This window comes from Bordetella genomosp. 4 (assembly GCF_002261185.1).
Lineage (GTDB): Bacteria > Pseudomonadota > Gammaproteobacteria > Burkholderiales > Burkholderiaceae_B > Bordetella_A.
The window spans coordinates 1-115,343 of the sequence record NZ_NEVQ01000022.1; the positions used below are offsets into that span (position 1 = coordinate 1).

A 115,343-nucleotide genomic window follows, 5' to 3' on the forward strand; every position below is an offset into this window, starting at 1 on the left:
CTAGCCAAGCAGATCTTCCAACTTGGCAACACGCCACCCCGCCGCATGCCCGGACCGATCGCTATTCGCGCGTGTGCAGGGCACGCGCGAATAGCAGCACCGCAAGATCTTTCTCTTTGCCAACAGGGCTACAAAAAAACGCCAAGCAAGAAAATCGTGCCAGCGATGTGATGAGCTTGAATTACTGCGAGTCGAGCCGAGGCAATCGGGCCGTGCGGGCGCCTCAAAGCCGAGCGAGCGGGTACCGTAGGGAGGCCCGGAGGGGCCGGACGAGGTCAGCGACGCGGTGTCCGGCGCCCGCGCGCCGGACCGGCTTTGTGAAGCCCGCACGGCCCGATTGCCTCGGCTCGACGTCCAATAAGCACGCCACCCTCCGGCAAGCCCCGCCCCCTTCGGTCACTGAATACCGAATAAAACTAGAGACAGCAACGTTCAGCTAAAAAGATACAGCGCAGTTAGACCACAAACGTCTGCGCCATCCCCTCAGCCTGCTCGACAATTTCGCCAAGCTTGCTAACAGTTTCACCCTGCTCACGCAGCGTCTCGGCAATCGCATCAGCCTGAGCGGCATCCACCACCAGCACCATACCGATGCCGCAGTTGAACACCCGATACATCTCGGTGTCCTCGACACCGCCCTGTTGCTGCAGCCACTGGAACAGCTTGGGCATTTCCCAGCCATCCCGGTACAGCTTGGCCGACAAACCGTCTTGCAGAATGCGCGGCACGTTATCCAGCAACCCGCCGCCGGTGATGTGTGCCAGGCCTTTGATATCAGTGCCATGCTTGGCCAACGCGGCCAGAACCTGTTTGACGTAGATGCGGGTGGGAGCCATCACCACATCCACGAGCGGTTGGCCGTGGAAATCATCGGTAGGCTTGGCGTTGGCACGCTCGAGGATCTTGCGGATCAGCGAATAGCCGTTCGAATGCGCGCCGCTGGAGGCCAAACCCAGCACCACGTCACCCGGCTTGATGGATTTGCCATCGATGATGTCGGATTTTTCTACCGCACCGACTGCAAAACCGGCCAGATCGTATTCGCCGTCGGGGTACATGCCGGGCATTTCAGCGGTTTCGCCGCCGATCAACGCACAACCGGCTTGCTCGCAGCCTTGTGCAATGCCGCCCACGACAGACGCGGCGGTGTCCACGGCGAGTTTGCCGCAGGCAAAATAATCCAGGAAAAACAAGGGCTCTGCGCCTTGGACGAGGATGTCGTTGACACTCATCGCGACCAAATCGATACCGACGGTATCGTGGCGATTCCATTCAAAAGCCAGGCGCAGCTTGGTGCCCACGCCGTCCGTGCCCGACACGAGGACAGGCTCACGATATTTCCCAGGAACCTGGAACAAGGCGCCAAATCCGCCGATACCGGCCAGCACGCCGGGACGCATGGTGCGCGCCGCCAGAGGCTTGATGCGGTCGACCAGGGCGTCTCCTGCATCGATATCGACACCAGCGTCGCGGTACGTCAGGGGGGCAGAAGGTTGAGTCGTCATGAGAAAAACCGTGGGGTATGTGACAATTGCGGAGTTTACGGGGTGCTGCGCCCGCCATTTTACGATGTCAGGCGCAAAGCAACGCGCCGACCGTCTTTTTGACGATTTGCACGCCCCTTGCCTTGTGTACATTTTGACCCATGAATCGCCAGCTGCTGCTCGACGTTCTACCCGCACCCGCTCCTACGCTGCAGAACTATATTGCCGGCCCCAACGGTGAAGCGTTGGCGGCCGCGCGCGCACTGTTGCCTGGCCGGGCGCTCTACCTGTGGGGGGCAGCGGGCTGCGGCCGCAGCCATCTGCTCAAAGGGCTGGCGACCACGCCTGGCGCCGTCTACATCGATATTCGGCAGAACGCCCGCGCCCTGCGCCAGCTGGCCAATGCCGACTCCGCAGCGGCCATGCCCCGGTTGATCGCAGTGGACGATGTCCACGATATGGACGAAGCCCGGCAAGCCGGCCTGTTCGCCTTGTACAATCGGTGGCGCGAATGTGCGGCCACCAGCCGCGCGTTCGCTTTGGCTGTGGCTGGCGACCGCGCCCCGCTCTCTATGCCGTTGCGCGAAGACCTACGCACCCGTTTGGGCTGGGACCTCGTATTCCGGCTTGAACCCCTGTCTGACGCGGACAAGCTCGCTGCACTGTCTGCACAAGCGGCAGAGCGTGGCTTGCAACTCGCACCTGAAGTCATCCAGTGGATGCTGACGCATCGCGAACGCGATATCCGCAAATTGGCGGTATTGCTCGATGCGCTGGATCGCTATTCGCTGGCTACCGGTCGCCCGATCACCATTCCCCTGCTACGCGCCATGCTGGCAGACTCCGATACACAAAAAACATGATGCCGCAACGACTCGCGCTGTTCGACCTGGACCATACTCTGCTACCGCTGGACAGCGATTACCAATGGGCCGATTTTCTGGCGCGCACCGGACGCGCAGGCGACCCCGCAGAAGCCCGCCGCCGCAACGACGATCTGATGGACCGCTACAACCAGGGCCAGCTCACCGCCGAGCAGGCGGCCGAATTCATGCTGGGCCTGCTGGCCGCGCACACGCCGTTCGACCTGGCCACCTGGCACGAAGAATTCATGACGCAAGTCATCCGTCCCAGTATCACGCCGCAAGCCATTGAAATCGTTGACCAGCATTTGGCCGCAGGGGATCTGTGCGCCATCGTGACCGCAACCAACGGCTTTGTCACCGCTCCCATCGCCCGCGCCTTTGGCATCCCGCACCTGATCGCCACCGATGCCGAGTATCGCAATGGCCGCTACACCGGACGCATTCAAGGCACGCCCAGCTTCAAAGAAGGCAAAGTCGTGCGCGTGGATCAATGGCTGGCGGGCATGAACCTGACCCTTGCCAATTTTTCTGAATCGTACTTTTATAGCGATTCGATCAACGATGTACCGCTGCTCGAGGTCGTCACACACCCCGTAGCGGCCAACCCCAGCCCGGCACTGCGCGAGATCGCGCAGACTCGCGGCTGGAAAGTGCTCGACTTGTTCGAACACCTAAAGGATGCCAAGTCCTGATGATCACCGACACCATAAAAAAATTCGTCAGCCGCTTGTTTTCACCGGCGGCCCGGGGGCCCCAACGCATTGCGCGCGACAAACACGGCATCGATCGCCGCAACGTGTCGCGCCACGCCATCAAAGTCTGTGAAGTCTTGCGCCAGCACGGCTACCAAGCCTATATCGTGGGCGGCGCGGTACGCGACTTGATCGTCGGCCTCGAGCCCAAAGATTTCGACGTGGCCACCAATGCCACACCCGAACAGATTCGCCCACTGTTCCGTCGCGCCCGCATCATCGGACGCCGATTCCAATTGGTGCACGTGGTCTTTGGCCAGGAAATCATCGAGACCTCGACCTTTCGCGCTCCCGCCTCGCAAGACCAGGAAACCGACGAGCACGGCCGCATCCTGCGCGACAACGTTTTCGGTTCTCAGGAACAGGACGCAGCACGGCGCGATTTCACGATGAACGCGCTCTACTACGATCCGCATAACGAAGAGGTGATCGATTATCACCAAGGCGTGCATGATCTGAAAAAACGCCAAGTTCGCATGATCGGCGACCCCGCCACGCGCTATCGCGAGGATCCGGTCCGTATGCTGCGCGCGGTGCGTTTCGCGGCCAAGCTCAACGGCACGATAGACCCCGCGACCCGCCAGCCCATCGAAACCATGGCCTCGCTGATCGAGAACGTACCAGCATCGCGCTTGTTCGATGAAATGCTGAAGCTCTTGACCTGCGGACATGCGATGGACTGCCTGCGCCAGCTGCGTGCAGATGGCTTGCATCACGGCCTGCTGCCGCTGCTGGATGTCGTGCTGGAACAGCCTGGCGGCGAACGATTCGTCGAGCTCGCGCTGGAGCGTACCGATTCGCGTGTGCGTGCAGGCAAGAGCATCAGCCCCAGCTTCCTGTTTGCCGCGTTGTTGTGGCAGCAAGTCGAATCGCGCTGGAAGCAACTGCGTGAACAGGGAGAACACAATATCCCCGCGCTGGTTCAGGCCGCCGATTCAGTGTTGGACGAGCAAACCGAAAAGCTCGCCATCCAACGCCGTTTCTCGTCCGACATGCGCGAGATCTGGTTCATGCAGCCGCGCTTTGAACGCCGCATGGGCAAGACGATTTACCGCATGATCGAACAACCGCGCTTCCGTGCCGCCTGCGATTTTCTGCAGCTGCGTGCCGCGGCGGGCGAGTTTGACAGCGTCCTGGCGCAGTGGTGGATGGATCTGGCCAATGGCAACGACGCCACCCGTGCCGACATGATCGACGAACTCGCCCGTCTGCCACGCGACCCCGCTGAATCGAGCGGCCCGCGTAAGCGCCGTCGCCGCCCGCGCCGTCCGGCCGCGCAACGCGATCAGGCCTGACCGCCCCGTCCCGAAAGGACGGATCCCGCCTTCACTGAACCGAACTGCTGCCCACACCGATGAACACCATCCGACGCGCCTACATCGGCTTGGGCGCAAATCTGGGGGACGCGCGATCCACTTTGCGCACGGTACTGGAGCAGTTGCGCCAGACGGCAGGCATCCTGCATTGCCTGTCCTCGCATTTTTATCGTACGGCTCCAGTGGACGCCACTGGCCCCGACTACATCAATGCCGTCGCCGCGCTGGACACTACGTTGGCGCCTCTCGAGCTGCTGGATGTACTGCAGGCACTGGAAAACCAGCATGGCCGCCAGCGGCCCTACAAGAACGCGCCGCGTACGCTGGACCTGGACCTGCTGCTGTATGGCGATACCACGATGAATACGCCCCGCCTGACGCTGCCGCATCCGCGCATGCATGAGCGTGCGTTCGTGCTGGCGCCGCTATCTGAACTCGCCCCAACATTGAAATTGACTCAAGGGTCTGCGATGGAATTGCTGGCGATGTTGACGGATCAGCCGATTGAACGGTTGAATTAGGCGTCCGTATCTACGCCGGTCATCACCATGTGCGCCAATTGATCGGCATTCAGACCCGTGACGGGACGATCGATGACCTTAGTGCCGCTTTTCAGAATGGCAACTCGATCGGCCAGCTGTACGACATCGGCCATGTTGTGACTGATCAAGATCACAGTGCGGCCCTCGTCGCGCAGGTGCCGCACCAGACTCAACACCAATGCGGTTTCTTTCACGCCCAGCGCGGCAGTGGGCTCGTCCATGATGACGATCTCGGCGTTCCAGCGTAAAGCGCGCGCAATCGCCACGGCCTGCCGCTGACCGCCGGACATGCGCTCGACCGGCCGAGACATATCGTCGATGCTTACGGACAAGCGCTGCAGATAGCCCCGGGCCTCGGCAGCCATACGCCGCCGGTCCAGCACGCGCACAAACGGCAGCAACGTGCGCGTGAGCTCGGCGCCCATAAAGACGTTCTCAGTGATCGACAAGCGCGGCGCCAAGGCCAGATCCTGATAAATCGTCGCGATGCCCCGCGCCAGCGCGTCATGCGGCGAGTCAAAACGAACGGATTGGCCCTTGAGGTGGATCTGCCCATCTGTCGGCGTCTGAGCCCCCGAAATAATGCGGATCAGCGACGATTTCCCTGCGCCGTTGTCGCCGCAAATCGCCAGTACCTGCCCGGCGGGCACATCGAGATCGACCCCGCGCAGCGCTTGAACAGCGCCGTACGATTTGCGTATACCTCTGAGCGACAGGGCAATCGATGGGGAGGCGGGGGAGATCATCACAGCTCCGAAACAGGCGTTCTCATCCGTCAGGACGTGTGCGGTTACTTGAGAAATTTATCGACGTTGTGCTTGTCCACCAATACTGCATCGGTAAACAAGTACGGGCCTGTCGTCACACTGTCTTTAGGCTGTTTTTGCACTACGATGCGATCGATTGCGTCAATTGCAGATTGCCCCATTGCCTCGAACGGGATCATCACCGTCGCCGTGATCAGGCTCTGCGGATCTGCAATGCGGCGATAGGTTTCCGGCCCGCCATCGGTGGATACCAGCGCGATATCGCCTTTTTTCATGCCCTGCTGCTGCAACAAATCATCGATCACATAGGCCTGGCCGTCGAACGAGGCCCATATGCCTTGGAACTTGCCCTGATTCTGCATCATCAACGCCTGCATGCCGTTACGCACGTCGTCGCGCCAACTCTGGGTCCGCGCCATGGAAAAATGCGCCAACTCTTTGACGGCGGTATTCTCGGACAACACGGCATCCAGGACTTTGCCGCGGATACGGGTGCCAGAATTGCCCTCGAAACGCGCAGCCAGGATCCCGCCTTGATAACCCAATTGACCAAGCAGATACAGGGCCGATTCTGCACCGACCTTGTATTCATTGGCTTCGATGTCGAACAGCATATGAGGGCTGGCGCCTGACATCACGCCGATGACGGGGATACCGGCTTGCTTGGCAGCCTCGAGCTGGGCATCGGCCTCGATGGGTTTGCCCATGGCCACCACAATCGCATCGACTTTTTTATGAACCAGGGTATCGAGTTGCTCCGCGTGCTTGGGCAAGGAGCCCTCGGAATTCAGTTGCGTGACGGTCCAGCCTTTGGCCCGCGCGGCCTCTGCTGCAGCGTTGGCCACGCGTGCGTGCGTCTCGGATGACATCTGAAAGGCTACGACGCCGACCTCGAAAGCCTGAGCCGCCGAGCTGGCCAGCGAAAAACCGGCGACGCACGCCGCCGCCAAGGTGCTGCGCATCAGTGATTTGAACATGGCAAAGTTCCTCTGGAAATCCTTAATACCGCAGACCGGCCCGAGCCGTCTTTAAAGTTTGAATGCCGCTTTTTTCAGTACCGCCGCCGACAGGGCCACGGACACAATGATGATAAAACCCAGGACAATATCCTGAACGTAATAGGGAGCCCCCATCAGAACCAGTCCATTACCCAATACCTTCAGAATCAATGCGGCGACGAGCGTACCGAAAATGTTGGCGCGGCCGGGCTCGAACATCGTCATCCCCAACAAGACCGCCGCAATCGCATACAAGAAATAATCGCCCGCCATGTTCGGTGCAGCCGAGGACAAGCTCGCCGTCAACAACACGGCTGTCACGCCAGCGAGCAAACCCGCCAACGTCAGCCCCATGCATTTCATGCGCCGCGTGTTGATACCGGCCAGCCGAGCCGCCTCAGCGGCCTCCCCGGTCGCCGTCATGCGCGCGCCGGTACGTGTCCATTTCACGAGAAACAACGCCGCCAGCACCACCCCTGCCATCCACAGCACCAGCACGGGCACGCCAGCCCACACCGTACGTCCCAGACTCGTGAACGAGGCCGGCCAGCGGCCCACAAAGGCCACTCCGCCGGTCAGCATGAACGCGAACCCGCGCGCCATGGCGGCCATTCCCAATGTGGCAATCAGAGAAGGGACTTGTAAACGTGTGACGGCCAGACCGTTGATCAGCCCGCAAAGTGCCCCCGCGCCCAATCCGGCTGCGATGGCCCACGGCACGGGCTGGCCGGTATGGATCAAGGCTCCGCAGACCACCGCCGACAAGCTGGCCACATCAGCAATCGACAGATCCAACTCGGCATTGATCAGCGCCAGCGTAAAGCCCAGGGCCAGAATCGCCAGGAAGCTGGTTTCTTTGAGAATGTTGAGCAGATTGCCGGGCGCGGCGAAATTCGGCGCCGCGACGACAAAGAACATCACCAGCACCAGGCCGGCGAGGGCAGTCCCGTAGGTTTCCAACAGGTCACGCACGCGCATGGAGACATCCCTGGCATGGTGAGCACATCAACACAAACACGTCGGCAAAGATCGGCATCGTCGAGCAAAGGCGGTTATGGACTGCGCAAGGGCACGATTCTAACGCGCAATCTGACCGTCCATGGCCGCCAATCCGTGCGAAATGGGCCGCAGCGCCTCGGTGGCCTGCGCATACAACGCCGCCAATTGCCGATAGGCATCGCGACAGTCGGCGCTGGGCTCATAACGCAGGCCTGGTTTTGCCATCTGCGCCTGGGCCAGACTCAGGGATGGATATTGCCCCACCCCGGTCCAGGCCACGATGGCAGCACCGAGCAATCCCGGCTGGGCGGCCTGCCCCGTCACCACCGGGCGCTCGCAGATATCGGCCTTGACCTGGCACCACAGCGGATTCGCTGCCGCCCCGCCCCCGTATCGGATTTCGCGCACCGTAGATCCGGTCGCGCGTTCGCCACGTTCGAGCACCACCCGATTCAGAAATGCCACGCCCTCGATCACAGCCCAGGCCAGGTCCGTTGCGCCATGCCGTCGGTTCAAACCGACGAATGCGCCGCGCAGATTTGCATCCCAATACGGCACGCGCTCGCCCTGCAGGTACGGAAGGAACAGCAAAGGCTGCGTATCTCGCGCACCCGCCAACAGCGCGTCGAAACTGAGCCCCGTCTGCCCTGTTAGATGCTGGACATTGCTGTGCACCTGGGCGCTCTCTGCATGCGCCGCAAGCGATAGCGGCTCACGCAGCAGCGATAACAGCCATGCCAATGTATCGGCGCCGTTCTGCCCTGGACCGCCGACCTGATACAAGGCCTCCCCCCATTGCACTGTCATGAGGCCCGGCGCCTGAGCCTCTTCGCTGCCCATGACGCCCAGCACTTCGGTGGTACCCGAGATGTTGTAGGCGTAACCGGTACGCAACGCCCCCAGCCCCGCGACAGCAGCCCACGTGTCGTTAGAACACGCGTAGACGGGCACGCCGGCCAGCTTGGCCAATATGCCAGGCAGTCCCGCCATCACTCGACCAACGCACTGCGTCGGCGCCAACACCTGCGGCACCACATTCGCCGTTATCCCCGCCGCGTGCAATAAGCTGGGATGGCGAGACGATCCAGCAGCCTCGGCGCCCGGCTCAGACCGGGCCACAGATGCCAAGTGAACCTCACTATCCTCGTCTGTACGTGCGCTCGCCAGCAGACGGGCGGAAGAAATGGCGTCGGTCGCCTGGGCCCCCGTCAAACGGAAATTCAGATAATCCTTGGGCTCCAGCACGACGTGCAATTGCGCGGCGTACTGCGGCTCGTGGCGGTGCAGCCAAGCCAGACGTGCCAAAGGATGAAATGCGTTGACTTGTGCCGCCTCGGGATGGTCGGCCGGCAATGTCGGCAACAATTCGGCCAGCAACTCCTCCGCCCGCGCATCGCGCCAAGTCATGGCAGGCCGCAGCGACCGGCCCTCGGCGTCCAGGAACACCTGCGTCCGCGTCACGCCGCAAATCGCCATTGCCTGCACTTGCGCAAGCAAACCGCCGTCGTGCGCTGCCAGTGCTGTCACTGCCGCGATGAGCGTGGACCACCACTCATCGGGATCGATTTCCGCCCAGCCGGCCCCTGCCGACCCGGGCGGACTGGGCACATGCGCCTCGGCGAGCGTCTGGCCCGCCGCATCAATCAACGCAACACGAAAATTCGTGCCGCCCAAATCACAAGCCAACACAACGCTCATGGACAATAACAGGATGAGTTAATAGAAACGTCGCGGCCAGCCATCGCCGCGACGCCACTATACCTGTTCGCCCGCTCGCTCCAGCAACTGCCGGGCACGTCCGATGACAGGCGCATCGACCATCTTGCCCTCGAACATGAATGTGCCTGCGCCGCTTTCACGGTGCGCCGCCACCACGCGGCGCGCCCACTCAACGTCGGCGGCGGGTGGCCGGAAGGCCTGGTGAATGATCTCGACCTGCGAGGGATGAATGCACAGCATGCCGCCAAATCCCATATCGCGGGCTCGGCCAGCGGCGGCCTGCATGCCGGCCGTATCCTTTACGCCAGGAAACACGCCGTCCAGCGGGGCGGGCAGATCCGCGGCTTTGCTGCGCAGCAACACTTGCACCCGGGCATGGTCCAGCACGACATTCGCCCCTTCGGTATCGGGCGTCAGTCCCAGATCCAGGCCGTAGTCCAGGCTGCCAAACGCCAACCGTTGTACGCCCGGCGTGGCCGCGATCTCGGCCGCGTTCAAGATCCCCTCGGCCGTCTCCAGGATGGGAATAATATCGACGCCCGTCTGCGCTGCATGCCGCACCTGCGCCAGACTTTCCGCCTTGGGCAGCATGATGGCGGCTACCCCAGGGAAACTGCGGCATACCTTCAGATCGTCATCGTGCCAGGCTGTCGAGGCGTCATTGATGCGGACCCAGAGCCGCACCTCGGGATGCGTGCCCAGAAAATCGCAGAGCGCCTCGCGGGCGCTGTCCTTGGCCAGATGCTCGACCGCATCCTCCAGATCGACGATGACGACATCGGCCCCGCTGGCCAGGGCCTTGGGAATGCGTTCAGGCCGGCTGGCCGGCACGAACAAGGCGGTACGTATAGCAGTTGGCATCAGACGACCTCGGCAGCACGCAGGCGCGCCACGTCTTCGGGCGCGTACCCCAATGATGCTAGCACTGCATCGGTGTTTTCGCCCACTGCCGGAATCGGGTCCATACGGGGTGTAAATGCGCTGCTGGATGCTGGCGGCAAGAGAGCCGGTAACGTACCTGCCGGGCTGCCCACCTCGCGCCAGCGGCCGCGCGCCTGCAACTGCGGATGCGCCCAGACGTCTTTCATGTCGTTCACGCGGGCATTGGCGATCTGCGCGGTTTCCAGGCGATCCGTCACCTGATCGATGGTCAATTCGGCAAAAGCCTGCACAATCAGCGCGCGCAGACTGTCACGATTGGCAGCGCGGCGCGAGTTCGAGGCAAACCGCTCGTCATCGGCCAACGCGGGCTGATTGAGCACGCGTTCGCAAAACACCCGCCACTCGCGTTCGTTCTGCAGCCCCAGCATGATGGTCGCGCCATCGCCCACCGGGAACGGACCGTAGGGATAAATCGTCGCGTGCGCTGCACCCGCGCGCTGGGGCGGCGTCGCCCCCTCGAACGCGTAGTACATGGGGTAGCCCATCCATTCGACCATGCTTTCCAACATGGAGACATCCAGACGGCTGCCCAGACCGGTACGTTGGCGCAATAGCAGCGCGTTCAGGATCGACGAATACGCGTACATCCCCGCCGCGATATCCGAAATCGAGCACCCTGCCTTGGCCGGCGCATCGGGCGATCCGGTCACCGACACAAAGCCGCTTTCGCTCTGGATCAACAGATCGTAGGCCTTTTTACGCTCGTAAGGACCACCTTCGCCGTAGCCGGAAATATCGCAGACGATCAGCTTCGGATGTTTGGCGTGCAAGGCATCGAACGACAGACCCAGGCGATCCGCTGCGCCCGGAGCCAGGTTCTGTACCAACACATCGGCCGATTCCAGCAAACGCTGCATGACCTCGGCGGCATCGGGGTGTTTCAAATCCAGCGTCAGGCTTTCCTTCGAACGATTGGTCCAGACGAAATGCGACGACAAACCATGAACCCGCTCGTCATAGCCGCGAGCGAAATCGCCTACGCCGGGGCGCTCGATCTTGATGACGCGTGCACCCATATCGGCCAATTGCCGTGTGCAAAATGGCGCCGCGATCGCGTGTTCCAGACTGATGACGGTAATGCCGTCCAACGGACGGACTGCAGGAGTATTACTCATCGAAAATAAATTCCTTCAGGAGGGAAGCGATCAAGCGGAGAATTTTATTTGCGCTTGGTGGGCCAAGGTGCCGTCTTGCTCGGCCCACAGATCTGCCTGCCCGGGCTTGGCCACGCGGCCAGCCACCTCAAAGGGCGTAGGCGCGACCAAGGGGCGCAGACCGCGATAGGAAAAATGCTCCAGACGCGCCGCCGGATGCGCATGGCAGAACGCAGCCAGCATGAATGTCGCAATCATCGGACCGTGCACAACCAGGCCAGGATACCCCTCGGTGCCCGTGACATAGGGATGATCGTAATGAATCCGATGGCCGTTGAACGTCACGGCCGAATACCGGAACAGCAACACCGGTGACGGCTCTATGGGCTCGCGCCATTGCGATGCGGGAGGCACGTCCGTGCCCACGAGCTTGGGCGGCGAGGGCTGCCGGTAGACGATGTCCTGCTCCTCTTCGATGGCCAGCACGCCCTCCTGGCGGTATTCGTGACGCACGGTCACAAACAGCAGTGCACCTGTGCGGCCGGTCTTTTCGCGCACATCGACCACCGTAGAGCGGCGTTCAGCAGGAATTCCCACGCGCAAGGGTTGATGAAACGTGACCCGTCCCCCTGCCCACATCCGGTTCCGGTCATCGGCGGGCGGCAAGAAACCGCCACGCGCCGGGTGACCATCACGGCCCAGCCCGTCCATGCCGACCGGAGCGATAAAAAAGGCCCATTGCCAGAGCGGAGGCAGCGGTTCGCCTACGCCGGGAGCGGGCTCGCTGAGCGTCGCGGCAATACGGGCGGCATGGCCGACATCGAGATTATCGGCAACAGTTTCACTGCTGCCGATCCAGTCGGCGGGATTGGGAGACGTCATGTAGATTCCTTAGCGGTATATCAGAGCGGCCACCAGCATGCCCGTGCGCCCCGCCTTTGTGAATTCGTATTTCTACAAGGGCGGGTTCAACAGCCTGAAATTCATGCTGGCGGTGCCCTCGGAACGCCGAATGCAGGGGATAAGGTTCCCCTGCCTCGCGCAACGCTCGATCGCGCACGGCGGGTGGCGCAATATCGCTATTTCCCCTGAAACGCGGGCGCGCGCTTCTCTGCAAAGGCGCGCATGCCTTCCAGATAGTCATCGGTATAACCGAGCTGTTTCTGCAAATCGCATTCCAGATCGAACTGTTGTGCCAACGTATTACCGCTGGAGGCATACAGCGCCTGCTTGGTCGCCGCATAAGCGCGCGTTGGCCCCTGAGCCAGCGTGCGCACGATCTGCTCGCGCGTCTCGTCCAACGCCTCATCCGGGATGCAACGCCAGATCAGCCCCCATGACTCGGCCTGACGAGCCGACACGGTCTCGCCGAACAAAGCGGCCCCCATGGCGCGCGCCGTTCCCACCAGACGGGGCAAAAACCAAGTGCCCCCGGCATCCGGCAATAAACCGATCTTGCTGAAAGCCTGAATAAAGCGTCCCGATTCCACGGCATACACCACATCACATGCCAACGCGAGACTGGCCCCTGCCCCGGCTGCCACGCCATTGACCAGGCACACCACCGGCACCGGCAACGCTCGCAGGCGTAGAATCAGCGGCCGATAAAAATTACGCAGGCCTTCACTCAAATCGCGCCGCTGCCCTTCCGGCAATGGCTTGCGTTCACCCAGATCCTGTCCGGCACAGAAGCCACGTCCTGCGCCCGTAATCACCAGGCCACGCAGATCATCGCACGCTTCCAGGGTATCCAACGCACGCGCCAACTCGCCGTGCATCACCGCCGTAAAGCTATTCAAACGATCCGGCCGATTCAAAGTGATCACGCCGACACCGTTCTCCAGCGTGAATTGAATCTGCTCGTAGTCCTGCGTCATATCTGATGCTCCCTATATCCTGTTATGTGATGTGGCCGCACAGCAAATACTCCGCCGGCATGCCAGGCGGTCTGCGATTGAGGCCGGTACTTCTAAAGCAGCCCGAATCTTACCTTCTGCCATCGACACTCCCGGCCCGTCAAATCCGGCCACTGAAGCGGCCAGCACTTCAATCCAGCGACTGCAACACCGCCAGTTGCTCGGCGCTATCTCCGAACAGCTGATCCAACATCGTCAATCGCTTGAAGTAATCACCGACCTCCAACTCATCGGTCATGCCCATCCCGCCGTGCAATTGCACCGCGCTTTGCGCCACATAGCGTCCAGCACGCGCCGCCTCGAGCTTTGCGCTGGCCAACATGCGGCGCCGCTGCGTGACATCCGGCTCGCTCAATGCGGCTGCCGCAACATAGGCCATCGACAGCGCCATCTCCTTTGCCACCAACATATCCGCCATACGATGCTGCAGCACCTGAAACGCAGCCAAGGGCTGGCCAAACTGCCGCCGCGTCTTGAGGTAATCGATCGTGATCTCCAGCAAACGATCCATGGCGCCGGCCGCATGCGCGCACAGCGCAGCCGTGCCCCAATCCAGCGCCGTAGCCAACCCATCCCGGGCGGCTTGCCCACGCGCCAGCACGGCATCCGCGTTCACGGACGTGCCGTCAAAAACGATACGCGCGCAGCGCGTACGATCCAGTGTCGGCGTATCGAGCACCTGTACCCCTTCGGCATCCGCAGGCACCAGCAACAACAGGGGCTCATCATCGACATCTCGCGCAGACACAATCCAGGCCTGCGCCGCCGCGCCGTGCCAGACCAGATGCTTGGTTCCCGACAGACGCAGGATCTCGTCAGCGTCCGGCTGCACCGTACACAATGATGGTTCCGTCTCGTAGCGCCGCCCGGGTTCCTGATATGCCAACGCCACAATCGCCTCGCCTGAGGCCAGCCCGGGCAACCATCGCCGCTGCGTAGCAGCGTCCGCAACACCGGCAATCAATGCCGCACTCATCACTGCACTCGGGATCACAGGCTCGGCAACCAGGCCACGCCCCAATTCCAGATGCACCGGCAACAGACTCGCAGGCGCCTCGCCAAAACCGCCATGCTCGGCCGCAATCGTCAACCCCAGCACGCCCAGTTCGGCCAATTGCCGCCATGCGCCGTCATCGAACGCCGCAGTAGCCGCGCGCTCTCGCCGTGCCGCAAAACTCCATTCATCCTGCACCAAACGCCGCAAGCTATCGGCCAGCATGCGCTGCTCTTCGGTATATGCGAAATCCATGATGTGTTCTTCCCTTGCGCTGTCCCGCCTCAAAGACCCAACATCATGCGAGCGATGATGCCTTTCTGTACTTCGGTGGTGCCGCCATAAATCGAGGTCTTGCGCATATCCGCATAACCTGCGCCGGCCGCGGCCGCCATCTCGGGCCCTGGACCATGAAACGGTGCATCCGCCTCCATCCACGCGGGGTCATACGGCCAGGCGTCCGGCCCGGCAATCTCCATCTGCAGCATCGCCAGATCCTGCTGTATCTCGGAACCGCGGATCTTCAGCACAGAAGCCTCCGGCCCCGGCGCATCGCCACGCGCCGCCGCGACGCGCAACAGCAACATCTCCAGCGCCATGATGTCGACCTCCGTACGCGAGATCCGGTCACGCATCCGGCTGTCCTCCAGGATGGGCCGGCCATGCAGCAATGTACGGGCTGCCATCTCCTTCAGAATGCTCAGCTCGCGATAGCAATGCCCCAAGCCTGCAATCCCCGTACGCTCGTGGCCCAACAGGTATTTGGCATACGTCCATCCCTGCCCCTCCTCGCCGACGCGATTGGCCACCGGCACGCGCACGTTCTCCAGCCATACCTCATTGACATCATGCCCGCCGTCGAGGGTACGAATGGGCCGCACGCTGACACCCGGCGAACGCATATCGATCAACACCATCGAGATACCACGCTGCGGCTTGGCTTCGGAATCGGTGCGCACCAAGCAGAACATCCAGTCTGCATACTGCGCCAGCGTGGTCCAGGTCTTCTGCCCATTGATCACATAATGATCCCCATCGACCTCGGCGCGCGTCTTCAGCGACGCCAAGTCAGATCCAGAGCCCGGTTCGGAATATCCCTGACACCACCAATCATCGACACGGATAATGCGAGGCAACAAACGCTGTTGCTGCTCGGCGCTACCGTATTTCATCAGCACCGGGCCGATCATGCCCAGCCCAAACGGCAGCAAACGCGGCGCGCCGGCCTTGAAGCACTCGACCTCGAAAATCAACCGTTCGATGGCATTCCATCCCGTGCCGCCAAACTCCTGCGGCCAGGTAGGTGCGCCCCAGCCCTGATCGGCCAAAATCCGGTGCCATCGCACGTAATCATCGCGATGCAGCCGCTGATGCTTCAGTACTTTGTCACGGATATCTCGCGGCAGCTTGTCGTTCGCAAAGGCGCGCACAGTCTCGCGAAACTGCCTTTCTTCGGGTGTCCAGCTTAGGTCCATAGGAAGTCTCCTTATGGGCAGTATCTAGCCACGGGCGGGGGCTTTAGCGCAATCTGCCTCTGCAAAAGCGGGGCTTTCGTGGGGATGAAGTGGTCGAGGCAATTGTGTTGCTCTCATGCGGCGATCGGGTTCGTTGCCGTGCAACGGGTGGGGTTCTTTAGACGCCGGCGTCCGCCCTGACTGAGCGATGCGGGCCTAATCGGAACGGCTCGGCGCAACACCAGGCGCCGAGGTCCGCTGCGCGGACTGCCCGTCCCTCAAAAGGCCCGCATCGCTCAGTCAGGGCGAACACCGGCTCGCAATGTCTCCAGTTGACGGATGCTGTGCACACCTCGAATTGCTCGACGGACGTGGGCAGTCCACTGCTGTGAGTCCGTGGCGGGTGCTGGGATGCCGCGCCGGCCCGTTGAGCGACGGGCAGTCCCCGAAGGGGACCTCGGCGCCTGGTGTTGCGCCGAGCCGTTGCGATAGGGCCGGTGCGGCATCCCAGCACCCGCCACGGACGTCTCAATAGAGATCCCCTCCGCCAGAAAAATAGCCATTCCATTCCCCACCAAACAAACAAGCAACCAACCGAACCCACAACCCAAGTCACAAGAATACCGCTGCACAAAACCCCTGCTTCGGCAATGAAGAATAGTCATCCAAGCCAACAACCCCGACACTGCCCACACTGTCATCACCTTCCGTAACCGAAAAATGACCGCCACCACTCCCGATACTTCCGCCCCCAGCGGCGCCGACCAGCAGTACCGGCAAGCCCTGGCCCAGGGAAAATTTCAGATTCAACGCTGCACCGCCTGCCACCAGGCTGTCTTCTACCCCCGCATGATCTGCCCCCATTGCGGCGCGCCAGACCTGCGTTGGGAATCCCCCAGCGGCCGCGGCACCGTGTATTCAACGACCGTCGTACGGCGCAAAGCCGACGCCGGCGGTGACTACAACGTGGCCCTCATCGACCTGGAAGAAGGCGTCCGGATGATGAGCCGCGTAGAGGGCATTCCCCCGGATGCCGTGCACATCGGCATGGCAGTGAGAGCCGAGGTGCGGCAGCAACAAGATCAGGGCTTGGTCGTCTTTGTGGCGCAGGAGGCAGCATGAGCGATTTACAACAACTACGCGGCGCCGTGGCTGTCGCGGGCGTGGGCCACGCTGGCCTGGGCCGCGCCGATGGCTATACCGAGATGGAAATCCTGGTGCAAGCAGCCCAACGCGCCGTCGCCGATGCGGGTCTGACGATGCGCGACATTGATGGCATCTGCACTGCCAGTGTCGCCGCCACGATGTGGGCCATGCCCGTCATTGAACATCTGGGTATTCGGCCGACCTTCATCGACAGCACCATGTTAGGCGGATCGAGTTTCGTCGCTCATCTGATGCCGGCCCTGCAAGCGCTCGCCTCAGGGCAGTGCAACGCCGTACTGGTTTGCTATGGCAGCACACAACGCACTTCTACGTTGAGCCGGGCGGAGATTGGCCGAGTGCGCAAGAACTTCGATCCGCAACCCTACGAAACGCCCTACGATCCGCTCAGCCCATTGAGCTCGTATGCCTTGGCCGCCGCCCGGCACATGCATCAATACGGCACGACGCGCGAACAACTGGCGCATGTTGCCCTGGCGGCGAATCAATGGGCTCAACGCAACCCCGAAGCACAACTGCGCGAGCCCACGACACTGGACGAGATCCTGTCATCGCGCATGGTCTCTGACCCGCTGACCGTACGCGATTGCTGCCTGGTCACCGATGGCGCGGGCGCCTATGTGCTGGTCCGTGCCGACCGTGCTCGCGATCTACCGAAGAAGCCCGTGTACGTGCTGGGCAATGCGACGGCTGTGTGGAACCGCCAGATCTCGTCCATGGAAGACCTGACCGTGACGGCCGCACAGCAATCCGGTCAACGCGCATTTGCAATGGCCGGTCTGCGCCCCGCTGACATCGACGTCGTGGAGCTTTATGACGCGTTCACCATCAACACCATCTTGTTCCTGGAGGACCTGGGGTTCTGCGCCAAAGGCGAAGGCGGCGCCTACGTCGAAAACGGCGCAATCGCCCCTGGCGGACGGCTGCCCGTCAACACCAATGGCGGCGGACTGTGCTGCGTGCATCCCGGCATGTATGGCGTATTCATCATGATCGAAGCCGTACGCCAGCTGCGTGGCGAAGGCGGCGCGCGCCAGGTCGAGGGAGCGCAACTCGCGCTCGTACACGGCAATGGAGGCACGTTGTCCAGCCAGTCCACGGCGATCCTCGGCACTGCAGACACGTTGTAGACCCCTCATACACGGTGAGGCCGCATTGTCGCGACCTCACCGTGCGTTGCTTTGCACGCATCCCGATTCGCCGTTGTTTTTCTTTTCAAATCTCTCGAAGTCATGAGTTCAACGTCTCCGTTCACACGCATTCATCAGCTCTTGCAACACCAGGCGGTGCAACAGCCCGACGCAGTCTTCTTGTATGAAGAGGCCGGCACCACGTTGAGCTATGGCCAGATGTGGCAACGCGTAGAGCAAGCCAGCCAATGGCTGGTCGCGCAAGGCGTGAGACGTGGAGATCGCGTCGCAGTGGTCGGGGAAAATTGCGCGCAGATGATTCAGGCCTTGTTTGCCTGCAGTGTGGTGGGAGCCTGGCCTGTCGGGCTCAATGCGCGCCTGAGCCAACGTGAAGTCGACGTGATTCTGAGCCATGCTCAGCCAATGTTGACGCTATATACCAGCCATATTTCGACCGCCGCGGCCGCCCATGCGCGAGCTGCCGGTGCCCAGGAGCTGGATGCCAAGGTCTGGGGCGATGGCAACCAATGGACTCGCGCCAGCAACGCCCCGGATGCAGAAACGGGCGCACTGGTAGACCAGGTCGCCACCGTGATCTATACGTCAGGCACGACCGGAGCACCCAAAGGCGTCATGGTGCCGCATAAAGGCCTGTTGCACTTCGCCCGCATATCGGCCACATCTAGACGCCTCGGTCCGAGCGACATCGGCTACGCCGCATTACCGATGTCCCATATTTTCGGCATTGCCACGGTATTGATGGCCACGGTCCAGGCGGGCGCGAGCCTGGTATTACGCAGCAAATACGATCCACAAGATGTGTTGCACGCTTTGTCGTCTCCGGGTCTGAGCGTCTTGCAAGGTGTACCGACCATGTTCACGCGATTACTGGCCGTGGCATCCAAACAGCCTGTATGCGCGCCTCGTTTGCGCTACGTCTATACCGGCGGTGCGGCGTTGGACCCCACGCTCAAGCGCGACACTGAACGATATTTTGGACAACCCATGCATCATGGTTACGGCATCACCGAGTATGCCGGCTCATTGTTCATCACCGACATCGACGCCCCCCGCAATGACTGTGCGACGGGCTATGCGGTCGAGGGTGTGGAGCTGAGATTGGGTTCTCCAGATGCTGAGCCTCCTGTCCCAGGACAGCGCGGCGATATTCTCGTACGCGGCCCAGGCGTCATGCTGGGCTATTACCGCGATCCCGTACAAACTGCCAAGGCGTTGCTGCCCGGCGGCTGGCTCAACACCGGCGACATCGGCTTGATCGACGAGAGCGGCGCACTTTTTATTGCCGGACGCACCAAAGACCTGATCATTCGTTCGGGCTTCAACGTGTATCCCGCGGAAGTCGAGGCCGTGATCAATGCTTTTCCTGGCGTTCGATTGTCAGCGGTGGTGGGACGCCTCGAAGCCGATCAAAACGAACAGGTCGTGGCCTTTATCGAGGCGCACCCGGGAACGGCAATTGATCTCGACGCACTGAACGCACATTTGCATACCGAACTTGCGCCCTATAAACGGCCGGCTCACCTCATCCCCATCGATACCTTGCCCACAACTGTGAGCGGAAAGATTCTAAAGCAGCCATTGCGGGAACAACTGGCTGCGCAAACCACCTGAAAAACCCGCACAAAACAATACATCAAGGAGACAAATCATGCCGATCAAATCCCTCTTGCAGGCCAGCGTATTGGCGCTATCGCTATGCGCCGCCACCTCTGCCGTCCACGCAGCGGCCTATCCAGACCGGCCGCTGCGCCTGTTGGTCGGCTACGCACCCGGCGGGCCCGTCGATACCACCGCACGCGTTTTCGCGAAGTATCTGGGCGACAAGCTGGGACAAACCGTGGTGGTGGAAAACCGCGCAGGCGCGAGTGGAATGATTGCATCGGACGCAACCGCCAAGGCTTCGCCCGACGGCTATTTGTTGAGCTTCGCCGCGAGCCCGACGTTGACCATCTCACCGCTGGTGCAAAAAAGCGATCTGTTCGATCCCCGCAAAGACTTCACACCCATCGGCATGGTGGTGGATTACACCAATGTATTGCTGATTGGTCCGCAAATCCCCGCTAAAACGGTTCGCGAGCTCGTTGATTATGCCAAGGCGAATCCGACTGCCGTAAGCTTTGGCTCCGCCGGCGTAGGCGCATCTAACCATTTGTCAGCCGAACTGCTAAAACAGCAGGCCGACGCCCCGATGCTGCACGTGCCCTATCGCGGCAACTCGCCCGCGATGATGGATGTGGTGAGCGGCAAGATCACCTTTATGTTCGACATCACCAGCACGGCTATTCCCTTTGTCAAAAGCGGCAAGGCTCGAGCCCTGGCAGTGACCTCGCGTGAGCGTAACCCCGAACTGCCCGACGTGCCGACCATGATCGAAGCCGGCTTGCCCGACTACGAGGTGGTTGGCTGGTATGCCCTGATGGCCCCGCCCAAACTGCCTGATGCTATCAAGACAAGGCTGACGCAAGCGCTGAAAGAGGTTTCACAAGACGCGTCGTTCCGAAAAGCCATGACAGAGGGCGGCTATACCGTCGACGACGGAGACAGCCAAGCGGTACAGGCTCGTATCGAGCGCGAATATGCGCTGTGGGCCGACGTCATCAAGACCGCCAACATTCAAAAATAACCGATCCTGATTGGAGCCATCCCTTTATGTCCGCCCTGCAATCATTGCGAGCCACGACCCGTCTGCCTGTTCTATGCGCCCCCATGTTTCTGGTGTCCGGGCCCGATCTGGTCATTGCACAATGCACGGCAGGCGTCATCGGCACGTTTCCGTCGCTCAACGCCAGACCCCAGGAAGCCCTGACGGATTGGCTCACACGGATTGAGAAAGGATTGGCGTTGTATCGCGAAGCGCATCCCGATGCCGTGATCGCGCCCTATGGCGTCAATCTGATCGTGCACCCTACGAACGCGCGCTGGCAGGCGGATCTGCAAACATGCGTGGCGCACCGCGTACCGTTGATCATCACGTCTCTACATGCGCCCGATGCAGTGGTGCAAGCGGTGCATCCGTACGGGGGCCTGGTTTTTCATGATGTGACGACGGTTCGTCACGCACGGCGCGCGCTGGATGCCGGCGTGGACGGCTTGATTCTCGTGGCGGCAGGTGCGGGTGGGCATGCAGGCACGCTCAACCCCATCGCGCTGGTCAACGAAATCCGGTCGTTTTACGACGGGCCTTTGGTGCTGTCCGGGTGCATCAGCCACGGGAAGGATGTGCTGGCTGCGCAGGCATTGGGATGTGATCTAGCGTATATGGGCACACGCTTTATTGCGACCAATGAATCGCTGGCGCCAGACCGCTATCGAGAAATGGTGTTGCAGGCGACGATTGATGATGTGTTGTATACGCCGTTTTTTTCTGGTGTGCCGGCGAACTATCTGATCCCCAGTATTTCAGCTGCGGGGCTGGATGCGGAACAGCTCAATAGCAAGGACAGTAACGCGGTCAATATGGAAAAGACGACACGGCCGAAGGCGTGGAAGGATGTCTGGAGCGCGGGCCAAGGCGTGGGAGCGGTGCAAGAGATCTTGCCTACCCATGCATTGGTAGAGCAATTGGCCCATGAATATGCCGAGGCACGCAGGGCGTTGTTGGAAACGGCGGGGCGTTAACGGCATTTGCAGGGATAGAGATACAGCGGAGTTGTTTCTTTGCGGGTTTTGTCAGACGTCTAGGTGTGGGCGACGTGGGCGTGCTTATTGGACGTCGAGCCGAGGCAATCGGGCCGTGCGGGCTTCGCAAAGCCGGTCCGGCGCGCGGGCGCCGGACATCGTGTTCGCTCGCTTCGTCCGGCCCCTTCGGGCCTCCCTTCAGCCTCCGCTCCACTCGGCTTTGAGGCGCCCGCACGGCCCGATTGCCTCGGCTCGACTCGCAGTAATTCAAGCTCATCACATCGCTGGCACGATTTTCTTGCTTGGCGTTTTTTTGTGACCGTGTTTGGCAAAGAGGAAGATCTTGCGGTGCTGCTACTCGCGCGTGCCCTGCACACGCGCGAATAGCGATCAGTCCGGGCATGCGGCGGGGTGGCGTGTTGCCAGTTTGGAAGATCTGCTTGGCTGGAGTTGACGCCTGCGACGATGATGCATGGAGCGTACGGTGATGCGCAGAACGCGTGATGACATGCAGAACGTAGACGCGTCCTGCGTGCGAAGATGCATTGTCCCTGTCTGGACGTCTCGAAACCGTCGTTCGAAATATTCCTGCTTGTCCAAGAGAAACCGTAGCTCGAGAGATCTTCCGCTCATCTCCGATGCCAAACCCTTCGCATGCCAATCCCGAACGCTATTCATGGTCGCGCCCGTAGGCGGCCATGAATAGCGGCCCTGCAAGATCTTCATCCTTGCAAACGCCAGTGCCTACGAAGCCTACGTAGACCAGCCGTGCCAGCGATGAGGGAATCAGAGATGCTGCGAGTCGAGGCGGGGCAGTGACCGTGTTGGCGCGCCTCGGAGTCGCGCGAGCGGAAGTCGTAGGTAGGCCCGAAGGGGCCGGACGAGACGAGCGATGCGGCAGTCGGACGCGAAGGCGGCCGACCGACTCCGTGAAGCGCCAACACGGTCACTGCCCCGCCTCGACGTCCAATAGCACTCACGTCCCCGTCCTACCACGATGCCGATCCAGCAAAATCACTCGATCTTGATACCCGCATCCTTGATGACCTTGCTCCATTTGGCAAGCTCAGCCTGGATAAACGCCCCAAACTCCTCCGGCGTACCCGGCTTAGGCTCCGCCCCAGCAGCCAGCATGCTTTTAACGGTCTCAGGATTGCTCAACACCGTCTGCATATCCCCGTTCACGCGTTTGACAATATCGGCAGGCGTACCTGCGGGCGCCAGCATGCCGCTCCAGGAATAGGCCTCGTAGCCGGGCACACCCGACGAAGCGATGGTGGGGATGCCTGGGAACAACGCAGAAGGCTCGGGATTGCCTACGCCCAGGGCACGAATTTTCCCGCCCGATAAATGCGGCATGGCGGATGGACCATCGGCGAACATGACTTGGACTTGCCCCCCAAGCAGATCCTGCATCGCAGGCGCGCTGCCACGATAAGGCACATGCTGCATGCGCGTGCCCGTCATGCTGTTAAAGAGTTCGCCCGCCAGATGAGTGCCCCCGCCCGTGCCAGAGGACCCGAATGACAATTTGCCCGGATGCTGTTTGGCATATTCGATGAGCTCTTTGACACTCTTGACTGGCAGAGAATGGTGCACCACCAGCACAATCGGAAATACCGCCCCCATCCCTACCGGCACAAAATCCGCAGTAATGTCGTAGCTCAGGTTGCCGCGCAGACTAGGCAATACGGTATGGTGGATCGAAGCAAAGAAATAATGATAGCCATCCGCAGGCGCCTTGGCTGCCGCTTGCGCGCCGACGATGCCGCCCGCACCAGCCTTGTTGTCCACGACCGTTGGCTTCTTCCATATCTCGCCCAGAGGGGTCGCGATGAAACGAGCCGTCGTATCCACCGGCCCACCAGCAGGGAACGGCACAATGAAATTGACAGGATGATCAGGCCACGAGGCAGCGCGAACAGAGAACGGCAAAGTCGCGGCAGCGCAGGCTGCCCCCAGCCCCGCCAGCAGGCGGCGGCGTTGCGGATCGTGCATGAGTATGTCTCCGGTTTTTGTCTGTGCGCACAAGCGCTGTGCCTTGCGCAGTGCTCGTATTATTTGCGCACCGGTGCCGGCTTGCCGATTCTTTTTTGCCGAAGCCCCTGTTCAGCCGCGGCAACTATCCTGTCAGGCGTCAGGCATGGCGCGCTGCTGCCCGCACATGCTCGATGAAGTCCTCCACAAAACGCGGCAAGTCGCGGCCACGCTGGCGGCACAATAGACGGTCGCGCTGCGCCCAGGCGTCCTTCAGTCGTAGGACATGCAATGCCTGGGGCCGGCTATAGCGCGCCGCGCAAGCCCTCGGCACTACGGCAATCCCCGCACCCGCCTCGACCATGCGGCACACGGCCTCGAAACTGCCCACGTGTACGCGTTGGCACAACCGTTTACCCAACCCGAGCGCGATGTCCTCCAAAAAGGTCTGAATCGCACTGTTGGGATGAATGCCCACAAACTGATAGGCATCGATCACATCGACAAAGTTGGCGGATTCCAGCTGCGCCAGGGGATGCTTCAAAGACGTCACGACGGCCAGCTCATCACGGAACAGGGGCATCACGTCCAGCCCATCGACATCGATATTGCCCGCCACGATTCCCAGGTCCGCCGTTCCGGCGCGAATGGCCAACACGATATCGCCGGAGATTTTTTCTTCCAGCTCAATATCCACATCCGGGTTTTCCGCCAGAAAAGTCGACATGGCATCGGCCAGAAACGAATTCGTCGCCGTCGTGTTGGCCAGCAATCGTAACCGTCCCTTGATACCGCTGGAATACGGCTGTAGATCGGCATTCAGGCATTCCAGCTGACGGAATACCGCGTGGGCGTGCTTGAGCAGGACTTCGCCCGCCGGCGTCAGGGCCACCCCTGTCGCCTGGCGCACCAGCAAACGCGCCTTGAACGCTTCCTCCATGTTCTTGATGCGCGCACTGGCCGCGGGCAGCGACAGAAAGGTGCGCTCGGCCGCACGGGTCAAATTCAGGGTTTCACCTACGTTCACGAATAAACGCAGATCGGTCAGGTCGTGTCTCATGTTCCGCCAAGCAAAAGGGGGGTGTCTTTAATTTTGAATTCCGCTGGCCCGACTTGAAATCTACCATGCACAGAGTCGGGTGTGCCAAACAGGCGTGCGATTCGCGTGCATCTGTCCAGCGTAGCGGCCCCAGCCCAAAGGAGAATGGATTATGAGCGGTATGGTTGCAGGAAAAGTCGTCGTCGTCACCGGCGCGGGCGGCGGGATCGGGCGCAGTGTCGCCCTGGCGATGGCCGCGGCGGGCGCAAAAGTCGTGGTCAATGACATCGGCGTATCGCTGCAGGGCGAAGGCGGCGGTGACGGCCCCGCGCAGGCCGTGGTCAAGGAAATCCAGGCCGCCGGCGGACAAGCCTGCCCCAGCACAGACAGCGTGGCCAGCTACGAGGGCGCTCACAACATCATTAAGACGGCTGTCGACGCCTTTGGGCGCATCGATGCCGTGGTCAACAACGCGGGCAATCTGCGCGACCGCGTGTTTCACAAGATGAGCGAAGAAGAATGGCGCCAAGTGCTGGATGTGCACCTGAATGGCTCGTTCTACATGAGCCGTGCCGCGGCGCCCTATTTCCGCGAGCAGGAATCCGGTGCGTTGGTGCATATGACCTCGACATCCGGGCTGATCGGTAATTTTGGGCAGGCCAACTACTCAGCCGCCAAGCTCGGCATCGTCGCGCTGTCCAAGTCCATCGCGCTGGATATGGCGCGTTATCACGTGCGGTCAAACTGCATTGCACCATTTGCCTGGAGCCGCATGACCAGCTCCATTCCCGCAGAGACCGAAGCCGAAAAAGCCCGCGTCGAAAAGCTGAAAAAAATGGAAGCCGGCAAAGTCGCTCCCCTCGCGGTCTACCTCGTCAGCGATGCCGCCAGCGAAGTGACGGCGCAGATTTTTGCGGTACGTGCCAATGAAATCATGCTGATGAGCCAGCCTCGCCCGCTGCGCACCGTGCATTACAGCGAAGGCTGGACCCCCGAGTTGATCGGCGATATCGCGATCCCCGCCATGCGCAAACATTTCTATGCGCTGGAACGTTCACCCGACGTCATCGACTGGGATCCCATCTGAGAGAGCCGCCATGCCCTTGGACTATCAAACCATCAAGAACTGGCAATTCGCCGACATCCACCATCGTTATGAGGATAAAGACACCATCCTGTACGCGCTAGGCATCGGCCTGGGTGCGGACCCCATGGATGCCGCGCAGTTGCGCTATGTCTACGAACAGGATCTGCAAACTATCCCGACCTTGGCCACGGTGCTGGCCCATCCCGGCTTCTGGATGAATGACCCTCGCGCCGGAATCGATTGGGTGCGGCTGGTGCATGGCGAACAGCGGCTGCAGTTGCATGCGCCATTACCCGCCAACGGCACCGTTATCGGTAAGAGCCGCGTCACGCATGTGATCGACAAAGGCGCGGACAAGGGTGCGCTGGTGGTCACCGAGCGCACGCTGCATGACGATCAAGGCCAGCATTTGGCCACCCTGCAGCAGGTCACGTTCTGCCGTGGCGATGGCGGTTTTGGGCAGGGCGACGAAGCCCTGCCGCCGTTACCCGCCACGCCGGCACGTGCGGCAGATCGATCGTGCCAACTATCGATAGCGCCCAACGCAGCGCTGCTATATCGGCTGAATGCCGACCGCAACCCGCTGCATGCCGACCCTGCGGTCGCCAGCAAAGCCGGTTACCCCCGGCCTATTCTGCATGGCTTGTGCACCTACGGCATGGCGGCACACGCCATCATCAAAACCTGCTGCGACTATGACGCAGCGCGCTTGACCGGTCTGAACGCACGATTCTCGTCCCCCGTCTTCCCGGGCGAAACCTTGCAGTGCGACATCTGGCAGGACGCGGGCAATACGCTGCAATTCATCGTACGCGCCATCGACCGTGACGTCGTGGTGATGAGCCACGGTACTGCCACGCTTTCTCAATAAACGCGGCTTGCCGCAACAGGATTTTTATCGTCATGCAGCATCGTCCCCCGCCTCTGGAAGGCATCCGCGTACTCGACCTCAGCCGTATCCTGGCCGGCCCCTGGTGCACTCAGAACCTGGCGGATCTGGGTGCAGACGTGATCAAGGTTGAGCGTCCCGCCACCGGCGACGACACGCGCCATTGGGGCCCTCCCTATCTGAAAGACGGCCAAGGCAAGGACACATCGGAGGCTGCCTACTATCTCAGCACTAATCGCAACAAACGATCGCTGGAGGCCGATATCGCCAGCCCCGAAGGCGCCGCGCTCGTTCGTGAACTCGTCACCCATTGCGATATTCTGGTCGAGAATTTCAAGGTCGGGGGCTTGCGCAAATACGGCCTGGACTACGACAGCCTGAATGCCCTGAATCCGCGCCTGATCTATTGCTCGGTCACTGGTTTTGGCCAGGACGGCCCCTGCGCCACACTGCCCGGCTACGATTTCATGATCCAGGGGCTGGGCGGCTTGATGAGCATCACCGGCGAACGCGATGATCTGCCCGGCGGCGGCCCTCAGAAAGCCGGTGTGGCTGTCACAGACATCATCACGGGAATGTACGCCACGGTCGCCATTTTGGCGGCCATTCAAGAACGGCATCGCAGCGGCTTGGGCCAGCATCTGGACATCGCGCTGCTGGACTGTCACGTCGCCATGCTGGCGAACCAGAACTCCAACTATTTCACCTCGGGTAAAGCGCCAACGCGCGCAGGCAACGCCCATCAGAATGTCGTGCCCTATCAGGTCTTTGCCGCCAGCGATGGCCATCTGATCGTCGCAACGGGCAACGAATCGCAATACCGCGCCTATTGCAAGGCCATCGGCGCACCAGAACTGGGAGATGATCCCCGTTTTGCGACGAATCGCTTGAGAGTCACCAATCGGGACACCTTGGTCGCCCTCTTGAGCGACATCATGCAACAAGGCCGCCGCGACGAATGGATCAGCAAGCTGGAGGCTGCGGGCGTGCCATGTGGCCCCATCAACAACATCGCGCAGACTTTTGCACATCCGCAGGTACAAGCGCGTCAATTGCGTCGAGAGCTGCCACACCCCCTGGGTGGCACGGCGCCAGTGACCGCCAGCCCGCTGCGGTTTTCCGCCTCGCCTGTGGTGTATCGCAATGCCCCGCCCATGCTAGGCCAGCATACGCAGGAAATTTTGCAGGAGATCCTCGGTAAGACGGCCTGAACGCATTGACGATCCAATGCCGGGGAAAACCCGAAGTTAAGCAAATCCGAATAGTGCCGCCGATCCAGAATAGCTAGCATTTTTCGAGCCGCACATCAGCTTGGTAATGATGTTGCGGCACACAAGAAATCCTGACGCCGCATCTTGGCTTGCTGCTTTCCAAAGCAGCGTTCAGCCTGCAGGCGGCTTTGAGGCAAAAAAATCACGACACCTATCGTGGGAGACAACGCATGAAAAAGCTGCTTGCCGGTCTGGCCTTGTGCCAAGGCCTGTCCATGACATCGCTGGCCGCCGCGGCCGATCTGACGATAGGAGGCCTGCTGCCCATGAGCGGCAGCAATGCCGAATATGGACAGATATTCAGCTCGGGCGCCAACCTGGCCGTTGAACACATCAATGCGTCAAAAATGCTGTCCGGCAAGCTTTCCATCGTGTACGAAGACAGCCAGGCGCTGCCTATGCAAGGCGTCATCGGCATGAACAAACTGGTCAACGTCGCCAAAGTGCCTTTCGTGCTGAGCGCGTTCACCGGCGTGTCGAAAGCCATCGCCCCCATTGGCACCCGCAGCAAAACCGTGATGGTCAATGGCGGCGGTGTCGGCCCGGATCTGGCAGACCTGGGCGAGTACTTCTGGAACACGATTCCCCTGGCGAACTTCGAGGTGCGTGCCATCGTGCCGTATCTCGTCAAGGAACGTCAGTTCAAGCGCATTGCCCTGGTCTATGTCGACGACCCGTTGGGCCAATCGGTGGTGAAAGAACTCAACACCGAACTCGGCAAAGCCGGAGGCGAACTGGCAGGCAGTTTCTCGGTTCCGGCCACCTCGCAGCAGTTTTCCGGCATCGCTGCACGCGTGCGCGATGTCAAACCCGATGCGGTGTATATCGCCTCGTACGGCAGCCAGCAGGGCCAGATCGTGAAGCAACTGCGCGATAACGGCGTCACGCAGCAGCTGGTCAGCTATTCTGCATTCGCCATTCCCTCGACCCTGTCGCTGCCCGAAGCCAAAGGCGCGATTTTCACCAGCCAGAAAGTGGACTGGGAAAAATCCGACGACATCACGCGCCGCATGCTGGACGACTATAAAAAGCAGCACGGTAAAGCGCCCAACATGTATGTCCTGAACTACTACAACGCCGTGCGCACCTTTGCCGTACTGGCCGCAGCGCTGGAAAAAGCCGGCAAGTCCATCACCGGCGAGAATCTGCTGGCGCAGCGCAAGGCGACGCCCTCCTTTGATTTCGTGGGCGCCACCGTCTCGTTCGCGGACAACGGCACCATCAAGGCCCCCATCCAGATCAATGAAATCGGCGAGAACGGCACCAAGCCCATCGCCGACGCCGCGCCCTGATCCCGTCCCATAGAGAGGTGGCTATCGTATGCTGTTTGTCCAGCTCTTCATCAACGGGATACAGACAGGCGCCCTGTATGCCCTGATCGCGGCCGGGTTTTCGCTGATTTTCGGCACGACCCGCGTCTTTCACGTCGCCCATGGCGCCACATTCACGCTGGCAGGCTTTATTTTTTACGAATGCTATACGGTGCTGGGCTGGATGTGGCCATTGGCCGCCGTGGCCGCAGGCCTGGCGGCGGCCTTGTTCGGCGTGCTGGTGGACCGTTATGTCTACGCTGTCATCCAGCGGCACGAGGGTGCGTTCTTTACGGTGTTTGTCGCCTCGTTCGGCATTGCGATCGTGGCGCAGAATCTGATCACGATCGGATTCGGCCGCGGCCTGGTGACCGTACCCACGCCGTTGAGCAAGAGTGTGGAATGGCTGCCGGGGTTATACGTCGCCCCGATGGCAGGGGTCGCAGTGCTATGCGCCATCGTCGCATTCGGTCTGCTGCAATGGCTGCTGACTCGCACCAATCTGGGCCTGGCATTGCGGGCCTTGGGCGAAAATTCTGCGTTGGTGCGCGTCTATGGCCTGACACCGCGGCGGCTCTCGCAATACGTGTTCCTGATCGGTTCATTACTCGCCGTGCCGGCAGCGATCCTGACGGCCACGACATCGGGCCTGAATCCCTCGATGGGACATCACATCATGCTGATCAGCATCGCAGCCACTATCGTGGGCGGCGTCGGCAGCCTGCGCGGCGCGGCCGTGGCAGGATTGCTGTTGGGCATGGCCGAGAACCTGTCACTCGCCTGGATCGACCCGCAGTGGAGCGAGGCGGTCACCTTTGTCGTGCTGTTCCTTTTCATCCTGTTCCGCCCCGGCGGCGTATTTGGGCGCGCAGTGACGTCGTGACAGTGGCACGCGCAATCATGGTCTGACGATTCATTCAACGGGGCATCCATGCTGGCTTATCTGCAAAACATCGCCGTGCTCTTCTGCGTGAATGCCATGCTGGCAGTCACACTCAACTTCATCATGGGCTATGCCGGCATTTTTTCCTTGGCGCATGCGATTTTTTTCGGGGTAGGCGCATATACCGCAGCGAATGTGGCGATGCACTTCAGCGATTCGCTGTTGTTGTGCACCGTCGCTGCCGTACTGGTGTCGGCTGTGTTGTCCATGGTGCTGGCGCTACCGGCGTTACGTGTGCGGGGGGAATATTTTGTCGCCGCATCATTGGGCCTGCAAGTCATAGGCGTGACTGTTTTTTCGGAATGGAAGGGAGTCACCGGCGGATTGGGCGGCCTGGTGGGTATTCCTCCTCCCACCATTTTCGGCCATGCATTGAGCACGCCGGCCGAGTTTCTGGCCTTGGCCATCGCGGGGTTGATCGCCGTTCTACTGATTACCACCGCCCTGTTGCGCGGCAGCTTCGGCCGCAGCTTGATGGCCATCCGCGATAGCGAGTCCGCAGCGCAAGCAGCGGGCAAGTGGGTCGCCGCCATCAAAACACTTTCTGTCGCCGTGTCTGCCGGATTGGCTGCTGTCGCCGGCGTGATCTACGCTTTCTACATGAGTTTCGTCAACGTCGAAGGGTTCATGCTGGAAACCTCGATCCTGCTGATGGCCATGGTCATTATCGGCGGCACGGGCACCGTGTTTGGCCCCATCATTGGTACGGCGCTATTGATGGTGCTGCCTGCCGCGTTGACGTATCTACCCTTCCTGCCGCCGGCGGAGCTCGGCACGATACAGCAGATCGTGTATGGGGCAATCATGGTGTTGTTGATGATGTATCGCCCAGGCGGATTGGTGGGCGGACGTCGCAAAGGAGGCCGCGCATGAACGCCCCCATGTCTGCGACAACGCCGTCGCCCATCCCTGCGACGAGCACTGCTGCCCCTCCTGCGTTGCTGCAACTACAGGGACTGTCCAAACGATTCGGCGGCCTGCAAGCCATCACCGATGTATCGATGGACCTGCCCGCGGGCCTCATCACGACGCTGGTCGGCCCCAACGGCGCAGGCAAGACCACGCTATTCAACATGATCACGGGCCATTTGACGCCGAGCGCCGGAACGGTCTATCTGCACGGCAAGCCGCTCCACAAGCTGGCGCCGTGGCAGATTGCCCGCCTCGGCGTCGGCCGTACGTTTCAGGACTTGCGGCTCTTTACTCACATGAGCGTGATGGAGAACGTCACGACCGTCACCGAACGCAGCAGCTGGTTGTGGCAGCGCCGCACAGATCCCCAACGGATTGAATCCATTTTGAACGAGGCGGGGCTCTGGAACAAACGGCACGAGCGCGCGGCGGATCTGGCGTATGCCGAACGCAAATTCCTAAGTCTGGCGCGCTTGATGGCCAGCGGCGCATCGCTCTGGCTGCTGGACGAACCGGCCTCGGGGCTGGATCCGCGCTCCTTTGACCGCTTTGTCGCATTACTGCGCGACTATGCCACGCGCGGCATCACCATTTGCATCATCGAACATAATCTGGATCTGGTGACGCAGCTCTCTGATCAATTGGCGTTTCTGGATCAGGGCAAATTGCTGGCGTGCGGCGATCCGGCAGCCATTCTGCAGGATCCCGCATTGGCCGCTATCTATTTCGGAGAGCGAGCATGAGTTCCTCCCCCCCTATCCTCGAAACTCGCAGCTTGCGTGCAGGCTATGGCGAACGCCCCGTCCTCGAAGGCATCGACGTGCATCTGCATGCCAACGAAGTGCTCTGCCTGATCGGACACAACGGCGCGGGCAAATCCACCTTGCTCAAGGCGCTATTCGGCCTGCTCGACCCCGAAGACGGCCAGGTGCTGTTGGATGGGAAGCCCATGCACCGACCCGATGCGCGCCGTCTGACAGATGCGGGCATCTCCATGGTGCCTGAAGGACGCGGCATTTTTCCGGGGCTGACCGTCGCCGAAACCATGCGATTGGGGCTATGGTCCGCTGGCGTTCCGAAGACCGAACACGCTGCGCGGCTGGACTGGGTCATGCAGGTGCTACCCGCCTTGCGCAAGTTCTACAACCAACGCGCCGGCACGCTCTCGGGCGGCCAGCAACAGATGGTGTCGTTAGGCCGCGCCCTGCTCAGTCAACCGCGCTGCCTGCTGTTGGACGAACCCTCGATTGGACTGGCGCCCAAGCTGTTTCAAGACTTGATGGGTCCGATTCGCACGCTGCAGCAGCAACGCGGCATGGCCATTTTGATCGTTGAACAGAATGTCCGCGAGGCCTTGAAGATCGCCGATCGCGTCATCGTGATGAAATCGGGCGCCTTGATCCGCGCTGGTGTGCCCGCCGATTTTTCCGACAATGCCAGCCTGATGGAACTGTATTGATGTCTGCTGCTGCCATGCCAGCGCCTGCACGCCTGGCCGATCTGTATATTCCGCATTTGCAGGCACGCCCCGACGACATTGCGCTGATCGACGAGGCGGGCTCTCTGACCTATCGCGAATTCGATGCGCTATGCCAGCGCACTGCGCGCTGGCTGACGGCGCAGGGTATCCGGGCTGGCGACTGCGTAGCAGTATGGCTGGTCAACCGCCGGGAATGGCTCGCGCTGCTATTCGGTCTGGCCCGGTTGGACGCCACATTGGTCGCCATCAACACGCGCTATCGCAGCAGTGAGCTCGAGTACATTCTGACGCGATCCAAAGCGCGCATGCTGTTGATGCAGCCTTCGTTTCGCAAGATCGATTTTCCGGAGGTCCTGTCAGGCATCGCGCCCGATGCGCTGCCTGATCTCCGGTGTATCGCGTTGCTCGATGCTCCCACAGACACATCGGACACGGTGCTGGGCCGACGCACCGTGGCGTTTTCCCCCGATGCGCCAGCACGCCTTCCGCAAACGCCAGATGACGCTGACGGAATATCTCAACCATCACATCCTGTGATCTTGTTCACCACATCGGGCACCACCAAAGGCCCAAAACTGGTGATGCATAGCGCCTCAACCCTCTATGCACACAGCACCTGCGTGGCCGATGCATACGGGTTTCACGAAGCAGGCACGCGATTGCTGGCTGCATTGCCGCTGTGCGGCGTGTTCGGCCTGAACGGCGCGCTGGCAGCGCTACGAGCGGGTGCGCCTATCATCATGATGGACCTGTTCGATGCGCCGCGGGCTGCAGAGTACCTGCGGGACGAACGCATCACCCATCTATTTGGCAGCGATGAAATGCTGCGGCGTATTGCCGACGAAACCACGGAAACGCGGCCCTTTCCTCATGCCCGGGTATTCGGCTTCGCCTCTTTCAGCCCTGGGGCCGCAGCACTCGTGGACGCCTTGCAGCAACGGGGATTTCCGTTGCGTGGCCTGTACGGTTCGAGCGAGGTGCAAGCGCTGTTTTCCCTGCAAGATGCCGGCTTGCCGGTCGAAGAGCGCGCCCTGGGCGGCGGCCGGCCAGCCGCAGGCCAAGCTGCCCATCTGCGCATCCGCAATCCGGATACCGGCGACCTATGCCCACTGGGTGAATCCGGTGAAATAGAAATCCGCGCGCCCGGTAATTTCCTGGGGTATCTGGATAATCCCGAGGCGACCGCCCAGGCCATGACAGCCGACGGATATTTTCGTACCGGAGATCTGGGCTATCTGCGCCCGGATGGCAGCTTTGTTTATCTCGCACGCATGGGTGATACCTTGCGGCTCGGCGGCTATCTGGTTGATCCTGCGGAAATCGAACATGCATTGGCTCAGCAGCCGGGCGTGCGCAATGCGCAAGTCGTGGGTATTGCCTTGGACGGCCAGCCACGCGCAGCAGCCTTTGTGATCGCGAGCCCGCAGGTGACTGCAGAGGATTTACTCAGTTCATTGCGCACATCACTAGCGCCTTTCAAAATCCCCGCCCGATTGTGGCTGGTTGATGCGTTTCCCACCGCAGCCAGCGCCAATGGCTTCAAGATTCAACGAGCGAGATTACGTCAAATGGCCGAAGAGCGGCTGTACCAGGAGACGCATTGACCAGGCCTTTCCGGGCAACCCACGAACGACTTTTGACGAATTCATTCGAGGCAAGCGATGCACGATACTTCTTTATATTTCGAAGACTTCCAACCGGGCCAGACATTCGAAAGCGGCGGCCGCACACTGACCGAAGCCGATCTGACCATGTTTTCCATGGTCTCTGGCGACTGGAACCCCATCCATGCCGATGCCGTCTATGCTGCGGGCACGCGCTATGGCCAACGATTGATACACGGTACGCTGGGCATTGCCATCGCCACGGGCATGATGCATGAACTAGGTATCTTTCACCGCTCGGTTGTGGCGATGCTGTCGCTGCGCGAATGGAAATTCGTCAAGCCGATCTTTGTCGGCGACACGCTGCATCTCGTGCTGGATATTCTGGCGGTCAATCCCGGCACCAGCACACGCGTGGGCGCGATTGACCGGCGTCTACGGCTGGTAAACCAGAACGGCGAAACCGTTCAGGACGGCAGCAGCGAGGTGCTGGTCCTCAAGAAGAAAAACTGAACGGTGATGCATCGGACATACATAACGTTTTTCCGAAACGGGAAAACAGGAACGTTATTCCTGTTCGCCCGAGCGATGCTCACTCCGTGACATTGGCCTCAACCAGTTTTGCCAGTTGCAGCAGCGATTCCTGCCATCCCAGATAGCACATTTCGGCGGGAATCATCTCTGGGATTCCTTCCTGCACGATATTCAGTTCGGTCCCGCATACGACCTGCTTCAGCGATACGGTAACAGTCATTTCGCCAGGCAAATCGGCGTTATCAAAACTGTCCGTATAACGAATTTTCTCAAATGGCACCAACTCCAGATATTCGCCGCCGAACGACTCGCTCTTACCGGTGCCGAAATTGTGGAAAGACATTTTGTGCGTGCCGCCGACCCGCGCATCCAGGTGATGCACCTCGCAGGTATATCCGTAGGGGGGCAGCCATTTGGCAGCAGCATCGGGCTCGAGAAAGGCTCGGTAGACGCGCTCGGGGGTAGCGCGCAAGACACGGTGTAGGCGAACGGTTCCGGTTGTCATGATGAGAACTCCTTAGGGTTGACGCCCCCGCCGCGCCTGTGGCGGCGGTTCAAAAACGGGGGATGTACTCCTACGACGAATCAACACTCAAAAAATCGACAACGATCAGATTAGAGAAAACCCTGATCAAAACGCTCAGCACGTAACATTGCAAGGCAATCCACGGACAATACATGTATAGAAAACGTCGATTTTTATACTTCTTCGAGCGGACATATATAAAAAAGGCGCGTTTCGTGCACCAGTGCAAACAGCCCGCCGAGTCTTTCCACCAGGGTCAACGCAATCGTGCGAACTAGACAATCTCGCAAACCGTGACCGAATCCCTCTTCAATCCCATTCACCGTGGCCGCAACCAGAACTCCCTGCTCTGGCTTTTCGACACGCTCGAGCGCGACGCGGGCTATATGCGCCGGCAGATGTTCGGCTGTCAGGCGGCCTACTTGGATGGCAGGTTGTATCTCGTTGTCGCCGATAAAGGGGATCCCTGGGACGGCCTGCTGGTCTGCACGTCACAGGAACAGCATGCCGGCCTGATGCAGGATATGCCGGCGTTGCGCCCGCATGCCGTCTTGGGAAAATGGCTATATGTGCCGCAAGACGATCCCGAGTTCGAATCGATAGCGGAACAGCTGGTGGCCTTGGCGCTGGCACGCGACTCGCGCTTTGGTGTCGAGCCCAAACCTCGCAAGCGCAAACAGCGTCTCTTCACTTGAGCCGCCTCGCCAGACACGACCGTGCGCTTTGCGCAGCCGCTCTGGCTTGGCGAAACGCTGCAATCAATCCCACACCGGCGCCAAACCCTCAGGGCTGACTTCGCGGCCATTGCGCTCCAATGCGGCGATCTGCGCCATGTCGTCTGCGTCCAGCTTCAGATCGCGTGCGAGCAGATTGCTGGCCAGGTTTTCGCGTTTGGTCGAGGACGGGATTACGGCATATCCCAGATGCAGGGCCCAGGCCAGCGCGACTTGTGCTACGGTCGCCTGATGCTTGTCGGCGATCTTTGCCAGCACAGGGTCCTTCAGCACTTTGCCGTAGGCCAGCGTCATGTACGAAGTCACAGTGATGCCCTGCTCCTTGAGAAAGGCCGTCAGCTTGTGATTCTGCAGATAGGGGCTCAACTCGATCTGGTTGGTCGCGATCTCGCCCTTGCCGACCACATCAATGGCCTGCTTGGTCAACTCGATATTGAAGTTCGAGATACCGATCTGGCGCGTCAGTCCCAGTGATTTAGCCTCGGCCAGGGCCTCCATGTATTCGGACAGCGCAACGCCGTTGCCCGGCGCGGGCCAGTGGATCAAAGTCAGGTCCACATAATCAGTGCGCAGTTTGTCCAGGCTCTCGCGCAGACTGGGCACGAGCTTGGATTTGGCGTAGTTGTCGGTCCAGATCTTTGTGGTCACGAACAGATCGGCGCGTTTGATACCGCTGTCGGCGATGGCTTGGCCGACTTCGGCCTCATTGCCATAGATCTGCGCGGTATCGATTGCGCGATAGCCTACATCCAGGGCATTACGGACCGAATCAATCACGGTCTGACCGGTCAGGCGAAAGGTGCCGACACCAAAAGAAGGAATACTCATGAGAAATCTCCGATTCAAATTAGTAGCGATAAGGGGATTGTTCGCGTTTGCTCAAACGCACTCAGCCACGCGGCGGCGGCTTGCGCCACTCAGCCAGACCAGCCCCAGCCCACCTGCCGCCAACACGGCGCCGGCCAACGGCACGGCGGCATAACCCAACCCTTGGCTGATGACCACGCCGCCCAACGCCGCGCCCACTGCATTACCCAAGTTAAAGGCGCCGATGTTCACCGACGAAGCCAGACCCGGCGCCTGGGCAGCCGCCTGCATCACGCGCATCTGCACCGGCGGCACGATGCCGAAGGCGGCCGCCCCCCACACCACCAATCCGATGGCCGTGCCCACATGGGTCGTCATCAACCATGGCAGTATGGCCATGACAATCGCCAGCGTCGCAAGGATCAGCTTCGTCGCGCCATCGAGCGACCAGTCGGCCAGCCGGCCACCCAGGGTATTGCCAACCGTAAAGCCTACGCCAATCAACACCAGAGCAAAAGCCACAAATCCAGGGCTGGCATGGGTGATGTCGGCCAGCACCGGGGCAACATAGGTGTACAGCGTGAACATGGCGCCCGCGCCCAACACGGTCGTGCTCATGGCCATCAGCACCTCGGGGCGCGTCAGCACCTTCAGTTCGCGGCGTACTTCCGGGCGTTTGCCCGGCTCGCCTTTGGGTAACGCCATCCACAATGCCGCGATGGTGATCAGGCCCAATAAGGCCGTGCCGGCGAATGACATGCGCCAACCGACTTGCTGCCCGATCCAGGTCGCCGCCGGGACGCCGCCGATATTGGCTACCGTCAGGCCCATGAACATGGCAGCAATGGCGCTGGCCTGTTTCTCTCTAGGCACAACACTCGCCGCCACGACAGCACCGAGTCCAAAGAATGCGCCGTGATTAAGGCTCGTGATCAGACGCGACAGCAACAAGGTCGTATAGCCCGGCGCCAGGGCCGACAGCAGGTTGCCGATAGTGAAGATCAGCATCAGCGACATCAGTGCCGCACGCTTGCCGAACCGGCTGAACAGCAGTGTCATGATCGGCGCGCCGATCATCACGCCTACGGCATAGGCCGACACCAGCATGCCGGCCGTCGGAATACTGACCTGCACGCCGTCGGCGATGACCGGCAGCAGGCCCATGGGGGAAAACTCGGTGGTGCCAATGGCGAATGCGCCGGTAGCCAACGCGAGCAATGCAGCAGAAGACTTCATCTTTGCTCCGAAAATAATGCGCAACGAGCCGGTTTGCGACTGAAGGTATCCTGTTCCTGTCCCGGAAGGAAACCATCACCGCAGCCGTTCCTTGAATCAAATAGGGTGAAATTGGGTGAAGGCGTAATGCCTGCGAGGAGGCCTCACGGTGTCGCCTTCGTTCCCTCGATGTGCAGCAGTATGCCGGTTTAATATTTGCAGATTAAGCCTGGTATCGGTCAAATATATTTGATTTAATATCAACAATGAAAACCACACTCGACGAATTGCAGGCTTTTGTGGCGGTGGTGGATACAGGCACAATCACCGCCGCGTCCGAGGCGCTCGGCCTGACGATCTCGGCCACCAGCCGCACGCTGGGCCGCCTGGAAGAAAAGCTGCAGACTACCCTGCTGCGCCGGACCACCCGGCGGCTGGAGCTGACCGAGGAAGGCGCAGCATTCCTGCAACATGCCCGGGCCATTTTGGCATCGGTGGACGAGGCCGAGGAACAGATGGCCGCCCGGCGCATGCGCCCAGCCGGCCGGCTGCGGGTCGACGCGGCCACCCCTTTTATGCTGCATGTGCTCGTGCCGCTGATCGCAGGCTTTCGTGAGCGCTACCCCGAGGTAGAACTGGAGCTCACCTCGAACGAAGGCTTTATTGATTTGATCGAAAAACGCACAGACGTGGCGTTCCGTATTGGCACCCTCAAAGACTCCACCCTGCATGCGCGCCTGGTCGGCACCAGCCATCTGAGGCTACTCGCCAGCCCTGCCTATCTCAAACGTTACGGGACGCCTACCGAGCCGGGGCAACTCGCACAGCACGCGCTGCTGGGCTTCACCCAACCCGAAATCCTGAATGACTGGCCGTTGCGCGACGCTGGCGGCAACACCATACATATCAAACCGACGATCGCGTCCTCCAGCGGGGAAACGCTGCGGCGCATGGCATTGGAGGGGCTGGGCATCGTCTGCCTGTCGAATTTCATGTCGGGCGAGGACCGCCGCAAAGGCGATCTGGTGCAAGTACTATCCAAGCATACGCTCGAAGTGCGCCAACCGATCAACGCGGTCTACTATCGCAACACCACCGTGGCCGCACGGATTACGTGTTTTGTGGACTACGTGATCGAGGCCCTGGGCAAACGCGCCTACGTCTGAGCGCATGACATCCGTCACCGGAAGACATTGCGAGCAGGAGGTCGGCGTGTAAAAGCCCCGCCGGGCCGTTGAGCCGCGATTTAGCCCGCGAAGCGGGCCGAGGCCCCTGCTCATGGGCCGAGTCGCGGCGATAGGCCCGGCGGGGCTTTTACACGCCGACCTCCTGCGCCAAAAGAACTCCACTCGACGCATGCCACAGACCACAACCCTGGCGGGGAAAAATGCCCTGGGGCTTGCCGGCAAAGGCTTTAAGCGACCGCGACCGGAATCTTGCCGATGCGGGCCTGCCACTCCTTCGGACCGGTGGTGTGCACCGACGTGCCCTCGGAATCGACCGCCACCGTGACCGGCATGTCTTTCACGTCGAACTCGTAAATGGCTTCCATGCCCAGGTCTTCAAAGGCCAGCACGCGCGCTTCGCGGATCGCCTTGGACACGAGATAAGCAGCGCCGCCGACAGCCATCAAATAGGCCGACTTGTGCTTGCGGATGGCTTCGATAGCGACGGGACCGCGTTCGGACTTGCCGATCATCGAGATCAAGCCGGTCTGAGCCAGCATCATCTCGGTGAACTTGTCCATGCGGGTCGCCGTGGTAGGACCTGCGGGGCCAACCACCTCGTCGCGCACCGGATCAACCGGGCCTACGTAGTAGATGACGCGGTTGGTGAAATCCACCGGCAGCGGCTCGCCCTTGGCCAGCATGTCCTGAATACGCTTGTGCGCGGCATCGCGGCCGGTCAACATCTTGCCCGACAGCAGCAGCGTCTGGCCGGGTTTCCAGCTTGCGACCTCGGCCGGCGTCAAGGTGTCCAGGTTCACTTGCTTGGACTTGTTGTAATCCGGCGCCCAGTGGACCTCGGGCCATTCCGACAAGGACGGCGGATCCAGGCGAGCCGGGCCGGAGCCGTCCAGCTCAAAGTGAGCATGACGCGTGGCCGCACAGTTCGGGATCATCGCAACCGGCTTGGAGGCTGCGTGCGTCGGGAACGTATTGATCTTGACGTCCAGCACGGTGGTCAGGCCGCCCAGGCCCTGCGCGCCGATGCCCAGCGCGTTGACCTTTTCGTAGAGTTCGATACGCAGCTCTTCGAGCTTGTTCTGCGGGCCGCGGGCCAGCAGTTCGTACATGTCGATGTCTTCCATGAGCGACTGCTTGGCCATCAACATGGCTTTCTCGGCCGTGCCGCCGACGCCGATACCCAGCATGCCGGGCGGGCACCAGCCTGCGCCCATCGTCGGCACCGTCTTGAGCACCCAATCCACCAGCGAGTCGCTGGGATTCAACATGACGAACTTGGATTTGTTCTCGGAGCCACCGCCCTTCGAGGCGATTTGCACGTCGACCTTGTCACCCGGGACAAGCTCGACGTGCAAAATACAGGGTGTGTTGTCGCGGGTGTTTTTACGCGCAAAGATCGGGTCGTCCAACACCGAGGCACGCAGTGGATTGTCGGGATTGGTGTATCCCTGGCGCACGCCTTCGTCGCACAGTTCTTGCAGCGTACGCTTGGTCTCAAAGCGCACGTTCATGCCTACTTTCAAGAACACGTTGACGATACCCGTGTCCTGGCACAGCGGGCGCTTGCCCTCGGCGCACATGCGCGAGTTGGTCAGGATCTGGGCCATGGCATCACGCGCAGCCGGGCTTTCCTCGCGCTCGTAGGCGCGGGCCAGATGGCGGATATAGTCAACGGGATGGTAATAGCTGATGAACTGAATCCCATCAGCAATAGACTGTATGAAGTCTTCTTCTTTGATCAGAGTAGACATGGCGATTTAAGCGAAAGCAACAAAAATGGAACAAGCGGCCCGACTGGCGGGCCGCACGATAATCAACAGCTTATTTTAGGCCTCGGCGCGCCAGCCTATTTGCCTTGCCACACGGGCTTGCGTTTTTCGGCAAAGGCGGTGGCGCCCTCTTTGGCGTCGGCCGAGGTGAAGATATGGGCGATCAGCGGGCGCTGGCGGTCAAACATCCCTTCTTGATCCCAATCCGTCCCTTGGGCCACGATGCTCTTGGCGGTCTGCACGGCCAACGGGCCGTTTTCAACGATGATGCGGGCCAATTCCAGTGCGCCCTCCAACGCCTTGCCCGGCTCGGTCAGGCGATTGACCAGGCCATAGCTGTGCGCACGTTCCGCGCTCAGCATCTCGCCGGTCAAAATGAATTCCATGGCAATGTGATACGGCAGACGGCGCGGCAAACGCAGCAAACCGCCAGCGCCCGCCACCAGGCCGCGCTTGACCTCGGGCAGGCCGAACTTGGCGTTATTGGCGGCGACGATCAGGTCGGATGCCAATGCCATCTCACATCCACCGGCCAGCGCATAGCCCTCAACGGCAGCGATCAGCGGTTTACGCGGCGGGCGCTCGTTCAGGCCCGCAAAGCCGCGGCCTTCGACATAGGGCCGCTGGCCGCTCTGCGCAAAAGCCTTCAGGTCCATGCCCGAGGAAAATGTCCCGCCGGCACCGGTCAGAATGCCGATGCGCACGTCATCACGGCTGTCCAGCGCATCGAGCGCCGCGGCCATGGCCTGTGCGGTTTCCAGGTTGATGGCGTTCTTGGCCTCGGGGCGGTTGACGGTAATGATCTGGATACCGTCGGTCACCTCGACCTTGATCAATTCAGACATGCAATGCTCCCAAGGCGGACATTCGGCCCGCGGTTATCTATAAGACTTACGGAGATACCGAATCATACGACCATCGGCGCGAGCTTGCCTCCCGCCCCCGTCCGGACAATCCGGGATGATGTTGCTGGCCCCAGGAGTCGAAATGGCCCGGATTTGGCGTCAAGTACGGCCCTGCCTCCCATTCCCTGGCCATAACCAGCCGAAAAGGCGGCGCTTTGCCCGGATATATGCTGCGTCACCGGCTGTCCACCCAGCGAACGCCCAGGCCAGTTAAAATGGCCGACTTTCCCGCCGACAGGGCCGGACTGCTCCCGCAGGCCAGCTGCCCGGCGACCCGAATTCCAAGAATCTTATGCTCACCTTTCAGCAAATCATTCTCACGCTCCAGGACTACTGGGACAAGCAGGGCTGCGCGCTGCTGCAACCGTACGACATGGAAGTCGGCGCGGGCACCTCGCATACAGCCACGTTCCTGCGCGCCATCGGTCCGGAGCCCTGGCGCGCCGCCTACGTGCAACCCTCGCGCCGTCCGAAGGACGGCCGCTACGGCGAAAACCCCAACCGCCTGCAGCACTATTACCAATACCAGGTCGTCCTGAAACCCGCGCCCCCCGAAATCCTGGATCTGTACATCGGCTCGCTGAAAGCGCTGGGCATCGACCCCACGCAGCACGATATCCGTTTCGTCGAAGACGACTGGGAAAACCCCACGCTCGGCGCCTGGGGCCTGGGCTGGGAAGTCTGGCTCAACGGCATGGAAGTCACCCAATTCACGTACTTCCAGCAAGTCGGCGGCCTGGACTGCACGCCCACCACTGGCGAAATCACCTACGGCCTGGAACGTCTGGCCATGTATCTGCAGGGCGTAGAAAGCGTCTATGACCTGGTCTGGACCGAGGGTGCGAATGGCAACCGCGTACTGTATCGCGACGTGTTCCATCAAAACGAGGTCGAGCAGTCCACCTACAACTTCGAGCACTCGTCGGCGGACATGCTGTTCGCGCATTTCAACGACTACGAGGCGGAGGCCAAGCGCCTGATGGACGTGCCGCTGGCCTTGCCCGCCTACGAGGCCGCGCTCAAGGCCGCGCACACCTTCAACATGCTGGATGCGCGTGGCGCCATCAGCGTGACCGAGCGCGCCGCCTATATCGGCCGCATTCGCAACCTGTCGCGCGCCGTCGCGCAGGCCTATTACGATTCCCGTGAACGACTGGGCTTTCCCATGCTGGCTGGCCGCCGCACCGAGGAGGCCGCGTAAATGACCACCCATATCCGTCCCCTGCTGGTCGAACTGCTGACCGAAGAACTCCCGCCCAAGGCCCTGCAAAAACTCGGCCAGGCTTTTGCCGAAGGCATACGCGCCGCGCTGGACAAGCATGGCCTGCTCGCCGCCGGCAACCAGACCACCGCGTTCTCCACGCCGCGCCGTTTGGCCGTGCGCCTGTCGCAGGTGGTCGAGCAAGCCCCTGATCAGGACTACGCCGAAAAGCTGATGCCCGTGAAAATCGGCCTGGATGCCGACGGCAAGCCCACCCCCGCGCTGGCGAAAAAACTGGCCGCCAAAGGCCTGGAAAACATCGATCCAGCCACGCTGGCCCGCGAATCCGACGGCAAACAAGACTATCTGATCGCTCGCGGCACCGCACCGGGCGCCAAGCTCGCCGACGGTCTGCAAGAGGGGCTGCAAGCCGCAATCGACGGCCTGCCTATCCCGAAGGTCATGCGCTACCAGTTGGCCGATGGCGTCACGACCGTGAAATTCGTGCGGCCTGCGCACAGCCTGATCGCGCTGCATGGCGCGGACATCGTGCCGATCTCCGCATTGGGCCTGACTGCCGGCCGTAGCACGCTGGGCCACCGCTTCATGGCCAATGGGCCGATAGAGATCGCTGAGGCCGACGCATACGAGAATACCCTGGCCGAACAAGGCCGCGTGATCGCTTCGTTCGAAAGCCGCCGCGCCGACATTGCCCAGCAATTGCAGGACCATGCGAAACGCCTGGCCGCCGTGCTGGAAACCACATCGGATTCGAACTCAGCTCAAGGCGATCAAGGAATCCTGGGCAGCGACCCAGAAGTCGCCGCACTGCTGGATGAAGTCACCGCCCTGGTCGAGCACCCCACCGTGTACGAGGGTCAGTTTGACGAGCAATTCCTGCAAGTCCCGCAGGAATGCCTGATCCTGACCATGCGGCTCAATCAAAAATACTTCCCGCTGTTCGATCCGGCCACCGGCAAGCTGACGCATCGTTTCCTGATCGTCAGCAACATGCACACGGACAACCCGGTCAACATCATCGAAGGCAATCAGCGCGTGGTGCGCCCCCGCCTGGCTGACGCACAGTTCTTCTTTGACACCGATCGCAAAACGCCGTTGGCTGCACGTGTCGAGCAACTGGGCAGCATCGTGTATCACAACAAACTGGGTACGCAGCTCGAACGCGTAGAGCGCGTGCGTGCGATTGCCCGGGGCGTAGCCAAGCAGCTCGGCAGTGATGTCTCGGCTGCGGACCGCGCCGCCTTGCTGGCCAAAGCCGACCTGGGCACCAATATGGTGGGCGAGTTCCCCGAGCTGCAAGGCATCATGGGGGCTTACTACGCCGCTGGCGATGGCGAGCCAGCATCGGTCGTCCAGGCGCTGCGCGATCAATATCGCATTCGCCTGGATGCGCCTGTCGACGCCGATGGCATTACGGCCGCGATCCTGTTCATCGCCGAGCGCGCCGAGACGCTGATCGGTATCTGGGGCATCGGCCTGGCGCCGACAGGCGAACGCGATCCGTTCGGCCTGCGCCGTGCGGCACTGGGCGTGATCAGCGCCTTTGAACAGTTGGCCGCAGGCAACTGGCTGGCCGCCAGCGCCGATGGTCCGCTGTCGCTGAACAGCCTGCTGACCCTGGCCGCGGAAACCTTCCCGGCAGGCAAGATCCCCGCCGACACCCTGGCGGAAGTCCGTACGTTCATCTACGAACGCTATCGCAACCAGCTGGCGGGCGAATTCGATCGCAACGCCGTCGATGCCGTCATCGCCCTGGCGCCGCCGCTGCACCAGGTCGCCGCCCGCGTCCGTGCCGTCACCGCATTCGGCCAATTGCCCGAGGCAGCGAGCCTGGCTGCCGCCAACAAGCGTATCGGCAACCTGCTCAAAAAGGCCGAAGGCGATATCGGCGCGGTCGATACGGCCCGCCTGACCGAGCCCGCGGAGCAAGCCTTGGCAGCATCCGTGGCAACGCTGCGTCCACAGGCCGAGGCCCAGTTGCAAGCCGGCGATTTCGCCGGCAGCCTCAGCACGCTGGCGCAAGCCCGCCAACCCGTCGACGCGTTCTTTGCCGATGTCATGGTCATGGCAGAAGACCCAGCCGTGCGCGCCAACCGCTTGGCCTTGCTCTCGCAATTGCACGGCCTGATGAACCAGGTCGCCGACATTTCCAGGCTGGCACAGTGAAGCTGATCATTCTCGACCGCGATGGCGTCATCAATCAGGACAGTGACGCCTTTATCAAAAACCCCGATGAGTGGATCGCCCTGCCGGGCAGCCTGGCGGCGATCGCCCGCCTGTCTCAGGCTGGCTATACCGTCACGGTGGCCACCAATCAATCAGGTCTGGCGCGCGGCTTGTTCGATACCCCCACGCTCAATGCCATCCATGCCAAGCTGTACCGCGAGGTCGCCCAGGCAGGCGGGCTGGTCGATTCCATTTTCCTGTGTCCGCACGGGCCGCAAGACGGCTGCTCATGCCGCAAGCCCCTGCCCGGCATGTACCACGACATTGCGCGCCGCTACGACGCGGATCTGACCGGCGTCCCTGCAGTGGGCGACTCGCTGCGCGATTTGCAGGCCGCCTCGGCCGCTGGGTGCACACCCTGGCTGGTGCTGACCGGCAACGGCCCCAAGACACAACAAGGCGAATTACCGCCCGGCACACGCATCGCCGCCGATCTCTCGGCGGTGGCCGACGCCTTGTTGCAGGAAGCTTGAGCCATGGCCTGGTTGCGTTCGCTGTTGTACATGGTGTTTTTGATCGTCACGGTCATCCCCTACGCTTTTGCATGCCTGCTGTGGGCGCCGTTGCCGCTGCACTGGCGCTACAAACTCACCGTCGGCTGGCCACGCCTGGCAATTTGGGGCGCGCGCTTTTTCTGCGGGATCCGCTGGCAGGTCAAAGGCGCAGAAAACCTGCCCGATGGCCCCGCCGTGCTGCTGTCCAAGCACCAGTCGGCTTGGGAAACGCTGTTTTTCCCGGCTCACATGCCGCGTGAGGTCTGTTTCGTCTACAAAAAAGAACTGCACATGGTGCCGTTCTTCGGCTGGGGCCTGGCGTTGTTGCGCATGATCCCTATTGACCGTTCCAAGGGCCGGGACGCCTTTGAACAAGTCATCAAACAGGGCCAGCAGCGCATGGACGAAGGCCGCTGGCCGCTGCTCTTTCCCGAAGGCACGCGCGTGCCGCCCGGGAAAACCGCGCGCTTCAAAATGGGCGGTGCCCTGTTGGCCTCGCGTACTGGTGCGGCCGTGATTCCCGTCGCCCACAACGCGGGCGAATGCTGGCGCCGCAATGCTTTCGTCAAGCGCCCTGGCCTCATCACCCTGTCCATCGGACCCACGATAGAATCACAGGGTCTCACCCCCGAAGAGCTCAACGCCAAAGTGCAGGCGTGGATCGAAGGGGAAATGCGTCAACTCAACCCCGAAAGGTATGCCCAAGAACGGTCAGCTTGAACTTCTGTTCTCCCAGCCTGTAGCGTCTGCCGCAACTACGCCGGGCAGTGAACCGCTGCAGGCTCCCAGTGCTGATGCCGTCTTATCGGGCGTTCCGGGGCGATCTAAAGGCCTCACGCCATCGGCAGAGGTTCTGACACCGCCTGTCGCCCCGAAGATCAATCCTCCCTCCCGACCGGGCGTCACCATCATCGCCACGCCCTGTCCGGATCCCCTGCCCCCGGGCGCCCGCTGGCGCGAAGTCGCCACGGAACAGCAAACCATAGGCTTTGTCCTGCTGCGCTCACGCCGGCGCAGTATCGGCTTTGTCATCGCTGATGATGGCCTGCGTGTCACCGCGCCCAATTGGGTCACGCTCACGCAGATCGACGACGCGGTGCGGGAAAAATCGCGCTGGATCCTCGCCAAGTTGCGGGATTGGCAGGCTCGCAAAGAACAACTCGCGATGTCCGAGACGCGCTGGCAGGCCGGCGGCGAGCTGCCGTATCTGGGTAAACGCATCGTACTGGGGTTGAACGCGGAAAACCGCCAGGCCCAGTTCTCCAGCGACGTCGATGCACCGAACGACGGCGACACATTGTGGCTGGCATTGCCTGCCCACGCAGATTCCTCGCGCATCCGCGATGCCGCGCAGGCGTGGTTGCAACAACGCGCAGGCACTTTGTTCGGCGCCCGCCTGGCGCACTTTCTGCAGATCAGCGGCCTGAAGATCCGCCGCTGGCGTTTGTCTGCTGCGGCAACCCGATGGGGCTCATGCACCAGCGATGGCAACATCATGCTGAACTGGCGCCTGATCCATTTTGCGCCAGCCATCATTGATTACGTCATTGCGCATGAGCTTGCTCATCTGCGCGAAATGAACCACAGTCAGGATTTCTGGGCGGAAGTCGGCCAGATTCTGCCCGGCTTCGAAGAAGCCAAAAACGTGCTGCGGCGGCACGATCCCAAAACGCTGCCTCAGTTTTAGGCCACGCCCTCATGGAACTGCGCCAGCTACGCTATTTCGTCAAAGTGGCCGAATATGGCAGCATGGGCCGTGCCGCAGCAGACCTGGGCGTAGTCACCTCTGCCCTCAGCCAACAGATCAGCCGCCTGGAAAGCGAACTCTCCACCCGTTTGCTCACCCGCACCTCGAGCGGCGTCGTCCCGACCGATGCGGGGGTGGCCTTTCTGCGTCAGGCTCAACTGGCCCTGCGCCACGCCGATGGCGCCGCGCGGGCCGCCAAGGCCGCCCGCTTGATCGGCGAAGTCAGCCTGGGGCTGCCCGCAACAACAGCATCAATATTGGCCGTGCCGTTTTTGCAGGCCATGCGAGAGCGCTATCCCGATGTGCGCGTACATCTGGTCGAAAGCCTGTCCGGCTATCTGAGCGCCATGCTGAACGCACGGCAGCTAGATCTGGCCGTCGTTTTCCGCACCGAAACCGCGCGACGCTGGAGCACGCTGCCGCTCATCGATGAACGGCTGTTCCTGATCGCTCCGCCCGACATGCCCGGTCTGCCCCCTGAGGGGCCAGTGCGTTTGCGCGATATCGCCAATCTGCCGCTGCTCATGCCTAGCACCAGCCATGGCTTGCGGGCGCAGGTTGACGCATCCTTTGCGCGCCTGCGCATGGAGTTCAACCTCGCTGCCGAAATCGATGGCCTGGACGTGCTGATGGATCTGGTGCGCAATGGCTTTGGCGCCACCATTCAACCCGGGGCCGCCATCGTACGGCTGCGCGGCGAGCCCCTGGCCGTGCGTCAAATCACAGACCGTCATCTGCGGCGCACCAATCTGCTGGCTAGCGTCTCCGACGACGAGCTCTCGCCTGCCGCCTTGGCGGCCCGCGTTTTGCTGGCCCAAACCGTCGAAAACCTCGTTCGGGCAGGCACGTGGCCCGGGGCGACTCTTCACAAATCGTGAACGACCGTTGACGATCGTAGGCTAGCGCGCGCCTCTGGCACGCCCCTATAGTGCAGGCTGATTACACAAGCCTACACACCCATCCCATGATTGACGTATTGGTTATTGGCGGCGGCAACGCCGCCCTGTGCGCTGCCCTGATGGCGCGCGAAGCCGGCGCCAGCGTGCTGCTGCTGGAGGCCGCGCCCAAAGCCTGGCGTGGCGGCAACTCACAGCACACGCGTAATCTGCGCTGCATGCACGATGCACCTCAGGACGTCCTGGTAGAAGCCTATCCCGAAGAAGAGTTCTGGCAAGACCTGCTGAAAGTCACGGGCGGCATCACCAATGAACACCTGGCCCGGCTTGTCATCCGCGAATCTTCGACCTGTCGGGACTGGATGCGCAAACATGGCGTGAATTTTCAGCCGCCATTGTCCGGCGCGCTGCACGTTGCCCGCACCAACGCCTTTTTCATGGGCGGCGGCAAGGCGCTCGTCAACGCCTACTATCGCAGCGCCGAGGCACTCGGCGTGCAGATCCGCTACGACGCGCCAGTCGATTCGCTGGAACTGGATAACGGCCGTTTCGTCGCGGCCCGCATCGGCGACGAGCGCATCACCGCGCGCAGCTGTGTCCTGGCCGCCGGGGGCTTCGAATCCAACCGCGAATGGCTGCGCGAAGCCTGGGGGCAGAACGAACGCGGCGAATGGCCTGCCGACAATTTCCTGATTCGCGGCACGCGTTTCAACATGGGCGTGCTGTTGAAATTCATGATCGACGCTGGCGCCGACACCATCGGCGATCCTTCGCAATCGCACTGCGTCGCCATCGACGCACGCGCCCCGCTGTATGACGGCGGCATCTGTACCCGCATCGACTGCGTCTCGCTGGGCGTAGTGGTCAACCGCGAGGCGCAGCGTTTCTATGACGAAGGCGAAGACTTCTGGCCCAAGCGCTATGCCATCTGGGGCCGCCTCACCGCCATGCAGCCCGGACAGATCGCCTATTCCATCATTGACGCCAAAGCCATCGGCCGATTCATGCCGCCGGTGTTTCCGGGCGTTCAGGCCGACACCCTGCCTGAGCTGGCGCGCAAACTCGGCCTGGACGAAGCCCAGTTCATGCGCACCCTATCCGACTACAACGCGGCGTGCCGCGTCGGCACATTCGATCACACCAAACTCGACGACTGCCATACCGAAGGCGTGCAGCCGGCCAAGACCCACTGGGCTCGCCCACTGGATACGGCCCCATACTATGGCTACGCCCTGCGTCCCGGCATCACGTTTACTTATCTGGGATTGAAAGTCGACGACACGGCCGCCGTCCGTTTCAACGATCAGCCGAGCGACAACCTGTTTGTCGCGGGCGAAATGATGGCCGGCAATGTGCTGGGCAAAGGCTATACCGCCGGCGTCGGCATGTCGATCGGCACCGCCTTTGGCCGCATCGCCGGCACGCGCGCAGCCGCATCGGCACTGGCGCAACGGAACACAGGAGCACAACGTGAAGCAGCTTGAAGCGCTCGTTCATCAAGCGCGCGAGACACTGCCGCCCGCGACGGCCACCACCTCTCAGATGGCACGCAACGGCATCAACTCATCCGCAACCATGACAGAACAACCCGTGCAATGGCACGCCAAAGGCACGGCGATCACGCCGGCGGCCTTGAGCGAGGACGAAACCGAAGTCGCGCGTGTCATGCAGATCTGCAATGCCTGCCGCTACTGCGAAGGCTTCTGCGCGGTATTTCCCGCGATGACGCGCCGGCTGGAGTTCGGCAAAGCCGACATCAACTACCTGGCCAATCTTTGCCACAACTGCGGCGCCTGTCTGCACGCGTGTCAATACGCGCCGCCTCATGAGTTTGCCGTCAACGTGCCGCAGGCCATGGCCAAAGTCCGTGTGCAAACCTATAGCGACTACGCCTGGCCTAGCGCGTTGGGCAAGCTGTACAAGAAAAATGGATTGACGCTATCCATCGCGGCTGCGGGGGCATTGGCGCTATTCTTGGTGCTCACTGTCGCCATCACCGGCGGCCTCTTGCATGAGCCGCTCGCCGGTAATTTCTACGCCATCTTCCCGCACAACACCTTGGCATTGATGTTCGGCCTGGTGTTCGTATTCGCGATCATCGCACTCGGCATAGGCGTCACGCGTTTCTGGCGCGATGTCTCACCCGGCACCGCCAGTGGCGCAGCAGTCGCCGAGGCCACTCACGATGCGCTACGGCTGAAGTACCTCGATGGCGGACACGGCAAAGGCTGCAACAACGCCGACGACGCGTTTACCTTGCTGCGCCGGCGCTTTCACCACCTGACGTTCTACGGTTTCATGCTGTGTTTCGCCGCCACCAGCGTCGCCACGCTCTACCACTATGCATTTGGTTGGGAAGCGCCCTATCCCTATTTCAGCCTGCCTGTGCTGCTGGGCACAGTCGGAGGCATCGGCCTACTGATCGGGCCGGCGGGCTTGCTCTGGCTGAATCTTCGACGCCATCCTCTGCAAGGCGATGCGGCGCAAAAGCCCATGGATCGCGGTTTTATCGCCCTGCTATTTCTGACCAGCCTGACCGGCCTGCTGCTGCTGGCGCTGCGTGAAACCAGCGCAATGGGGCTCTTTCTCGCCATCCATCTGGGCGTAGTGATGGCGCTGTTCCTGACCCTGCCCTACGGGAAATTTGCGCATGGCATCTATCGTTGCGCATCCCTGTTGAAATGGTCCATCGAAAAACGGCAACCCGACAATTTGAAACTAGGATCTGACTAACAAAGCGTTCGAGATAGCACGGGGATTCGTTTTTGCCCTTTAACGGGCAATCCCGAATCCCCGCGTCAATTCGACACCGAAAACGGAGACACACATGAAAAATTTCCTGACCCAGGCAGCCTGTGCGCTGGCGCTGACGGCAGCCGCCAGCATCCTGCCTGCCGCCGCACAGACCTTTCCCACGCGTCCAATCACGCTGATCGTGCCGCACTCTGCCGGAGGCACTTCCGATATCCTGGCTCGTACGGTCGCAGCTGAAGCCGCAAAGATCCTCGGCCAAAGCATCATCGTCGAAAACAAAGGTGGCGCCAACGGATCGATTGCCGCGAAAACTGTCGCCACCGCGGACCCCGATGGCTACACCTTGCTGCTCGCCACCGCCAGCACGCACGGCATCAATCCCGCGTTGTACAAGAATCTGAACTACGACGCGATCAAGGACTTTACCCCCGTGACCCTGTTGGCCACCGTGCCCAACGTGCTGGTCGTCAACAAGGAAATCCGCGCCACCAACGTCCAGGGATTGATCGCCGAGATCAAGGCCAATAGCAACGCGTTCAATATGGGATCAGCCGGTGCAGGCACGCCAGGACATCTGGCCGGAGAAATGTTCAAGCAACGTGCGGGCCTGGAATTTGTCCACGTCCCCTACAAGGGCGGCAGCCCAGCGCTGGCCGATTTGATCGGCGGTCAAGTGCAATTCATGTTCACGACCATTCCCGGCGCCATGCCTCACATCAAGGCCAATACCTTGCGTGCGCTGGCAGTCACTTCGCCCCGCCGCTCGCCGGCGCTGCCTGATCTGCCCACGATGGCCGAATCCGGCTTGCCTGGATTCCAGGCGATTTCCTGGCATGGCGTGGTCGCCCCGGCCGGCACGCCCGCGGCCACCATCGACACCCTGAACCAGGCTCTGGCCAAAGCCCTGGCCACGCCCGAAGTACGGCAACGCCTCATGGAAGAAGGCGCCGAAGCGGCCGGCCTGGGTTCCAAGGAATTCGGAACCTTCATCCAGCAGGAAATCGACACCTGGGCCAAGGCAGTCAAAGCATCCGGCGCGACGGCCAATTAATGGTCAAACCCGCGATGCAGCGATAACGCACGCCGACACCTAGGAGAAATTGCGGCCCCGCGTGGCCGCCTCTGCGCACGCTGCAACATAAGCATTGACCCGCGCTGCACGCAGGCGAGCCCGCACGAACATCAAGATCGCTAATCCGCCATGCACGATCAACAATAACCACGCCAGCAGCCACCAGGCAGCTCGCAGCATGGCGGGCGCCAGATCGCTGGCGCCACGGCGGGCATCCAGCGTATAGACCGGCGAGCCGCTCGCATCCTGCGATACACCCACGATCATGGCCTCGACGGCAAATGGCGCAACGCCGTCAGGCCCGGCCAGCCACGCATATTGGTGATAACGCTGCAACGCATCGAGCCTGCCCTCCGGCGACTTCTCGGCCGATGAATCCGCGTCGTCAAACGTAGGAACAGCCGGCAGACGGGCATGCGGCCCGGCTCGCACATCCAGCACTACACCACCGCGCTGACTACGCAACGTCGCGTCCGCAGCCGCAGCGACAATCCCTTCCACCTGCGGCGCAGCCACTCGTTGCGCCAGTCTTCTGACTTTGGACAACCCTTGCGCAGAAATCACGATGGTCGTTTTACCGGTATTGAGTTCCCTCTGCTCTGCGGCCTGCGCCAACGCCTTCCAGTTGGTGTACTCCTTGTCACTAAGCAAGTTCTCAACCATCGCGTTACGTAAAGCGGTGCAACCCGTCTGTCCCTTTGCATTGAGCCGGGCACAATAGGCATCCACTTCCGCGATCGCTTTCGGTACACCGATCACATCGAAAAGCTGTCGTTGATCACGCCCTTGCAACTGATTCAGATACGCCAACGGGTTGTCCTGTACGTTCCGGTGCATCTGCTGTTGCACCATCCTATCCAGCATGGGATTGGCGCGCGTACGCAGAAATTTCCCGCTATACAGCGCAAACGCTTGCTCGTCCTCGTGCAATCGCGGTGTTTGCGGCGTACCGCCTCCCCATCGCAACGTACTGCACTGGACCGCAGGCATGCCCTGACGCGCTGTCGTCAACGAACAACGTGCCTCCCCCTTCAATGCCACCATGGTCCCCGCAGCGGGACTGGCCTCACGCAACGCACCAGCGCTGTCATAAGTCCGCATCTGCGCGCCCAGCAGCCACGCCTTGGTTTGCAGCACGTCGCCGCGCAGCCCTCCCCCGCTCACCATGGCAACGCCAACGAGCAATAACAGCGCCGTGATTGTCAGCACGACGTGACGCCCCCAGTACACACGAGGATAGGCACGCGTTTCCGCATCGATGGAAAAATGTTTGCCCAGGCTTACGACGGAATAATCATCCACCCGCAGTTCCGCGTCGACTCGGCCGGTGGCAGGGATGACCAAATGAGGCAGCCAATGCTTGGGCAGAATGAGATGCAGCTTGTCGCCCAGGAACCAATGCTGAGAAACTGCCGCCGAATTGTTCGGATGGTTCAATTGAACGGCTGTGAGCGCACCTCGCACGTGGTTCACGCGTTTGGGCATCGCCCAACGGCGTGGCCGCCATATGAGCCACAGTGCGCATAACAGCAACACGCCAGCCCCCGCGGTGCATCCTAGACGGACAACATCGCCTGTGAACGTGGCAACGCCGGCGCTCACCGCGGACAACACCAGCAGCGATGCGGGGCCGAAACCCAGCCCCGGAGATTGGCGAGCTGTCATTTCAGCGGGCGTCTCATGACGCTGGCCGAGCACATCGACACGCACGATATTCTCTTCGTCTGGCGAGAGGCCCTCGGATGGCGCATCGATATCCGACATCTCGCCGATCTCACCGCTCGCCCACTGCTGGGCTTGTTCCTGACATACGGCGCTTCGCTCGCGGCCGCCTGCCAGATCGAACTCGCCATTGAGTCGAATCACAATGGCAACCTTGTCCGCCAGCATGACCTCGGCATCGTTATTGCCTTGCAGAAAATCGCTCGCGTCATACGGCAGAATCACCTCGACCCCGCCCAGCGTGTCATGCATCTGTTCCCCGCCGCCGTTGGCGGTCAAACCGTGACGCAGATATTCACCTCTCAATCGGTAAACCTTGCTGTTTGCCAGTTTTAATGGACGCTGGCGCTTTCCGGGACGCGTCAAAAAGGGCTGAATCAGCGCCAGTTCCTCGGCCGTCGCCTCACGTGGCGGCGTGTCTATCTGCACAAGGCTCTTGAGGATGCGCTTGCTGGCACGGCGGCGCGATTGATAACGGATCACGCCATAGAGCGAATAGCCGAGCATTGCCAGCAACAGCAATAATTTCAATAAAACCAACGTGTCCATCGCGCCTGACTTTTTCCTGGAGGAAGCCGCGGGAATCATAGGAGGTCGCCGGCACGAAAGACAGAGCGAAAACCACACACAGCCCGCGAAATCGTGACAAAAAGCTACTCTGACCCGGTGTTTGCTACGATATCACCTCGGCCACGAGCCCGATTCTCATCTAGCACAAGGAATTCTCCCATGCGTCTCCTGCACACCATGCTGCGCGTCGGCAACCTGGACAAGTCGATCGATTTCTATACCAATGTCCTGGGCATGCGCGTGCTGCGCCGCAAAGATTACCCCGATGGCAAATTCACCCTGGCGTTCGTTGGCTATCAAGACGAAAGCGAAGGCGCAGTCATCGAGCTGACCCACAACTGGGACACCGACCACTACGACCTGGGCAATGGCTATGGCCACATTGCGCTGGAGGTCGACAACGCCTACGAGGCCTGTGAAAAGGTCAAACAAAAAGGCGGCAAGGTCACGCGCGAGGCCGGCCCGATGAAGCACGGCACCACCGTCATCGCCTTTGTCGAAGACCCGGACGGCTACAAAATCGAATTCATCCAGAAAAAAGGCCGCGCCGACTGACCGGCAGCGCTCATATCGCCATGATTCATCCCATCCTGAAAATGGGCGATCCGCGTTTGCTGCGGGTGGCTCAGCCCGTCGAGCAATTCGACACGCCCGAGCTGCACACGCTGGTCGCCGACATGTTCGAGACCATGGCGCATGCGCAGGGCGTTGGCTTGGCTGCACCGCAAATCGGCGTCGATCTGCAGTTGGTCATATTCGGATTCGACCGGAACGAACGCTATCCCGATGCGCCGGCGGTTCCGCAGACGGTTCTGTGCAATCCGGTGATCACGCCTTTATCAGACGAACGCGAAGACGGCTGGGAAGGCTGCCTGTCCGTGCCGGGCCTGCGCGGGCTGGTGCCGCGCTATCGGCATATCCGCTACAGCGGCTACACCCCGCAGGGCGAATATATCGAACGCGAGGCCGAGGGTTTTCACGCGCGCGTCGTGCAGCATGAGTGCGATCATCTGATCGGCCGGCTTTATCCGTCCCGGATCGAGGACTTCACCAAGTTCGGATTCACAGAGATCCTGTTTCCCGGCATGGATCCGAATCAGGACGATTGAAACGCGGCGTACACGAAGAGGGGCAGGTATCCATCAAGATGCTCTGCCCCTCTTTCATTTCGTACTGGGTTAATCCAAGGCCCTGTCCTTGGACTCGACGTCGACCCACTTGATCGCGACGGCGCCTGCCACCAGCAATCCCGACAAAACAAACAACGACAAGGTGAATTGCGTCGCCATGATCGGTGCAATCAAGGCCGGGGCGAACAACCCGCCGAGCCGGGCCACGGCACCTGCCGCCCCCATACCACTGGCGCGTAAGCTCGTCGGATAGACCTCAGGCGTAAAGGCATACAGCGCGCCCCAGGTACCCAGCAATGCAAAGCTCATCAACAATGTTGAGGTCACCATCAACGCGACCGAGCTCCCCAGGCTGTACAGCAGGCACCCTGCCGCACTGAACAGCAGAAAGCCGATCAGCGTGGGTTTGCGCCCATAACGCTCAACCGCATAGGCCGACAAGGCATATCCAGGTACTTGCGCCAACGCCAGGACGATCAAGAACGCCTGTCCGCGCATAAAGCCCATGCCTTCGGCAGACAGCTTGATGGGCAGATACACAAAGACGCCGTAGTAGGCGACGGAAACCAGCAGCCATGCCAACAACAGCGACACGCTGCGCCGCGCCAGACCGGTGCCGAACAACGCGAACACCGATTTGCGCTCCATCGTTTGCGGCTCGAGCTCGGCGATTTGAACGCTGTTGCCGTTGGTCTTGGCAACGCGTTCCAGCACTTGCCGGGCCTCTTCCGATTTACCCGTCTTGTTTAAATACAGAGGCGACTCGGGAACATACCAACGCAGGATCACCCCGACGATCGCAGGTATCCCCGTGACAAAGAAAATAATGCGCCATGCTTCATCGCCATACGCACTGGCCACCCACGCCAGAATGGCGAGAAAAACAGTCCCCAAAGCCCAAAACGACTCGAGCCACACCAGCCAGCGGCCACGGCGCTGAGCGGGCAGAAACTCCGCCATCATCGTGTAATCGACGGGCAAGGTGCCGCCTACACCGATACCGGTCAGAAACCGCAAAATCAACAGCCATTGGAAATCCGGCGCAAACGCCGATGCCACCCCAGCGCAGGCATCGATGATCACAGCCAGCATCAACACAGGACGCCGGCCAATACGATCGGCCAAACGGCCGAACGCGAAGGCGCCGATCAACATGCCTACAAAAAACAAGGTCCCCGTCTGCAGCGCCTGCGGAATCGTCAGGCCAAAGGTCTTTGCTATCGACGGCGCGCTGAAACCGATCGACAGTACCTGCATCGCGTCCGCCATCCAGACCAGCCCGAATATCACAAACAGCCGATACTGGAATTTTCCTACGCCTGCTGTGTTCAACCCTTGTTCAATCGTTATTTTTGATGCTGCCATGGCTACTCCTACGAGGTTTGCCGTTGCTTTTATGCGCTGTCGCGCAATTAAAAATCAGTCCTGCGTATTCAAAACATCCTCGAATCAACGGGATTGATTTCGTATCTGGCCGATCACTGCCAAGCTGTCGGCCCATTCAGGCTCTTGCGGCGCAAATCGCACCCGCAAGTAATTCAACAGATCCTGCACTTGCTCATCATTCAAACTGTCTTTGAATCCTGGCATATAGCCGAGATCATCGTTGGCCGGCGTCTGAATACCATGCAGAATGACTTGCACCAGATTATCGGGCGTCGCGGCGTGCAGGTTCGTATTCACCGCCAACAAGGGCTTGACGCCAAACAATGTGGGCCCTGCCGCGGCCTCGTGACACACTGCACAGGCATTTTGATAAATCCGTTCGCCTCGCGCATGTCCCTCGAACAGGCGCTGCACAGACGGCTGCACAACAGGCGTTTGTGCAATGACGGGCGCCGGCGCAGTAGGCGCAGGTATCCCTGCGGCAGGCAGTTCGGACTCAGGCGCGGCAGTGCCGGGCAGGTTGAGCAGATACGTGGCAATAGCGCGCACATCGCTCTCGGGCAATTCGCTCAGACCCCTGATGACAGGCGCCATGGGTCCTGCCGCCACGCCATGGCTCGCTGAATATCCTGTCCGCAGATATTGAAATAACGCGTCGGGGGTCCAGGGCACTTTGCCGCTCGCCAAGCGATTCAGCGGCGGCGCTTCCCACCCCTCGGCCTCGCCCCCGGCCAAATAATTACCAACCCCTGTTTTTTCAGCCCCCAGCGTATTGCGCGGCGAATGGCAGGCGGCGCAGTGACCTGCACCCTGCACGAGATAGGCCCCACGATTCCACGCGAGAGATTGTGCGGGATCGGGCTCGTAGACGCCCGTATCGTGGAACAGCAGATTCCAGCCCGCCATCATCGGCCGCCAGTTATAGGGAAAAGGCAATTCGGTCTTGGGCGGCTCGTTGCGAACGGGCGGCTGCACCATCAAATACGCATACAGGGCCTGCATATCCGCATCTGTCATTTTGGCAAACGCGGTATAGGGAAAGGCCGGATAGAGCTGACGGCCGTCTCGATGCACGCCTTCGCGCATGGCACGTTCAAACGCGCGATACGACCACTGGCCTATTCCGGTCTCATTGTCCGGCGTAATGTTGGTGGTGTAGATCGTGCCAAAGGGCGTGTCCAGACCCAGGCCGCCCGCATTCGCCTGACCACCCGGCACCGTATGGCACACCACGCAATCTCCCGCTGCCGCGACCAAGCGGCCTCGTTCAATCGCTGCCGCCGAGTAGAGCGAAACATCGGGGCCTGCAGTAGGTGCGAGAGCTGGTTTGAGCGGCCAAGCCATGGTGACCACTCCTGCCAATGCGCCCGCTCCGGCGGCCAACCATAGACCACTTCGCCGCAGCCAGCTGCGCGTGGGCGACGACGAGGGAACTGGCCCAGCCAAGGCATCGCGCAGTTGCTCCACATTGACTGGCACCTGCCGCAGTCGCACACCGGTGGCATCAAAAATCGCATTTCCGATCGCCGCAGCAGCAGGCAGGGTCATCACCCCATCCAGCGCCAGTTGTCCGTGATCGATAGGCTGTGCAGGCGTCAACCCCTGATGTGCATTCAACGGCGCCACGTCATGAGACACCGGCTCATCACCCGGCACGGCAGCGTTACCCGAACTGCTTGCCCCCCAGTCATCAAACCGCGGCGGCGCTGCGAGCAGCCTGCGGGCAGCATCCAGCAACCGGGGATCCTGTTCACGAATGGTAGCGCCCTGCGCCGGCTGCAGAGATTGACTGTCACGTCCGACCATCAGACGCGTGACATCCACGTTCCCCGTCTCCGGCGCTACCTCAACCTCAACCAGCCAGGCACTCCATGTTTCCACGGCTGTGCCATCAAGCTGCTGATCCCGGACGTGAGCGGTCGCATAGCCGCGCCCGCGTAAAGGAGACCGACCAGCAATTTCGTGTTCGGCCAAAGCTTGTGGTGCCGAAGTCTGCCGTGCCGAGTTCTGCTGCGCTGAAGCTTGGGGTGCCGAAGCTTGCCGTGTGGGACCCAATGCCGCGAATCCCGTCTCCTCGCCCCCTGGCGCTGCCATGTTCGCAGCCAGCGCCGAACCGTTCACTTGTTCGAGCATGCGCCGCGTCAACGCCTGACCTGGCCCGTTTGGCAACAACGACAAACGATACGCCATCGGATCCATGCCCAATCGCGCAGCCTCTTCGTCCAGCAGACTCTCGTGCGCAAACACCTGCATCGCCTCGAACTCCCCGGGCGATGCATGGATCAACGGTGCCCCAACATCCACGGTTGTCCGTACGATCTCTCCCGCGTCTTGCAGCCGAGGCATCGCCACGGACGCTGCCTGGGCGGGCTGGCTGAGCAATCGCGCCAAACTGGGCCGAGCGCCCCAGGGATGGCTCGACGCCCATTTCGGCACGACGCTCCCATCGCCGGCAAGCGAACCGGGCCCCTCATCAGACTCGGAATCTCCTGTGCCGCCCGCCGCAGCAGATGCTGGCGTGTGTGCAGCGGACGTCGCGGCAGCCGCAGGCACAACGGACGATGCATGGCTTAACACCATCTCGCCCGGCGTTGACGCGCGCTGCACCGGAACATGCACCGGCCGGCCCACAACACGCGACAGCAGCGCGGCATCTGCCGCCGCATCCAGCACATCGAGGATATGAATTTCACCCTCACCACGCTGCACCGTATCGATAAGTGTGATCCGGTCAACAGGTATGGCCAGCAAATGGCTCAGCTCTTCTTGCACGTATCGATGATAGGCTGACGCACAAGGCAGCCAGGCGGTAGCGTGGCTATCTGTACACCACACAGTCGCGCCCTGGCCATCCGTTGCAGGATGTTCAGCGACGCTCCATACATAAGACAAGCCTTCTGACGTAGAGGCTGCCGTAGTTGACGATATCTGCGACGGCGACTCCGTCCCCCGCATCGAGGAACCAGGAAATTGCCACTTTACGTCCAGCCCATCCAGAGCCTGGCGCGCCAGCATCGCCGATACTGCCACGACACCGACAAACTCCGCGAGTTGCACGACCCTGACCACACCCGGCAAGACTTGGGCGCTCGAAGTATCGAGGTCCGCCACGGTCGCGCCGCGATAACGCCTGCCATCCCACAACACTCGCGGTGGACGCAGCAGCGCGCCATGCAGCAAGCCGCCAGCAACGCTGGATGGCTCTGCGCGCCGGGCAGAAACAACAAGCTCGGGCAACTCGGCGCCGCTCACGGGGCCTCGCCCTCAGAGTCCGGCGGTGTAACGGCCGCGCCACGCAGAACAGCGGCGCGGCCAGCCGCCTGCAAGATTTCAATATGTGTGCCACAGCGGCATAAATTGTGGCGCAACTCTTCACGCAGCATCGAATCGGTCGGATCGGGGCAACGCCGCAGCAATGCCTCAACGGTCATGATCATGCCATTCAAGCAGTAGCCGCACTGCGCCGCCTGACATTCGATGAACGCCTGCTGGGTCGGCCCCGGGCATTGCTGATCACCCAAGCCTTCCAGCGTCGTGACCTCTCGCCGGCCCACGCCGCGAAGAGGAATCACGCAAGACCGGGCAGCCACGCCATCTATCAACACGGTGCACGCGCCGCACTCACCCAGGCCACAACCGTACTTCGGTCCATTCAATTCGAGATCGTTGCGCAAGACCAGCAACAGCGGCGTCGCGGGATCAGCCTGCACCGCTTGCTCTCGTCCGTTGACGAGCAAGCGAAAAACAGGAGAACCTGCAGAGAACGGCGCGTCGGAAACGCTGCTGTATGCCATGGTCATCGCTCAGAGCTCAAATCGAAAGCGCCTCACTTCATCGCCGCTTTGGGTTGCGGATCGACGAGCGGCACATTGAATACGTCATAACCAAAGCACCACGAAGGATCCTCGTTGGTGCGCAGCCACGTATTGTCGTGCGAAATACGCTGAACCTTGCTCGCACGTTCAGCGCGATTCGCTTCATACAAAGCGAAAGCCAGTTGGTAATCGTGCACACCCACTTCCTTGAAGCAACGCGCCAACATCGCCGCATCCTCGATAGCCATGGCCGCGCCTTGCGCCATGTGCGGCTTCATTGGATGACACGCATCTCCCAACAACACCAAACGGCCTCGGCTCCAGAGCGGCAGCGGGTCGCGTTCCAGCAGCGACCACTTGGTGACTTCGACTGTCGCGTCTATCAACGCCTGCACGGTCGGGTGCCATCCCTCGAACGCCTCGCGCATCTCCTGTTTGCTGCTTGGCAGCCAACGATCATTGAGATCCCAGTGTTCGACCGGCACACCCGTCACGTAATAAAGCTCGTCCTGCTTGCCCGTAACGAAGTAGGTCATCATATGCCGATCATCGCTCCACCATTTCACGCAGGGATCAAAGGGCAACATACCGGGCGTGGCCACCGGCGTCGGAAATACCGCACGATGTGCCAGATAGCCTGCATATTTTGGGGGCTCAGGTCCCAGCAGTTCCTCGCGAATCCGCGAGTTCACGCCATCAGCGCCGATCACCAGATCGGCTTCCTCGATGGAACCATCGGCGAAATGCAGGCGCACGACATCGCCCGTATCTTCAACCTTGACCAGGTGCTTGCCAAAGCTCAGCATGTTATCGGGCAAGGCATCAATCAGCAATGCGTGAAAGTCCCCTCGATGCACCGTCAAATAACTCGCTCCGTATTCCTTGACGGCGTAGTCACCCAAAGGAATCTGCGCGAGCACATCCCCCGTCTGCCAATGGCGGCTATACCAGTACTCAGGATGGGAGCCTTGCTCGTTGAGCGCATCCTCGATACCGATGCGGCGCAAGATTTTCATCACATTCGGCCCGACGTGGATACCTGCCCCTTGCCGCGAAAAGGCGGGCGACTGCTCGTAGACGTGAACGTTGAATCCTTCGTTGGCAAGCAGCGAAGCGGCGGCAGCCCCTCCCAGACCTGCGCCAATCACAGCGATTCGAGGTTGTGCGGACATATGAAAAGCTCTCCTGGGAATCAAAAGCTCGCGCCGACGACCCCGATGTCGGGAGGCCGGTCTGAATAATAAAAATTAAAGCGTACACACTTCTTTTTTTAAAATTTACCGGCAAGAAATTTTGCTGACAAGAAAACAATGACGAATATATCTAGGTATTTTCCCTAGATTTTTTTAATTCCCAACATATCGTCGAGAACATTGCGACATCAGTTTTATTTCTATATATTGAGCGTCTACACTGTATTTTCGTCGAGCAACGCCTTGCGCGGGATTCAGAATCGGGCCCGAGCCGTGCCGACTTTCCACTCTCTGGAGACCAAAGTGCCAGCGTCCTCCCCATCATCGACCTATCGCTACGGCGCGCATGTCAATGCGAATGGAATCCGTCAGCACTATCTGCGTTATGGCGCAGACACTGTCCCCGTACAACGCCCGGCTGTCGTGCTCATTCCCGGCATTACCAGCCCTGCGGTGACCTGGGGTTTTGTCGCCGAACGGCTTGGCCGGCATTTCGACACCTATGTGCTCGACGTGCGCGGCCGCGGCTTGTCTGCATCGGGCCCTGGTCTGGACTATGGTCTGGATGCCCAGGCCACCGATGTGCTGGCCTTTGCCCAGGCGCTGGATCTGCAACGCTACGCCCTGGTGGGCCACTCGATGGGCGGACGTATCGCAATACGCGCCGCGCGCGCTCAACCCACCGGACTCACACAGCTGGTTGCTGTCGACCCTCCTGTGTCCGGACCGGGCCGGCGTCCCTACCCTGCCAAACTGCCGTGGTATGTGGACTCCATACGTCAAGCCACGCTGGGCATGGATGCGGACGCGATGCGCGCCTTTTGCCCCACGTGGACCGAGCCGCAATTACGCTTGCGTGCGCAATGGCTGCATACCTGCTACGAGCCCGCCATCGTGCAGAGTTTCGAAGATTTCGGCCGCGATGATATTCATGCGGATCTGCCCCATATCCACATACCATTGTTGCTGATGACTGCCGAACGCGGCGACGTCGTCAACGACGATGATGTCGCTGAGTGGCAGACGCTCGCCCCCCAGACACAGCATGTACGCGTTCCCGGCGCCGGACACATGATTCCCTGGGACAACGAAACCGGGTTCTATGCCGCCTTTGGCGACTTCCTGGGACAAACACTGGATTGATCGCGATAGGGGCTGCTCCCCACCTCAACCCCATGTCCGCCCACCTCGTATCACACCGGAGTCCACCATGTCCGTGAGCGATATCGATTTGATTCAAGCCTGGAAACAGGTTCTCACTCTATCCAAACTCGAGCCCAGCCAGACAGTCACTGTCCTGACCGGCGCCGACACGCACCCGCAAACCCTGCGCTGCGCCATTGCCGCGGCCAGCGATATGGGCGCCAAGGTCAATCGTCTGGACTTGCCGCCCGTCAACGCGGAAAAATCGTTGTCGCGCGACTCGCTCGCCTATCTGGGCACCACGCCGCTCACGGGCAACCCTGCTGCGATTGCCGCGCTCAAGGCCAGCGATCTCGTGCTGGATCTCATGACGCTGCTGTTTTCGCCCGAGCAACACGAGATCCTGAGCGGCGGCACAAAAATCCTGCTGGCTGTCGAGCCGCCCGAAATCCTGTGCCGTCTAGTACCCACCGCAGAGGACCGCACGCGCGTCGTCAACGCCTCTGAACGCATCCAGGCGGCAAAGGAGATGCATATCACCTCACAAGCTGGCACCGACCTGCGGTGCCAGCTGGGAGAATTCCCCGTCATTTGCGAGTATGGTTTCGTCGACCAGCCGGGGCGCTGGGATCATTGGCCAAGCGGTTTCGTACTGACATGGCCCAACGAAGGCCAAAGCCGGGGCGTTGTCGTGCTGGACCGTGGCGACATTCTGCTGCCGCTCAAAGAATATGTGCACGACCCGATCAAACTCACTATCGAAAACGGCTACGTGCATGCCATCGAAGGCGGACTGCAGGCAGAGATCCTGCGCGAATACATGGCTTCCTACGAAGACCCCGAGGCCTATGCCGTATCGCATGTGGGCTGGGGCCTTCAACCTCGCGCACACTGGTCGATGCTGGCCCACTACGACAAGGAATCGCACATCGGTATGGACGCGCGCGCGTTCGAGGGCAATTTCCTGTGGTCCATGGGGCCCAACAACGAAGCCGGCGGCCAGCGTACGACTGCCTGCCACATCGACATCCCCATGCGCCGCTGCACGGTCAAACTCGATGGCAAACCGACCGTCATCGACGGCATTGTCCAAGACCAGGAAGGGCTGGCACGCGCCGAACGGCGCAACCAATTAAAAGGCATCGTCCGATGAGCACACAATCCGCACAAACCATTCCCACGGGCGGCGTACAAGGCGATGTCTCGGCCTACGCACGGCAGGGCTTCGGCACCCCCTTGCCGCTCAAAGCTCCTTTCGGCCTGCTGATCGTGGACTTCGTCAATGGATTCGCCGACCCCGAGGTGTTTGGCGGCGGCAACATCCCGCAAGCTATCAGCCAGACTACCCATTTGCTTGCTCACGCACGCGCTCAAGGATGGCCGATCGCGCACAGCCGCATTGTCTTTGCTGATGACGACGCCGATCAGAATATCTTTTGCCTGAAGGTTCCGGGCATGCTGACCCTCAAAGAGGATAGCCCGGCCAGCGCCATCGTGCCTGCACTCGCGCCAGCCCCGGGTGAATACGTCGTACGCAAAAGCACACCTTCAGCGTTCTATGGCACCATGCTGGCGCCGTGGCTCGCGCAACGCGGTGTACAGACCTTGCTCGTCGCAGGATGCGTCACCAGCGGCTGCGTGCGCGCGAGCGTCGTCGATGCCATGCAAGCCGGCTTTCGCCCGCTGGTGGTGTCTGATTGCGTCGGTGACCGCGCATTGGGTCCGCATGATGCAAACCTGTTCGACATGGCACAGAAATATGCGGCAGTCATGCCGCTGGACCAAGCCCTCATCGACATCGAGGCGCTGTCACGCTAAGCTGATCCCATGAGCCTGCCCCAGCCCAAGCTGCTGCACGACGGATTGCTCGATCAGTACGGCACGCTGCTGATTGTGCGCAATCCGGTCGCGCCTCCAAAACCGGCGTCAGGCCAACCCGGCGCGCCATCGGATTACGTGCCCGCCACGCCCGAGATATTCGTCGCCGTCGTGGATGCTCCTGGGACGGCGGCGGGCTGGCGCGCCCTGGCCTTTAACGGACATGTCGATCTGGGCACAGGCATACGCACCGCGCTGGCACAGATCGTCGCCGACGAGCTCGACATTCCATTCGAGCAGCTCGACATGGTGCTGGGCCATACCGAGGCCTGTCCCAATCAGGGCCCTACCATTGCCAGCGCCACCATCCAGATCTCCGCCGTTCCGTTGCGGCGTGCCGCAGCCCAGGCTCGCGAGCATCTGCTGAGGCTGGCGGCTGAGCACTGGCACGTATCCGTTCAGGCGTTGCAGGCGCGCCAGGGCCTCATCGTATTCAAGGACCAAACGGATACTCGCCAGGCCCACTACGGCGAGTTGATTCGCGGCAGGCGTGAACGGCTCACGCTATCCGAAGACGTCGTGCTCAAGCCTGCATCCGAGTATCAACTGACGGGGCAAGGCCGCGCGCGTGTCGATATTCCCGCCAAGGCCACCGGTGCGCTCACCTTCGTCCATGACGTACGCATACCAGGCATGCGGCACGGCCGGGTCGTCCGCCCGCCCTATCCGGGACGTGACGGCGGCGACTTTGTCGGAACCAGCCTCATATCGGTCGATACCGCATCCGTGGCGCACCTGCCCGGCAACGTGCAGGTGGTCGTAAAAGGGGATTTCGTCGGCGTGGTGGCTGACCGCGAAGAACAAGCCATCGCCGCCATGCGCGCCCTAAAGGTCCAATGGCGCGACATCCCGCAGGCTCCTGACCTGAGCGATCTGGACGCGGCATTACGCGCCGACCCGTCCGAGGTGCGCCCCTTGCACCATCAGGGGCATACAAACCTCGAATTGGCCCAGGCGGCACAGGCTAGCCCGAATCGCGTGGTCCAGCGCAGCTACGTCTGGCCCTATCAGATGCATGGATCGATCGGCCCGTCCTGCGCGGTCGCAGATTACACCGCAGACCGTCTCACGATCTGGTCCGGCACTCAAAACCCGCACATGCTGCGCACCGATCTCGACCGTCTGTTGAAACTGGGCGAGGGCAACATTGAAATCGTGCGCCTTGAAGCCGCAGGCTGTTATGGCAGAAACTGCGCCGACGACGTCTGTGGCGATGCCGCCCTGCTGGCGATGGCAACTGGCACACCGGTACGCGTGCAACTCACGCGTGAACAAGAACACCAGTGGGAACCCAAAGGCACCGCCCAGCTCGTCGACGTGCAAGCTGCGATCGATCCCGAGGGTAATTTGCTCGCCTATGATTTCGGAGTACGGTATCCCTCCAACGATGCCCCGCTGCTGGCGCTCTTGTTAACAGGCAGTATTTCCAATCAACCCCGCACCCTGCAGATGGGCGACCGCACAGCGATGCCGCCCTATCGATATCCCCATTTGCAGATCGTCTGCCACGACATGCCGCCGCTGGTGCGTGCCTCGTGGCTGCGCGGCGTATCCGCCCTGCCGAACGCGTACGCGCACGAATGCATGATTGATGAACTCGCGCATCGGGCGGGGGCAGACCCGCTCGAATATCGCCTGCGCCATCTGGACGATGTACGTGCTCGCGACCTGTTGATGGCCACGGCCAAACGTGCTCGCTGGCAGCCCTTCATGGCCGGCAGCCGAGGGATCCCCGCAGACGATGGTTTATTGCATGGCAGAGGCATGGCCTACGCGCGCTATATCCACAGCAAGTTTCCAGGGTTTGGGGCCGCATGGGCCGCATGGGTTGTGGATCTCAGCGTCGACCCGCTGAGCGGGCACGTACGCGTGGATCGCATCACGGTTGGCCACGACGCCGGCATGATGATCAATCCCGACGGCGTCCGGCATCAGGTCCACGGCAACGTTATCCAGGCGCTGAGCCGCGCGCTGCTGGAGCAAGTCTCGTTTGGCCCGCAGGGAGTTACCAGCCGGGAATGGGGCGCCTATCCTATTATTAAATTCGGAGAAATCCCGCAGATCGACGTGCTGCTCATGGCGCGCCCGGACGAGCCGCCGATGGGCGTAGGCGAATCGGCGTCGCTTCCTGGCGCGCCGGCAGTCGCCAACGCATTATTCGACGCCACAGGGCTACGTCTATGCGCGCCACCGTATACTCCAGAAAAACTGCGCCACGCCATGCATAACACTAGAAGTGCCCATGCCGACCTCTACGCCTGAATCACTGCCATCGCCGGACCAGTCGGACAAAGACAATTCGGCCCCCTACCTGTTTTCGTCGCAGGTCGGACACCTGTTGCGCCGCGCCTACCAACGCCACACCGCACTTTTTCAAAAATTCATTCCGGACTCAAAACTGACCGTCGCTCAGTTCGTCGTCATGTGCGCACTCAATGACGACGGCCCGGCGTCCATCGCCAATCTGGTCAAAGCCACCGTCATCGACCAGGCGACCATACGCGGCGTCGTCGACCGGCTCAAGAACCGCGAGCTCATTACCTTGCAGGCCGATCCCTCCGATCGGCGAAAAGTCATGGTCTCGCTGACCGAGGCAGGCACACAACTCGTCAACGAGATGCAGCCCTTTGCCCACGCCATCACCGAAGAAACGTTCGGACCGTTGAATGAAGCAGAACGCGTGGCGTTACTGTATCTGCTGCGCAAAATCACCGAATCCGAAGGCAGCTCAAAATATCCCGACGTCAATCACATCTGCACTTGATACGCCGCGCGTATTCACATACAGGCTATACAGTCCCTTTCCGGCGGCCATGAACAGCCGGTTTCCTTTCGCACCGCCAAAGCAGAGATTCGCGCAGCGCTCCGGCAAATGAATGTGTCCGATCGGCGTGGCATCGGGTGCGAATATGCGCACGCCATCCAGTTCCTCGGCTCCCATTCCCCATCCGCACCACAGATTCCCGTCCTCATCGCAACGCAATCCGTCTGCGGTGCCGGGTCCGCAATCAATCAGGTCTCGCCCGTCTGACAACGCTGCGCCCGACACGCGATAGACGCGAACCGTGCGGTTTGGTCTCGCACGCGACGCCACGATGTACAGCAAGGTTTCATCAGGGCTGAAACACAAACCATTGGGTCCTGCCACGTCGTCGGCCACGACGCTGATTTTGCCGGAAGGATCAATCCGGTAGACACGCTCTGGCAGTTCTGGTTCGGCTTTATCGCCCTCGTAGTCGCTGCTCAACCCGAACGGCGGGTCAGTAAACCAGATCGACCCATCCGATTTCACGACGACATCGTTCGGCGAATTCAACCGCTTTCCTTCAAAGTGGTCCGCCAGCACCGTGGTACGCCCGTCGTATTCGGTACGCGTCACACGGCGATTGCCATGTTCACAAGTGATCAGCCGGCCGTGACGGTCGCGCGTGTTACCGTTGGCATAACCGGATGGTTCACGAAACACCGTGACATGGCCCGAGGCATCGTCATAACGCAGCATGCGATTATTCGGGATATCGCTATACAACAAGTAGCGGCCATCGCCGAACCATACCGGACCTTCGGCCCATCGAGAACCGGATGCCAACATCTCCACCGCGGCATGAAACAGCCGGTACTTATCAAAACGCGGATCCAGGGACTGCACTCGCGGGTCAGGATAACGAGGGCTGACGCGCCAGGATGGATCGGGGGCCAGAATGGGTTTAGTCGAATTCATCGGTGCTTCACGCGTGTTGACCAAAATATGCATCTTCCAGCCGGGCTTGCAAATCCGTCTCGCTGGTATCCGCTTGCAGAACAATTTGCCCATGCGCCATGGCATAAACGCGGTCGGCCAGGACCAGGGATTTTTCGACCAATTGCTCGACCAGCAACACGGATGTCCCAGTATCGCGCAGACGCGCCGCGACCTCAAACACACGGTCAACCAGGACCGGGGACAAACCCGCAGAAGGCTCGTCCAGAATCAGCAAGCGTGGCCGCTTCACCAGTCCCTGGGCCACCACCAGCATCTGCTGCTGTCCGCCGCTCAATGCGCCTGCGCGGTCATGGCGTTTCGCCTCGATCTCCGGAAAGAACGCCAGGGCATCCCGGATGCGTTCCTGGCGTTCAGTCCGGGAAATGTCATATCCCGCCAGCGCCAGATTGTCCTGCACGGACAACTGCGTAAAGACGTGGTGCCCTTCGATCACGTGCACCAGGCCCGCCTGCGCCGCATCACGCGGCGTCGCGCCACGCAAGCTTTTCCCTGCAAACACGACGTCGCCGGACATCCATGGCAATAGGCCAGACAACGCCCTCATCAACGTGCTCTTTCCTGCTCCATTGGGCCCCAGCAGCGCCACGATTTCGCCGGGCTTCACGATCATATCGACGTCGTGCAGGATTTGAATCTTGCCGTAGCCGGCATTCAGACCCTGCACCTGCAGCAGGCTATTAGGCTCCGAGGTATGCACTGACCACCTCCTTATGCGTGCGGATTTCCTGCGGGGTGCCGCTGGCCAGCACCGACCCGAGATTCAGTACGGTGACGTGATCACAGATATCAAAGATCAAGTCTGCGTGGTGTTCCACCAGCAACACTGCCGTTCCGCAGCGGCTGATCTCTTTGATGATGTCACCCAGACGCTTGATCTCGTCTCCGGTCAAGCCTGCGGCAGGCTCGTCCAGCATCAGATACCTGGGCTGCAGCATCAACGCACGCGCCAGTTCCAGGAACCTCAATTCGCTATGCTGCAAGCGATCGGCGCGCACGTGAGCCAAATGCGACAGCCCCACCGCTCTCAATGCCGATTCCGCCATCTCTCGCAATCCGCGCTCGTCCTCTCGATGCCTGCCCACCCGCAACAAGGCCTCCAGGAACGTACCGCGAGCGCGCGTATATCCGCCCGCCATGACGTTCTTCAGGACTGAGGTATCACCCACGATGCGCGGCGTCTGGAACGTCCGTGCGAATCCGCGCCTGGCTCTGCCCAAGGGCTGTCCCGAGGGGACTTCCGTGCCACCCTCCGTCACCAGACCCTCTTGGGGCCGGTAATACCCCGAGATCACATTTAACGTCGTGGTTTTCCCACTGCCATTCGGGCCGATCAAGCCATGCACCTGCCCACCGTTGATTTGCAGGTCCAAACCGTTGATCGCCTTGACCCCGCCAAACGATAAATGCAGATTTTTTAATACGATGCGCCCATCACGAGGCACATCCGCCAAAATCTGGCGCACAGCCCCCAGCTCTGGTTGTATGCGCCGGTTTGCGGGCAGGGGGCTGCGTCCTCCAAAATCGAGCAAAGATGCAATTCCACCGGGGATTGCCAGCACAATCACCAACAGCAACAGCGCGTATAAGAAATTGGACCAAGCTGCCAACGGTGCGGCGATCTCCGGCAAAACGGTCAAGATCAGGGTGCCCAACAGCGGGCCCAAGATAGAACTGCGTCCACCGATCAGGATAGAGATAAAAAACAATACCGACAGTTCGAACGTAAACGCCTCGGGCGTAATGTACGTCTGAAGTGAACTGAACAGCCCTCCCGCGATACCGGCCAGCACGCCTGCAAGCACAAAGACGGCGGCCAATAACTTGGCCTTGGAAATGCCGTACGCCTCTGCAGCGACTTCCGCGTCGCGGATGGCGATCAATCCCCGTCCAAACCGGCTGTGTGCGACGTTTGCCGTCAATATGGTCGCCACCGCGGCGATGCCCAGGCACAGGTAATACAAGCCTTGATCGGAATCGAACGGCGCCGGCATAGCAGGCCCCGGCACACCGATTCCACCGCCCGTCACCGATTCCCAGGCCAGAGCAATCTGCGTCACGATCGTGGCGAACCCCAAGGTGGTCATCGCAAAATAAAACGTGCGCAGCCGCAGCGCCGGCAAGCCGACAATCAAGCCAAACAGCCCCCCCGCCGCGCCCGCCGCCGCCAGCGCCGTAAACGGCTCCCACGGCTCGGACACGTTGCCAGCCACCAATGCGCTGGCCGTGTATGCCCCTATGGTCAACAACGCCACGTAGCCGATCGCCAATTGGCCCGCATAGCCGACAATCAGATTCAGCCCCGATACCAATATCCAGTAAATCGCCGCGCGCGTTGCAATCACCGTCCAGTATGTATTCCCTAATGCAGGCAATGCGATCGCCAGCACCAGCAATACGATGAACGGCAACATGCGCGCCCAGCCCTGGCCCTGAGTCATCGGATGACGCTCCATCGCTTGAGGGGTTGCTCGATAAGTCTTTGCGTGTGCGCTCATCACACTCTCCGCGCAGAGTTAGAGCCGAAAATGCCTTGCGGCACGGCCATCAACACCACGATAAACAAGACGAACACGGCAATCGACGCAAAAATTCCGCCCACGGTAAAGTTCGCCGCCTGTTGAAACAGCCCAAGCGCCAGACCCCCCAGCACTGCGCCGCGATTATTGCCGAGCCCGCCCAGCGCCACAGGAACGAAGCCGTAGAAATTCAACAACGGGCCGTTGGCGAAAAAAGCCAACATCAGCTGTCCCGCGGCAAACCCGGCGATGCCTCCGATCACGCCTGCCAGGGCATAGCTGATGACCCGCAGGCGCCGCTCCGGCAACCCGATAGAACGTGCAGCAAAGTTGTTCTCCGCCACGGCGAGAAAAGCCAGGCCGATCAACGTACGCCGATATAAATACTCCAAGGCCAGCACCACAATCACGCATGCCGCGACGGGCAGCCAGAACCTCTCATCCAACGGTCCCGACCCCCAGGCCAACAAGCGCGGAAAAGGCTGGGGCTCGGTGCCCCATTCAATCGCCGTCACCTGTTGGATCATCAGCGCCAATGCCAACGTAGACAGTACGTACAAATGTTGGTCCAGGCTTTTCAGCACAGGCCGCACGGCGACAAACTCGGTGATCACACCGACCAACGCGCATAGCCCCAAGGTCAATACGAATGCGACCGGGCCAGACATGCCCATGCGCAACATGAACAAAGACCCGAACACACCGCCCAGCATTCCAAGCTGCCCTGCCGTAAAGCTCATGACACGGGACGTGGAATACATCGTGTTGTAGGTGATGCCGATCAGGGCATACACCGCCCCGACCGCGAGGCCGGAGCTGATAATGGAAGCCAGCATGACTGCGTCCTCTCGGTGTTATTGATAACCCGGCGCCAATGCGAATGTCCCGTTGCGCGCAGACTTGGCCTCGGACATGACCACCTCCTCGGTGGGATAGCCGTTGTGGATTGTGGGCGAGTAGGTATAAGTCCCAAAATATCCGGGGTACGCTTTGAGGCTATTCCAATACTCGATGATGTCTTTGGATTGCGAGGAGCCCGTTGCCTGCACTGCCTTGGCCACGAGTTCAATCGCGTCGTAGCCAGCCGCCACCCACCAGTACAGCGTGTCTTCCAGACTGACCTTGCCTTTGACCATGTCGAGGAACTCCTGCGAATGCGCGGGCAGCTTGCCGTTGACGTCATAACTGGCGCTCTTGTAGCCCACTGCATAGACCTTGTCCCAGTTCTCCGGCTTCTCCACCAGCGTGCGCAACTCGCCCGATGCCAGCGAGGGATGGCCGACAAAGGCGACATCCCAGCCCATATGGGCTCGCGTATTGAACAGACGCGCCTCCATCCCGGTGGAGACGCTCCAGATCACGATCACTTGCGCCCCGGCATCGCGCGCGCGCGTCATGTCAGGCGACATGTCGGCTTGTGTCGCGTCGATGTTGGCCGAGTACACCACTTCCGCGCCATCCTTCTTGAAATTGGCTACGCATGCCTTGGTCGCACTCACGCCGTACCCCGTCGTGTCGCCGATGACGGCGATCTTGGAATACTTTTGTACCTTCAGGCAATAATTCCGGCACGCATCATCCCATTGACTGTTCGAGGGAGAGATACGAAACGCATTGGGATACTTGTCCGTGTTCACCAAACTATCTATGACGCAGGGATGAATATTCGGCATCTTGGCGCGAGCCATGATCGGCGTGACCGCCAGAGACTCGCCAGAGTTCGTCGGTCCCCAAATGGCGTGCACTTTTTGCGAGTTGATCATCTCCTGCGCTGCGTTGACTGCTTTAGTAGGATCGCCCTGCGTATCGCGTGTAACGATCACGATCTTGCGTCCCTTCACTCCGCCTGCCGCGTTGATCGCTTGCGCAGCAAACTCGACACCTCGATTGAACCCCACGCCCGGTGCAGAACTCGGTCCGGTCAACGCGGCAAGCCAACCTATCTTGAGGTCTTCACTCGCGGCCAGCGCCAGCGCGGGCATGCCTAATGCCGACGCGCCCAATGCGCCGGCGGCGCCCAACACAAAGTCACGACGAGAAAATGTCATTTGTTGTCTCCTAAGGATTGTCACGGCTGAATGGCGCGGGGTTCCCCTGTCTGCCATCCTGCGTCATCGTCACAGCCGAGATTTAACGGCCGCGTTTTTCCAAATGCGCAATACGATCCAGATCAAACGTAAACCCCCAGCCTGGGCGCTGCGGAACGATTGCCATCCCGTCTTCGAATTCAAGGCGCTCCTGATACAAATCGGAGAACCACGGCATGTACTCCAGGAATATCGCGTTGCTCAATGCGCCCAGCACTTGAATACTCATTTCGGGAAACAGATGGCTCGAGACGGGAATGTCATAAGCGGCAGCCATATGCCCGACTCGCATGAATTCCGAAACGCCACCCGCACGCTGCAAATCCGGCATCAGCACATCAGCGCTGCGCAACTCGATCATGCGGCGGAATCCATAACGCGCATATTCCGTTTCACCGCTGGCGATAGGCGTATCCAGGGCGGCCGCCACTCGCGCCAGACCTTCCAGATCCCAGGCGGGTAACGGCTCTTCGAACCAGGCCAGTTGATATTCTTCCAGCATCCGTCCCAACCGGATGGCCTGGGCCTCGTTCAACCCTTGATTGGCATCGGCCATCAATTTGATATGCGGACCGATGGCCTCGCGGACCGCACGCACCCGTTGTACATCGACGGCAGGATCGGGCGAGCCCAGTCGCATCTTCACCGCCTGAAAACCTTGTTCCACCATCTGCTGCGCATCGCGCGCCAGCTCGTCTACGCTGCGATGCAGCCACAACCCGCCACTGTGATAGACGGGCACGCGGTCCTGTGCGCCCCCGAGCATGCGATACAGCGGCAAGCCTGCCGATTTGGCGGCGGCATCCCATAGCGCGCCGTCAATGGCCGATATCCCCATGACAGGGATACCTTTCTGGCCGAAAAAATTGAGATCTTTCCAGGCACGCGACCAGAACCCCGCGATGTGGCCGGCATCCTGTCCCATTACCAGGTCCGCCAATTCATCGACCATGCGGTGCAACACCCCCGTACGCCGGTTATTTAACGTGAACACCAGGTTCTCGCCTACCACCCCATCACTGGTATACAGGCGCACCAGGACGACGCCACACGTTGAGATCGGCCCCAACGCACTGATGATAGGCTCTTGCAATGCGATCTCTATCGGGCGGGTTTCCAGCTTGACGACTTTCATACGGAGGCCTCTTCGGTAATGCGATGCACGTCTCCGACGCGATATCGCGACATCACTTCTGCATCGGGATCGCAGCCCAAGCCAGGACCTTGGGGCACGTTCAACATCCCGTCCACGGCATGCACATAGGGTGCAAACGGATTTGCCTCCATATCCATCCACAGCACTTCGATCAAGGGCGGCTGGGGCAGCGCTGCGCCAATATGCAGCGTGGCGATAAAACCCGGCCCGAAGTACGGCGAATGCGGCACGACACGCACGCCGTTCGCTGCACACAGCGCTGCCACTCTCATGGTGTCGCCGATCCCGCCGATCTTCGTCACGCTGGGCTGCGCAATATCAATGGCCCCGGCCTCCAATAAGGTCCGAAATCCCTGCAATCCGGCCACGTTCTCGCCGGCAGCGATGGGGATGCCACACGCACGCACCCGCGCCAGCCCCTGCGCATCTTCAGGCGGCCAGACGGGCTCCTCGAACCAGTACATTCCGTCGCCACACATACTTTGTGCCATGTCCAGCGCATCAGGCACATCCCAGGCACAATTGACGTCCATCATAATCTGGACATCCCGGCCTTGGACCGCCTCTTTCGATCGCACCAGGGCATCCCGCGTCGTTTCATGCAGTTTGACGTAGCGGAACCCCCTATCGGCTGCTGCACGCGTGTTGCGAGCAGCGATTTCGGCATCGCCATACGCCAGCAAACTCGAATAGGCCTCGAGCTGCGTACGGCTGCCATTACCCAGCAATTGATGCACAGGCAGTCCAGCGCGTTTGCCCAGCAAATCCCATAGCGCGATTTCAATTCCTGACCACGCGTAGACGTAACTGCCATTACGGCCCAGCAAATGGGTGGAATGCAGCACACTGCGCGTCAGGGCCGAGATATCGCCTGCGTGTTTGCCTATCACCAGCGGCGCCACAATCGTATCCAGTGCGGCACGTGTGGCGGGGATCGCGGCATGGCCAAACGCCTCTCCCCATCCTACCAATCCGTCCTCCGTCTCCACCCGGACCAGGAGTATCTCCAGCCGGTCCCACAGCTTTCCTGCAAACCGGGCATAGGGGCCTCCCATGTCAAACGGCAGCGACACCACGGAAGACTCCACTGACACAATCCTCATGCGTTTGCTCCTCTTCTTATCGTGCGACAGATGAGGTACTGAGGTTTGCAGCGGCATCAACGTCAGTACCGATCAGATGCAATGACTGTAAAAGCCGCCCGAAGCAAAAACAATCGAAGTGGACTAATTCAAAGATAAGCTAGACTTATGTTCACCGTGTACCGCGCTGATGTATAGCCGCGGCGTTCAGTCACACGGAGGGCTCCGCAAACATGCAGCCCATATAAAAATTGGCCAGGCCGCCAAGGGGGACACGATGCATTTGACCGTACGTCAAATGGAGGTCATACGCGCCGTCAGTCGATACGGCAGCGTAGGCGAAGCCGCATCGGCACTGGGAATCTCTCAGCCTGCTGTCAGCTTGCTGCTGCGTGAGTGTGCCTTGCAGGCAGGGTTTCCGTTTTTTGTTCGCAAGCGTGGCCGCTTACAGGCCACACGCGAAACGCTGGAAATCATGGGTGAGCTCAATCGCATCTTTGACAGCATCGCTCGTGTCAACCGGCTGGTGGACGACATGCGAGAGCTGACCGAAGGCTCGGTCCAGATTTCGACGGTGCCCACCATCGCAGAGAACCTATTGGCCCCGACGAGTGTCCGGTTCCGCGAAGACTGGCCACAGATTCAAATATCAGTCATCGCGACCGACAACGTCAGCGTATCGGACAGTGTGTTCCAGGAACGCGTGGACTTCGGCATCGTGTTGTCGCCGCTCAGCCAGGACGGACGAATGATCGAAGGCCGTCTGACTGATTTGTGCGAGGCCGAACTGGTTTGTGTCGTGCCTGAAGATTGTCCGCTGGCCAAGCTGCCTGTTGTCACCCCGCGGGATCTGGAGCCCTATCCGTTGATATCGTTTGATAAAAACCTGCCACTGGGTGCCCTGATCGAGGAAAGCTATCGCATTGCAGGCGTCAAACGAAAAATCGCGCTGTCAGTGACGTTGACCGCTGTCGCCTATTCGCTGGCGCGTTCCGGTGCAGGCGTAGCGATTATCGACCCCTTTTATTTGCTGACTGGCCGCAATCAGGGAGTTGCCACCATTCGATTTCAACCGCGCATGCCCGTCAAGGCCCAATTGTTGCTGCCCAATAACACGCCGCTCTCCCGGCCCGCGCAGTTGTTTGTCGCGGCGTTAAAGAAAACCGCAGTCGCGCTCAAGGACTCGCTGCCACGCGAAGCCAATCTTTAAAGCCTGAAACGTTCCCCACACCATCAACCAGGCGGCCGCGCAAATGCTCCCGGCTCGAAATCATCCACCGCCACGACGCGCCTGACAGCCTCTTCGGCGGCCTCGATCTGACGTGCTTGAGCATCCGTAATCGCCCCGCCGCGATGCGCTTCGCGCCAGTCCTGCACGCCCTCGCGTTTAAGCTTGTCGTGCAGTGGCTGTACCGCGTTGACCAAGCCAAATGCGCGCTCCAATTGCGCCAACACATCGTCGCCCTCACCGCGCTGCAAGTTGGCAGTCAACCGATCCCGCGTAGGCGATGGCGCCAACAATAAATCGGCACACTCGCGCGTCAGCGCGTCACTGGGACCACGATTCAAACGCACAGGCAGCACTATCGCTCGCAACACCCAAGCCAAGGGACGCTTTGGTAGATTCGCCAGCACCTGGTCAAATCGGGTTTCCAAACGCGCGCACCCGTCCTCCATACACCACAGCACCAATGGCAGATCTGCATGGCAGCGCCCTTCGTCCTCCCAGCGCTTGAGCACCGCCGACAGCAAATACAGCTCCGCCAGGATATCCCCCAAGCGAGCCGACAACATTTCACGCCGCTTCAACGCGCCGCCCAACGTTCCCATCGAGACATCCGCGACCAATGCAAATGCCGACGCATAACGACTCAACCTGCGATATTGCCGGGCAACAGGCCCACTTGACGGCGCGCGTGCCAACACACCGCCGGTCCATGCCCGCCTCCAAGCACGCAAGCCGTTCTTGGCGCTATGCGCGAGGTGACGCCAGAACACGTCATGAAATGTCTGCAGCCCACGCTCGTCGTCCTCGTCTCCTAATGCCAAGACCTCCTGCATCAAGTAAGGATGCGCTCGAATCGCGCCCTGTCCGAAAATGATCAGGCAGCGCGTCAAGATATTGGCGCCCTCTACCGTAATGGCGATAGGCAGGGCCCGATACAACGATCCCAAGTAATTCGACGGTCCATCGATGACGGCCTTGCCGCCATGCACATCCATCGCATCATTCACCGCCTCTCGCATACGTTCGGTGGCGTGGTATTTCATGATCGCCGACACCACCGCTGGCTTGTGCCCCTGATTCAACGCCGCGCACGTCAACCGGCGCGCCGCCTCGACCAGGTAGGCGTTGCCCGCCAAACGGCCCAACTTTTCCTGCACGCCTTCGAAGCGGCCTACCGCAATCCCGAACTGCTGACGCACGCGCGCATACATGCCCGTCACATGGGCGCTGTACACCGCCGCTGCGGCCGACAGAGAAGGCAGCGAAATCCCGCGCCCTGCCGCCAGCGCACTCATCAGCATCTGCCAGCCATGGCCGGCCTTTTCCGTTCCGCCTATCAACGCATCCAGCGGGACGAAAACATCCTCGCCCTGATTCGGACCGTTCTGAAATACCTGCATGGACGGCAAATGACGACGTCCTATCGTGATCCCGGGCGTATTCGTCGGCACCAACGCCACCGAGATTCCCACGTCCACCTGGCCGCCCAGCAAGCCATCGGGGTCTTGCAGCTTGAACGCCAGGCCCAAGACCGTCGCAATCGGCCCCAGCGTGATGTATCGCTTGTGCCAGTTCAGACGAATCCCTAATACCTCTTTACCGTCTACCATTTGGCGGCACACGACACCCGTATCGACCATCGATGCCGCATCCGAACCCGCCTCGGGGCTCGTCAAGCCAAAGCACGGCACCTCGGTCCCATCGGCCAGACGCGGCAGCCAATAATCGCGTTGTTCAGGCGTACCGAACTGCAGCAATAGTTCTCCCGGTCCCAGAGAATTGGGCACCATCACGGTCACGCCCGCGGTGATGGAATACGCGGAAATGCGCCGCACGACCTCAGAATGCGCATAGGGCGAGAACCCCAATCCGCCATAGGAGGTTGGAATGATCATGCCAAAGAAACGCTGCTCGCGCATGAACTGCCAGACTGCCTCAGGCAAGTCCCCTTGATGCCAGGTGATATCCCACTCGTCGAGCATCGCGCACAATTGCGCCACAGGGCCATCCAGAAACTGTTGCTCGGCAACGGTCAAGGTCGCCTGCGGCACGGCGAGCAACTTGTTCCAGTCAGGGTCACCGGTAAACAGATCCGCGTCCCACCAGACATCGCCCGCCTCGATGGCCTCTCGCTCCGTGTCGGACAGGCCGGGCATGGCCTTGCGGGCCCAGCGGTAGGCAGGCTCAGAAATACGGCGACGGCGCCAGGCATTGAAATCCATATGCAACCTTGTATAGAAGTGCGCGTACGTAACCAAGTTAACAGAATTGCCGGCCAGCGGCATCCCCGAGACCTGCCAAGTCTGCGACAATGAGCCTCGCCGCGAACGGCTTTTTTCACGCTGCTCTTGCCATTTGTCATGCTCAATAAACTCTGGTTGGGATTCTTTCTTGCTGCTGCGGCAGCCGCCTCCTACCGTTGGCTGTTCATCGGCGACGCCGAGGTTTTCCGCCAGATCGTGGTCAGCCTGTTCGACATGGCGCGCGTCTCGGTCGAAGTCATGGTGCTGTTATTCGGCACGCTGACGCTATGGCTGGGTTTCTTGCGCATCGCCGAGTCCGCCGGCCTGGTCGAGAAACTCGCGACGCTGCTTGGTCCGCTGTTCGCCCGCTTGATGCCCGAGGTTCCGCGCGGCCATCCTGCCATCGGCCTGATCACGCTGAACTTTGCCGCCAATGGCCTGGGCCTGGACAATGCCGCCACCCCGATCGGCCTGCGCGCCATGCGCGAGCTGCAGACGCTGAATCCCAAGCCAGACACCGCCACCAACGCGCAAATCCTGTTCCTGGTGCTCAATGCTTCGTCATTGACGCTGCTGCCGGTCACGCTGTTCATGTTCCGCGCCCAACAGGGTGCAGCGGATCCCACGCTGGTCTTCCTGCCGATTCTGTTGGCCACCAGCGCCTCGACCATTGCGGGTCTGCTGGCCGTCGCCATGTGCCAACGGCTGAAGCTCTACGACCCCGTCTCCCTGGCCTGGCTAGGTGGCGCAGCGTTGTTGCTGGGTGGATTCATGGCCCTGCTGGCCAGTATGTCGGCCGCTGCCATCGCCAGCTTGTCCTCGTTGCTGGGCAACCTGATGTTGTTCGGCGTATTGCTGGCATTCCTCATCGTCGGTGCCTGCAAACGCGTCCCGGTATACGAAACTTTTATTGCCGGCGCCAAGGATGGCTTTGACGTCGCCAAAAGCCTTCTGCCCTATCTGGTCGCGATGCTCTGCGCTGTCGGCGTATTGCGTGCCTCGGGCGCCCTCGATATCGTGCTCGACGGCATCCGATGGTTGGCCCACGCGGCGGGCTGGGACACCCGCTTCGTCGATGCGTTGCCCACTGCACTGGTCAAGCCCTTCTCCGGCAGCGCTGCGCGCGCGATGATGCTGGAGACCATGACGCATTTCGGGGTAGACAGTTTCCCCGCCCTGCTCGCTGCCATCATGCAGGGCAGCACGGAAACGACGTTCTACGTCCTCGCCGTCTATTTCGGCTCCGTCGGCATCCTGCGCGCCCGGCATGCCGTCGGGTGTGCACTGATTGCCGATTTGGCGGGGGTGCTGGCTTCTATTGCGGTGTGTTATTGGTTCTTTGGTTAACTCGCTTGGGATAAAGCGTCATCGATGGGCAGATGACGTCGCTGTGAAAACGTTGCTGCCGGGGGCCTAAGAGCCGCACCGGCCCTATCGCAACGGCTCGGCGCAACACCAGGCGCCGAGGTCCGCTTCGCGGACTACCCGTCGCTCAACGGGCCGGCACGGCTCTCAGGCCCCCGGCAGCAACTCACAGTCGTGGCATGCATAGGACGCTGATTGCCGTGGTCAAAGATCCCATCGTTACGTCAACACACAACCACCGGTTCAAAAGACAATAACGCCACCATCACCAATACCCGAAACCGCAGAGGCACCCGTAATGTGTCATTACCGCGAGCCGGCGTCCGCCGTGTAAAAGGGGTGCCGGGCCGTAGAGCCGCGATTTAGCCCGCGAAGCGGGCCGAGGCCCCTGGTCATGGGCCGAGTCGCGGCGATAGGCCCGGCACCCCTTTTACACGGCGGACGCCGGCGCCTAAAGAACCCAATACTACGCATGCAGTAAATAAACACCACCGCATGCAAAAAATGCGTCCCAAAAAAAGTTATTCGACGACCAGAATCTTCATCCCATTCGTCCCACCACTATCCCGATACGAATCGCCTTTCGTCAGGATCACCCAATCCCCCACCTGCACACGCCCCCGCTTTTTCAGCTCACCGATCGCCGCATCACTCAACTCCGCCGGATCGTAAGCCGAAGGATCAAACGGCACCGTATAAACCCCCCGAAACATCGCCGCACGATGCTGCGTCTGGCTATGCGGGCTATAGCAATAGATCGGCACACCGGAACGAATCCGCGACATGATCAACGGCGTATGTCCGCTTTCAGTCAACGCAATAATCGCCTTGACCCCGGGGAAATGATTCGCCGCATACATCGCCGCCAACGCGATCGTCTCGTCACAGCGCGTAAACGTCTCACCCAGACGGTGATGCGAATGCGTACTGGTAGGATGTTTTTCCGCGCCTAGACACACTCGCGCCATCGCCTGTACCGCCTCGACCGGATACTTTCCCGACGCACTCTCGGCCGACAGCATCACCGCATCCGTATAGTCCAGCACCGCATTCGCGACATCCGAGACCTCTGCCCGCGTCGGCAACGGACTGGAGATCATCGACTCCATCATTTGCGTCGCGGTAATCACGACCTTGTTCAAGGTACGCGCATGTTGAATGATGCGTTTCTGAATGCCCACCAATTCAGCGTCACCCACCTCGACACCCAAATCACCACGCGCCACCATCACACCGTCGCTGGCGCGGATCAAGGCGTCTAGCGCCTCGTCATCCACCACCGCCTCAGCGCGTTCGATCTTGGCAACGATCCACGCCTCGCTGCCCGCATCGCGCAATAGCTGCCGCGCCTCATCGATGTCGCTGCCATAACGAGGAAACGACACCGCAACGTATTCCAGCTCGAGCTCGGCCGCGACCAGAATATCGGCGCGATCCTTGTCGGTCAGGCTAGGCGCAGACAAGCCGCCGCCACGCCGATTGATGCCTTTGTTGTTTGACAATGGCCCGCCCACGGTCACCGTCGTATGCACCGCATCATCAACGATGCGGTCTACCACTAGCACCACGCGGCCATCATCGAGCAACAGCTCATCGCCTGCCTTGCAGTCCTGAACCAGCTCAGGATAATCAATGCCCACGATAGAGGCATCACCTGCGTCTTTAGGATGGCTGTTGGATAAAACGAATTTGTCGCCGACATGCAGCACGATCTGCTTGTCAGTAAATCGTGCAATGCGAATCTTGGGCCCCTGCAAATCACCCATCAGGGCAACATAGCGGCCCTGTTTAGCAGCCGCCTCTCGCACCAGACGTGCACGTTCGCGATGATCGTCGGCAGTGCCATGCGAGAAGTTCAGACGAGCCACGTCCACACCCGCGCGCACCAGCGCTTCCAGTTGCTCGGGCGTCGATGTGGCCGGCCCCAGCGTGGCGACAATTTTGGTGCGGCGCAATACGGACATGAATCACCTCTCTCGCAAAATGATGAATGCATCATGGTACGACGCCGCGATGAATCGCGGGTGGTACACGGATACAGCAGACTTCGGCGCCTGCACGAGTATTATTAACGTCTTTCGTTGCCAGCGCACCACCACGATCAACACTTATTTTGCCGACCTCGACTATCGTGAAAATCGTCATCGCTCCTGACTCGTTCAAAGAAAGCCTCTCTGCCCCCGACGCGGCTGCCGCCATCGCGCGCGGCATCAAACAAGCGTATCCCGATGCGCATACCGTCTGCGTGCCCATGGCCGATGGCGGCGAAGGGACCGTCGAGGCAGTCCTGGCAGCCACTGGCGGACAGTGGCGCACGACCGCAGTCACTGGCGCGTTGGGCGAATCGCTGGATGCGCCCTGGGGCTGGCTCGATGATGCAACGGCCGTGATCGAAATGGCTGCCGCAGCCGGGTTGGAGCAAACGCCACCCGCGCAACGCGATCCGCTGCGCGCCAGTAGCGGTGGTGTGGGCGAGATCATTCGCGCGGCGCTGGATGCGGGTGCCCGACGTATCATCCTCGGTCTGGGTGGATCCTCGACCAACGATGGTGGAGCAGGATTGCTGGCAGCGTTGGGCGTGCGCTTTCTGGACAAGGCAGGTAAAGACCTGCCCCGCGGCGGCGCTGCGCTGGCCGACCTGGATCGCATCGACATACAAGGCCTGGACCCGCGTCTCGCGCAGGTCCAACTCGACATTGCCTCCGACGTCGACAACCCCCTGTGCGGCCCGCAAGGGGCTTCGCATATCTTTGGCCCTCAAAAGGGCGCGACACCAGAACAAGTCACCTTGCTGGACAACAGCCTGAGCCATTTTGCCGATATCTGCGCGCGCGATCTGGGGCACGATATGCGCGATCAGCCGGGATCGGGCGCTGCCGGTGGATTGGGCTTTGCCGCGCACGCGTTTCTGAATGCACGCTTTCGGCCGGGGGTGGAAGTCGTCGCAGAGCTGGGCAGACTCGCGCAAGCCATGGAAGGCGCTACGCTGGCCTTCACCGGCGAAGGCCGCATGGACGCTCAAACGCTACGCGGAAAAACCCCTGCAGGCGTCGCACGTATCGCGCAACAGGCCGGCGTGCCCGTGGTCGCGCTGGCGGGCTCATTAGGCGAAGGCTATGAAAAACTGCATGCAGGCGGCATTACGGCGGCATTCAGTCTGGCACCGGGGCCGATCACGCTGCAACACGCTTGCGAAAACGCCGCACAGTATCTGTGTGATCGTGCCCGCGATGTTACTCAGCTGTGGGTAGCCGCCAGCAAACGCATGCTGTAGTCGCTATGGTCTAAGGGCCGCCTTAAACCGCAACGGCCCCGGCCTCGGCCAATGCATCGGTCATCCGGATGAATTTTTCGACGGAGATTTCTTCCGCACGTGCGGTCGGGGCGATCTCCAGAGACTCCCACGGCACAAGCGCAGCCCAATCACCCAGGGCACGCCGCAACATCTTGCGTCGTTGCGCAAAGGCGCGCGCCACGACCGTCTCTAACGCAGTCTCGCTGACGGGCCGCAAACGATTCGCAGGCAGGGGCACCATCCGCACCACGGCAGATACCACGCGCGGCGGCGGATCAAAGGCTTCTGGCGGGACGTCGAACAGCTTCTCCATGCGATAGCGCGATTGCAGCATGACCGACAAGCGCCCGTAATCCGCGCTGCTCGGTTCCGCCACCATTCGGTCTATGACCTCACGCTGCAACATGAAATGCTGGTCGCGCACAGTGTCAGCCGCCGTCATCAGATGAAATAGCAGCGGACTGGAAATGTTATAGGGCAGATTGCCCACCACGCGCAGGCCTGCCCCCAGGGTAGAGAAATCCACGGTCAAGGCATCCGCTTCGACCACGGTCAATCGTTCGGCCGAATGCTGATTGCGCAGACGGGCCGCCAGATCGCGATCAATCTCGACCACGGTGAGGTGCTTCAGGCTGCGTAGCAGCGGCTGCGTCAGCGCCGACAAGCCCGGCCCGATTTCTACGATGTGATCATCCGGTGCGGGCGCAATCGCCCGCACAATACCTTCGATCACACTATCGTCGGTCAGGAAGTGTTGTCCGAAACGCTTGCGCGCCTGGTGCTTACTCATGAATGCACTCGCCGCGCTTAACGGTTGTTCTGGTCAATATTCAGCTGCTTTTCGAGTCGGTTGTCGATATACGCGCCGTTGCGCAGTTGCTCCAGCCAGTCTTCGAATGCAGGTTCGGCGCGACGCTCGAACAGAATCTGACGCGCCTGCATGCGCTGCAGCTCATCGCTGACATCATGCTCGCGGCGTTCCTCGACCTGAATCAAGTGCCAGCCAAACGGCGACAACACAGGCTCGCTGATACCTCCAACCGCCAAGGCGTTCATCGCTTGCTCAAAGGCAGGCACCATCTCGCCAGGATTCACCCATCCCAGATCGCCGCCCTGCGGAGCGTTGTTGTCCTCGGAATACTGACGAGCCATATCGGCAAACGACGCACCGCCGTTTATGACGCGCTGGCGAATCTGCTCCAGACGCTGACGCGCTTGATCGTCAGACATCACCGCCGAAGTCTTGACCAGAATGTGGCGTGCATGCGTTTGCGTGACCTGTACCGGCCCTTGGTTCGCAGGCATTCCCTGTCCGGGCTGAGGGGCGACGGCCGGCGCTTGAGGTGCAGCAGGCTGCGCGGGTTGCGCAGGCGCCGCGGCAGAAGCCCCGCCGGCACGATCCAGGACCTTCAGGATGTGAAAACCATTACCGCTCTGAATCACGCCGCTGACTTGACCGGGCTGCAACGACGCAACTGCCTTTACGAACAGATCCGGCCAGCCGTCGATGGGGCGGGCGCCCATCACACCGCCCTGCAGTGCCTCTGGGCCATCAGATGATTCGGCGGCCAGGCTGGCAAAATCGGCGCCCTGCTTCAGGCGCGCCAGAATACTTTCCGCCTTGTTGCGCAGGGCAGCCACCTGGTCCGAGCTCGATCCCTCCGGGACACGCACGAGAATCTGGCCCAGCGCGATTTGCTCGGGCCCCGACTGCACACGGGTTTGCGGCGCGGGCTGTCCCGGCGCAGGAGCGCCCGCTCCGGCGCGCGCCGCGGGATTATTCTGCTGATCTTTCAGAAAGGCATCGACTTCGGCATCGCTGATCATGATCTGCGAGTCGACCGCGCGCTGGCGCAAGCGGTTCATCCGCAGGTCCTGGGCCAGGGACTTGCGATACTGATCCCACTTGATGCCGGATTTCTCGACCTCTATCCGCATATTCGGGACCGACATCCGATTGCGTTCAGCGATGCCGGCGATGGCTTGATCGACCTGCGCATCGTTGATCCGTATGCCCATACGGTCAGCTTCCTGGACTTGTATCCGCTCCATGATCAGGCTTTGCAGCACTTGGCGTCGCAGGATGTCCTGAGGCGGCACTTGAATACCGCGACGCGTCAGGTCTGCGACTGCATTTTTTGCAGCGCTATCGACCTCGCGCAGCGTGATCACGTCTTTGTTCACGATCGCAGCAATCCCATCGACCGTCTGGTCACCTTGCTTGGCCGGCTGTGTCGCCGTCGGGCCGGGCTTGGCCGACTGTGGCTTGGGCTGTGCATAGGCCACAGGCACCGACGCGCAAGCCGTCAAGACCAGCAAGTTACCGGAGAGCCGGCGCAAAGTGTGCAAGCTACGCATCATTCATACCTTTCAAATGTCGTGCCCTGAGGCGTCTGTGGCGTCACAGACTGATACCCGGGGATACTCTTGTTCAACAGGCTCATGGGATCTGTACCCAAGGAACCCAGGCCTGTCAGTTCCAACTGGAAGAACAGGGCGGTGTTCGTGTCGGCTGCCGACACCGCATAACGCTGGAAGACCACACGCCCTGTCCAGCAGCAGTCGCCCTTGTATTCGAGACCTGCAATGGCCTGAGTCACACGCGGCCCGCCTTTGTTCGACGAATCGTTTACAGACGACGAATCAGAGTCGGAGTTCAGCGAATAATCGATCCGGCCTACACCATACCAACGCTCGGTAAAGGGCCACTGAAACGCCAGGCTGATCTGGTTCTGCCCTTGCGGTTGATAAATCGTATTTACGGTAGGATCGCGCTGATATCGATATGACAGCGCCACGGACGTCAAACGCTGCGGCCGCCAGCGCGCACTGACCAGGCCGCGAGACCAATTACCCTCGTACGGGTCGAACTGCGCGGCCACTTCGGTACTGAGCGTATCGGTCAGCGCGGCACTCGCCGCCACCAGAAAATCGGAACGTACGTTGCGATCTTCACGGGGAGTTTCGAGCGGCAAGGTGACGCGCTGGTCTTCGAAATACAGACGCTGCCCAGCCGACAACGACAGCCGTTCGAACCCTGTGTTCGCATCCAGCCAACGCGTCGTCAACGCGGCCGTCAACTGGTTGGCATTGGAAATACGATCCCAGCCGCCGGTATAGATGTTTTCCGAGAACGCCTGTTCAAAACTGAAATCCGCCAGCGTCGTGTCATACACGGGCAGCTTGGATTGGTCGCGGTATGGCACGCGCAGGTAATACAACCGCGGCTCCAGCGTCTGCACGGACGCGTTCCCAAACAGTGTCGTATCACGCTCAAATACCATGCCGGCATCGAGCGAAATGATCGGCAGGCTGCGCGACGCATTTCGCTGATCGCTACCTGTCCCATACGATGTTCCGTACGATGTCGGGTCATACCAATCCGTGTGGTACTGCGTGTAGTGCAAACCGACCTTGGGAATAATGAACCAGCCCGGGCGCTGAATCGGATATGACGCCGTCAAATAAGACTGCAGCCGATCACCGTCCGGCCCCTGGCGCACGCCCTCCAATAGCGGGCGCTGAAAACGCACCGCAGTCGTCGTCCATTCCAGGTCCACGCCCCCCAGATCGTAACGCGCGCCCTTCAAATACAGCTCGGGCAGCTTGTTCAAGGGCGGCGACAACAGGTCATCCTCGTCCTGCAGCGTCTGGTATTTATAGACCTGCGCGTACGCCTGCCAGTAGTTGTTCCCCCAGCCGACCTTGCCGCGCTGCGGCAAATAGGTTGTGGATGCCTCGTTCAGCCCCAGCGTCGAAAAGTCGCGGAAATAGTCGTCATCGGACGCCTTGGCGTAATCCCAATCGTAATAAAACCCGGCCCCGAGCAACTGCTGGTGCCGCGAGCGGAACATCCAGCGCCGGTCACCGGTTTCGTGGTCACTGGACATATAGGTCCCGACCATGTTGCCCGAATAGGAACTGCCCATGTAGCGGAATTCCCCGCCCAATTGGGGGCCACGCTTGCTCAGATAGCGCGGCTGCAAGGTCAAGTCGTAGTTGGGCGCCAGGTTGAAGTAATACGGCACGGACAAGTCCACGCCACTATTACTGGTGATCCCATACGTAGGGATCAGGAAACCGGATTTGCGTTCTTTTTTGACCGGGAAGGTCAAATAGGGCGACGCCAGCAACGGCACGCCCTTGAAATACAGCACACCATTGCGGGCCACGCCTTCGTTTTCGTCGAAATCCAGGTCAACGCCATCGGCCTCGATGTACCACGATGGATCGGCACAAGGGCAACCGCTGTACTGCACGGTCGTCAAACGCATCTGCGATCGGCTGAAAATCTCGGCGTGTTCGGCACGTGCAGCACCGCCATTTGCCCCGATCCAGAAATTCGGCGATTCGATTTCGCCGCTGTCGGTGTCGACATTGAACTGCGCGGACGGACCTGTCACCAGCGTCCCATCGCGCATCATCCGCACATTGCCTTGCAGAGTCGTCTCGCCCGTATTGTTGCGATAATCGATCCGATCGCCCTTGACGACGCCATCAATACGACGCACCTCGGAATGCCCTGTCAGGGTCACATTGCTATCCGGGTTGCCCTCGATATGATCGGCCTGCAAATACGAGGCCACATCGTCCTCGGGTACGCGGTGAATACGCAGCCCTGGCGAAGTGCGCAACTGAGGCGCCACCTGGAGCCTGGACGACGCCCCGGATTCCGTCTCGGCGGACGAAAGCGTGCCCTGGCTGCCCTGGGCATGGACGGCGCCCGCCAAGCTGACAGCAGAGAGGATCAACCACCGGACCATATGCACCGTGAACGTAAACCTTTTTACAGAAAAAACCCCACCCCGGCACAAACCGGCACCGTGGCGATGAAGACCCGACCACGCCAGACATGGGAACATGTCTGTCAACGGGAGCGACCCGGTATTATAGAGAAGCTGTGCGCAACATCCTTCACCGAAAGCGCCCGGTACGAAACCAAACCCTACCGCACTACGAGACGGCCCTCTTGAGCACCGACCACGATTCCCGTTTGACCCAGGTCCAGACTTGGCTGAATACGCTGCCCGCCGACTTGGCCCTGGCCCCTGAAACCCTGCAACCGGCTTCCAGCGACGCCAGCTTCAGGCGCTATTTTCGCCTGAGTGCGGGCGACCGTACGGTCATCGTCATGGACGCGCCGCCGCCGCACGAAGACGTCCGCCCTTTTCTGCACGTGGGCGACCTGCTGCGAAAAACCGGACTGAACGTGCCCCAGATCCTGGCACAAGACCCCGACCAGGGCCTGCTGCTGCTGTCTGACCTGGGGCGCGACACGTACTACCAACGGATTCAGGCCGGTCTCAGCGACGATCAATTGCAGTCGCTCTACCGCGATGCCCTGGCTGCGCTCGTACGCATGCAACAGGCCAGCGTCGATGGACTGCCCGCGTATGATCGGCCCCGCCTGGCGGCCGAACTCGAGCTCTTCCCGGAATGGTATGTCGGACGACACCATGGCGTACAACTGGATGACAAGACTGCTGCGGCGCTGCAGCATATTTTCGGGCTGCTGTCGGATGCGAACGCTGCTCAGCGCCCCGTTTTGGTGCATCGAGACTTCCACTCCCCCAATTTGATGGTGTGCGACGATCCCGTCTACGGGCCTAACCCCGGCATTCTGGACTTTCAGGACGCGCTGGCCGGCCCCATCACCTATGACCTGGCCTCTCTGGTGACCGACGCCCGCACGACCTGGGAAGAACCTCAGCAGCTGGATTGGGCGGTGCGCTACTGGGAAATGGCCCGCACCGCGGGATTGCCGGTCGACAGTGACTTTGCAGTGTTCCACCAGGCCTACGAATGGATGAGCCTGCAACGCAACCTGCGCATTCTGGGGGTGTTTGCCCGCCTGAATCATCGCGACGGCAAGCCGTCCTATCTGGCGCACATGCCCCGCGTCAACGCCTATGTCCGCCAGGTCGCCCAGCGTTACGGGGTGTTCACGCCCTTGCTGCGGCTGCTGGATCGCCTTGACGATCGTGAAGTCCAAGTGGGGTATACGTTCTGATGCGCGCCATGATCCTGGCGGCGGGGCGGGGCGAACGCATGCGGCCCCTGACTGACCACACGCCTAAACCCCTGCTGCCTGCGGGCGGCAAACCGCTCATCGCCTGGCATCTGGAACGCCTGGCCGCCGCCGGCATTCGCGAAATCGTCATCAACCACGCCTGGTTGGGCGAGCAACTGCCCGCGCGACTCGGCGACGGCAGCCGTTTCGGGGTGCGGATTTCGTATTCCCCCGAATCCCCTGCCGCCCTCGAAACGGCCGGCGGCATCGCCCAGGCGCTGCCGCTCTTGGGCGCCGAGCCGTTTCTGGTGATCAATGGGGACATCTGGTGTGACTGGGATCCCTCGGCGGCGGAAGCGCGGCTACGCGATATGGATCGCGCCGGTGCCGACGCCTGGCTATTGCTGGTGGACAATCCCGAGCATCACCCCCAAGGCGATTTCGTATTGTCCGCAGAGGGTAAAGTCCACTCGGAGGCTCCGCGTGCGGCAAACGGCCCTGGCGCAGACGCCAACGCGTCGGCTCAATCCCCGACGTTGACGTTCGCAGGCATCGGACTGTATCGCCCTGCGCTATTCGCCCATCTGCCTCGCGCTACGCCAGCGCCCCTGGGTCCGCTGTTACGGGCCACCATGGCGCGAGATGCCGTGGTGGGCGACCATCATCGCGGCGCATGGACCGATGTCGGCACGCCCCAGCGGCTCGAGGCGCTCGATGCGCAGCTGACCCTCGCAACGAGGCAATAAAACAAATATTTCCAAGCGGTGCATAGGCAACTGAATTTGTCTGACGTAACCTAGGCGCCGATACAAACGTTATTCTTTACGGTTTTTGGCCGGTGTGAACCGGTAACACACGCACACAAGGTTTTAAGTATGGGGATGTTCGGACGCTCGCAACGAGCTGCTTTCAAACCGTCGGTCTATCAACCCAGCAAACGGGCTCGCCGCATGCCGCGCTGGCTCGGCGTGCTATTGGTCGGTGTCGGCTTGGGCGCGGGCGGCTTGTTGTTTCTGCAAGCCAATTACGGCCCGCCGCGCCTGACTGCCGAGGAATCCGAACAGCTACAGTCCGAACTGAATACGGCCAATGCCGATCGGCAACGCTTGCGGACTCAAGTGAACGAGGCGACCACGCAACGTGACGCCAGCCAGGCTACCGAAACACAAGCCACCACGGCGTTGGCAGAGGCTCGCACCCGGCTGCAAAAGGCCGAGCAAGATCTTTTGATTTTCCAGAATATCGTGCCGCCCGATCCACGCGGCACGGATATCGGCGTACGCGCGGGCTCCTTCAGCCGTGCTCCTGGCAAGCTCAGCTACCAGGTCCTGCTGATGAAAGAAAGCAAGAACACCGAATTCAAAGGCACGTTGCGGCTGACGGTACAGGGCGTCTATCGCAATGGACGCGCGGGCGCTATCGAGCTGGATCCGATTGACGTCACGCTGGGGCGCTACCAGGTTGCCCAGGGTACGGCAGAGTTGCCCGAAGGCTTTACGCCAAACGCCGTACGCATTCAGGTGCTCGATCCTTCCGAGCGTCAACAAGCCATGCGCTTGTATTACGTGCGCGGCTGAGGCCATTCGCCCTACGTAACAATGGCGGGCTCGTATGACCCGCCATTGATTGATACCCGGTACGGCCGGCGGCGAGGCTCGCCACCACCGGCAATGACTCGCTTACTGCTTCAGCGCATACAAATAAATTTCTACGCGGCGGTTTGCGGCACGGCCTTCGGCGGTACCGTTATCTGCAATCGGGTCGCGGGCCGCGCGGCCTTCGATACTCATGCGGTCTTGCGCCACACCCTTGCTGGCCAGATAAGACGTCACACTGCGCGCGCGGTTATCCGACAGCGTCTGGTTGTGAGCGGCCGAACCTGTGCTATCGGTATGCCCCACCACCTTCGTACGCAACTCGGGATGCTGAGTCAGCGCACGCGCCACACTATCCAGCACCGGCAGCAAGGCCGGCTTCAAGGCCGTCTTGTCGGTGTCGAACGAGACGTTGCTGGGGATATTGACCTTCAGGCTGCCGTCGGGCATTTCAACGACATCAATACCCAGCGACGAAGCGCCGGATTGTTGCACGTCTTTCTTCACGCCCGACCAGTTGTATCCGATCAGTCCTCCTGCCACCGCACCAATACCCGCGCCGATGGCGGCTCCTTTACCGTTGCCGATCAACGCTCCGATACCCGCCCCCGCAGCGGCGCCGGCACCCGTGCCGATCGCCGTATTGGTTTGCTGTTGAGTCGCGCAGCCGGCCACCAGCAAGGTGGCGGCGGCAAATGCCGCGATACGGGGAAATGTTCTTCTTGCTTGCATGACAGCCTCCAATAGCGCAACGAAATGGCGCAAATAGACATTGCCGGGCAAACCGGCGAGATGATGCTAACAAGGCATCCTCCGCCGACTGCAACTTTTTGTACCAGATGCAGCGCCAATTGCAAAGCATGTCGCATGGAGTTTTCCAAACCGTTTCAATGGTCTCGCAATGAATCGACATGATTGCAACCGCGGAACAGTGTCTAGACCCTCTCGATAACGGGAGTACAACCATTGGGGCTAACACCGATATCAACGGTTGTGCCTTTTAATTAGCATGGGTTGTATCTTTATGGGTTTGGTGCAACCGGGTTTTCCAACGGGTTTGCAGTAGGCCACTTAAAACAGGTAAGTGAATTGCAAACCACCGCTCGCGCCGACGCGCGCATTGCCTCCTCTGCGGCTCCTCGCCGCAAATCACGAGCACCGTGGGCAACCTGGCTCCATCGCATTTTCGTCGTCTTGATGTACCTTTTCATGCTCAGCCCGCTGATTTTTGTAGTGTGGCTCAGCTTCTTCAAAGACGCCATTCTGTATTTCCCGCCATCGGGTTATACCTTGTCCTGGTACCACAAGGCAGTTACCGACTCGGCCTTCGTCAACGGCTTCATTACCAGCCTGCAGGTCGCAATCATTGCGTCGCTCTGCGGCGTGACGCTAGGCGTGGCCGCATCGCTCGGCATCATCCGGTATGCATTCAAAGGCAGCAACGTGATCAATACTCTGTTGCTCTCGCCTCTGCTGGTGCCTGGCATCGTCGCGGGCGTGGCCATCTATCTCGCCTATTTGCAGCTCGAAAACATCCTGGACATGGACGTCGTAGGTACCTATGGCGGCTTGGTGCTTGCGCACATTTGCCTGACTATCCCCTGGACGGTGCGCCTGGTGTCGGCCAGCATGCACGGCCTGGACCCATCCATCGTCGAGGCAGCACGTAACCTGGGCGCCGGTCCGCGCACCGCGTTCTGGCGCATCACGCTGCCTATGCTTCGCCCCGCCATCGTCGCCGCATCGCTGTTCAGTTTTGTCGTCTCGTTCGAAAACCTCGAACTCTCGCTGTCGTTGGTAGGCCCCGGTCGCACCACGCTTCCCATTGCGATCATGCAGTATCTGGAATTCAACCTGGACCCGACCATTGCGGCGGTGTCCGCGATCCAGATTCTGCTGTTGGGCATCGTCATGCTGGTGACCGATCGCTTCGTCAAACTCAGTCAGGTGGTTTAGGAATAATGGCAAAGGTCTCTATTGAGCGGCTCAAAAAGACGTTCGGTTCTGCCGTCGCAGTCTCGGATTTTTCCCTCGACATCGCCGATGGTGAACTGGTTGCCTTTCTGGGCCCGAGCGGCTGCGGCAAGACCACTACGCTGCGCATGATCGCGGGCTTTATCGAACCTACCGCAGGCACCATCCGCATCGGCGATGATGATGTCACGCATATGCCGGTCCACAAACGTAATACCGGGATGGTGTTCCAGCGCTACGCGCTGTTCCCCCACATGACAGTCAGCCAGAATGTCATGTTCGGCCTGGAAATGCACAAAGTCGAAGCCGGCGAACGCGACAAGCGCATGCGCGCCGCGCTGGACATGGTGCGCATGTCCCAGTTCCATGATCGCTATCCGCGCCAGCTGTCCGGCGGACAGCAACAGCGTGTGGCCATCGCCCGCGCCCTGGCCATACAGCCTCGTGTGTTTCTGCTCGATGAGCCGCTCTCCAACCTCGACGCCAAATTGCGTCTCGAAGTCCGCGAAGAAATCCGCGACCTGCAACGCAATCTGGGTCTCACCACGATATTCGTCACCCACGACCAGGAAGAAGCCCTGGCCATCGCCGACCGCATGGCCATCATGTACGACGGCAAAGTCCAGCAGATCGGCTCGCCCGAGGCCCTATACGAACGCCCAAGCAATCTGTTCGTGGCCGACTTCCTGGGTAAGATGAATTTCTTCGAAGGCTCGATCATGGAGGCCGGCAAATTCCGGACCAAGAATCAGCGCGACATCGCCATCGTCGGTGCGGATCGCGACACCAAGAAAGTCGGCGTGCGTCCCGAACGCGTCACCCTATCGGCCGAACCCCAAGGCCCCAATGCCCTCGCTGGGGTCATCGATACAGCAATCTATTTGGGCTCCATCATCGACGTCCGCATACGCCTGGACTCGGGGGAATCTGTCAGTGCGCAAATCTCCAATCGGGGCGGCGAGCATATTCAACACCTGTCCGACGGCGCGCGCATGCATGCATGCTTTGACCCCGCGGATTGCGTGCTATTCAGCGAATAAGGCGTCACGACATGGATTCTGCTGAAAAAAGTGCCCGTCAAGGCCGACGCATGGGCGCCAGCCTGGCGTTTCCTGCATCGATCATGGTATTGATCGTGATGCTGGTGCCTATCCTCATGCTGTTTCGCTACAGCTTCAATCATTTCGACAACGGGATGATGGTCGAAGACTTCACGCTGGACAGCTATCTGAAATTCTTCGGTGACCCATACTACCGGGATGTTTTTCTGAACACGGTCTATGTCGCAGCCGTGTGCACGATCCTGTCATTGATCCTCGGCTTTCCGGTCGCATATTTTCTGGCCAAATCGCAAAGCCGCTACAAAAGCCTTTTCATCATCCTGCTGGTTTTCCCCTTGATGGTCGGCAACGTCGTGCGGGCGGCGGGTTGGATGATCATCCTGGGCAATGCGGGTTTCGTGAATTATTTTCTGCAGCTGTTCGGGTTTACCGATCAGCCTGTGCAAATGATGTATACGCCCTTTGCCGTCATCGTCGGCACAACAGGCGTAGTGCTGCCGTATTTCATTTTGACCTTGCAAAGCGTGCTAGAAGGCATCGACTTTTCAGTCGAAGAGGCTGCCCAGAGCCTGGGCGCCAACTTTTTCGTGAGTTTCTATCGCGTCGTGCTACCCATTGCCGCCCCAGGCGTCGCCGCCGGGACCGTGTTGGTTTTCATCCTATGCATGAACGCCTACGCCACTCCGGTGTTATTGGGTGGCACAGGCATCACCATGATGGCGCCTGCGCTATACGACCAGATCACCAAGGCCGCAAACTGGCCATTCGGAGCATCTCTGGCCCTGGTATTGGTCGTCGCCACATTGGCCATGGCCACGCTTTCCAATTGGTTTATCCATCGCCGCTACGTCAAGACGATGGTGTCCTGATCGTCCCCTTTGCCGAATCCTAGGAGTACCCCGATGTCTGCAGTGCTATTCAAGAACGGGAATTTGCTGGACCCCACGCAGCCCGAACTACAAGAAGGCTACGACGTCCTCGTCGAAGACGGGTTGATCAAAGAAGTCTCCGACAAACGCATCAGCGCGGCATCGGCCCGCGTGGTCGACGCCACCGGCAAGACCGTCATGCCAGGCTTGATCGATCTGCATGGCCACGTCATGGCCACGCAGCTCAACCTGAGCAGCCAGGGCGCGTTGCCTGACGCGCTGGTGATGATGCGCGCCGTGCCCATCATGGCCGCGATGCTGCGCCGCGGCTTCACCACCCTGCGCGATGCGGGCGGCGCGGGCTGGGGATTGAAATGCGCCGTCGAAGAAAACACCGTCGTCGGCCCTCGCCTGTTCATTTCCGGCCGTGCGCTGAGCCAGACAGGCGGCCATGGCGATCCGCGCCAGCGTTCGGATCATCTGCGTCCGATGAGCTATTGCGGCTGTTGCTTTCGCGCCGGTGACATCGGCCGCGTCGTTGATGGTGTCGACAACCTGCGCCGCGCCGTGCGTGAAGAATTCCAGATGGGCGCCGACCAGATCAAGATCATGGCGTCTGGCGGCGTGGCATCGCCCACCGATCCCATCGCCGCCTATGGCTATTCCGAAGAAGAAATCGCCGCGATCGTTGCCGAGGCCCGTGGCCGCCAGACTTACGTCATGGCGCATTCGTACACCGCCGAGGCTATCGAACGTGCGGTGCGCAACGGCGTGCGCACCATCGAACACGGCAACCTGATCGACGAACCCGTGGCCAGGCTGATGGCGGAAAAAGGCGCCTATGTGGTGCCCACCCTGGTCACCTACGAAGCGCTCGCCAACGAAGGCGCTTCGTACGGCCTGCCTGCCGACAGTGTCGCCAAGATCGCGACCGTACGCACCGCAGGACTCGCTTCGCTAGAGCTATACAAACGCGCAGGCGTCAAAATGGGCTTCGGTTCAGACCTGCTCGGACCCTCGCAGCGCCTGCAAAGCGATGAGTTCCGTATTCGCGCCGAGGTTCTGCCGAACTTCGAGGTCCTGCAAAGCGCCACGCTGATCGGCGCCGAAATTCTGAACATGCAAGGCAAACTCGGCCAGCTCATCCCCGGCGCGATTGCCGACGTTCTAGTGGTCGATGGCAACCCCTACAAAGACATCAACTGTCTGCTCGGCCAAGGCGATCACATTCCGCTGGTCATGAAGGCTGGCCAGATCTATCACGACGAACTCGCCGCCTGAACCCGATTAAAGGAATCCCATGTCCAAGCCCGACAATCCCTATATCAACTCCCAGCCCGGCGAGGAAATGGGAGACCTCAATGCCAGCAAAGGCTGGAAGCCTCCTGTTGCCGCAACCTCTCGCGATCGCGGTGAAGGCCCCTTTAAGCGCCTGGTACTGCGCGGTGCCACCATCATCGATGGCACCGGCGCGCCGCCGTGGGGGCCCGTCGATATCGTCGTGGAGAACGAACGTATCGTCGCCCTGATCAGTGTCGGCGCATCGCTGGACACAATCAATCCGGCACGCCGCCCTGCTCCCGGCGATCACGAGATTGACTGCCACGGCAAATTCGTCATGCCCGGCCTGATCGACTCGCATGCGCACATCGGCACGCCTTACCACTCCATGTGCGACGTCGAGCCGCCTGCCGATTACATCTACAAACTGTGGCTGGCGCACGGCGTCACGACGGTACGCGAAATGGGTGGCCTGAACGGGCTGGGATATACCCTGCAGCAAAGAGAAGCCTCGGCCAAGAACGAAATCGCCGCGCCGCATATCCTGTCGTACGCCTATTTCCCCGCCGTCAATGATCGCGTCAAGACCATTCACACTCCCGATCAAGCGCGCGATTGGGTACAGCGCCTGAAGGCCCGCGGCGCCGATGGCATTAAATTTTTCGGCGCGCCGCCCACGATCATGCAGGCGGCGTTGGACGAGGCCGCCAAAGTCGGCCTGGGCTCCGGCTGCCATCACGCCCAAATGGCCGTAACACGCGTCAACTCGCTGAAATCCGCCAAGTGGGGTCTGACCAGTTCCGAACACTATTACGGTCTGCCCGAAGCCTTGTTCGAAAACCAGGTCGTACAGAACTACCCCACTGACTACAACTACAACGACGAATACTTCCGTTTCGCGCTGGCTGGCCAGACATTCAAGCAAGCCGCTGCGCCGGGCAGCGCAAAGTGGAAATCGGTGATGGAACAGTTCCTGGAACTGGGCCATACCTTTGTCCCCACCTTCAACATCTATGACGCCAACCGCGACCTGATGCGTGCGCGCCGTGCCGATTGGCACGACGAGTACACATGGAAAGCCGTCTGGAAATATTTCCAACCCCAACGCGGCGGCCATGGTTCCTATTGGTATCGCTGGAGCACGACCAACGAAATCGAATGGAAAGAAAACTATCGCCTCTGGATGCAGTTCATCAACGAGTACAAGAACCTCGGTGGCCGTGTCTGCGCCGGCAGCGATAGCGGCTTCATCTTTCAGATCTTTGGTTTCGGTTTGATCCGCGAACTGGAACTGCTGCAAGAAGCCGGTTTTCATCCGCTGGAAGTTCTGCGCAGCGCCACCTCGCAGGGCGCCGAGTTGCTCGGCGTCAACGAAGACCGCGGCTCGGTGGACATCGGCAAACGCGCAGACCTGCTGGTTCTGCAGGAAAACCCGCTCGAGGATTTCAAATTGCTGTATGGCACAGGCGCGTTGCGCCTGAACGACGGCACCGGCCAGCCTGAATGGCGCCGCGCCCTGCAATACACCATCAAGTCCGGCATCGTATATGACGTAGACCAATTGCTCGCTGATGTACGCGCACTGGTCAACGATGGCTGGGGCGATGATAAAAACCGGCCGCCCTATGTACGCTGATCCTCACGCACCCGATTCGACGGGCTCCCGCCGTGATGCCGTCCCCGCGGCCGGCGGCGCATCCCCTGCGTCGGCCACCTCTGGCAGCGACTCGACATCTCGTCAGCACGGCTCTCTGTCACGCGATAACGCGCCGATTGAGCTCATCATTCTCGCGGGCTTTCTGGGCAGTGGCAAAACCTCATTGCTGGTCGATCTCTTGCAAAGCGATGACCGCGGTGAAACCGGCGTCATCGTCAACGAGGCCGGTGAAATCGGCATCGACGGCGTGATCGTCGAAGACGGCTCGCAGAATTCCGTCACCATGTTGGCCAACGGCTGCGTATGCTGCTCGCTGCGCAGCAGCCTGGTCGATACCGTGATGTCCTTGCTCGACGCATCTCGTCCCGCGGGCCATGGGCCTCTCACGCGTATCGTGCTGGAAACCAGCGGCCTGTCGCGGCCCGGCCCCATCATCGCATCGCTGGCAGATCCACTGCTCAGTTCACGCGGCTTGCGTATCTCAGTGGTCAGCACCTACGACTGCGAACGAGGTCTGCTCAATATCGAGTCCTTTGACGAGGCGGCTGCCCAGCTCGCAGCCGCGCAACGTATCGTGCTGACCAAAATCGATCTGATCGCACCAGAAACCGTTCAAGAGCACCTCAGTGCCATTCGCGGTGTCAATCCGCTGGCCCAGATCGTCGCAGATGCCGATCGCACTCAAGCCGTACGGCAGGCGTTCACGGCTGCGCCCGCCAGCGATCCGGTTGACCTCGCGCTACAGGCGTTGCTCTCGTCTGACACGCGTGCGCAGGCACATCCGCGTATCCACGTGCTCAAAGGCACACGGCGCGCACCGGCCGAATGGGAAGATCTATCGATCTGGCTGGACGACCTGGCGGGTCTATGCGGCGATCGGCTGTTGCGGGTCAAGGCGGTCTTCAACGCCACTGATTGCGACGAACCTATCCTGATCCAAAGCGTAGGCACGACGTTCGGCATGCCGCGCAGGATGACACAGCGTACCGATACCGATGACATCTGCGTTGTCATCACCCGCGATATCGATGCGGCAGACATCAACGCAGCCTTTCCAGATGCACCGGTCGTGTTAACGGCTGCTGCCGCTTTCCCTTTTTCCCAGCAGGAAGCTCCACCCCTGCGCCATTTCCACAGAGGGCACCATGCATAAGCACAATCTCCATCGACGCGGTTTTATCAAACAGGCGGCGGGCCTGGCCATCGCGCCGGCCCTGCCTCTGATTCCTGGCATGGCACACGCCGCCTCCTCCAACGTCGTAGTAGGGACCTGGGGCGGCGATTATCAAAACCTGCTGCAACAGTTCATCAGTCCCATCGTCAAAGCCCAAGGCGTGGATGTGGTCTTCGATACCGGCAACGCCACCGCGCGCAATACGAAGCTTAAAGCCGAGCGCAACTCGCGTCGCGGCTCCATGGATATTGCGCTGCTGGGCGACCTGGACATGTACGACGCCAGCACGGCTGGCGTACTCGAACCCGTGACCGCGGACAAGATCCCCAATCTCGCCAACGCGATCGACACGTTCAAGACGCCTTATTCCATTCCCCATATTTTCAGCGCGATGGTGCTGGTCTATAACAAAGACCTCGTCAAGACACCGCCCCGCTCATTCAAAGACGCGTTGGACCCTCAATACAAAGGCAGAGTGGGTTTCTCCGACATTCTGTTTAATTTCAATACGCTCTTTGTCGGCCTGGCCGAAGGCGGCGACGGCTCCAGCTTCGAACCTGGCTACGCGTTCCTGAAAAAACTCAAAGCCAACTCGCCCAAAGTCTTCCCGTCCAACGAAGCGGTCGCCGCCGCCTTCAAATCCGGAGAAATCTGGATCGCCTGCATGTGGAAAGCCCGCGCGCTGCAATGGAAAGAAGCCGGCTTGCCGCTGGACTTCGTCATCCCCGAAGAAGGCGCCATCCCCGTGACATTCGAAGCCGCCGTTCCCAAAAACAGCCGCAACAAAGACGCGGCCTGGAAATACATGAACGCGCTGCTCGATCCCGCCGGCCAGGTGCATTTTGCCGACACCATGGGATACGCGCCTACGGTCAAAAACGCCTCGCTGCCGCCCGAGCTCCAGGCGTCCGTGGGCTTTACCAAAGAAGAACTCGCCCGCATTCATCCTTACGATCTGAAAGCCCTGGCCAGTCATCGCGCCGCCAGCCTGGATTTCTGGAACAAGGAATTCAAAGCCGGGCTGTAAAGCTTATCCGTCTGTCGATTTCATCTAAGGAAGCCGCCATGGGACGCATCCCTGCACGCAAGATACCCGCCCCTAAAGCCATGATTGTGGCGCCTCAGCCCGAAGCTGTCTCGGCTGGAGCGGAGATTCTGCGGGCAGGAGGTTCCGCCCTGGATGCAGTGATTGCGTGCGCCATGGTGCAAGGTGTTGTCGATCCATTGATGTGCGGTATCGGCGGATTCGGCATGCTGCACATCTATGATCCGGCCACCGGCACGCGGAAAGTCTACGAAGGCTTTGGCGGCTGCCCCATCGAGAGCCGTGCCGACATGTGGCAGGACATTGTCCTGGGTGAAACGACCGATGGATTTGGTTTCATCGTAAAAGACTTCGTGAACGAAGCAGGTGTGCAATCGGTCACCGCCCCTGGCATCCTCAAGGCCCTGTCCGCGGCGCATACGGAATTCGGCAGCATGGCCTGGGGCGACCTTTTTGGAGCCGCTATCGACTGCGCCCGCGATGGATGGATCGTACGGCCCCATGTGTACACCGTATTTACGCAAAACGAACGCAAGTACGGCCGCATGAATTACGGCGAGAAACTCGCCCTCACGCCTGACGGACGCCGCATTTATCTGGAGCCGGACGGTTCATACAAAAAACTAGGCTCCTATATCCGCAATCCGGATTTGGCTGCCACGTTGCAAACCCTCGCACAAGAAGGCGCCGAAAGTTTCTACACCGGCCCGCTGGCAGCGCACATCATCGACGACGTGCGCAACAACAACGGCCTGCTCTCGGTGGCGGACTTGGCGCAGTTTCGTCTGCGCACAACGGATCCGCTATCGGTAAACTATCGCGGCTGGCGCGTAGATATGCCCGCGCCTCCCGGCGGCGGCGTACTGGTGGGGCAGATACTGCGCATGGCCGAGCAATTCGACTTGCCTGCCCTGGGTCACAACTCGCCGCAATACATCAGCGTCCTCGCTGAAGCGATGAAAATCGCCCTGCGCGACAAAGAACAATTCATCGGCGATCCCGACCACTGCGACAATCCCATTGACCGCCTGCTGTCCGATGCCTATTGCCACGAACAGGCCGCACGCATCCGTTCGGGTGAAAAAGCCAACGTCGTCCGCCGCACGCCGGGGGAATCCAAACACACCACGCACGTCAGCGCCATCGATGCCAATGGCATGATCGTGTCGTTGACGCACACGCTGGGCAATCCGTCCGGATTCATCGTCAAAGACACGGGCTTCATGATGAACGGCGCCATGAGCACCTTTGATCCCACGCCTGGCACGCCGAACTCCATAGGCCCGGGCAGACGCCGCTATTCTTCCATGTGCCCCAGCATCATCTACGACGGTGAACAACCTGTGTTCACGCTCGGCGCACCCGGTGCATCCTGGATCGGCCCTGCGGTTGCACAGGTCATCCTCAACGTACTCGAATGGGGCATGGGCGTTCAAGAAGCCATCATCGCCCCACGTATCGTTGCCACCAGCAATGCCATTGACATTTCCAACCGCATTCCTGTCCACGTACAAAAAGCGGTGGAACAACTCGGCTACGAGGTCCGCCGCAGCTATCTGAGCTACGCCTTTGCAGGCGTACATGGGATTACGCAGTTTGATGGCAAGCTCGAGGGCGGTGCGGATCCGCAGCGGGACGGGTACGCGGAGGGAGTAGCGTAGTGTTTCCCCCGCGCGCGAGTTCAGTACCGTGACAGGCGATTCCGTTGCGGCGAGCCTAAGGTCGGGCATAGCTCTTTGTAATTCTCCTTGATGTAGCTGACGGCTAGTCTGCGCAGATTTGTTCTGTGGTTATAAAGGATGTACAGCCTGATATCAGCGCCCACAGCGGGGCCGAGATGTTTGGCGATGATGTCTTTTCCGAGCAACTCCTGCTCTGTCGCAGCGGACTCGTCAGAAGAGGCCCTAGTACGCCGTAGATAAATCGCCTCACGGGCTTCGGCCATACGCGTGTTTAGAGGCGATCCTTCGTAGTCTCGTACAGCGGTAACGGTCTCAACTGGGACAGATTCCAACAGCGACGACGAGATACGTTCGCGTTTTTCGTCACCGATAAACCATTGCGCCATCGCGATCCATTTTTCGTCAATAGGCGCTGACATCGTTGTTGGCAACGCGTGAAAACTTTCTTCGGTATTTTTATCAATCGCACCAATGGCGCGGGCCACAATGTCGGTATGCCCTGTGTTGTCGAGATTCTTTTTGAATTCCACCAGCATTGCCAACTTTTGATAAACCGAATCCCCAGACCTGGGATAGCCCAGTCGTTCCGAGAACAACCAGTCCACCGTGGACCGTATGTCTGCAATCGTTCTCGAATACTGCAAATCAGGATGCGTCAGCAAATCCATACTTTGCTGATACTCCGCGTCAGAAAGATGCTCCAACGCATGCAAGAGCGGCCCATTCGTAAAAACATAAAAAGCCGAGTTATCGGCAAGCCATTGCCGGCCGACTGTTTCGACGTATTTATAGTACTGAGGAGAGAACAGCCGCTCTGCCACCGAGGGGCTGTCGATAGGACATCCATGATGATCCAGCGCTGCGCGTAGTTCATCTTCCACCATTCCCACCAGAATTTCCGATCTATCACGCATCGCTTGGCCGAATGGACTGCTGTTATTGATGGCCAGCCAAGTTTCCCGCTGTTTCACCGTGGGTTCCGGATCGTTTCGGCAGGCGGTAAGAGCAACGCTAGACAGCAAGCCCGCGACACACAAAATCAATAGTCTCTTCATCATGTTTTGTCTTGTTATTTGACGTGCAAGGTCGAGTGCCCTTTAACGCTGGACACGTTGCTATGCAGTGATTGTTTTTGAACCCGATCCTGTAGACGTTCGTGCGCTGATGTGTTTTCCAGAAACGCAAAAAATTCCGTAACACGATTTCTCAGTAATCGGTTTCGCCCGGATCTCTCTGGATTGAGCGAAAGCCGAGGCTAGCAAACGCTCTTATTGTTTTGTAGAGGACAAGTCCCGCTGGGCAGTGTGTTTATTGGCAGCAAACGCCTGGATTTAGCTGGTTGAGCGGCAAGTGATGCCGTTCTCATGCAGATATTCAGAAAACTAAAACAGGACCAATCCCAATATTCGCCGATGCCGCAACGGGCATCTGCGGGACGTACCGCGACGATCTGGCTTTCTGTAGGTCTGCTTTTTTCCAAGAGGTCTTCATATCGCGGACCCTCGAAATTCTACCCGCTATCGTCTATTCAAAAGGACGGCTTACGGCCTGACGTGACACCTGCGGACGAGAAACAGGAACACGCTTAATGTCAGTGTTACTCATCCATCGGTGAAATCATCAATCAGCAACATTATTTTTTGAAAACGCTTATGGAATACATACACCCTCTGCCGGCTGGCGCGTCCCGTCCATGGCCTGCAATGACCACACCCACTACGCCAGAAACGAGCGCAAAAACGATCAAGACCGACACGGAGGAAAGCGATCTTCACAGTAAGGCCGATAGCGCTGGTCAAGCCGTGCCGCGTCAACCCGGCACACTCGTGTCGGATCGGCTTGCCAGAATCTTCATGCGTAGCAAAAGCATGGAGGTGGGGTCAGAGATTCGCAGTCTGGTCAGTGACTGCGAGACTCACTGGTTTTCCAGGACGCTTATTGCGCACAACGCCGTCGTACCTAAGCTGGCAGAGTCGGTATTGATGACTGTACAAGGAGATATGACAAAGGCTTTTGCGTTCGCTGCTGCAATGGGCGATTCGTGCATTGCCTCTGTGTTCTTTGAAGCAGGGGCAGATACGGTTCAGGTTGCTAAGAGCTTCATTGATAGAGGTCAATGGCATGCCGTGAAGCTGATCATCAAGGATAGATTATTTCGCTTCTCGGACGGAAACGGAGGTATCTCCGATGTTATGGCGTACGCGCTGGAATCGCACAACGTTCCAAGCATGGACTGGCTGAAATGGTTATGCGACGATGTGCCAAGTGCAGGCGAGCTTGTTGCCGCGCACTTCGGGCAAAGGCGTAATCTGGCCGGATTGATGGAAATGGCCAGATCGCAGAGCATCAGCCCCGGCCCGTTGATGGAAGCCGTTGTCAACATGCCGGGCCTCAGCCGCGAAGAACGTATCAGCGCGATTCGGAAAATCGTTGATTGGGAGGAAGTACCTGACTATGGTACGCGTACCTCGGAGAACGCACTCCATGACCAGTTGGCGCAGAGCAATCTAAAGGCGGCGGAACTGATGATTGCAGGTGGCGTGAGCTGGAACCACGCTTTGTTTTTTTCTTCTTTTCATAATGATGTATCGACAATAAAAAACCTGTTCAAATGCGACGGCATCCAACAGGACGATGTCATGAATGCCTTGCTATCCCGGCCTTCTCCCCTGGGCCAGGGTGCTATTGCTTATTCGATGATCCAACACTATGCCCTAGACAAACATCTATCCCCGTCGTTGAAAATCCGTGGGCTGAAAGAACTATTAAACGCTCGCCCGGGGATCAAAGAGCTCTTTAGGGACATTGCCGAAATAATGCTGCGAAACGAGATACGAGCGGGCAATACCCATGTCGTCGCTATTTTGATGACAGCCGGGGTCAAGATAGATGACATCGACGACTTGGATTGGTTAGCCGATCCTATGCGCACTACGGGCGCTCAACAACAGGTTGACGCTCACAGCAACCCCAGCAATACGGTTAAACCGAGCAAGCAGTTTGTTTAACCAAACCGTACGTTTATCACCGTACAGTACGTCGCACGGTGCGGGGAGACGAGTATCGACGGATAGCTGATCTTTAAGCTGTCTGAGTGGCGTCGCTAGGGGCGACTAGCGACGTCACCACCTGCCAAATTGAACGCTATGCAGCGCGATAGTATCCACACATATAGAGCTTCCAGTGCCATTCACGAAGTTCTGTTATAACGAAAAACATCGTTAGTAAAATATCTGGTATCCAAATCTACCGCCGGCTCTAACCCGCCATAAAAGACGGGAATTCGAAATTGCTCTGCCAGACTACTAACATAACGCTGCATAGCCAACATCACAGCTTCAATATCAGAATAGCCTGAGTCTTCGAAAGACAGCTCGACGTCTATCCCACCGTTATATTTAATGACTCGCAAAAAAACGTCTTTAAGACATTTGTCGCCAAAAATCTCCAAATAACAGATTCGGCCCATTATGCAAATAGTGTCTTGGCAGTCGATAACGGCATCTATCAACTCATTGGTTATTTCAGTCCCAGCTAAAGCCCCGAGCGGCTCAGATACTGTTAGGTCGACAAACGTCCCGGCCTTTGCTTCCAAGCTTTTCAGCAAAGGAAGCAAACTCCTCCGGGGGACTTCTTCTAAAACGATTTCGTATACTTCAGCCATAAATGCTTAATCGACAAAACCCTTGAACGTGCCGTCCATATTTAGACGTACACCTCGACCGTCAGGTAATCGCTTTTCCAAAAAAGAGATTCCCTTGTCTGTCGCGACTTGCTTGAATTGCCCAGGAGATCGGACGATGTCATGCAAGTGTTTCATCGCTTGATCGTTCCAAGTACTCGCTGCCCCTGTAGTTTTACCCCATATATGAGGATTTCTACCAGCATGCTTGGAATAAGAAACGAACGCATCATCTACACATTTGCGACGCACACGACACCGCCACCGGCAACGCGATGCGATGAACGTGACAACTAAGAGAAGGAATCAATAACTGAGCCGATAGGGCTCAGTCAGGGCCAGACGCCCAGCATCGAGGCATGTCGCTGCACAGTTTCCAACGGTCTAAACAGGCACCCACGCATCGCCCTCGGCTGAGCGAGCTGCAAGGCTAATGAACGTTTTTATTGTTTTGTAGTGGGGTAGCGACCGGATTGCGCTACCCCTTCAGCGGCAAAGACGTTGATATCGCTGGCTGAATCGCAGATCACTCGCTTTACGCAAGACAATCCGGAAAATTAAAAACAGGACTATTCTTATATGCCTGTCCGAACGCTGCGCTCGCGTATCAGGATGGCAGAACGATCACGCATTCGCCCGCAACTTGCGCAACAGCGCCGGCAAGAACAGCACCGCCAGCGCCAACACGATGAAGGTGGCCGACAACGGCGACGACACCAGCACCAGCGGATTGCCTTCGCCAATCGACAAGGCGCGCCGTAATTGCGTCTCTGCCAGCGGCCCCAAAATCAATCCGATCAACACCGGCGCAATGGGAAAGTCATACACGCGCATCACATAACCTGCCAAACCGATGACAAACATCAGCAGCAGATCCATCCACGACGTACCGACGCCCCAGATCCCGACCATGGCAAAAACCAGGATGCCCGCATACAGATACGGACGAGGAACCAACAGCAATCGCACCCACAGGCCCACCAGCGGCAGATTCAACACCAGCAGCATCAGGTTGCCTACATATAGCGACGCAATCAGCCCCCATACCAGGTCGGCGCTGTTGACGAACAAGAAGGGTCCAGGCTGCAGGCCATAGCTTTGAAATGCGGCCAGCAACACGGCAGCAGTGGCCGATGTAGGCAAGCCCAAGGTCAACAACGGCACAAGAATGCCTGCCGCCGCGGCGTTGTTCGCCGCCTCTGGCCCTGCGACCCCCTCGATCGCGCCTTTGCCGAATTCCTCTTTATGTGGGCTCAATCGGCGCTCTATCGTGTACGACAAGAACGTCGGCACCTCGGATCCCCCAGCCGGCAATGCCCCGATCGGAAAACCCAACGCAGTTCCGCGCAGCCACGGTTTCCAGGACCGTCGCCAATCCTGCCGCGTCATCCAGCGCCCCCCCGACAGCGGATTCACCGCAGGCGGCGCGTTGCGATAGCGGCTGGCCACATAGAGAATTTCCCCGACGGCAAACAATGACACCAGCACTACCGTGATGTCGATGCCGTCCAACAAATCCGGAGAACCGAACGCGAGACGCGCCTGCCCGGAAGGGCCGTCAATACCCACCACACCCATCGCCAGGCCCAAGAACAATGCAATAAAGCCGCGCACCCGCGATGTCCCCAACACCACCGATACCGACGTAAAGGCCAACAGCATCAAGGCAAAATAATCTGCCGGCCCGAACACGAACGCCAGCTCCGCGATTGCCGGCGCCAGAAACGTCAAACCCAAGGTCGCCAATGTCCCCGCCACAAAGGACCCGATCGCCGCCGTCGCCAGCGCTGCTGCGCCGCGCCCGGCACGCGCCATCTTGTTGCCCTCGAGCGCCGTCATCATCGAGCCGCTTTCGCCGGGGGTATTCAACAATATCGAGGTCGTGGATCCGCCATACATCGCACCGTACAGCACGCCGGCAAACATGATGAATGCTGCCGTCGGCGCCAGTTTGACCGTCACGGGCAACAGCAGGGCAATCGTCAGGGCCGGCCCGATTCCCGGCAACACCCCAATGGCAGTGCCGAGTAATGACCCGACAAAGGCCCACATCAAATGCGCGGGCTGCAACGCGACGGCAAAACCCGCCATCAAGGAATCAAAGGCATTCATCTCACCACCCCGCCAGCGGCAATGCGCCACCCAATGTCACACCCAGCCAGGAAAATCCCGCCCAGCAAATCCCGCCCAGCACCAGACCGATCACACTGTCGAGCACCAGCCTGCGCGATCCAAACGCATGCGTGACCAAGACAAACGCCAACATGGCGGTCAGAGGGAAGCCAAGCGATTGCATCGTCAGTAAAGGAATGCCGGCCCCTGCTGCGGCAAAGGCAAAAGCCTTGCGCGACGGCGCGGCGCCGGCCTCGGCGCTCTCGGCCTCCTGGGGATCAAACGAGTCGCCGCGCGCGATCTGCGCCATCAACGCCAATCCGAGCAGAATCAGGATCAGCCCGACCAGCATGACAAATGCCCCTGGCCCGACTCCGCCGTAGCCCGCCGCATCCGGCAACCCATACCCTTGCTGCAGCCAGATCGCTCCGATAATAATCACGGCCAAGGCCAACCACCACGGACGGCGTTGCGGCGTCGCGGACATGACGTTCTCCTGTGCGGAAATGGCTTACTTTGCCAGGCCTAGATCTTTCAAAACTTGCTCCTGGCGGACTTTTTCCTGGTCCAGGAACTTGGCGAAATCGTCGCCTGCGAGATAAGCATCATCCCAGCCCTGTTTCTCCAAGGTCTGCTTCCATTGGGGGGAGGCGTGCATCTTTTGAAAACGATCCAGCCACATGGCGCGGCCTTCTTTGCTCATCCCCGGCGCTCCCACGATACCGCGCCAATTCCCGATCACCACGTCCACGCCTGATTCCTTGAGGGTCGGCGCGTCAACGCCTGGGAGGCGTTTATCAGACGTCACGGCAATGATGCGCAGGCGCTTCTGATCCGCATAGGGTTTGAATTCCGACAAACCCGACAATGCGAGCTTCAATTGCCCGCTGACCAGCAAGGGCACCAGCTCCGCGCCGCTCGGATAGGGGATGTAATTGAGTTTGCGCGGATCGACGCCGGCCGATTTGGCGATCAACCCTGCCGCGACTTGGTCGACACCGCCGATCGAACCACCCCCGATTGCCAGGGCGCCGGGGTTGCTCTTCATCGCGGCGATCACGTCGGCCACGGTCTTGATGGGCGAGTCCATCGGTACGGCCAGCACATCGGCGTCATCGGTCAATCTGACGAGCGGCGTCACCTGGTCCAGCGAGACCGGCGATTTATTCAGGATGATGCCGCCGACCAGGATCGCCCCCATCGACATGATGGCGTTGTCGTCGTTCTTGCTGGTGTTGATGAACTCTGCCAAGCCGATCGTGCCGCCTGCGCCGCCTTTGTTCGTGACCTGAAACCCGTCGGTGAAAATGCCGGCCTGCTGCATGACCTGCAACGGCACGCGCGCCGCGGCGTCATAGCCGCCGCCGGGCCCTCCCGGCGCCATGACCTTTGCCGGCGCGGCCCCCGCCGCCCACGGTAGCGCAGCCACGACCAATGAAGCCAAAACCCGGGTAATTCCTAGCATGGATGTCTCCTCGATCGGCCGATGCGTGGTGCCACCCACCGGCCGTTGCCTGTTTATTGATATACGGCGTAACAGACTTCGATACTAGACAATTTTCGGGCGCAATGCCATGCCGTTGTTTTCAGGGTATTCAGCCAGCAGACAGCCTCGGATATTCGTGGGCCGACGCTGACCCAGCGTCAGTATCCCCGGCTGTCATGCCGGGGATACCCCGTCAAGCCATCGTCATCAAGCTGGCATTACCCCCTGCGGCGGCGGTGTTCACGCTCAGCGCACGTTCAATCACAAGACGTTCCAACGGAATTTGCGTTTCGCCACTCGCCAAACCCGTGACGGTCACAATCGCACCGTCCCGTTGCGAGATTGCCGCCAGCGTGCGCCGCAGCGAATCCTCGTCGCCATGATGAAGGACAGCATCAAAGTTGGCATGCGCCAGATCGGAAGCGAGCGTGATGTGGCTGCGCACATCCTGCGGCAAACGGCCATGCAGCGCCACGGCTTGAGCATTGGCGCCAGGCCACACGGCATGACTGCCAACCGCCAATACAGCGGCCAGCTGATTCAGGCGATCGGCATCATTGTCAGCCAGGCATAACACCGCCTCGCGCGGCAACACCTGATAGGTATTGCGCTCGCCGGTGGGACCGGCCAACTCGAATGCCGCGCCGCTGAAGAACGGCTGCGCGGTTTCTACGGCATGGCCCTGTGCACGGCGCCACTGGGCCAAGGATGCCGCCGCCGATCGCGCCGGGGCCGATTGGATCAGCGCCTGCACACCGAAAGGTTGCGCCAACGCGGCGCCGGGACGGCGCGACAGCAGGCGATACACGTAGAGCGGGCCGCCCGCTTTGGGCCCAGTACCGGACAAACCCTCGCCGCCAAAGGGCTGCACACCCACGACAGCGCCGACGATGTTGCGGTTGATATAGACGTTGCCTGCATGAGCGGCATTCACCACACGATCGATCGTCTCATCGATACGCGTGTGCAAGCCCATTGTCAGACCGTAACCGGTCGCCTTGATCTGTGCGAGCAACAGATCGAGATCCTCGCGGCGATAGCGCACCACGTGCAAGACAGGTCCAAACACCTCGCGCTGCAAATCAGCCAGATCCGGCAATTCAATCAGTGTCGGCGGAATAAAGGTGCCTTGCACCATACCGGGATCACGCTGGCACAACTGATGCACCGCACGCCCCTTGCCGCGCAGCGTGTCGATGTGGCGTTGAATGTTGGCTTGAGCCTCGGCGTCAATCACCGGCCCGATATCGTTGGCGATCTGCTCGGGATTGCCCAGGCGCAGTTCTTCCATCGCGCCCTTGAGCATCGTGATCAGCCGGTCGGCCGCGTCTTCTTGCACACACAGCACGCGCAACGCCGAGCAGCGCTGACCGGCACTATCGAACGCCGAGCTCAAGACATCGACTACGACTTGTTCGGTCAAGGCCGAGGAATCCACAATCATCGCGTTCTGACCGCCGGTCTCGGCGATCAGCGGGATGGGCTGCCCATCAGGTGCCAGACGCTGCGCCACGGTTTTCTGCAGGATGCGCGCCACTTCGGTCGATCCCGTGAACATCACGCCCATCACCCGTGCATCGCCCGTTAACTGAGCGCCCACCGTTTCCCCGCGGCCCGGAAGCAACTGCACCGCCGCCTGGGGTACGCCCGCCTGCCACAGCAATTCAATCGCCCGTGCAGCGATCAACGGCGTTTGCTCGGCGGGCTTTGCCAACACGGTATTGCCCGCCGCCAGCGCAGCGGCGACCTGGCCCGTGAAAATCGCCAACGGGAAATTCCACGGGCTGATGCAAACTACCGGTCCCAAGGGCTTGTGCGTCGCATTGTCGAATTGGCTCTGCACCTGAGCCGCGTAATAACGCAGGAAATCGACAGCCTCACGGACCTCCGCGATCGCATTGGCATAGGTTTTTCCCGCCTCGCGCACCAGGATGCCCATCAATGGCTTGATCTGCGCCTCCATGATGTCCGCGGCATGAGTCAATGCTGCAGCTCGGTCACTCGCAGGCGTATCTGCCCACGCAGGCGCAAAGTCATGAGCGGCCTGCAACGCCGCCTCGACCTCCAGTTTGGTAGCCTCTCGCACTGAACCGACGAGGTCCGAATGCATCGACGGATTCAGAACCGGCGTGGGTAGCGGCACGATATCGCGTGCGTTGGCCATGTCCGCTGCAATCATCGGCCCGGCAGCCAATGTCTGGCGTGCTGCCTCGGTGAGATCATGGCTCAGCTGAGCCAGTGTATGCTCATTTGCCAGGTTCAACCCCTGCGAATTGACACGGTCCCGGCCATACAGATCCGCAGGCATCGGAATTCCGGGATGCGACTCGCCGAGCTTGCCTTCGGCAAACGCCATTTTCTCGATCAACTCGACCGGATTCTGTACCAACGACTCGATCGGATAATCCTGATCTGCAACCTGGTTCACAAAAGACGTGTTGGCGCCGTTTTCCAGCAAACGGCGAACCAGATACGCCAGCAGCGTCTCATGAGTTCCCACTGGCGCATAGATCCGGCAAGGGCGGCCAAGCTTGCCGCTATCCGCCGAACCCACGACTTGTTCATACAAGGGCTCGCCCATGCCGTGCAGGCATTGAAACTCATACTGCCCGGGATAGTAGCTTTGCGGATCGGCCAGCTCGTATACCGTGGCCAGCGTCTGGGCGTTATGCGTCGCAAACTGCGGATAGACCGCATCGGGTGCAGCCAACAGTTTGCGGGCGCATGCGATATAGGACAAGTCGGTGTAGGGCTTGCGCGTGTAGACGGGATAGTCTTCCATGCCCTCGAGCTGAGCGCGTTTGATTTCCGTATCCCAATACGCGCCCTTGACCAGACGGATCATCAAACGCTGGCCGCTGCGCCGCGCCAGATCGATGACGAAATCAATGACATAGGGACAACGTTTCTGATAGGCCTGGATGACAAAGCCTATGCCTTTCCAGCCTTGCAGCTCGGGCTCAAAGCATAGTTTTTCCAGCAGCTCCAGCGACAGTTCCAGGCGATCTGTTTCCTCGGCATCGATATTCAGGCCGATGTCGTACTGACGTGCCAAGCGGGCGAGTTTAAGCACGCTGGGATACAGCTCGGCCATGACCCGGCCGATCTGTGCGCGGTAATAGCGCGGATGCAAAGCCGACAGCTTGATCGAAATACCAGGGCCTTCGTACACGCCGCGTCCGTTCGACGCCTGGCCGATGGCATGAATGGCCTGCTCATAGTCCTGGTAATAGCGCTGCGCATCCGCCGCCGTCAGCGCCGCCTCGCCCAACATGTCGTAGGAATAACGAAAGCCCTGTGTCTCCAGCGCCTGCGCATGCTTGAGCGCCTCGGCCATATTCTCGCCGGTGACGAATTGCTCGCCCATCATGCGCATGGCCATGTCCACGCCTTTGCGGATCAGCGGCTCGCCACCCTTGGCAATCAAACGGCCGAGAGAGTTCGTCATGCCCCGTTCGCTGTGCGTCGCCACCAGCTTGCCAGTCAGCATCAACCCCCAGGCGGCAGCGTTGACGAACATCGATGGACTCTGGCCGACGTGTTCTTTCCAATTGCCATGGCTGATCTTGTCGCGGATCAGCACATTGCGCGTGGCCGTATCGGGTATGCGCAGCAATGCCTCTGCCAGACACATCAAGGCGATGCCCTCTTGCGAGGACAAAGAAAACTCCTGCAACAAGCCCTGTACCAAGCCGGCCTTGCCTCGCGAGGCCTTGCGCGCACGCAGAGCGGCCGCAATGCGTGTCGCCAAGGCCTGGCTACGCGTCACCATGTCTTCGGGCAAACGCGCCTGCTCCATCAACCAGGGGATCGCGACAGGCTCAGGCCGGCACCAGGCTTCGGTGATAGCGGCCTTCAAAGGCGATTGCGTAGCCAAAGGCGTCAGTTGAGTAAACCGATCAGTGGGCTGGCCGGCGGGCAATAAGGTATCCATGAAAACTTGGTAATGTGTAAATCAGAAACAGAAAAACGCCGAGCATCCCAAAGATGCCCGGCGAGCAGAATCGCGATTGCGCTACTTAAACACTATCGAGTTGCGACCGGTCCACATCGGCAACAGCAGCCTGCGCGGCCGATACCGCCTGCAAAAACACCGGTGCGCAGATTCCGGCAATAACCGTCGCCAGATCCTGGTCCACCTGGTCGTAGGCATGGCGATGGCTCAGCAGATTGAGCGAACCGATCACGCGTCCCCCGTGGCGCACAGGAATATTGAAAGCCGAATGCAGGCCGCGGTCGATCAGCAGCGACGCTTCGGAAAACACAGTCCGTACATCGTTCTCGTTGCTGGCAATATAAAACTGCCCTTGCTCGAGCACGCGGCGGGACCATGGCCCTGCACCCGTCGCCTTGAATCCGCCCAATGGACTGATGCTTTCATCAGAGGTATGGAGCCGTTTCATCAAACGGTGCTCTTCCAGATAGAGCAGCGACGTGAACAAGGCGTATCCGAAAGCCTCTTTCAGCAAACCCGAAATAACCTCCCATTGAGCCTGCTCTGTGCTCGCCAGACTCAATGCCCGGGCGTGAGCGGCACATGACTGAAATGGCGAACTCATGCCTCGATTTCCTCTAGCACCACACCACGGGTGTTCTTGCCAAAGAACAAAATACCGAGGCCGCCGATCAGCAGAATCGTCGTCATCATGGCAAACACGCCACCAAATCCCAGAACGGGATAAGCAACGCCGACAATGGTCGGAGAGGCAATCGACCCAACTCGTGCAAAGGCGGAGGCAGCACCCATACCGGTCGCGCGAATCGCTGTGGGATAAATTTCAGCGGTATACGTGTACTGACCCGCAATCACGCCGTTCATACCAAAGGACAGCAGCATGCTCAACAAGATGATCTCGGCCTCGCCGTTGGCAAAGGCCAGCCCCAGCGCAGCCAGGCACGAAAACAACATGTAGGCCAGGATGGTGTACTTACGGCCGAATTTGTCATTGAAATAAGCTGCCGAGAAATATCCCGGAATCTGCGCCAAGTAAATCAGAATCGTGAACGAGAAACTCTTGGTGATCGTAAAACCACGCTCGACCAACAAGCTCGGGATCCACACCAGGAATGCGTAATAGCAGAACAGCACTGTGATCCAGAACACCCACACCAATACCGTGGTGCCAAGGTACTTGGCCGAGAACAGCGACACCAGTTTCGCCAACGCACTCTGCTGCGGGGCCGCGGGCTTCGCGGTGCCTGCCTTGCGCGTCGAGACAGGCATGGGCAAGGGACGGCCCAGGTGCTGTTGCACCTGGTTCTCGATGTTGGAGCAGATACGATCGGCTTCGGCCGTTCTGCCCACGTGCTCGAGCCAGCGCGGCGACTCGAACAGCGATTTGCGCCACCACAACAGGAAAACCACCGGCACTGACGCGATGATCATGATCCAGCGCCAGCCATCATCGCTCATCGGCACAATGAAATAACCCAGCAGCGCCGACAGCACAAAACCAAATGAGAAGAAACCCGCCAACGCACCCGTGAAACGGCCACGGTATCTGCTGCTGACGAACTCGGCCAGATACGGCGCGATGATGGCGCCCTCTGCGCCCATCCCGACGCCGGCAATCATGCGCAGGATGTAGAACTCATGGAAATTCGTCGCGAAAGCATTGGCAAATGTCGCCAAGCAAAATAGCAGCAAGGCCCACATCATGACCTTTTTACGGCCAAAGCGGTCTCCGAGGATGCCGGAGAACAAGGCGCCCACCAGAAAGCCCACGTAGGTACTGCTGGCAATCCAGCCGATTTCGCCGGTTGTCAG

97 protein-coding genes (1 of these 97 running past the window's edge) are annotated in these 115,343 nt (G+C 60.2%); 53 read left to right on the top strand and 44 right to left on the bottom strand.

Going from position 1 to position 115,343, the window contains the following annotated elements:
• Positions 1-455 precede the first annotated feature (455 nt).
• Positions 456-1,505, bottom strand: coding sequence for a phosphoribosylformylglycinamidine cyclo-ligase (gene purM / locus CAL20_RS21315; RefSeq protein ID WP_094838958.1), 1,050 nt, complete (start codon positions 1,503-1,505; stop codon positions 456-458).
• A gap of 140 nt (positions 1,506-1,645) precedes the next feature.
• On the opposite strand from purM, the gene hda reads away from it, so the two are divergent.
• From hda to CAL20_RS21335, 4 genes are read left to right on the top strand one after another with little or no spacing between them, the layout of a single operon-like run.
• Positions 1,646-2,347, top strand: a complete 702-nt coding sequence (gene hda, locus CAL20_RS21320; protein WP_094823113.1) for a DnaA regulatory inactivator Hda — start codon at positions 1,646-1,648, stop codon at positions 2,345-2,347.
• On the top strand, positions 2,344-3,042 hold the full coding sequence (locus tag CAL20_RS21325) for an HAD family hydrolase (RefSeq protein WP_094838959.1): 699 nt from the start codon (positions 2,344-2,346) through the stop codon (positions 3,040-3,042). The genes hda and CAL20_RS21325 overlap by 4 nt, the downstream gene beginning before the upstream one ends.
• Positions 3,042-4,397 carry a polynucleotide adenylyltransferase PcnB gene (gene pcnB, locus CAL20_RS21330; RefSeq protein ID WP_094838960.1) on the top strand — a complete coding sequence of 452 codons (1,356 nt, stop codon included), beginning with the start codon at positions 3,042-3,044 and terminating at the stop codon, positions 4,395-4,397. Before CAL20_RS21325 ends, pcnB begins: the two co-directional genes overlap by 1 nt.
• Positions 4,398-4,456: 59 nt before the next feature.
• A complete protein-coding gene (locus CAL20_RS21335) occupies positions 4,457-4,939 on the top strand; it encodes a 2-amino-4-hydroxy-6-hydroxymethyldihydropteridine diphosphokinase (protein ID WP_094838961.1) in 483 nt (160 codons plus the stop codon).
• Here CAL20_RS21335 and CAL20_RS21340 read toward each other — a convergent pair.
• The 10 genes from CAL20_RS21340 to CAL20_RS21385 all read right to left on the bottom strand — a co-directional run bounded on the left by CAL20_RS21340 (position 4,936) and on the right by CAL20_RS21385 (position 15,864).
• Entirely contained in the window at positions 4,936-5,706 is a 771-nt protein-coding gene (locus CAL20_RS21340; protein WP_094838962.1) for an ATP-binding cassette domain-containing protein, read from the bottom strand. The genes CAL20_RS21335 and CAL20_RS21340 overlap by 4 nt on opposite strands.
• Positions 5,707-5,750: 44 nt before the next feature.
• Positions 5,751-6,704 carry a sugar ABC transporter substrate-binding protein gene (locus CAL20_RS21345; protein ID WP_094838963.1) on the bottom strand — a complete coding sequence of 318 codons (954 nt, stop codon included), beginning with the start codon at positions 6,702-6,704 and terminating at the stop codon, positions 5,751-5,753.
• 51 nt (positions 6,705-6,755) lie between these two features.
• Positions 6,756-7,703, bottom strand: a complete 948-nt coding sequence (locus CAL20_RS21350) for an ABC transporter permease (protein WP_256981684.1) — start codon at positions 7,701-7,703, stop codon at positions 6,756-6,758.
• A gap of 99 nt (positions 7,704-7,802) precedes the next feature.
• Entirely contained in the window at positions 7,803-9,422 is a 1,620-nt protein-coding gene (locus CAL20_RS21355) for a xylulokinase (protein WP_094838964.1), read from the bottom strand.
• 57 nt (positions 9,423-9,479) lie between these two features.
• A complete protein-coding gene (locus CAL20_RS21360; RefSeq protein ID WP_094838965.1) occupies positions 9,480-10,307 on the bottom strand; it encodes an HpcH/HpaI aldolase/citrate lyase family protein in 828 nt (275 codons plus the stop codon).
• Entirely contained in the window at positions 10,304-11,500 is a 1,197-nt protein-coding gene (locus CAL20_RS21365) for a CaiB/BaiF CoA transferase family protein (protein WP_094838966.1), read from the bottom strand. The genes CAL20_RS21360 and CAL20_RS21365 overlap by 4 nt, the downstream gene beginning before the upstream one ends.
• Before the next feature lie 30 nt (positions 11,501-11,530).
• Positions 11,531-12,361 (bottom strand): FAS1-like dehydratase domain-containing protein, encoded by an 831-nt coding sequence (locus tag CAL20_RS21370; protein ID WP_094838967.1) that lies wholly within the window; start codon positions 12,359-12,361, stop codon positions 11,531-11,533.
• A gap of 197 nt (positions 12,362-12,558) precedes the next feature.
• Positions 12,559-13,356, bottom strand: coding sequence for a 2-(1,2-epoxy-1,2-dihydrophenyl)acetyl-CoA isomerase PaaG (gene paaG, locus CAL20_RS21375; RefSeq protein WP_094838968.1), 798 nt, complete (start codon positions 13,354-13,356; stop codon positions 12,559-12,561).
• 169 nt (positions 13,357-13,525) lie between these two features.
• Positions 13,526-14,644 (bottom strand): acyl-CoA dehydrogenase family protein, encoded by a 1,119-nt coding sequence (locus CAL20_RS21380; protein WP_094838969.1) that lies wholly within the window; start codon positions 14,642-14,644, stop codon positions 13,526-13,528.
• Positions 14,645-14,673: 29 nt separating this feature from the next.
• On the bottom strand, positions 14,674-15,864 hold the full coding sequence (locus CAL20_RS21385; protein WP_094838970.1) for an acyl-CoA dehydrogenase family protein: 1,191 nt from the start codon (positions 15,862-15,864) through the stop codon (positions 14,674-14,676).
• A gap of 699 nt (positions 15,865-16,563) precedes the next feature.
• On the opposite strand from CAL20_RS21385, the gene CAL20_RS21390 reads away from it, so the two are divergent.
• From CAL20_RS21390 to CAL20_RS21410, 5 genes are all read left to right on the top strand, one after another.
• The gene (locus CAL20_RS21390) at positions 16,564-16,965 is read left to right on the top strand and encodes a Zn-ribbon domain-containing OB-fold protein (RefSeq protein ID WP_094823123.1); all 402 of its coding nucleotides are present in this window, start codon (positions 16,564-16,566) and stop codon (positions 16,963-16,965) included.
• Positions 16,962-18,137, top strand: coding sequence for a thiolase (locus tag CAL20_RS21395; protein WP_094823124.1), 1,176 nt, complete (start codon positions 16,962-16,964; stop codon positions 18,135-18,137). The genes CAL20_RS21390 and CAL20_RS21395 overlap by 4 nt, the downstream gene beginning before the upstream one ends.
• 102 nt (positions 18,138-18,239) lie before the next feature.
• Positions 18,240-19,769, top strand: coding sequence for a class I adenylate-forming enzyme family protein (locus CAL20_RS21400; RefSeq protein WP_094823125.1), 1,530 nt, complete (start codon positions 18,240-18,242; stop codon positions 19,767-19,769).
• Positions 19,770-19,806: 37 nt separating this feature from the next.
• Positions 19,807-20,781 carry a Bug family tripartite tricarboxylate transporter substrate binding protein gene (locus tag CAL20_RS21405; RefSeq protein WP_094823126.1) on the top strand — a complete coding sequence of 325 codons (975 nt, stop codon included), beginning with the start codon at positions 19,807-19,809 and terminating at the stop codon, positions 20,779-20,781.
• A gap of 26 nt (positions 20,782-20,807) precedes the next feature.
• Complete coding sequence (locus CAL20_RS21410) at positions 20,808-21,776, top strand: NAD(P)H-dependent flavin oxidoreductase (protein ID WP_094823127.1); 969 nt, start codon at positions 20,808-20,810, stop codon at positions 21,774-21,776.
• Positions 21,777-22,790: 1,014 nt separating this feature from the next.
• Here CAL20_RS21410 and CAL20_RS21415 read toward each other — a convergent pair.
• Both CAL20_RS21415 and CAL20_RS21420 read right to left on the bottom strand, forming a co-directional pair.
• Positions 22,791-23,774: a Bug family tripartite tricarboxylate transporter substrate binding protein gene (locus CAL20_RS21415; RefSeq protein ID WP_094823128.1), complete on the bottom strand. Its 984-nt coding sequence runs from the start codon at positions 23,772-23,774 to the stop codon at positions 22,791-22,793.
• A gap of 139 nt (positions 23,775-23,913) precedes the next feature.
• Complete coding sequence (locus CAL20_RS21420; RefSeq protein WP_094823129.1) at positions 23,914-24,813, bottom strand: LysR substrate-binding domain-containing protein; 900 nt, start codon at positions 24,811-24,813, stop codon at positions 23,914-23,916.
• Between the two features lie 151 nt (positions 24,814-24,964).
• Between CAL20_RS21420 and CAL20_RS21425 the strand changes: the two genes are divergently transcribed.
• The 10 genes from CAL20_RS21425 (at position 24,965) to CAL20_RS21470 (ending at position 34,801) form a co-directional block, all read left to right on the top strand.
• Positions 24,965-25,879, top strand: coding sequence for an SDR family NAD(P)-dependent oxidoreductase (locus tag CAL20_RS21425; protein WP_094838971.1), 915 nt, complete (start codon positions 24,965-24,967; stop codon positions 25,877-25,879).
• A gap of 10 nt (positions 25,880-25,889) precedes the next feature.
• Complete coding sequence (locus CAL20_RS21430) at positions 25,890-26,750, top strand: MaoC/PaaZ C-terminal domain-containing protein (protein WP_094838972.1); 861 nt, start codon at positions 25,890-25,892, stop codon at positions 26,748-26,750.
• Between the two features lie 32 nt (positions 26,751-26,782).
• Positions 26,783-27,979, top strand: a complete 1,197-nt coding sequence (locus tag CAL20_RS21435) for a CaiB/BaiF CoA transferase family protein (RefSeq protein ID WP_094838973.1) — start codon at positions 26,783-26,785, stop codon at positions 27,977-27,979.
• A 230-nt stretch (positions 27,980-28,209) separates the two neighbouring features.
• Positions 28,210-29,331, top strand: coding sequence for an ABC transporter substrate-binding protein (locus CAL20_RS21440; protein ID WP_094838974.1), 1,122 nt, complete (start codon positions 28,210-28,212; stop codon positions 29,329-29,331).
• Between the two features lie 28 nt (positions 29,332-29,359).
• The gene (locus tag CAL20_RS21445) at positions 29,360-30,232 is read left to right on the top strand and encodes a branched-chain amino acid ABC transporter permease (protein ID WP_094838975.1); all 873 of its coding nucleotides are present in this window, start codon (positions 29,360-29,362) and stop codon (positions 30,230-30,232) included.
• A gap of 48 nt (positions 30,233-30,280) precedes the next feature.
• Positions 30,281-31,165, top strand: a complete 885-nt coding sequence (locus CAL20_RS21450; protein ID WP_094838976.1) for a branched-chain amino acid ABC transporter permease — start codon at positions 30,281-30,283, stop codon at positions 31,163-31,165.
• The gene (locus CAL20_RS21455) at positions 31,162-31,947 is read left to right on the top strand and encodes an ABC transporter ATP-binding protein (RefSeq protein WP_094838977.1); all 786 of its coding nucleotides are present in this window, start codon (positions 31,162-31,164) and stop codon (positions 31,945-31,947) included. Before CAL20_RS21450 ends, CAL20_RS21455 begins: the two co-directional genes overlap by 4 nt.
• Entirely contained in the window at positions 31,944-32,663 is a 720-nt protein-coding gene (locus CAL20_RS21460; RefSeq protein ID WP_094838978.1) for an ABC transporter ATP-binding protein, read from the top strand. The genes CAL20_RS21455 and CAL20_RS21460 overlap by 4 nt, the downstream gene beginning before the upstream one ends.
• On the top strand, positions 32,663-34,288 hold the full coding sequence (locus tag CAL20_RS21465) for an AMP-binding protein (protein WP_094838979.1): 1,626 nt from the start codon (positions 32,663-32,665) through the stop codon (positions 34,286-34,288). Before CAL20_RS21460 ends, CAL20_RS21465 begins: the two co-directional genes overlap by 1 nt.
• 57 nt (positions 34,289-34,345) lie before the next feature.
• Positions 34,346-34,801 carry a MaoC/PaaZ C-terminal domain-containing protein gene (locus tag CAL20_RS21470; RefSeq protein ID WP_094838980.1) on the top strand — a complete coding sequence of 152 codons (456 nt, stop codon included), beginning with the start codon at positions 34,346-34,348 and terminating at the stop codon, positions 34,799-34,801.
• Between the two features lie 79 nt (positions 34,802-34,880).
• Here CAL20_RS21470 and CAL20_RS21475 read toward each other — a convergent pair whose 3' ends face one another.
• Complete coding sequence (locus CAL20_RS21475) at positions 34,881-35,327, bottom strand: SRPBCC family protein (protein WP_094838981.1); 447 nt, start codon at positions 35,325-35,327, stop codon at positions 34,881-34,883.
• 314 nt (positions 35,328-35,641) lie between these two features.
• Here CAL20_RS21475 and CAL20_RS21480 point away from each other — a divergent pair, with 314 nt between their 5' ends.
• Positions 35,642-36,043 carry a hypothetical protein gene (locus tag CAL20_RS21480; protein WP_254924325.1) on the top strand — a complete coding sequence of 134 codons (402 nt, stop codon included), beginning with the start codon at positions 35,642-35,644 and terminating at the stop codon, positions 36,041-36,043.
• Positions 36,044-36,106: 63 nt separating this feature from the next.
• Here CAL20_RS21480 and dkgB read toward each other — a convergent pair whose 3' ends face one another.
• Together dkgB and CAL20_RS21490 are read right to left on the bottom strand one after the other, a co-directional pair.
• A complete protein-coding gene (dkgB, locus tag CAL20_RS21485) occupies positions 36,107-36,910 on the bottom strand; it encodes a 2,5-didehydrogluconate reductase DkgB (protein ID WP_094823141.1) in 804 nt (267 codons plus the stop codon).
• Positions 36,911-36,961: 51 nt separating this feature from the next.
• Positions 36,962-38,125: an MFS transporter gene (locus CAL20_RS21490; RefSeq protein ID WP_094823142.1), complete on the bottom strand. Its 1,164-nt coding sequence runs from the start codon at positions 38,123-38,125 to the stop codon at positions 36,962-36,964.
• A gap of 245 nt (positions 38,126-38,370) precedes the next feature.
• Between CAL20_RS21490 and CAL20_RS21495 the strand changes: the two genes are divergently transcribed.
• Positions 38,371-39,270, top strand: a complete 900-nt coding sequence (locus CAL20_RS21495; RefSeq protein WP_094823143.1) for a LysR family transcriptional regulator — start codon at positions 38,371-38,373, stop codon at positions 39,268-39,270.
• Between the two features lie 248 nt (positions 39,271-39,518).
• Here CAL20_RS21495 and CAL20_RS21500 read toward each other — a convergent pair whose 3' ends face one another.
• Together CAL20_RS21500 and CAL20_RS21505 are read right to left on the bottom strand one after the other, a co-directional pair.
• On the bottom strand, positions 39,519-41,042 hold the full coding sequence (locus CAL20_RS21500; protein ID WP_094823144.1) for a fumarate hydratase: 1,524 nt from the start codon (positions 41,040-41,042) through the stop codon (positions 39,519-39,521).
• A 95-nt stretch (positions 41,043-41,137) separates the two neighbouring features.
• Positions 41,138-41,905, bottom strand: a complete 768-nt coding sequence (locus CAL20_RS21505) for a crotonase/enoyl-CoA hydratase family protein (protein WP_094823145.1) — start codon at positions 41,903-41,905, stop codon at positions 41,138-41,140.
• 352 nt (positions 41,906-42,257) lie between these two features.
• Between CAL20_RS21505 and glyQ the strand changes: the two genes are divergently transcribed.
• The 9 genes from glyQ to CAL20_RS21550 all read left to right on the top strand — a co-directional run bounded on the left by glyQ (position 42,258) and on the right by CAL20_RS21550 (position 52,355).
• On the top strand, positions 42,258-43,166 hold the full coding sequence (gene glyQ, locus CAL20_RS21510) for a glycine--tRNA ligase subunit alpha (protein WP_094823146.1): 909 nt from the start codon (positions 42,258-42,260) through the stop codon (positions 43,164-43,166).
• A complete protein-coding gene (gene glyS, locus CAL20_RS21515; RefSeq protein ID WP_094838982.1) occupies positions 43,167-45,353 on the top strand; it encodes a glycine--tRNA ligase subunit beta in 2,187 nt (728 codons plus the stop codon). It abuts the gene before it with no gap.
• Positions 45,350-45,886, top strand: a complete 537-nt coding sequence (gene gmhB / locus CAL20_RS21520; protein ID WP_094838983.1) for a D-glycero-beta-D-manno-heptose 1,7-bisphosphate 7-phosphatase — start codon at positions 45,350-45,352, stop codon at positions 45,884-45,886. The genes glyS and gmhB overlap by 4 nt, the downstream gene beginning before the upstream one ends.
• A gap of 3 nt (positions 45,887-45,889) precedes the next feature.
• Positions 45,890-46,627, top strand: a complete 738-nt coding sequence (locus CAL20_RS21525) for a lysophospholipid acyltransferase family protein (RefSeq protein WP_094823149.1) — start codon at positions 45,890-45,892, stop codon at positions 46,625-46,627.
• Positions 46,605-47,594: a M48 family metallopeptidase gene (locus CAL20_RS21530; protein ID WP_176456587.1), complete on the top strand. Its 990-nt coding sequence runs from the start codon at positions 46,605-46,607 to the stop codon at positions 47,592-47,594. The genes CAL20_RS21525 and CAL20_RS21530 overlap by 23 nt, the downstream gene beginning before the upstream one ends.
• Before the next feature lie 11 nt (positions 47,595-47,605).
• The gene (locus CAL20_RS21535; protein WP_094823150.1) at positions 47,606-48,532 is read left to right on the top strand and encodes a LysR family transcriptional regulator; all 927 of its coding nucleotides are present in this window, start codon (positions 47,606-47,608) and stop codon (positions 48,530-48,532) included.
• A gap of 86 nt (positions 48,533-48,618) precedes the next feature.
• Entirely contained in the window at positions 48,619-50,034 is a 1,416-nt protein-coding gene (gene tcuA / locus CAL20_RS21540) for an FAD-dependent tricarballylate dehydrogenase TcuA (RefSeq protein ID WP_094823151.1), read from the top strand.
• A gap of 91 nt (positions 50,035-50,125) precedes the next feature.
• Positions 50,126-51,283 (top strand): tricarballylate utilization 4Fe-4S protein TcuB, encoded by a 1,158-nt coding sequence (gene tcuB, locus CAL20_RS21545; RefSeq protein ID WP_094823696.1) that lies wholly within the window; start codon positions 50,126-50,128, stop codon positions 51,281-51,283.
• Positions 51,284-51,377: 94 nt separating this feature from the next.
• Positions 51,378-52,355: a Bug family tripartite tricarboxylate transporter substrate binding protein gene (locus CAL20_RS21550; RefSeq protein ID WP_094838984.1), complete on the top strand. Its 978-nt coding sequence runs from the start codon at positions 51,378-51,380 to the stop codon at positions 52,353-52,355.
• 39 nt (positions 52,356-52,394) lie between these two features.
• Here the strand turns inward: CAL20_RS21550 and CAL20_RS21555 are convergent, their stop codons facing one another.
• Positions 52,395-54,647: an IgaA/UmoB family intracellular growth attenuator gene (locus CAL20_RS21555; RefSeq protein WP_179266721.1), complete on the bottom strand. Its 2,253-nt coding sequence runs from the start codon at positions 54,645-54,647 to the stop codon at positions 52,395-52,397.
• Positions 54,648-54,827: 180 nt separating this feature from the next.
• On the opposite strand from CAL20_RS21555, the gene gloA reads away from it, so the two are divergent.
• Entirely contained in the window at positions 54,828-55,223 is a 396-nt protein-coding gene (gene gloA, locus CAL20_RS21560) for a lactoylglutathione lyase (protein WP_094823159.1), read from the top strand.
• Between the two features lie 20 nt (positions 55,224-55,243).
• Positions 55,244-55,777 (top strand): peptide deformylase, encoded by a 534-nt coding sequence (def, locus tag CAL20_RS21565; protein ID WP_094823160.1) that lies wholly within the window; start codon positions 55,244-55,246, stop codon positions 55,775-55,777.
• A gap of 69 nt (positions 55,778-55,846) precedes the next feature.
• Here the strand turns inward: def and CAL20_RS21570 are convergent, their stop codons facing one another.
• The 4 genes from CAL20_RS21570 to CAL20_RS21585 form a co-directional block, all read right to left on the bottom strand.
• A complete protein-coding gene (locus tag CAL20_RS21570) occupies positions 55,847-57,163 on the bottom strand; it encodes an MFS transporter (RefSeq protein WP_094823161.1) in 1,317 nt (438 codons plus the stop codon).
• An 84-nt stretch (positions 57,164-57,247) separates the two neighbouring features.
• On the bottom strand, positions 57,248-60,436 hold the full coding sequence (locus tag CAL20_RS21575; protein WP_256981689.1) for a molybdopterin-dependent oxidoreductase: 3,189 nt from the start codon (positions 60,434-60,436) through the stop codon (positions 57,248-57,250).
• The gene (locus CAL20_RS21580) at positions 60,433-60,978 is read right to left on the bottom strand and encodes a (2Fe-2S)-binding protein (protein WP_094823699.1); all 546 of its coding nucleotides are present in this window, start codon (positions 60,976-60,978) and stop codon (positions 60,433-60,435) included. Before CAL20_RS21580 ends, CAL20_RS21575 begins: the two co-directional genes overlap by 4 nt.
• A gap of 32 nt (positions 60,979-61,010) precedes the next feature.
• Positions 61,011-62,171: an FAD-dependent monooxygenase gene (locus tag CAL20_RS21585; RefSeq protein WP_094823162.1), complete on the bottom strand. Its 1,161-nt coding sequence runs from the start codon at positions 62,169-62,171 to the stop codon at positions 61,011-61,013.
• A 324-nt stretch (positions 62,172-62,495) separates the two neighbouring features.
• Between CAL20_RS21585 and CAL20_RS21590 the strand changes: the two genes are divergently transcribed.
• From CAL20_RS21590 to CAL20_RS21610, 5 genes are all read left to right on the top strand, one after another.
• Positions 62,496-63,335 (top strand): alpha/beta fold hydrolase, encoded by an 840-nt coding sequence (locus CAL20_RS21590; RefSeq protein WP_094823700.1) that lies wholly within the window; start codon positions 62,496-62,498, stop codon positions 63,333-63,335.
• 67 nt (positions 63,336-63,402) lie between these two features.
• Positions 63,403-64,488 carry a 2,5-dihydroxypyridine 5,6-dioxygenase gene (locus tag CAL20_RS21595; protein WP_094823163.1) on the top strand — a complete coding sequence of 362 codons (1,086 nt, stop codon included), beginning with the start codon at positions 63,403-63,405 and terminating at the stop codon, positions 64,486-64,488.
• Entirely contained in the window at positions 64,485-65,153 is a 669-nt protein-coding gene (locus CAL20_RS21600; RefSeq protein WP_094823164.1) for an isochorismatase family protein, read from the top strand. Before CAL20_RS21595 ends, CAL20_RS21600 begins: the two co-directional genes overlap by 4 nt.
• A gap of 9 nt (positions 65,154-65,162) precedes the next feature.
• Positions 65,163-67,475 carry a xanthine dehydrogenase family protein molybdopterin-binding subunit gene (locus CAL20_RS21605; RefSeq protein ID WP_094823165.1) on the top strand — a complete coding sequence of 771 codons (2,313 nt, stop codon included), beginning with the start codon at positions 65,163-65,165 and terminating at the stop codon, positions 67,473-67,475.
• A complete protein-coding gene (locus CAL20_RS21610) occupies positions 67,456-67,977 on the top strand; it encodes a MarR family winged helix-turn-helix transcriptional regulator (RefSeq protein WP_094823166.1) in 522 nt (173 codons plus the stop codon). Before CAL20_RS21605 ends, CAL20_RS21610 begins: the two co-directional genes overlap by 20 nt.
• Here the strand turns inward: CAL20_RS21610 and CAL20_RS21615 are convergent.
• The 7 genes from CAL20_RS21615 to CAL20_RS21645 form a co-directional block, all read right to left on the bottom strand.
• Positions 67,942-68,934, bottom strand: a complete 993-nt coding sequence (locus CAL20_RS21615) for an SMP-30/gluconolactonase/LRE family protein (protein ID WP_094823701.1) — start codon at positions 68,932-68,934, stop codon at positions 67,942-67,944. The genes CAL20_RS21610 and CAL20_RS21615 overlap by 36 nt on opposite strands.
• Before the next feature lie 7 nt (positions 68,935-68,941).
• Complete coding sequence (locus tag CAL20_RS21620; protein ID WP_094838986.1) at positions 68,942-69,673, bottom strand: ABC transporter ATP-binding protein; 732 nt, start codon at positions 69,671-69,673, stop codon at positions 68,942-68,944.
• Complete coding sequence (locus tag CAL20_RS21625) at positions 69,654-71,471, bottom strand: branched-chain amino acid ABC transporter ATP-binding protein/permease (RefSeq protein ID WP_217903943.1); 1,818 nt, start codon at positions 71,469-71,471, stop codon at positions 69,654-69,656. The genes CAL20_RS21620 and CAL20_RS21625 overlap by 20 nt, the downstream gene beginning before the upstream one ends.
• Positions 71,471-72,328, bottom strand: coding sequence for a branched-chain amino acid ABC transporter permease (locus tag CAL20_RS21630; RefSeq protein WP_094838987.1), 858 nt, complete (start codon positions 72,326-72,328; stop codon positions 71,471-71,473). The genes CAL20_RS21625 and CAL20_RS21630 overlap by 1 nt, the downstream gene beginning before the upstream one ends.
• An 18-nt stretch (positions 72,329-72,346) precedes the next feature.
• A complete protein-coding gene (locus CAL20_RS21635) occupies positions 72,347-73,540 on the bottom strand; it encodes an ABC transporter substrate-binding protein (RefSeq protein ID WP_218830726.1) in 1,194 nt (397 codons plus the stop codon).
• 82 nt (positions 73,541-73,622) lie between these two features.
• Positions 73,623-74,714 (bottom strand): mandelate racemase/muconate lactonizing enzyme family protein, encoded by a 1,092-nt coding sequence (locus CAL20_RS21640; RefSeq protein WP_094838988.1) that lies wholly within the window; start codon positions 74,712-74,714, stop codon positions 73,623-73,625.
• The gene (locus CAL20_RS21645; RefSeq protein WP_094823170.1) at positions 74,711-75,838 is read right to left on the bottom strand and encodes a mandelate racemase/muconate lactonizing enzyme family protein; all 1,128 of its coding nucleotides are present in this window, start codon (positions 75,836-75,838) and stop codon (positions 74,711-74,713) included. The genes CAL20_RS21640 and CAL20_RS21645 overlap by 4 nt, the downstream gene beginning before the upstream one ends.
• Before the next feature lie 256 nt (positions 75,839-76,094).
• Between CAL20_RS21645 and CAL20_RS21650 the strand changes: the two genes are divergently transcribed.
• Positions 76,095-77,027, top strand: coding sequence for a LysR substrate-binding domain-containing protein (locus CAL20_RS21650; RefSeq protein ID WP_176456589.1), 933 nt, complete (start codon positions 76,095-76,097; stop codon positions 77,025-77,027).
• 23 nt (positions 77,028-77,050) lie between these two features.
• Here the strand turns inward: CAL20_RS21650 and CAL20_RS21655 are convergent, their stop codons facing one another.
• The gene (locus CAL20_RS21655) at positions 77,051-79,267 is read right to left on the bottom strand and encodes an acyl-CoA dehydrogenase (protein WP_218830727.1); all 2,217 of its coding nucleotides are present in this window, start codon (positions 79,265-79,267) and stop codon (positions 77,051-77,053) included.
• Between the two features lie 138 nt (positions 79,268-79,405).
• Here CAL20_RS21655 and CAL20_RS21660 point away from each other — a divergent pair, with 138 nt between their 5' ends.
• Positions 79,406-80,635, top strand: coding sequence for a nucleoside recognition domain-containing protein (locus CAL20_RS21660; protein WP_094823173.1), 1,230 nt, complete (start codon positions 79,406-79,408; stop codon positions 80,633-80,635).
• Positions 80,636-81,174: 539 nt separating this feature from the next.
• On the opposite strand, the gene pyk is transcribed toward CAL20_RS21660, so the two are convergent.
• A complete protein-coding gene (gene pyk / locus CAL20_RS21665; protein ID WP_094823174.1) occupies positions 81,175-82,617 on the bottom strand; it encodes a pyruvate kinase in 1,443 nt (480 codons plus the stop codon).
• Between pyk and CAL20_RS21670 the strand changes: the two genes are divergently transcribed.
• Together CAL20_RS21670 and CAL20_RS21675 are read left to right on the top strand one after the other, a co-directional pair.
• On the top strand, positions 82,616-82,807 hold the full coding sequence (locus CAL20_RS21670; RefSeq protein ID WP_094823175.1) for a hypothetical protein: 192 nt from the start codon (positions 82,616-82,618) through the stop codon (positions 82,805-82,807). The genes pyk and CAL20_RS21670 overlap by 2 nt on opposite strands.
• Positions 82,785-83,927: a glycerate kinase gene (locus tag CAL20_RS21675; RefSeq protein WP_094823176.1), complete on the top strand. Its 1,143-nt coding sequence runs from the start codon at positions 82,785-82,787 to the stop codon at positions 83,925-83,927. Before CAL20_RS21670 ends, CAL20_RS21675 begins: the two co-directional genes overlap by 23 nt.
• A gap of 22 nt (positions 83,928-83,949) precedes the next feature.
• Here the strand turns inward: CAL20_RS21675 and rsmA are convergent, their stop codons facing one another.
• Genes rsmA through CAL20_RS21690 form a run of 3 tightly spaced genes read right to left on the bottom strand, consistent with a single transcriptional unit; the run spans position 83,950 to position 88,717 of the window.
• Entirely contained in the window at positions 83,950-84,738 is a 789-nt protein-coding gene (gene rsmA, locus CAL20_RS21680; RefSeq protein ID WP_094823177.1) for a 16S rRNA (adenine(1518)-N(6)/adenine(1519)-N(6))-dimethyltransferase RsmA, read from the bottom strand.
• Between the two features lie 17 nt (positions 84,739-84,755).
• On the bottom strand, positions 84,756-86,309 hold the full coding sequence (locus tag CAL20_RS21685) for a peptidylprolyl isomerase (protein ID WP_094823178.1): 1,554 nt from the start codon (positions 86,307-86,309) through the stop codon (positions 84,756-84,758).
• Positions 86,306-88,717, bottom strand: a complete 2,412-nt coding sequence (locus CAL20_RS21690; RefSeq protein ID WP_094823179.1) for an LPS-assembly protein LptD — start codon at positions 88,715-88,717, stop codon at positions 86,306-86,308. Before CAL20_RS21690 ends, CAL20_RS21685 begins: the two co-directional genes overlap by 4 nt.
• Before the next feature lie 200 nt (positions 88,718-88,917).
• Between CAL20_RS21690 and CAL20_RS21695 the strand changes: the two genes are divergently transcribed.
• The 3 genes from CAL20_RS21695 to CAL20_RS21705 all read left to right on the top strand — a co-directional run bounded on the left by CAL20_RS21695 (position 88,918) and on the right by CAL20_RS21705 (position 91,535).
• Positions 88,918-89,958: an aminoglycoside phosphotransferase family protein gene (locus tag CAL20_RS21695; protein ID WP_254924334.1), complete on the top strand. Its 1,041-nt coding sequence runs from the start codon at positions 88,918-88,920 to the stop codon at positions 89,956-89,958.
• Positions 89,958-90,704: an N-acetylmuramate alpha-1-phosphate uridylyltransferase MurU gene (murU, locus tag CAL20_RS21700; RefSeq protein ID WP_094823181.1), complete on the top strand. Its 747-nt coding sequence runs from the start codon at positions 89,958-89,960 to the stop codon at positions 90,702-90,704. The genes CAL20_RS21695 and murU overlap by 1 nt, the downstream gene beginning before the upstream one ends.
• A gap of 129 nt (positions 90,705-90,833) precedes the next feature.
• Positions 90,834-91,535 carry a DUF6776 family protein gene (locus tag CAL20_RS21705; RefSeq protein ID WP_094823182.1) on the top strand — a complete coding sequence of 234 codons (702 nt, stop codon included), beginning with the start codon at positions 90,834-90,836 and terminating at the stop codon, positions 91,533-91,535.
• Positions 91,536-91,637: 102 nt separating this feature from the next.
• Here CAL20_RS21705 and CAL20_RS21710 read toward each other — a convergent pair whose 3' ends face one another.
• Positions 91,638-92,285, bottom strand: coding sequence for an OmpA family protein (locus CAL20_RS21710; protein WP_094823704.1), 648 nt, complete (start codon positions 92,283-92,285; stop codon positions 91,638-91,640).
• 465 nt (positions 92,286-92,750) lie between these two features.
• On the opposite strand from CAL20_RS21710, the gene CAL20_RS21715 reads away from it, so the two are divergent.
• Genes CAL20_RS21715 through CAL20_RS21750 form a run of 8 tightly spaced genes read left to right on the top strand, consistent with a single transcriptional unit; the run spans position 92,751 to position 102,275 of the window.
• Positions 92,751-93,509, top strand: coding sequence for an ABC transporter permease (locus CAL20_RS21715; protein ID WP_094823705.1), 759 nt, complete (start codon positions 92,751-92,753; stop codon positions 93,507-93,509).
• A gap of 5 nt (positions 93,510-93,514) precedes the next feature.
• Complete coding sequence (locus CAL20_RS21720) at positions 93,515-94,567, top strand: ABC transporter ATP-binding protein (RefSeq protein WP_094823183.1); 1,053 nt, start codon at positions 93,515-93,517, stop codon at positions 94,565-94,567.
• Positions 94,568-94,578: 11 nt separating this feature from the next.
• A complete protein-coding gene (locus tag CAL20_RS21725; RefSeq protein WP_094823184.1) occupies positions 94,579-95,457 on the top strand; it encodes an ABC transporter permease in 879 nt (292 codons plus the stop codon).
• A gap of 33 nt (positions 95,458-95,490) precedes the next feature.
• The gene (locus CAL20_RS21730) at positions 95,491-96,738 is read left to right on the top strand and encodes a metal-dependent hydrolase family protein (RefSeq protein WP_094823185.1); all 1,248 of its coding nucleotides are present in this window, start codon (positions 95,491-95,493) and stop codon (positions 96,736-96,738) included.
• 19 nt (positions 96,739-96,757) lie between these two features.
• Positions 96,758-98,374, top strand: a complete 1,617-nt coding sequence (locus CAL20_RS21735; protein WP_094838990.1) for an amidohydrolase family protein — start codon at positions 96,758-96,760, stop codon at positions 98,372-98,374.
• Positions 98,364-99,548 carry a CobW family GTP-binding protein gene (locus tag CAL20_RS21740; RefSeq protein ID WP_094838991.1) on the top strand — a complete coding sequence of 395 codons (1,185 nt, stop codon included), beginning with the start codon at positions 98,364-98,366 and terminating at the stop codon, positions 99,546-99,548. The genes CAL20_RS21735 and CAL20_RS21740 overlap by 11 nt, the downstream gene beginning before the upstream one ends.
• Positions 99,541-100,596: an ABC transporter substrate-binding protein gene (locus CAL20_RS21745; RefSeq protein WP_094823188.1), complete on the top strand. Its 1,056-nt coding sequence runs from the start codon at positions 99,541-99,543 to the stop codon at positions 100,594-100,596. The genes CAL20_RS21740 and CAL20_RS21745 overlap by 8 nt, the downstream gene beginning before the upstream one ends.
• 38 nt (positions 100,597-100,634) lie before the next feature.
• Positions 100,635-102,275, top strand: coding sequence for a gamma-glutamyltransferase family protein (locus tag CAL20_RS21750; protein ID WP_094838992.1), 1,641 nt, complete (start codon positions 100,635-100,637; stop codon positions 102,273-102,275).
• Between the two features lie 20 nt (positions 102,276-102,295).
• Here the strand turns inward: CAL20_RS21750 and CAL20_RS21755 are convergent, their stop codons facing one another.
• The gene (locus CAL20_RS21755) at positions 102,296-103,354 is read right to left on the bottom strand and encodes a hypothetical protein (protein ID WP_143277092.1); all 1,059 of its coding nucleotides are present in this window, start codon (positions 103,352-103,354) and stop codon (positions 102,296-102,298) included.
• Positions 103,355-103,999: 645 nt separating this feature from the next.
• Here CAL20_RS21755 and CAL20_RS21760 point away from each other — a divergent pair.
• On the top strand, positions 104,000-105,304 hold the full coding sequence (locus CAL20_RS21760) for a hypothetical protein (protein WP_143277093.1): 1,305 nt from the start codon (positions 104,000-104,002) through the stop codon (positions 105,302-105,304).
• A 182-nt stretch (positions 105,305-105,486) separates the two neighbouring features.
• On the opposite strand, the gene CAL20_RS21765 is transcribed toward CAL20_RS21760, so the two are convergent.
• From CAL20_RS21765 to CAL20_RS21795, 7 genes are all read right to left on the bottom strand, one after another.
• Positions 105,487-105,960 (bottom strand): hypothetical protein, encoded by a 474-nt coding sequence (locus CAL20_RS21765; RefSeq protein ID WP_094823192.1) that lies wholly within the window; start codon positions 105,958-105,960, stop codon positions 105,487-105,489.
• A 642-nt stretch (positions 105,961-106,602) separates the two neighbouring features.
• The gene (locus tag CAL20_RS21770) at positions 106,603-108,090 is read right to left on the bottom strand and encodes a tripartite tricarboxylate transporter permease (RefSeq protein WP_094823193.1); all 1,488 of its coding nucleotides are present in this window, start codon (positions 108,088-108,090) and stop codon (positions 106,603-106,605) included.
• 1 nt (position 108,091) lies between these two features.
• Positions 108,092-108,577, bottom strand: a complete 486-nt coding sequence (locus CAL20_RS21775; protein ID WP_094838995.1) for a tripartite tricarboxylate transporter TctB family protein — start codon at positions 108,575-108,577, stop codon at positions 108,092-108,094.
• 24 nt (positions 108,578-108,601) lie between these two features.
• On the bottom strand, positions 108,602-109,555 hold the full coding sequence (locus CAL20_RS21780; protein ID WP_094838996.1) for a tripartite tricarboxylate transporter substrate binding protein: 954 nt from the start codon (positions 109,553-109,555) through the stop codon (positions 108,602-108,604).
• A 214-nt stretch (positions 109,556-109,769) separates the two neighbouring features.
• The gene (gene putA, locus CAL20_RS21785; protein ID WP_094823196.1) at positions 109,770-113,510 is read right to left on the bottom strand and encodes a trifunctional transcriptional regulator/proline dehydrogenase/L-glutamate gamma-semialdehyde dehydrogenase; all 3,741 of its coding nucleotides are present in this window, start codon (positions 113,508-113,510) and stop codon (positions 109,770-109,772) included.
• A gap of 85 nt (positions 113,511-113,595) precedes the next feature.
• The gene (locus CAL20_RS21790) at positions 113,596-114,135 is read right to left on the bottom strand and encodes a GAF domain-containing protein (RefSeq protein ID WP_094823197.1); all 540 of its coding nucleotides are present in this window, start codon (positions 114,133-114,135) and stop codon (positions 113,596-113,598) included.
• Positions 114,132-115,343, bottom strand: partial view of an MFS transporter gene (locus CAL20_RS21795; protein ID WP_094823198.1) — the 3' portion only. Its footprint extends 150 nt past the window's final position; only the last 1,212 of its 1,362 coding nucleotides appear in the window; its start codon lies off the right edge, out of view; the stop codon is at positions 114,132-114,134. The genes CAL20_RS21790 and CAL20_RS21795 overlap by 4 nt, the downstream gene beginning before the upstream one ends.

Excerpts from the sequence above, each read along its gene's own strand:
- purM (WP_094838958.1), bottom strand. The coding sequence starts at position 1,505 with ATGACGACTCAACCTTCTGCCCCCCTGACGTACCGCGACGCTGGTGTC.
- hda (WP_094823113.1), top strand. The coding sequence starts at position 1,646 with ATGAATCGCCAGCTGCTGCTCGACGTTCTACCCGCACCCGCTCCTACG.
- CAL20_RS21325 (WP_094838959.1), top strand. The coding sequence starts at position 2,344 with ATGATGCCGCAACGACTCGCGCTGTTCGACCTGGACCATACTCTGCTA.
- pcnB (WP_094838960.1), top strand. The coding sequence starts at position 3,042 with ATGATCACCGACACCATAAAAAAATTCGTCAGCCGCTTGTTTTCACCG.
- CAL20_RS21335 (WP_094838961.1), top strand. The coding sequence starts at position 4,457 with ATGAACACCATCCGACGCGCCTACATCGGCTTGGGCGCAAATCTGGGG.
- CAL20_RS21340 (WP_094838962.1), bottom strand. The coding sequence starts at position 5,706 with ATGATCTCCCCCGCCTCCCCATCGATTGCCCTGTCGCTCAGAGGTATA.
- CAL20_RS21345 (WP_094838963.1), bottom strand. The coding sequence starts at position 6,704 with ATGTTCAAATCACTGATGCGCAGCACCTTGGCGGCGGCGTGCGTCGCC.
- CAL20_RS21350 (WP_256981684.1), bottom strand. The coding sequence starts at position 7,703 with ATGCGCGTGCGTGACCTGTTGGAAACCTACGGGACTGCCCTCGCCGGC.
- CAL20_RS21355 (WP_094838964.1), bottom strand. The coding sequence starts at position 9,422 with ATGAGCGTTGTGTTGGCTTGTGATTTGGGCGGCACGAATTTTCGTGTT.
- CAL20_RS21365 (WP_094838966.1), bottom strand. The coding sequence starts at position 11,500 with ATGAGTAATACTCCTGCAGTCCGTCCGTTGGACGGCATTACCGTCATC.
- CAL20_RS21370 (WP_094838967.1), bottom strand. The coding sequence starts at position 12,361 with ATGACGTCTCCCAATCCCGCCGACTGGATCGGCAGCAGTGAAACTGTT.
- paaG (WP_094838968.1), bottom strand. The coding sequence starts at position 13,356 with ATGACGCAGGACTACGAGCAGATTCAATTCACGCTGGAGAACGGTGTC.
- CAL20_RS21380 (WP_094838969.1), bottom strand. The coding sequence starts at position 14,644 with ATGGATTTCGCATATACCGAAGAGCAGCGCATGCTGGCCGATAGCTTG.
- CAL20_RS21385 (WP_094838970.1), bottom strand. The coding sequence starts at position 15,864 with ATGGACCTAAGCTGGACACCCGAAGAAAGGCAGTTTCGCGAGACTGTG.
- CAL20_RS21390 (WP_094823123.1), top strand. The coding sequence starts at position 16,564 with ATGACCGCCACCACTCCCGATACTTCCGCCCCCAGCGGCGCCGACCAG.
- CAL20_RS21395 (WP_094823124.1), top strand. The coding sequence starts at position 16,962 with ATGAGCGATTTACAACAACTACGCGGCGCCGTGGCTGTCGCGGGCGTG.
- CAL20_RS21400 (WP_094823125.1), top strand. The coding sequence starts at position 18,240 with ATGAGTTCAACGTCTCCGTTCACACGCATTCATCAGCTCTTGCAACAC.
- CAL20_RS21405 (WP_094823126.1), top strand. The coding sequence starts at position 19,807 with ATGCCGATCAAATCCCTCTTGCAGGCCAGCGTATTGGCGCTATCGCTA.
- CAL20_RS21410 (WP_094823127.1), top strand. The coding sequence starts at position 20,808 with ATGTCCGCCCTGCAATCATTGCGAGCCACGACCCGTCTGCCTGTTCTA.
- CAL20_RS21415 (WP_094823128.1), bottom strand. The coding sequence starts at position 23,774 with ATGCACGATCCGCAACGCCGCCGCCTGCTGGCGGGGCTGGGGGCAGCC.
- CAL20_RS21420 (WP_094823129.1), bottom strand. The coding sequence starts at position 24,813 with ATGAGACACGACCTGACCGATCTGCGTTTATTCGTGAACGTAGGTGAA.
- CAL20_RS21425 (WP_094838971.1), top strand. The coding sequence starts at position 24,965 with ATGAGCGGTATGGTTGCAGGAAAAGTCGTCGTCGTCACCGGCGCGGGC.
- CAL20_RS21430 (WP_094838972.1), top strand. The coding sequence starts at position 25,890 with ATGCCCTTGGACTATCAAACCATCAAGAACTGGCAATTCGCCGACATC.
- CAL20_RS21435 (WP_094838973.1), top strand. The coding sequence starts at position 26,783 with ATGCAGCATCGTCCCCCGCCTCTGGAAGGCATCCGCGTACTCGACCTC.
- CAL20_RS21440 (WP_094838974.1), top strand. The coding sequence starts at position 28,210 with ATGAAAAAGCTGCTTGCCGGTCTGGCCTTGTGCCAAGGCCTGTCCATG.
- CAL20_RS21445 (WP_094838975.1), top strand. The coding sequence starts at position 29,360 with ATGCTGTTTGTCCAGCTCTTCATCAACGGGATACAGACAGGCGCCCTG.
- CAL20_RS21450 (WP_094838976.1), top strand. The coding sequence starts at position 30,281 with ATGCTGGCTTATCTGCAAAACATCGCCGTGCTCTTCTGCGTGAATGCC.
- CAL20_RS21455 (WP_094838977.1), top strand. The coding sequence starts at position 31,162 with ATGAACGCCCCCATGTCTGCGACAACGCCGTCGCCCATCCCTGCGACG.
- CAL20_RS21460 (WP_094838978.1), top strand. The coding sequence starts at position 31,944 with ATGAGTTCCTCCCCCCCTATCCTCGAAACTCGCAGCTTGCGTGCAGGC.
- CAL20_RS21465 (WP_094838979.1), top strand. The coding sequence starts at position 32,663 with ATGTCTGCTGCTGCCATGCCAGCGCCTGCACGCCTGGCCGATCTGTAT.
- CAL20_RS21470 (WP_094838980.1), top strand. The coding sequence starts at position 34,346 with ATGCACGATACTTCTTTATATTTCGAAGACTTCCAACCGGGCCAGACA.
- CAL20_RS21475 (WP_094838981.1), bottom strand. The coding sequence starts at position 35,327 with ATGACAACCGGAACCGTTCGCCTACACCGTGTCTTGCGCGCTACCCCC.
- dkgB (WP_094823141.1), bottom strand. The coding sequence starts at position 36,910 with ATGAGTATTCCTTCTTTTGGTGTCGGCACCTTTCGCCTGACCGGTCAG.
- CAL20_RS21490 (WP_094823142.1), bottom strand. The coding sequence starts at position 38,125 with ATGAAGTCTTCTGCTGCATTGCTCGCGTTGGCTACCGGCGCATTCGCC.
- CAL20_RS21495 (WP_094823143.1), top strand. The coding sequence starts at position 38,371 with ATGAAAACCACACTCGACGAATTGCAGGCTTTTGTGGCGGTGGTGGAT.
- CAL20_RS21500 (WP_094823144.1), bottom strand. The coding sequence starts at position 41,042 with ATGTCTACTCTGATCAAAGAAGAAGACTTCATACAGTCTATTGCTGAT.
- CAL20_RS21505 (WP_094823145.1), bottom strand. The coding sequence starts at position 41,905 with ATGTCTGAATTGATCAAGGTCGAGGTGACCGACGGTATCCAGATCATT.
- glyQ (WP_094823146.1), top strand. The coding sequence starts at position 42,258 with ATGCTCACCTTTCAGCAAATCATTCTCACGCTCCAGGACTACTGGGAC.
- glyS (WP_094838982.1), top strand. The coding sequence starts at position 43,167 with ATGACCACCCATATCCGTCCCCTGCTGGTCGAACTGCTGACCGAAGAA.
- CAL20_RS21525 (WP_094823149.1), top strand. The coding sequence starts at position 45,890 with ATGGCCTGGTTGCGTTCGCTGTTGTACATGGTGTTTTTGATCGTCACG.
- CAL20_RS21530 (WP_176456587.1), top strand. The coding sequence starts at position 46,605 with ATGCCCAAGAACGGTCAGCTTGAACTTCTGTTCTCCCAGCCTGTAGCG.
- CAL20_RS21535 (WP_094823150.1), top strand. The coding sequence starts at position 47,606 with ATGGAACTGCGCCAGCTACGCTATTTCGTCAAAGTGGCCGAATATGGC.
- tcuA (WP_094823151.1), top strand. The coding sequence starts at position 48,619 with ATGATTGACGTATTGGTTATTGGCGGCGGCAACGCCGCCCTGTGCGCT.
- tcuB (WP_094823696.1), top strand. The coding sequence starts at position 50,126 with ATGACAGAACAACCCGTGCAATGGCACGCCAAAGGCACGGCGATCACG.
- CAL20_RS21550 (WP_094838984.1), top strand. The coding sequence starts at position 51,378 with ATGAAAAATTTCCTGACCCAGGCAGCCTGTGCGCTGGCGCTGACGGCA.
- CAL20_RS21555 (WP_179266721.1), bottom strand. The coding sequence starts at position 54,647 with ATGGACACGTTGGTTTTATTGAAATTATTGCTGTTGCTGGCAATGCTC.
- gloA (WP_094823159.1), top strand. The coding sequence starts at position 54,828 with ATGCGTCTCCTGCACACCATGCTGCGCGTCGGCAACCTGGACAAGTCG.
- def (WP_094823160.1), top strand. The coding sequence starts at position 55,244 with ATGATTCATCCCATCCTGAAAATGGGCGATCCGCGTTTGCTGCGGGTG.
- CAL20_RS21570 (WP_094823161.1), bottom strand. The coding sequence starts at position 57,163 with ATGGCAGCATCAAAAATAACGATTGAACAAGGGTTGAACACAGCAGGC.
- CAL20_RS21580 (WP_094823699.1), bottom strand. The coding sequence starts at position 60,978 with ATGGCATACAGCAGCGTTTCCGACGCGCCGTTCTCTGCAGGTTCTCCT.
- CAL20_RS21585 (WP_094823162.1), bottom strand. The coding sequence starts at position 62,171 with ATGTCCGCACAACCTCGAATCGCTGTGATTGGCGCAGGTCTGGGAGGG.
- CAL20_RS21595 (WP_094823163.1), top strand. The coding sequence starts at position 63,403 with ATGTCCGTGAGCGATATCGATTTGATTCAAGCCTGGAAACAGGTTCTC.
- CAL20_RS21600 (WP_094823164.1), top strand. The coding sequence starts at position 64,485 with ATGAGCACACAATCCGCACAAACCATTCCCACGGGCGGCGTACAAGGC.
- CAL20_RS21605 (WP_094823165.1), top strand. The coding sequence starts at position 65,163 with ATGAGCCTGCCCCAGCCCAAGCTGCTGCACGACGGATTGCTCGATCAG.
- CAL20_RS21610 (WP_094823166.1), top strand. The coding sequence starts at position 67,456 with ATGCCGACCTCTACGCCTGAATCACTGCCATCGCCGGACCAGTCGGAC.
- CAL20_RS21615 (WP_094823701.1), bottom strand. The coding sequence starts at position 68,934 with ATGAATTCGACTAAACCCATTCTGGCCCCCGATCCATCCTGGCGCGTC.
- CAL20_RS21625 (WP_217903943.1), bottom strand. The coding sequence starts at position 71,471 with ATGAGCGCACACGCAAAGACTTATCGAGCAACCCCTCAAGCGATGGAG.
- CAL20_RS21630 (WP_094838987.1), bottom strand. The coding sequence starts at position 72,328 with ATGCTGGCTTCCATTATCAGCTCCGGCCTCGCGGTCGGGGCGGTGTAT.
- CAL20_RS21635 (WP_218830726.1), bottom strand. The coding sequence starts at position 73,540 with ATGACATTTTCTCGTCGTGACTTTGTGTTGGGCGCCGCCGGCGCATTG.
- CAL20_RS21640 (WP_094838988.1), bottom strand. The coding sequence starts at position 74,714 with ATGAAAGTCGTCAAGCTGGAAACCCGCCCGATAGAGATCGCATTGCAA.
- CAL20_RS21645 (WP_094823170.1), bottom strand. The coding sequence starts at position 75,838 with ATGAGGATTGTGTCAGTGGAGTCTTCCGTGGTGTCGCTGCCGTTTGAC.
- CAL20_RS21650 (WP_176456589.1), top strand. The coding sequence starts at position 76,095 with ATGCATTTGACCGTACGTCAAATGGAGGTCATACGCGCCGTCAGTCGA.
- CAL20_RS21655 (WP_218830727.1), bottom strand. The coding sequence starts at position 79,267 with ATGGATTTCAATGCCTGGCGCCGTCGCCGTATTTCTGAGCCTGCCTAC.
- CAL20_RS21660 (WP_094823173.1), top strand. The coding sequence starts at position 79,406 with ATGCTCAATAAACTCTGGTTGGGATTCTTTCTTGCTGCTGCGGCAGCC.
- CAL20_RS21670 (WP_094823175.1), top strand. The coding sequence starts at position 82,616 with ATGAATCACCTCTCTCGCAAAATGATGAATGCATCATGGTACGACGCC.
- pyk (WP_094823174.1), bottom strand. The coding sequence starts at position 82,617 with ATGTCCGTATTGCGCCGCACCAAAATTGTCGCCACGCTGGGGCCGGCC.
- rsmA (WP_094823177.1), bottom strand. The coding sequence starts at position 84,738 with ATGAGTAAGCACCAGGCGCGCAAGCGTTTCGGACAACACTTCCTGACC.
- CAL20_RS21685 (WP_094823178.1), bottom strand. The coding sequence starts at position 86,309 with ATGATGCGTAGCTTGCACACTTTGCGCCGGCTCTCCGGTAACTTGCTG.
- murU (WP_094823181.1), top strand. The coding sequence starts at position 89,958 with ATGCGCGCCATGATCCTGGCGGCGGGGCGGGGCGAACGCATGCGGCCC.
- CAL20_RS21705 (WP_094823182.1), top strand. The coding sequence starts at position 90,834 with ATGGGGATGTTCGGACGCTCGCAACGAGCTGCTTTCAAACCGTCGGTC.
- CAL20_RS21710 (WP_094823704.1), bottom strand. The coding sequence starts at position 92,285 with ATGCAAGCAAGAAGAACATTTCCCCGTATCGCGGCATTTGCCGCCGCC.
- CAL20_RS21715 (WP_094823705.1), top strand. The coding sequence starts at position 92,751 with ATGTACCTTTTCATGCTCAGCCCGCTGATTTTTGTAGTGTGGCTCAGC.
- CAL20_RS21720 (WP_094823183.1), top strand. The coding sequence starts at position 93,515 with ATGGCAAAGGTCTCTATTGAGCGGCTCAAAAAGACGTTCGGTTCTGCC.
- CAL20_RS21725 (WP_094823184.1), top strand. The coding sequence starts at position 94,579 with ATGGATTCTGCTGAAAAAAGTGCCCGTCAAGGCCGACGCATGGGCGCC.
- CAL20_RS21730 (WP_094823185.1), top strand. The coding sequence starts at position 95,491 with ATGTCTGCAGTGCTATTCAAGAACGGGAATTTGCTGGACCCCACGCAG.
- CAL20_RS21735 (WP_094838990.1), top strand. The coding sequence starts at position 96,758 with ATGTCCAAGCCCGACAATCCCTATATCAACTCCCAGCCCGGCGAGGAA.
- CAL20_RS21740 (WP_094838991.1), top strand. The coding sequence starts at position 98,364 with ATGTACGCTGATCCTCACGCACCCGATTCGACGGGCTCCCGCCGTGAT.
- CAL20_RS21745 (WP_094823188.1), top strand. The coding sequence starts at position 99,541 with ATGCATAAGCACAATCTCCATCGACGCGGTTTTATCAAACAGGCGGCG.
- CAL20_RS21750 (WP_094838992.1), top strand. The coding sequence starts at position 100,635 with ATGGGACGCATCCCTGCACGCAAGATACCCGCCCCTAAAGCCATGATT.
- CAL20_RS21755 (WP_143277092.1), bottom strand. The coding sequence starts at position 103,354 with ATGATGAAGAGACTATTGATTTTGTGTGTCGCGGGCTTGCTGTCTAGC.
- CAL20_RS21760 (WP_143277093.1), top strand. The coding sequence starts at position 104,000 with ATGACCACACCCACTACGCCAGAAACGAGCGCAAAAACGATCAAGACC.
- CAL20_RS21765 (WP_094823192.1), bottom strand. The coding sequence starts at position 105,960 with ATGGCTGAAGTATACGAAATCGTTTTAGAAGAAGTCCCCCGGAGGAGT.
- CAL20_RS21770 (WP_094823193.1), bottom strand. The coding sequence starts at position 108,090 with ATGAATGCCTTTGATTCCTTGATGGCGGGTTTTGCCGTCGCGTTGCAG.
- CAL20_RS21775 (WP_094838995.1), bottom strand. The coding sequence starts at position 108,577 with ATGTCCGCGACGCCGCAACGCCGTCCGTGGTGGTTGGCCTTGGCCGTG.
- CAL20_RS21780 (WP_094838996.1), bottom strand. The coding sequence starts at position 109,555 with ATGCTAGGAATTACCCGGGTTTTGGCTTCATTGGTCGTGGCTGCGCTA.
- putA (WP_094823196.1), bottom strand. The coding sequence starts at position 113,510 with ATGGATACCTTATTGCCCGCCGGCCAGCCCACTGATCGGTTTACTCAA.
- CAL20_RS21790 (WP_094823197.1), bottom strand. The coding sequence starts at position 114,135 with ATGAGTTCGCCATTTCAGTCATGTGCCGCTCACGCCCGGGCATTGAGT.